This is a genomic window from Vibrio sp. 2-1-2a (assembly GCF_032648565.1).
In the GTDB taxonomy this organism is placed as follows: domain Bacteria; phylum Pseudomonadota; class Gammaproteobacteria; order Enterobacterales; family Vibrionaceae; genus Vibrio; species Vibrio diabolicus.
In genome coordinates this window covers 1-102,414 of sequence record NZ_WBOH01000011.1, presented here as the reverse complement: position 1 = coordinate 102,414, position 102,414 = coordinate 1, and the positions used below count along the sequence as shown (strand labels likewise).

Genomic DNA, 102,414 nt, shown 5'->3' with positions numbered 1-102,414 from the left:
TGAACTTCACGGTAGCGCCTGTGGCGGACATCGTGGCAGATAAAGCGACGGTTGTGGAAGACACGCCAACCATCATCAAGGTTTTAGGTAACGACACGTTCGAAGGCGACGATAAAGTGGTGTCGCTAGATACCAACAATGGTCCAGCTAACGGCACGGTCTCGGTCAACTCGGATGGCAGCGTAACCTACACGCCAAACGACAACTACCACGGTACAGACAGTTTCACCTACATCGTTACCTCCGGGGGCGTCAGTGAATCCACCACGGTGAACGTCGATGTGACGCCAGTCAACGATGCGCCAGTGGCAAAAGATGATACCGCTGTTACTGACGAAGACACGCCAGTGACAATTGATGTCCTGCCAAACGACACCGATGTGGACGGTGATACACTGTCTATCCAATCAGCGTCCGTACCTGAAGCGCAAGGTAAGGTTGTGATTGTTGATGGCAAACTGGTGTTCACACCGGCCGATAACTTCCATGGTGACGCTGAAATCACTTACACCGTCACCGATGGTTCGCTGACTGACCAAGCGAAGGTGACCGTTACAGTAAATGCGGTGAACGACACGCCTGTGGTTGAGAGTAGCATTGCAGACCAAACCTTGGCGGAAGATTTCACTCCATACACGATCGATCTGAATACGGCCTTCAGCGATGTGGATAACGTTGATGGCGAGCTGAGCTTCAGCGTTTCTGGCAACAGCAACATTCAAGTGGCGATCGTCAATGGCATTGCTACGTTCACTCCAACCGCGGACTGGAACGGCTCAGAAACCCTAACGTTTACTGCCACTGATCCAAGCGGTGAAAGCGTTAGCCAAACGGTGAACTTCACGGTTGCGCCTGTGGCGGACATCGTGGCAGACAGTGCGGATGTAGTCGAAGACACACCAACCATCATTAACGTCTTAGGTAACGACACGTTCGAAGGCGACGATAAAGTGGTGTCGCTAGATACCAATAACGGCCCAGCCAACGGCACGGTCTCGGTCAATCCGGATGGCAGCGTGACTTACACGCCAAACGACAACTACCACGGGGCAGACAGTTTCACCTACATTGTTACGTCTGGTGGGGTATCGGAGTCAACCACGGTGAACGTCGATGTCACGCCAGTGAATGACGCGCCAGTGGCGACCAATGACACGGCGATTACTGACGAAGACACACCAGTGACAATTGATGTCCTGCCAAACGACACCGATATTGATGGCGATACGCTGTCGATTGAATCGGCGTCCGTACCTGAAACACAAGGTAAGGTTGAAATTGTTGACGGCAAACTGGTGTTCACTCCGGCAGAAAACTTCAATGGTGATGCTGAGATCACTTACACCATCACCGACGGTGTGCTGACTGACCAAGCGAAGGTGACCGTTACCGTTAACCCAGTAAACGATGCACCAACCATCAAGGTTGATGCCGTGGAAGGCATCACTGAAGACGCAGTGAGCACTGATACGGTAGTGGCAACCTTAACGGTTCGCGATACTGACACGCCGGAAGATGAGCTTACGGTGTTGCTAGAAAACAACTCAAACGGTTACTTCGTGTTGGTTGGCAATGAAGTCAAGCTAACTCAAGAGGGTGTTGACGCGGTTAACAACGATGAACTCGACCTTAGAGACCTGACTATCAGCGCGTCAGTGTCGGATGGTGTTAATCCAACGGCTAGCGACAGTGATAGCTTGGTTGTGAATCGTGTTAACGATGCGCCAACAGTTGATAATGCCATTACAGATCAAGTGTTATCGGAAGATTTCGATGCATACACGATCGACTTGAATGAAGTATTCAAAGATTCCGATTCCTCGCTAGAATTCTCAGTCTCTGGCAATAACAACATCCAAATTTCTATTGTGAATGGTGTTGCTACCATCACTCCGACTGCGGATTGGAATGGCAAAGAGACAATTACGTTCACAGCTAAAGACCCAAGCGGTGAAAGCGTAAGTCAAACGGTGAACTTTACGGTAGCACCAGTAGCTGACATTGAGGCTGATAGTGCGGATGTAGTCGAAGACACACCAACCATCATTAACGTCTTAGGTAACGACACGTTCGAAGGCACTGATAAAGTGGTGTCTTTGGACGCCGATAATGGTCCTAAAAATGGCACCGTCATTGTGAATAACAACGGCACGGTGACCTACACACCAGATGACAACTACGTCGGCAAAGATACGTTCACTTATGTCGTGACATCAGGCGGTGTATCCGAATTCACTACCGTTGAAGTCAATGTGACGCCGGTCAACGACGCGCCAGTGGCGAAAGATGACATCGCTACGACACAAGAAGACACCGCAGTTACTATTGATGTTCTGCCAAACGACACTGATGTGGATGACGATAAGCTGAGTATTGAATCAGCCTCTGTACCTAAAGAGCAGGGTACGGTTGAAGTGGTGGATGGAAAACTCGTTTTCACTCCTGCAGAAAACTTCAATGGCGACGCTGAAATTACCTACATCGTAACGGATGGTCAATTGACCGACGAAGCGAAAGTGGTAGTTACCGTTAACCCAGTAAACGATGCGCCAACTATCAAAGTTGATGCCGTGGAAAGCATCACTGAAGATGCAGTGAGCACTGATACGGTAGTCGCAACCTTAACGGTTCGTGATACTGATACGCCAGAAGACCAATTAACCATTTCTCTAGAAAACAACTCAAACGGCTACTTCGTGTTGGTTGGCAATGAAGTCAAGCTAACTCAAGCGGGTGTTGACGCGGTTAACAACGATGAACTCAACCTTAAAGACCTTACTATCAGCGCGTCAGTGTCGGATGGTGTTAATCCAACGGCTAGCGACAGTGATAGCTTGGTTGTGAATCGTGTTAACGATGCGCCAACAGTTGATAATGCCATTACAGATCAAGTGTTATCGGAAGATTTCGATGCATACACGATCGACTTGAATGAAGTATTCAAAGATTCCGATTCCTCGCTAGAATTCTCAGTCTCTGGCAATAACAACATCCAAATTTCTATTGTGAATGGCGTTGCCACCATCACTCCGACTGCGGATTGGAATGGCAAAGAGACAATTACGTTCACAGCTAAAGACCCAAGTGGTGAAAGCATCAGCCAAACGGTGAACTTCACGGTAGCGCCTGTGGCGGACATCGTGGCAGATAAAGCGACGGTTGTGGAAGACACGCCGACCATCGTCAAGGTCTTAGGTAACGACACGTTCGAAGGCGACGATAAAGTGGTGTCGCTCGATACCAATAACGGACCAGCCAACGGCACGGTCGCGGTCAACCCTGACGGCAGCGTAACTTACACGCCAAACGATAACTATCACGGGGCAGACAGCTTCACCTACATCGTTACGTCTGGGGGCGTCAGTGAATCCACCATTGTTAAAGTTGATGTCACGCCAGTAAACGACAAACCTGACAGTGAAGACTTTACGCATGTGGCCGATGATCAGCTTACGCACGTTGTGTTTGATACCGATACGAAACCTTTAGGTGATGGCGACTCTCAGGATCATATAGCGGATATTGAAGATGACTTAAATAGCAACGATCTACATGTTCGGATTACTGAACTGCCAACATCAGGTACGTTGTTCTTTAAAGATAGTGACGGTGAGTTGCACGAAATTAAAGAAGTAAGCGATACGCTGTATGACAAAGACAGTCTTTACTATGAAGCTGATAATGTTGGTTTCTTATTAGGTATCAAAGATCGTCCAAATACGCCTAATGGCTCGGAATCTACAACAGATTTCAATAACTGGGGATTAAGTGAAGATGGTGGTCCATCACATTCCCGTACTGAGCATTTAGCAAATGGAGCCTCTATCACCATTTCTTCTGATAGCGGTGAGCTTGCGCAGTACAACCGCCAGGTGTCACACATCGGCAATGGTATCGCTGACAATGATGGGCAGGGTATTGAGAAAGGTGAAACGATTACGATCGATTTGTCTAATAACCCTGTGGGCAGCGTAAACCTTGGACTAGATGGACTAGGTGGATTGTTTGATTACGGTGATGACAACGCAGCGCTTATTACGGTTACATACTTAGATTCAAATAATGTCCAACAGACTCAAACGTTCGAGTTTTTGAAGCCTGAAGGCAACTTCATGCTATTCCAAGAAACAAGCGTTGGTTATGGGAAAGATCTAGCTCTTCCTGAAGGTTCGGTCATTACTCAGTTAGATTTTTCTACGAAAAATGAAGGTAACTGGGAGTTACGTTATGTAGAAGGTGTTCCTGCCGAAGACAGCTTTGGATATGTAGCCGTCGACTCTGAAAGTGGCGTTAGCGATCCATCTACAGTCAATATCGTTAATGAAATGCTAGATGGTAATGTTGCTGAAAATGGGCCAAGTCTGTCTGTGGTCGGTGATAGCGTGACTGAGGGTGACAATGTCACGTTTTCGGTTGTTCTAGATGAAGTCACCAGTACTGCTGTTAAGTACCAAGTTGATATGCTTGCTCAAGGTTCTTCAGTTGATAAGAATGACGTAAATCTATCGAATGCAACCTACACAAATGGTGTTGTTTTCTTAGGTGGTTACTTGATTGTTCCTGCAGGTATAAGTAGCTTCGAAATATCGATTCCGACTATTGATGATTTGGTTGTGGAAAGCAGCGAAACGATCGTTCTTGAGCTCGGCGGTGAAACGGGGACGGCAACAGTTCTTGATAATGATAGTTCAGAGCTTAGCGTAGTAGATGCCGGCGATGTCATTGAAGGAACTGACGCAATATTTACCGTTTTACTCTCTAACCCTGTTCAAGAGGCCGTTGTCGTCAATCTGAAGTCAACAACAAATGATAGCTATACTGCGGAAGACGTTGATCTAGGCACTATGGTAGTGACCTATGTGGATACTCATGGTCAAACTCAAACATTAGATATAGCGCCTAATGGAGACGTTACTATACCTCCAGGTGTCGCTGAAATTAAAGTCGCAGTTCCGACCAAACTAGATAATGTCCATGAAGGTGATGAGAGCTTTGGTCTGACGGTTACGGAAATCGGTAGTGTCACCAGTAATGGTATTGCAACTGGTAACGCAAATATTGTGGATTCTGATCCTGCACCTTTAGTTAGTATTAGTGCCGATCAAAACAGCGTAAATGAAGGTGAAACGGCAGGCTTTACGCTGACACTTGATAAAGTTGCAGATGAGAGCGTTACGGTTCATGTCGAATATAGTGGCGTGGCCCAAGATGGAAAAGATTTTGTTGGCGTTCTTAGTGTTGAAGTTCCTGCGGGTCAATCTTCAGCGGCTCTTGACTTACTGACGCTCACCGATGGTATTTATGAGGGCGCAGAATCTTTCACAGTAACCATTAAAGAGGTGGATGGCGCTGATGCGAGCATTGCTTCAAATAACAGCGCAAGTGTTGTGATCGTTGATGCCCAAAGTGCACCGAAAGTGACTATTAGCTCAGATCAATCCTCAGTTGATGAAGGTAGTGATGCAAAATTTATCGTCAACATTGACCAAAAAGCAGATGAAGATGTACTGGTAACATTCACAATCGGCGGAAATGTTGATGACAAAGATTATATTGCTCCAAGTACTTACACAGTCACGATTCCAGCGGGTAAAACGTCGGCGCCGATTGATATAAAAACTCTCGATGATGGTATTTACGAAGATCTTGAAAACCTAACTGTGACTCTAATTGATACGGTTGGTGCAGATTCGACGCTTGCAAGTGACTCGAATGAAGCAACAGTCTCTATTATAGATGCTCAGCACGCTCCAGAGTTTATTTCTGGCGGCGATAGTGCTGGTGACAAACCAAATGATGATGTTTACGACTTCGGGTCAGTTAACGAAAACACGGTGAGTGGGTCCATTATTGGTACGGTCGTTGCTGAAGATCACGATAATGACGTGCTTGTATACCGCTTTGCAGATGGCTCGACCACTAATGGTATTTTTGATATCGACCCGACAAGCGGAGAGATTTCATTGAACAAGACAATCGATGATGTTGACTTGGGCGATTATACGCTTCAGGTTGAGGTTATCGATGGAACTGGCGGGATTGATACTGCTGAGGTCAATGTTTCTCTGGTAAATGTGAATGATGCACCTGAATCTTCGCCTTCCGCGGTTGAGATGAGTGAAGATACCCAAGTGATGCTTGATTGGTCATCATTCGGTATTAGCGATGTGGACTCTAACGTATCAGAGCTCTCCGTCCAAATCACAACGCTTCCTAGCGATGGGTCATTAGAGTATAAAGATTCGCAAGGTGATTGGCAGTCTGTCCAAATCGATCAAGTGCTTGATAAATCGCTCTTTGATGAAAACAGTGTTCGCTTTGTACCTGAATTAAATGAGTCTGGCAGTGACAGTTTCGGCGGAAATCAAGTCGGAGACCAGGAGTCTAGTTACGCTCAAATTGGCTTTAAACCAACAGATGGACAGAGTACCGGTCAAGAGTCAACACTGACAATAGACGTAAATCCTATCGCTGATAAACCGAACTTAATCGCAGTGACGCACGAGAACTCATTACCCCAACAAGAGTTTAACGTTACAACATGGAGCAATGTTCAAGTTGGTTCTAGTAATGGCATGGGGGTCAACGGCGAGACTCTAATTGCAGCGATCAACGCTCTTGATGCAGCAGATGGAACTCAATTGAGTTGGTCAAATGTGGAAGATTTAGGGACTCATGCAACCTTAGCAAATGAGGCCGTTCTCGTTACATCTCTTGTTTATCTGGAAGCTGGTTCGAGTTACGACTTTGTCGGTCAAGCCGATGATAGCCTTGCAATCAAGTTGGGTGGTACGTTACTTGATCAAGCTCGTTGGGGTAGCGACAGTGGTGATATTAAGGGTGCTAGCTTTACCCCTTCGGTATCTGGCTTTTATCCAATTGAAATTTATCACCATAACCAAAGTGGTCCGGGTAACTTTAATGTGGATGTATCCATTAATGGACAAGCACCTGTCAATCTGAGCAACAGCAGTCTTTACGTAGTTAGTGATGAAAGTGCACTAGAAGCAACTGATATCAGAACGTCTGAACTACAAGAAGTTAATGGTGTTGCGTTTTACGAAACATATCAGCTGAACGAAGGGTTACAAGATACAGCGATACCGCTCTCTGAAATTAAAGCAAGCTTAAATGATACAGATGGCTCTGAATCACTTAAAGTCACGCTAACTGGCTTACCTGTAGGTGCGATCCTTTCAGATGGAAACAGTTCTATTACTGTAGCAACCATTGATGAAGAACTGGACGTGACAAGTTGGGCATTAGATACACTTACTGTGACTCCACCAGCTGGCTCCCATGATGACTTCACAATCAATTTGACGGCAACGAGTACAGAACACGCGAATGGTGATTCAGCAGAGTCTAACTTAGCGATCAATGTTGTAGTACATGAGAACTTACCGACGGAAACGGAAAGTGATATTGGGAAGACCAACGAAGATAGTTCGCTACAGGGTAACGTATTGCGTAATGACTTTGATGACGACAACACCCTGATGGTTGATCACATTACTATTAATGGCACTGACTATGCGGTAGGTGAAAACGTATCTTTGACCAGTGGCACTTTATTAGTAAACCAAGATGGTAGTTACGTATTTGAACCTACCGAGCACTGGTCAGGTGATGTTCCATTAATTAATTACACCACAAATACTGGCGCAACAAATACGCTTGATATCAACGTTGTCGCAGTTGCAGATGCCCCTGCGATCACGATTAATGTTGGAGAGTTAGTAAAAAGAGATGCTGTTGATCCTAATCACAACTTAGCTACTTCTGCGATAGATAAAACGCCTACAGAGAATGAACTCGTCGCTGCTGATCTTGGTTTGGATGATGTCGAGCAAAAAAATCACTCATACGCCGGAGTGATGCTAGGAGACAACAACGACAGAAGTGATACCGATAGTTTATTCGTTGGGACTGATTACAATGACACCTTCTATGGTGGCGGCGGTGATGACGTATTTATTGGCGGTGGTAATAACGACTCTTTCTATGGTGATGATGCGTCCACTATTACAGATTATGATGGCCAAGATACGGTTTACTTAACTGGAAACTTCAGTGACTACAAAATGACCTTCAAAGACGATCATGGAGGTCAAGTCCCATATTGGATTTTGCTAGATAATCGTTCTATCGATTCGGTAAACGACCACACAGGTAGTGATGATCGTGGTGATCACTTATATGAAATTGAACGAATTGTTTTTGCAGACAAAGTCGTTGAATTGAAGCCCGACGGCACCTATGAAGTGCTTCAAGAGCGTTGGATTCCCGTTGATATTAACGTTGATTTGGTTGATGTCGATGGAAGTGAAAGCTTGGCGCAAACTGTTTTTGTGGAAGGTTTGCCGGATGGTGTAGAGCTGTATATCGATGGACATGCCGTTAATCAGGACGCAAACGGTAATTACCTTGTCACTCTGGATGCTAACGGTAAGGTCTCTTTAGATATCAGAGTGCCGTTTGATTATGAAGGTAGTCTAGAGTTCCCACTAAGCGTTACCGCGACGTCGGTTGAAGAAGCAAATAATGATGCTGCTTCAACAACAGAGTCTGTTGAGCTTACAGCTCGTGACTATGTTCTAGAGTCGGGTTCACATGGGAACGATCAGATAACGGGCAGTGACGATCACGATATTATTGTTGGCGATGTCCAAGGATTGGAGATTATTGCGGGTCAGGACTACAACATCGCCTTTGTTTTGGATACTTCAGGGAGCATGGGTAACTGGGTAGGAACTGCGAAGCAAGAAGTGCTAGATGTGTTTGATGAACTGTTAAGCGCTGCAAATCAGGGTGAGAAGCCTGGAACAGTGAATATTCACCTCAGTGAGTTTGCTTCAAGTGCGTCAGCAGTTATTTCCGTTGACTTGAGTTCTCCAACAGCAAGAGATGAGTTTGTAAAAGAACTGAATAGTGCTATAGGTGATGAGGGTGACGGCGGCACAAACTATGAGGCGGGTTTACAGTCAGCTGTTGAATGGTTTAGCAGTCAACCTAACCCTAATGGCCAAAATATCACGTACTTTGTTACTGATGGTCAACCAAATAGAGCAACGCATCTCTATCATTTAGCGCCGAATGAATTCTCGAAAGTGATTTTGGATGTCGATGATTCTGGCAAGCTTGTTACCCTGCAAGATATAGTTAGTAACAGTAGTTATTCATACGGACAGACGGTTACCTACAAAGGTGACGTCGTTATAGATAGTTACGGTCAGGTATATTCACCGCTAACAGGCAGAACCCTTGGTGATATCGACAGATATAATGGTTCTATCCGTTACTACGATGAAGGTGGTAGCTCAACACAAGCTCAACATATGTATCAAGTGTTAGCAGCATTGTCTTCAGTAGAGTCGATAGGTCTTGGTAGTGGTGTTGATGAACAAACACTTAAGCAGTATGACACTGATGGTGTGGTAGAGTCAGATATCGATGTTACTAAACTTGCTGAAACGATATTGGGTCAAGATGTGCCCCTAAAACAAGGCTCAGACACTATTCAGGGTGGAGAAGGTGACGATATCTTGCTGGGTGATTTAATTGAATTTGGCGGTAATGAGCAAGGTTTGAGTGCGATTCAATCACATGTGGCACAGCAAACGGGTCAAGATGTTTCTACCATTGATGGTGAAGACATCCATGAATACGTTAAAAATAACCTAGAAGAATTCAACCAATCTCACCAAGGTGATAAGTCGGATAACTTATCTGGTGGTGCTGGCAACGATTTACTGTTTGGTCAGGGTGGTAACGACATACTCGTTGGTGGTGAAGGTGATGATATTCTGATTGGTGGTTTAGGTAATGATATCTTAACGGGAGATGAGGGCTCTGACATCTTTAAGTGGAGTGAAGTGACCAACGAGGTTGATACCGTTACTGATTTCAATAAAGATGAAGACACTCTAGACTTCTCTGATCTCTTTGATGACTTATCTAAAGATGAAATTGGTGAGCTTCTTAATGATCTTCAGTCCGGTGATCATACTGGTGATGTCGGAGAGTATCACGTAGAAGTGGCACCAGATTGCGGCTCGGAAGCGAACTTGAGTATTACGAAAGGTGGCTCGACATTGGACATCCATTTTGATGGTGCAAGTGTCGATGATGTGACTCAAAGTCTGATTGCAAGTTTAGAAGCGCAATACAAAGACATGTAGCATGTCTAGCCACAGGTGAAATTGAAAATCAAAAAAGGTCTAGCATTTTGCTAGACCTTTTACTTTTAAACTCCGTTCATTGCGATGTTAGCTCTTAGGAAGTGTCGTGAAAACGGTCCACTCTTTCTTCACTTCACCTTTGTGGCCAATCACCGTTGCGGTGACTCGACGGTTCAACGCATGACTCACTTGGTCGGTGCCTTGTGTTGCAAGTACCGTGTCTCCATAGCCGACAATGGTGACTCTATCTCCACTAATACCATTCATCATGAGTTCTTTTCTAACGTTCTCAGCGCGGCGTTTAGATAAGTCAAGATTGTGTTCTGCAGTACCAGTACGACTGGCATAGCCCTGAATCTCTATCGATGTATTTGGATACTCCTTCAAGAAGTCGGATAGTTCTCGAATTTGCTCCGTAAAGATAGGATTGATCACATCGGAATCATTCGCGAACAGAACTCGAATTTGCATTTCTTGCGAGGAGTCGACATACGAACCGCAGCCATCGTTATCAATCTCGGCACCTAAAGGAGTACCCGGACATAAATCGCGCTCATTAATGACTCCATCAGAATCATCATCAAGATGATCTGCCCACTGATCGGCAATTGGCGTATCAATATAATCATATTCATCGCCTTTATCGGATGAACTGCATGCCGAAATCATCAATGAGAGTGCAATAAGAGTTATGTATTTCATAATTAATACTCCACTTCTTCTAGCCATTCTTTAGGCATTTCAACCCTTAATGCACTCAACAGTTGACCTGTTGCGTTCATCACTCGATATTTGGCGTACTGCTCTGCGTATTTAGAATCTAAGTAGTCTTTACGTGCCTCAAAGAGTTCGTTTTCAGTATTCAATAGATCAAGCAGCGTTCGCTTACCAATGCGATATTGTTTTTCGTACGCAATAACGGTTTCAGATGCCGAGTCTACATGATCTGACAGGAACTCTTTTTGCTGTAGGGTCAAATCCAGTGCGCTCCATGAAAGCCTTAACCCTTCTTCAACATTGCGATAAGCACCTTCACGTAAGTCTTTCGCTTTATTTAACTGATAGGCGAAGTTTTCTGAGTTTGCAGCGTCACTGCCGCCATTAAATAGGTTGTAGCGTAGACGTAGCATGGCAAGTGTCTCATCACTGCGGCCTTTTAAGCCATCAGCGTCATCACGCCATGTTTGTGAAGCTTCAATGGAAATGGTTGGGTAATTAACACCTTTAGATTGTTTGTATTGAAACTTAGCAGAGTCCACGTCTGCGAGCGCGACTTGAATGACAGGGTGCAGCTCAAATGCCAAACCTACCGCTTCATCAATGGTGTATGGAATGAAATTCTGATCCGCTCTTGGAAAGATCAACCCTTGCGGGGTTTGACCCACTAAACGAGTGAACATAGTGTGAGAGTCGTACAAATTATTTTGAGCAGCTGCCAAATTACCGTGTGCTTTTGCCAAACGTGCTTCTACCTGTGTTAAGTCAGCGGTAGAGCCGATACCTGAGTTGACTCGTTTTTTAATGTCTTCGTAAATATCTTTGTGAACCGCCAAGTTATTTTCAGAAAGCTTGAGTATTTCGTAAGCTTTTACTGCGTCTAAATACACTTTGGTGACTTCAAGCGCTTTATCTGATGCATCGGCCAAAAGTTGAAATCTAACTGACTCTGCATCGGCTGCGGTACGATCGATATCATTTAAGGTTGCACTGCCATCCCATATGAGCTGAGTTAGTGTTACCGAAGCTTCCTTTCGAGTGTAATCTGTATCCCCACGTCCCACCTCGTCAGAAGGGTCTAATCCCTCGTAACCAATGCCCGCATCTAAATCAATAGAAGGTAAGTAGGCGCCCGAAGAGGCTTCATTTACGTATTTTCGACTGGTGAACTCGTTAAATGCGCTCTTAATGTCAGGATTGTTTTTTAACGTCAATGCCACGGCTTGCTCTAAAGTTTGACCGAAAACGGGTAAAGACACTATTAAACTACAGCAGCAAGCAATATTTAGTCGGTTCCATTTCACGGTATTTCTCCTAAAAATTCGTGTTGCTTTTTGCTATTTCATCTCATAACTGAGACGAAACATCATAAATAACAGTGCTTGAGTAAGGGATTTATCAACCTACTGTTAAAACTAGGCTTTTGTTTAAAAATTCCAGAATCTCGCCTTTTTAAACCTTAGCACATATGGCAAATGTTGCTCAGAAACACAGCATGTTTAGGCCAGAGAAAAGCTTGAATTCTTAATATCATAGCGTTTCGCAGCTAGCGTAACTCTATACTTTTTGAATAACTCCGCCCCTTGAGTTACCAAGCATCCCACGAGCTGCGCATACAACGAAAAAATGATGATTTTGACTAAACTATAGACGTAAATGTAGGGGTGACAAACTTTTGACTTGGTTTGAAGTGGGGCGAGGTAGATATGGATCGAGTAACTTTGAGCTCATTGATGGGCAACATCGTGGTTATCGGGCTGGATGGGGAAATTAGGACCCTAGAAGAGGGACAACTACCTCAACCAGGAGAGTTAATAATTGATGAGGTATCAGATACTTCTGAGCTTGTGATCGAGCAGGTGACACCACAAGGAAGTTCGATAAACGTAACTGATGATATCACAGCGTTAATTGAAGCAATTGCTAGTGGGGAAGACCCGACTGAGCTGGGTGAAGAGTTTGATCCTGCTGCAGGTGAAGGAAACGGGTCTAGCCCACAAAATACGGGGGCTATAGATCGCACAGGTGCTGAATTACTCGCCAGTACCAATTTTGAGACAGTGGGAACTGACGGAACAGGATTTTCAAGTACTCAGGTAGAGACGCTACTCGATATTTTCCAAATACAACCACCAGAACCAACAGCAATATCAGTTCCTGCAACAGTAATTGTTCAAGAGATTTCTAGCCCAACTGTCAATGAGGGCGATCTGGTTTCCTTCGACGTCACACTTAACCAACCAACAGAAGACAATATCAATATCACTTTTTCTCTGTTCGATCAGACTGCGACTGGTGGATCTACTGACGAGAGCGGAAGTGACTACGTCAACGAGAGTGTTCTCATAACATTTTCCGATGGCACAACAGAAGAAATCTCAGTCGATGACAACGGTATTTTTACTGTGTCGGTCCCGTTAGGTGAAAATGGTTTTACGGTTTCTCTCGATTCTATAAATGACTCTATATTCGAAGGTCCAGAAACATTTACGCTTTCTGGCAACACAGAAGAACAAAGTACACCTGCAACTGGGATTGCAACCATTGTTGATGATGGTAGTGGGCCTGGTTTAAGTCCTGATGATGATCGTCCAACGGTAACGATGAGCGATGTAGGGACGATTAATGAAGGTGAGTTAGCCAGCTTTAAAGTGTCTTTATCTAATCCATCAGCTACAGATGTTGAGGTCGAACTAAGTCTCAACCTCGGTGATACCGAAGCCGGCGACTTAGGCACCTTGGAATACAACACCGGAAGCGGTTGGGTTGCAGTGCCAAACGATGGCGTGGTAACGGTGCCAGCCGGGCAAACTGAGTTTGATGTGCGCATTGCTTCCATTGATGACGCCGTTTACGAAGGCCCTGAAGATTTCAGTGTTACGGTAACGGGCATTGGGGCGGTGCAAGGCAGCGATACAGGTACGGCAACGATAGTGGACGACGGCAGTGGTCCGGGCCCCGATCCGGACGATGATCGCCCAAGTGTGAATATTACGGATGCTGGCACCATTAATGAGGGTGAGACAGCGAACTTCAAAGTCACTTTATCGAACGCGTCTGAAGCGGAAACGCAAGTAGAGTTGGGTCTTAATCTTGGCGATACCGTGGTTGGAGACTTGGGCTCCCTAGAATACAACACGGGAAGTGGTTGGGTTGCAGTGCCAAATGATGGTGCGGTGACCGTGCCAGCAGGGCAAACCGAGTTTGATGTGCGCATTGCTTCCATTGATGACGCCGTTTATGAAGGTCCTGAAGATTTCAGCGTGACGGTAACTGGCATCGGGGCGGTGCAAGGCAGCGATACGGGCACGGCGACGATTGTGGATGACGGCAGTGGCCCGGGCCCCGATCCAGACGATGACCGCCCGAGTGTGACTATTACCGACGCTGGCACCATTAATGAAGGTGATACGGCGAACTTCAAAGTGACGCTGTCGAATGCCTCCGAGTCCACTGTTCAAGTCGAGCTAGGCCTCAACTTGAGTGATACCGAAGTCGGTGACTTGGGCACCTTAGAATACAACACGGGAAGTGGTTGGGTTGCAGTGCCAAATAATGGCGTGGTGACCGTGCCAGCCGGGCAGACTGAGTTTGATGTGCGTATCGCTTCCATTGATGACGCCGTTTATGAAGGCCCAGAGGATTTCAGCGTTACGGTGACGGGCATTGGGGCGGTGCAAGGCAGCGATACGGGCACGGCGACGATTGTGGATGACAGCAGTGGCCCGGGCCCCGATCCAGACGATGACCGTCCGAGTGTGGCTATTACCGACGCAGGCACCATTAATGAGGGTGAGACTGCGAACTTCAAAGTGACTCTGTCGAATGCCTCAGAGTCTACTGTTCAAGTTGAACTTGGCCTCAACTTAGGCGATACCGAAGCCGGAGACTTAGGTACCTTAGAATACAACACGGGCTCTGGTTGGGTTGCGGTGCCAAACGACGGTGTGGTGACGGTGCCAGCCGGGCAGGCTCAGTTTGATGTGCGTATCGCTTCCATTGATGACGCGGTGTACGAAGGTCCAGAAGATTTCAGTGTTACGGTGACGGGCATTGGGGCGGTGCAAGGCAGCGATACGGGTACGGCGACGATAGTGGATGACGGCCGTGGCCCTGGACCTGATCCCGATGATGACCGCCCAAGTGTGACTATTACGGATGCTGGCACCATTAATGAAGGTGAAACAGCTAACTTCAAAGTGACGCTGTCGAATGCCTCCGAGTCCACTGTTCAAGTTGAACTCGGCCTCAACTTAGGCGATACCGAAGCCGGAGACTTAGGTACCTTAGAATACAACACGGGCTCCGGTTGGGTTGCGGTGCCAAACGATGGCGTGGTGACGGTGCCTGCCGTGCAGACTGAGTTTGATGTGCGTATCGCTTCCATTGATGATGCGGTGTACGAAGGTCCGGAAGATTTCAGTGTTACGGTAACGGGCATTGGCGCAGTACAAGGCAGTGATACGGGCACGGCGACGATTGTGGATGACGGCAGTGGTCCAGGTCCCGATCCAGATGATGACCGTCCGAATGTCTACATCGTTGAAGATAGCGTGGGTGTTAACGAAGGTACCGATGCTGTGTATACCGTTAGATTGTCGGCGGCGGCCGATATCGATGTGACCGTCAGTTTGAACACCTCAACCGACGGCAGCAACACAGCGGAAGCGGACGATATAGGTAGCTTTGTGGTGACCCTTGCTGATGGTGTGACTGTGGTGAATGCCAACAGTGACGGTACGTATACCATTCCCGCCGGTGAGAACGAGCTGAAAGTCACTGTGCCAACCACAGATGATGGCGTCTACGAAGGGGATGAAACCTTCACTGTGGCGGTACAAGGTGACACGGGCGTCCTAGGCAGTGACAGTGCGCTGGGCATTATTTACGACGGTGGTAACGGCCCTAGTCCCGATCCAGACGATGACCGTCCAAGTGTCTATATTGTCGAAGATAGCGTGGGCGTGAATGAAGGTACTGAGGCTGTGTATACCGTCCGGTTGTCGGAGGCTGCCGATATTAACGTGACGGTAAGGTTGAGCACATCAACAGGAGGAACTAATACGGCAGAGCCTGGCGACATTGGTGCTATTAAGCTGACATTATCTGATGGAGTAACTGTGGTGACCGCCAACAGTGATGGCACGTATACTATCCCAGCAGGTGAAACCGATCTCAAACTGTTTGTCCCAACCACGGACGACGATGTGTATGAAGGAGATGAAACCTTCACGGTTGCAGTGCAAGGTGCAACTGGAGTACTTGGTACTGACACTGCGTTGGGCATTATTTACGACGGCGGTAACGGCCCTGGTCCCGATCCAGACGATGACCGTCCAAGTGTCTATATTGTCGAAGATAGCGTGGGCGTGAATGAAGGTACTGAGGCTGTGTATACCGTCCGGTTGTCGGAGGCTGCCGATATTGACGTGACGGTAAGGTTGAGCACATCAACAGGAGGAACTAATACGGCAGAGCCTGGCGACATTGGTGCTATTAAGCTGACATTATCTGATGGAGTAACTGTGGTGACCGCCAACAGTGATGGCACGTATACTATCCCAGCAGGTGAAACCGATCTCAAACTGTTTGTCCCAACCACGGACGACGATGTGTATGAAGGAGATGAAACCTTCACGGTTGCAGTGCAAGGTGCAACTGGAGTACTTGGTACTGACACTGCGTTGGGCATTATTTACGACGGCGGTAACGGCCCTGGTCCTGACCCGGATGATGATCGCCCGACTGTATCTATCTCAGATGCAGGTATCGTAGATGAGGGTGATATCGCGACGTTTACCGTGTCATTGAGTAATGCTTCGGAAGGTACAGTCCAGGTGCAGTTGACCTTAAACCCGGACGAAACAGAAGTGGATGATCTTGGCTCGCTAGAATATAACACCGGAGCAGGTTGGGTTGCTGTGCCTGTCGATGGCATCGTAACAGTGCCAACAATGCTTACCGAATTTGATGTGCGCATTGCGACCATTGATGATGAAGTTTATGAAGGTCTGGAAGACTTCAGCGTGACCGTGACGGGTTTGGGCGCAGTTCAGGGCACCGATACTGGTTTGGCGACCATTGTGGATGATGGCACTAAAACGGACGACGATCGACCAACTGTGTCTATCTCGGACGCGGGTACCATTGATGAAGGTAGTTTCGCTACATTTACCGTGTCATTGAGTAATGCCTCAGAGGCAGCGCTCCAGGTTCAGTTAACGCTGAATCTGGATGAAACAGAAGTCGGTGACCTTGGCACTCTAGAGTACAACACCGGTTCAGGTTGGGTAAGTGTACCTGTAAGCGGCATTGTGACGGTGCCGGCAGGTATGACGGAATTTGATCTACGCATCGAATCAATTGATGACGGTGTGTACGAAGGCCCTGAAGATTTCAGCGTTACAGTAACTGGCTTGGGAGCAGTGCAAGGCAGCGATACTGGTCTGGCGACCATCGTGGATAACTCACCACCTACAGCCCGTGATTTCATCATTTCGCTCGATGTTCAAAATGGTATTTTCCCGGTTCAGGATGTTGAATTTGATGGAATAACGACGTCTGGGGAACAGCGTGTTGAAGATCTCGAAGATGACGCAGTTACTGCAAATGATGATGATATTTTAATTCAGGTCGTTAGCCTTCCTGAACACGGTGAACTGTATTATGTGGATGGAAATGGACAGGAAGTCATTATAGACGAAACCACACAGTTCCCTGAAAACACAGAGGTTAAGTATCGTCTGACTGAAGATTTCTTTGAGGAGCAGAGCTTTGACTCAGCCGACCTTCTTGAAGAACAAGGGAAAGATATCTTGGTGGGATCCTACACTCCTCCTAACTCGAACTTAACGTTCACTGGAGGCCAGATCATCACCATTGGCAACAGCATCATCTTTGATTCCGACGCTCAGATTTCAGTCGATTTTGCGAATCAACAAGTCGGGTTGGTTGTCGTTTCGCCAAATGAAACGGGTCAGGGTGATGAAATCAGTACTGGTGAATATATTACGTTAGAACTGGATGAGGATTTATCAGCTAACGAAGCGAAACTGAACTTAGCCAGTCTGAATGACCGCTTCAACAGTGGTGGTGCATGGTTAACGGCATACATCTTCCTAAATGGTGCACTTGTTGATGTTCAGCAGTTTTACTCAACGGATATTACTTATACCAGCAACCACGAAGGTTCTATTACCGTTGCGTTAGCAAATGGCAGCTTTGATGAAATTCGACTTACTCCAGAAACCGATAGCGCGAGTGATAAAGCGGGCTTTACCTTGGTGGGAACTGAAATCACCAGTTTTACTGACGTGAACGATGACTTTACCTACCAAGCTATTGACACTGATGGTGCGGTAAGTAACGAAGCTACGGTAGCGGTTGATTTCGAGAACGTCACGGTAGACGCTGTCACGGCGCTTGGTTATCAAACCATGGCCTTAAATTCGGATCTGAATCTGGTTATGGGGACAGATGGCGATGATATTCTGGTTGGTACTGAAGGCAATGACCTGATCATCGGTGGTTTAGGTAATGATATCTTGACTGGCGGTGAAGGTGATGACGTATTCAAATGGACAGAAATGCAATCCGCAACTGATACCGTGACAGATTTCAGTGACGGGGATCAGCTTGATTTTACCGATGTATTTGACGATATGAGTGGTACGGATATCTCCGCCTTGCTTGATGATCTTGGTTCGGGTGACTATCGCGGCAGTGTGGATGACATTTCCGTTGAAGTGACTGAAAGTGGAGGTAACTCGACGTTGACCATCAACAAAGATGGACAACAGCTAGAGGTTAACTTTGATGGTGCCTCTGCAGCCGATATTGCCAATAGTCTGATTTCTAATCTCGATCAATTACGAGAATAGATGGCCAAAGATAAAAAACGGAGCGTTTTTTCGCTCCGTTTTTTTATTTAATAATACGGTAAACTAACACTGTGATTACAGAACTTTACATGCAAAACCTTTCAGGTAGAAACCTTCCGGGTATGCTGTATCGGTTGGGTGGTCAGCAGCTTGTTCAAAGCGCTCCACAAACTTTACTTGGCGGTTAGCATCTAAGGCTGCGTCAGCAATGATTTTCTGGAACAAAACTTGATCCATTAAGCCAGAGCACGAATAGGTCAGTAGCGTACCGCCAGGTTTTAGGATTTGCATTGCTAGCATGTTGATGTCTTTGTAACCACGACATGCGCCGTTTAGTTGGGCTTTACTGTCTGCAAACTTAGGTGGATCCATGATAACCACATCGAACTGAGTTCCTTGGTCACGATACTCACGAAGTAGTTTAAACACGTCTGCGTTTAGGAACACGGCACGCTTCTTCGAGATATCAAATTCATTCAGTTCTGCGTTGAACTTCGCAGTGTCTAGAGCAGGTTGTGATACGTCAGCGTTTATCACACGCTTTGCATCACCTTTCAGAGCGTAAAGTCCGAAGCCACCTGTGTAAGAGAAGCAGTTAAGAACTTCTTTGCCTTTCACATATTTCATCGCTTGCTGGCGACTATCACGTTGATCCAGGTAGAAACCTGTTTTATGACCGCCAACGATATCTACACTAATCTTTACGCCATTTTCTTCGATGACGACCGATTTAGGTGGCTCTTCGCCGTGCAAGACGCCCGTGGTTTCTTTCAAACCCTCTTTCTTACGTACCGCGACGTCAGAACGCTCGTACACATTACAATCAGGGAAGCACTCAACTAGAGCATCAACAATGGCCTGTTTATTGTGTTCTGCGCCAGCACTGAGAAGTTGACACACAAAAAAGTTTTGGTAACGGTCAATCGTAACGCCTGGCATACCATCAGACTCTGCCGCGATAAGGCGGTAACCCGTAAGGCCATCACGTTCGATAATGTCTTCACGAAGAAGTTGTGCGTCTTTTAATCGTTTTACGAAAAATGCGGTGTCGATCTCTTCTTTATCAAAACTCCAAATACGAGCACGAATTTGTGAAGCTGGCGAATATGCCGCTTTAGCTAGCCATTTACCGTCGTGAGTGAATACATCAACCGTTTCGCCAAGAGCGGGTTCGCCCTCAACTTTGTTGATGCCTCGAGAGAAGATCCAAGGGTGCTTGCGCTTGACCGATTTCTCACGACCTTTTACCAAATAGATAGCAGCTGTCATTTCTTTAGCTCTTGTTGAATTTTGAAAGGGGCGTATTGTCCGGGATGTGAATGGTAAAAGCAATATCCCTCGGCAATCCAGTACATTGTAGTGGCTTTTAAATACAAAAAAGGGTCACTAAAGTAACCCTTTTATTTGAACTGGTCGTAACAGATTACGTTGCTACGCTTTAAGTCCAGTAAGGAGCGACTCCATGGTGTCGCTTTGCTTACGCAGTTGATCCACGTTTTGTGAAGTCGTGCTGATCATATTGCACACGTTATCTGCTTGAACTCGAATCTCTTCAACGCTTGAGGCGATATTGTCCGCGACTACACCTTGTTCTTCAGCCGCTGTTGCAATTTGAATGCTACTGTCGGAGATAGTTTGATTTTTATCTGCCAAAGAGCCGATTTCGTGATTCACTTCCGTCATGAGGTTTTGTCCCTCATTTGCATTGTTGACAGTCACTTCCATCAGTTTAGTAAGTGATTGACTGTTACGCTGTAATGATTCGATCATCGTTTGGATTTCAACCGTCGCTTGCTGAGTGCGTCCCGCAAGAGCGCGAACCTCATCCGCAACGACCGCAAATCCACGACCTTGCTCACCAGCACGTGCTGCTTCAATGGCTGCGTTCAATGCAAGTAGGTTAGTTTGCTCGGAAATCCCATTAATGGTTGTCACGACTTCATCAATTTGTGCGGCATTGGCATCTAACTCCGCTACTGCTTGAGACGCAGATTGAATCTCATTAGAGAGGTTCGAAATCGAGTGAAGCGTATTCTCTACTTTTACTTGTCCAGACTGAGCCACGCTGCGCGCATCATCGGTTTGCGCGCTTGAATCGTGAGCTAATGTCGCGACTTCTCGAATCGTTGATGCCATCTGTTCCGTTGCACTCGCAAGAGAGTTGAGGTGCTCTTGTTGCGTCGCAGAAATATCTGAACTGTGATGAATTGATTGATTCAGGTCTGAGCTAATTTGTTGCATTAACGCCACAGACTCTTGAATCGACAGCACCATTTGTTGCTCTCGTTCTGCAACTTTGTCTATCGTAATAGCAATTTCACTAAACTCGTCGCGAACTGGGAAGAAGTTCATTCTCGCGGTTAGGTCACCATCCGCTAGGGTGTTTAATGCTTTATTCATCGTGAACATTGCGCCGCCGATAAACGTCATGATGTAGTAAACGCCAAGCGCGAGAATAAACAAGCTCACACAGATGATGCTCACTTGAGTCGTTGATAGGGCAGTCCATAGAGAAAGTTCATGGTTTGCAACCAAGCTGTACGCACCATTTAGAACAGACACGGATTGCGGACCAGAGCCAAGAGAAACGGTTTCTGAACCAGCTATGAGGTTTGCTACTTGCGATTGAGAAAGGTTGCCTGCCTCTATCAGACCTTTCATAAGCATGAGCTCTTCTTGGTACATACTTGAGATCAACGTATTAGCCGCGCTATTAAGGACGAGAGTGAGAATGACTAAAGCAAGAAGAGGGAGAACGAAGAGCAAATAGAACTTTTCTTGAATCTTTAAGTGAATGAGATACTTATCAATCCAGCGGAATGGAATTTCTTTCATAATTATAATAACCGTGCAAAAACCCACTATCCTTAGTGGGGTGAATAGACGAAAAGAATATATCACTCAGTAAAAAGAAGCGGTACAAAGATGAACGTAAAGTGTGAGAGATTTATAGTAAAAGGTCACGTTCAAGGCGTCGGCTTTCGTTACCATACTTCCCATCAAGGATTGAAACTGAGTTTGACGGGTTACGCGAAGAACCTAAACGATGGTGATGTTGAAGTGATGGCGTGTGGAACAGACGCACAAATAGCTGCGTTTTCCGAGTGGTTGAAAGAAGGCCCGCGAACGGCAACAGTAGAGAGTGTGATACAGGAGTCTGCGTCATATAAGCCGTTGCGCGGTTTTAAGATTTTGTAAATTCTACAAGCATTTAGCTGGCTTTGGTAGGCCGGCTAATTTAGTCGCTTGTTTGGCTGGCCCCTTTTTAAACAGCTTGAATAGATACTTACTGTTACCTTTTTCTGGGCCGTGCGCTTTTTCCATTGCTTTGACAAGCATACGCACAGCAGGGGAAGTATTAAACTCTTCATAAAAATCTCGCACAAAGTGCACAACTTCCAAATGAGCATCCGTAAGCTCGATGTCTTCTTCTTTTGCTAAAAGCTCAATCATACCTTCTTCCCATTGAGTATGATCCAGTAAGTAGCCTTGAGCATCAGTTTCAATTTCTTTGCCGTTGTAAACGAACATAACGTTTTATCCGTTAAGTGAACATGGATGTTTATAGATTAGCGACAGGTGAGGATGTTCTCAACAAAAGAATCTCGAAGTAGTGCCGAGCGAAGCAAAAGCGTACAAAATGGTGAGTGCTTTTTGACTGAGCCAGGTGCTTTGATATAAATGCTCTTTTATTCAAATAAATAGGAAACTATTCAGTTTGTTAGAAATTTTTCGGGGTGAGTACTCGGGAGTTTGCATAGATATACACAAACGTCTCAATTTATGATTGGTTTGTCAGTTAAATTGGCCGTTTTAGATAGGTCAATCACAACGAGCGTAAACAAGGTTAAAATCAAGAGAATAAATTTTAAAGAATCGTTATGTTTTTGAGGGTTTAATAATGACTGGGAGCTATTAAACTGGATATGGAATGGTCGGATCTTTTAGTTTCAATTGGATGGGCGTTGTTGCAAGCCAGCTTTACGATATTCTCTTTTCTCTGTTTGATGGGAGCTGTACAACATAAACCTTTAAAAAAGAAATATGCTTGGCTGCGTTACTTTTACGGACCACTCCTTTTTGTGAGTTGGGGAGCCATGCTACTGACGCCAGCAATATCAGCATATAGGCTATTTAGTGTCGCTGAGGAATCACTCGTCTGGTTACCTGCGCTCAAGATGTTCAGTTACTGGTGGGTTGCGTTTGGAGTATTTTGCATTTTGTTATTAGTTGATGAGCGACTACGAGCTTAAGATCAGTATTCCTTAAATAAAACACCTAAATACAAAATTGCCAGTTGGGCTTACTAACTGGATATAAATGGCAGAGCAGTACGGTTTTATCGAAGAACTTGTTTGAATTAGATGTCTAATAAGTGCAATTTTATATGCGAGTGAATAGCTTACGACGTTGTGTTTGTTCTTATAGACCGATATTCTCTTGGTTGATAAGCAACCTACATTCTGGTTGTAAACAATAACGATGACAAGGAGTTAGTCATGTCGAAACAACGTTACATTGAAATAAATGACAACGTCAAATCCATTTGGTCTATTGAGCGTATTTGGGAGCTCGCGGAGTCCCTACCTGTAGAGGAAATTGCTATTGATGATATCAAAGGCCCTAATGAAGTGACCTGGTTTAGTGATGATGGACCACAGCCAACCTGTCGTGAGATCGCGAAGCATTGCCAACGCATCAACAATGCCGATTTGTCGTATCCCGTAATTTTAACCAATGATTACCGTGTTTTTGATGGTATGCACCGAATTGCTAAGCAAATCATGTTGGGTGAAGATACGATTAAAGTGAGACGTTTTAGAGAAAATCCTGAGGCTGATGAAGTTATCGAGTTAGCAGTCGAACAGGCGTAATGCACTTAACCACTAGCAAAGAAAAAGCCCGAAGGAATTACCTTCGGGCTTCTAGTATTCACCTTAGAGCGAACGATTAATCGTCGTTCATAATACCTAGAATGCTTAGTAGGCTAGTGAACAAGTTAAGGATGTTTAGGTACATCGAAATTGTCGCACTAATGTAGTTAGTTTCTTCGCCGCGAACGATACGGCTTGTATCAAACAAGATGAAACCAGAGAACACTAGTGCAGAGACGCTGCTTATTACTAGTTGGGCCATTGTTGAACCAACGAAAATGTTAATCAGCATCGCCACGATAACAATGATCAAACCTGCCATCAGGAAGTTACGTATGAAAGAGAAATCTTTCTTGCTCGAAATGGTGTAAGCCGATAGGCCTAGAAACACCATGCCAGTCAACCCTAGAGCTTGAGCAATGATCGTTGGACCGTTTGGAATCGATGCGTAGTAGTTAAGCATTGGACCTAAAGCACCACCCATTAGAGTTGTGAAAACAAATGTCCAAACGATACCAGATGATGAGTTGATTGCTTTTGGCATGACAAAGAACAAAATACCAATCGCTGCAATTTGCATCACGATCGCCATGATTGGTGAAATTTGCATTGCCATTGTTGCCACTGCTGCGATCGCACTGGTCATCAGTGTCATCGACAGTAGGAAGTAAGTGTTTTTCAGTACTTTGTTAGTTTCAAGTGTGTTGGGAACACTTGTTGAACGAGTAAACATTGGACTGTTCATAATTATCCTCAGTAAGGGAGTTTACTATTGGTACATTTATGGGGCTGAAAGTTCAAAAAATCAAGCCCTAACCATGCGTAACTTAGATAAAATAATAATAGAAATAAGATGTTATGTATTTGGCAACTTGTAACACAATATTACTGCAGAGCAAAGTCATAGTGATTGTCACACAGAACTTTGAATTCAGTAACAAAAAGCACCGACTTCATTGAAATCAGTGCTTTTATTATGCCAGTTGGAAAAGATCTTAGTGATGTAAGATTTGCGCTAGGAAATTTTGAGTTCGATCTGATTGAGGGTTTTCAAAGAAATCAACAGGGTTGTTCTCTTCGATGATCTCTCCTGCGTCCATAAATATCACGCGATCGGCAACCTCTTTCGCAAACCCCATTTCATGTGTCACACAGAGCATGGTCATGCCTTCCTCGGCGAGCTCGACCATTACATCCAACACTTCGCGAACCATCTCCGGATCAAGCGCTGATGTTGGTTCATCAAAAAGCATAACTTTAGGGTTCATACACAATGAACGGGCAATCGCCACGCGTTGTTGCTGACCACCAGACAACTGGCCAGGATATTTCTCTGCTTGGTCCGGAATTTTAACGCGTTCCAGATATTTCATCGCGACCGCTTCTGCCTCATCTTTAGGCATCTTCTTCACCCAAATAGGCGCGAGCGTACAGTTTTCCAGTACGGTTAAATGAGGGAAGAGATTAAAGTGCTGAAAGCACATGCCCACTTCACGGCGCACAGCTTCAATATTTTTTAAATCTTCAGTTAACTCCGTACCGGAAACATAGATGCTACCAGCTTGGTGCTCTTCGAGGCGGTTAATACAGCGAATCATCGTTGATTTTCCTGACCCTGATGGGCCACAGATTACGATCTTTTCCCCGCGCTTAACATCGAGGTTAATATTCTTTAGTACGTGAAACTCACCATACCATTTATTCATGTCCTTCAATTGGATCATATAGTCTTGTTGTTGCGTCATAATACGTCCTTGAGCTTGATGAGTTATCGTTTGTGACCGGTATGAAGTTTGTTTTCAAGCCATATCGAATAACGCGACATGCCAAAACAAAATACCCAAAACACTAACGCGACAAATACATAACTTTCAGTAGCAAAGCCTAGCCAGTCAGGGTCGGTGTTTGCTGCTTGTCCTATACCTAGTACGTCAAACATACCAATGATAAGAACCAAACTGGTGTCTTTAAACAATCCGATAAACGTGTTCACGATAGAAGGGATCGTAATCTTCAGCGCTTGCGGCAAGATAATAAGCCCTGTTTTTTTCCAATAACTTAACCCAAGTGCGTCGGCAGCCTCATATTGGCCTTTTGGAATCGCTTGTAAGCCACCCCGTACCACTTCTGCCATATAAGCCGAGGCAAACATCACTACACCAATAAGAGCGCGAATAAGTTTGTCTGTCTCGGACCCTTCGGACATAAACAAAGGCAGCATAACGGAAGCCATGAACAGAACGGTAATCAGTGGCACACCACGCCAAACTTCAATATAGACGGTACAAATACTGCGAATGATTGGCATCTCTGAACGTCTACCGAGCGCGAGTACCACACCAATAGGTAATGAAACGACAATACCGACTAGCGCAATAATGAGCGTAACGAGTAATCCACCCCATTTGTGTGTATCGACCACTTCTAGCCCAAATATCCCACCGTATAACAGCCCAGCGATAATGAATGGGTAGATGTTTACGAAGAAAAGCCAAATCCAAATCCGTTTCGGTGTCTTTTCATACGCTAGCAACACAGTAAATATAGCCAATGTGATGTAGAAAAGGCGAGGGCGCCACAGTTCAGACTCAGGATAGAAACCGTACATGAACTGCTCCCAGCGCACGCTGATAAATACCCAGCAAGCACCTTCTCGGCTGCAATCGTCACGCGTCGAACCAATCCAGTCCGCGTTGATAAACGCCCAATCAACGATATGCCAAATTGCACTAAAGACAAGATAAGCAAGAATTACGGTAACAATGGAATTGACAGGTCCATTAAATAGGTTTTTCCGCATCCAACCAACAAAGCCGACGGTATTGGCTGGTGGCGGGAGATCCGGTTGAAATTGATGAGTACTCATATTATCTCTCCACCAGCGCGACTTTACGGTTATACAAGTTCATTAATGCAGACGTAATCAGACTTAAGGTTAAGTACACGCCCATCGTCATCGCAATGATCTCAATCGCTTGCCCAGTTTGGTTCAGGGTAGTACCAGCAAAGACAGAGACAAGATCTGGGTAACCAATCGCCATCGCTAACGATGAGTTTTTGGTGAGGTTGAGATATTGACTGGTTAAAGGTGGAATAATAATTCGTAACGCTTGCGGAATGACAACAAGCTTTAAAGTTTTCGCGCGTGGTAAGCCCAGCGACATCGCCGCTTCCGTTTGACCATGGCTAACCGCATTAATACCAGAACGTACAATTTCGGCAATGAAGGAGGCGGTATAAACGCTCAATGCCAAAAGTAGTGCGGCAAGTTCAGGAATAATGCTAATACCACCTTGGAAGTTAAACCCTTTCAGTTCAGGATAATTTAGTGAAATTGGCATACCAGCAAGGAAGTAGACAATCAGCGGAAGGCCAACGACTAAGCCTAAAGCTATTCTGCCCATTGGCGTTTGTTGCCCAGTTAGGCGTTGCTTGTTATTCGCCCATACATTAATTAACAAGCTGGCGATCACCCCGAAGATTAATGCAGCAATAACAAAGCCACTGCCTGGCTCCATTTCTGGTGCTGGAAAATATAAACCACGAACATTCAAGAAGATGGCTTCGCCGAGGCTCAAACTTTGACGAGGTGAGGGTAATGCTTGAAGAACAGCGAAATACCAGAAAAATATTTGTAGAAGAAGTGGGATATTTCGGAACGTTTCGATATAAACAGCAGCCAAGCGACTCACTAACCAGTTAGAAGAAAGGCGAGCGACCCCCATGGTAAAACCAATCACGGTAGCCAGAATAATACCTAATACGGAGACCAGCGCTGTATTAAGAAGGCCAATAATAAACGTTCTGCCGTAAGAATACGTTTCATCGTATTCAATTAGCGTCAGCCCGATACCAAACCCGGCTTCTTGATTTAAAAAACCGAAACCCGTAGCGATCCCACGAGCATCTAAGTTGTTCAGTGCGTTATTTATAATCGTGTAAAAGAAAAATACCAGTGCAGCTATGGCAATGATCTGGAAAATAGCAGAACGAAAGGCGGGATTATAAATCAAGCTCTTGCTTCCGCTCGGTTTGGACATCGTACTTGGCGATGCATCTTTTGTCGGTTTCATACAGCGATAACCTCAAACCTTAGTTATAGATATCTCCCTGTATAAATAGTCACGTCCTTGCTGGTCGAAGCATGTTTTCACCAGAGCTAAACGGCGATATTCGAGTTGAAATAGCCTATCTAAGCGAATACTTCTTGCCATTCAATGAGCGGTCCTTACTCATACAGATGGATAAAATCAAGAAAAAGGGCGGCATGAACCGCCCTGATTAACTCGTTCTATCGGATTGGTGGCGCGTACATAAAGCCGCCTGCATTCCATAGCGCATTAACGCCACGAGAAATTTCTAACGGCGAACCAGTACCGACTGTGCGTTCGAAGCTTTCACCATAGTTACCGACTTGCTTGATAACTTGGTAGCCCCAATCATCACGAATACCCAAACCTTTGCCTTTCGGACCGTCAACACCAAGAATACGTTTGATGTTTGGATCTTTCGATTTCAGCATTTCATCCGCATTTTTCGAACTAATACCATACTCTTCGGCGTTAATCATTGCTGATAATGTCCACTTCGCAATGTTGAACCATTGGTCATCACCTTGACGAACGACGGGACCTAGTGGTTCTTTGGAAATGATTTCCGGAAGAACGGCTGCAGAAGAGGGATCTTTCAGGTTCAGACGCAATGCATAAAGACCAGATTGGTCAGTCGTTAACACATCACAACGTCCTGCATCGAAACCTTTTGACGTTTGGGCTGCCGTATCGAATACGACCGGCTTGTATGACATACCGCTGTTACGGAAGTAGTCAGCAAGGTTCAGCTCAGTTGTTGTACCGGACTGTACGCAAACTGATGCACCATCAAGCTGTTTTGCGCTTGAGATGCCAAGATCTTTCTTCACCATGAAGCCCTGGCCATCGTAGTAGTTTACCCCTACGAAATTGAGGCCAAGTGCAGTATCACGATGCAGTGTCCAGGTGGTGTTACGAGAAAGCACATCAATCTCACCTGATTGAAGCGCAGTGAAACGTTCTTTCGCGGTTAGGGGTACATATTTAACTTTCGTTTTATCCCCAAGAACGGCTGCAGCCAGTGCTTGGCAATATTCTACGTCGATACCTTCCCATTCACCTTTTGAGTTAGGGTTAGAGAAACCAGGTAGACCGGTACTTACGCCACAAGTAAGAAAACCTTGTTTTGTGACTTTGTCCAGAGTAGTGTCTGCTGCTTGAGCTGATGTTGCCATCATCGCAGTAGAAGCCGCTACGACGGAAGCAAGAACTGTGAGTTTATTTGCCATTTGTATCCTTCCTGTATGATCCATGTTTAATCAGGAGTGACCTGAAATAACGTGTCCAATTCGTTAGAGTTATCGTCCTACGTGATTGATTTTCGAAGAAACGGTATTCGATAGATCAACCAGTTATAAGCGTAGGAAAGGATCTGTTAATTCTCAAATATATAATTTAAATGAAGTTTTGAGAGAACTTACAAAGCGCCTTGAGATTTAGAATGACGAAATGTTAATTGTTTGTAAATAGTGCAAATCATGGACAATTTGGTGCATCAGAACAATCAATAGAAGAGTGAACAATACAAGAGAATAAAAATTTGTTATTAAAACTGTCATTAGCTGAGCTTGGTGAAGTTCAGTAAAAATTCGAACAAAAATTATTTGTGATACCGAAACAGGGTGATGAGCTTGCCCCATTTTTGGTAGCATGGTCTGCAACAGCTAATTAGAGTAATCATGGATTGAAATGCGATATTTTCCTCTGTTCTTAGATTTAATCAATAAACCCGTTCTTGTCGTGGGCGGCGGTGAAGTGGCAAGCAGAAAGGTGGAAGCTTTGCTAAAAGCAGGGGCGGATGTCACTATCGTTTCTCCAACGTTGGTCGATTTTCTGTCTAAGCTTGCTGCAGAGCATCAAGTGCGCTGGGTGCAACGTTTCTATTCAAGTGACATTGTCACTAAAAGCTTTGTTCAAGTGTGGGCCACGACAGATAATCCTGAGCTAAATCACCAAGTGTATAAAGATGCGAAAGAATTAGGCATCCTAGTGAACGTTGTGGATGATAAGCCTTATTGTGACTTCATTACGCCCTCTATGATCAATCGTGGCCGCATACAAATTGCTATTTCTAGTGGCGGCGCCTCACCAGTTTTAATTCGAAACATCCGTGAAAAGCTTGAATCGATACTGCCACAAAACATGGGGTTGATGGCGGACTTTGCTAACTCAAAGCGTAATTCGATTAAAGAAGCACTACCTAGCGTCGATTTACGTCGTAAGTTTTGGGAGCAATTCTTCTCGAATCCTGAGGTTGAAAACGCGCGAGATAATAGAGAGTTAGAAACGATTTACCAAGCGACCATTACAACACCTTTGGATGAAAAGGGAAGTTGTACTTGGATACAGGTAGGGAAAGACGTTGAGATGTTGCCAATTAAGGCCGTGCGCTACATGCAACAAGCCGAGCTAGCACTTTACTCAACTCGATGCGAAGCGAACGTGTTAGAGCTAATACGAAGAGATGCAGAGCGAGAAGCTTTCTCGAGCGCAGCTGAACTCTCTGATATGTTGACCAAGGCTAAATCTGAAAAGCTTCGAGTTTGCGTGTTTATCCCTAAAGGGACGAGCGAGTTCTTATTGCTGCAAGGGCAGGACTTGGTGATATAACCGCGTTAAAAAGTGGGCACTTGGCTTGCTCGATTAAAAGGCCAACAAAAACGCCAGCGAACTATGCGCTGGCGTTTTTTAAACTAAGTTACTTCTCAGACTGATTAATCGCGGAAGTTGTTAAACTGGAATGGTATGCCCATCTCTGCTTCACGAATCGCTGCCATTGTCGCTTGCAGGTCATCACGTTTCTTACCAGTAACACGTACCTTGTCGCCTTGAATAGAGGCTTGTACTTTTAACTTTGCGTCTTTGATAAGTTTCACTACTTTTTTGGCTGTTGGTGTATCGATACCTTGGCGGAAAAGCAGAGTTTGGTGCCAGTTCTTACCAGTTACATCTGGGTCCTGTGCATCCATTGCGTTTGCATCAATATTACGCTTTGCCAAGTGGCCACGTAAAATATCGCGCATTTGCTTAAGTTGGAAGTCACCTTCCGCAGACATTTTTACGTTTTCTTCTACTAGCTCAAAGCTCGCATTAACGTTGCGGAAATCGAAACGAGTAGACAATTCACGGTTAGCATTATCAACGGCGTTACGTAGTTCAACCGTATCGATTTCAGAAACAATATCAAACGATGGCATGAAGATTCCTTGATTATTTTGTTATAGGGACTTTCGGGATTTAACGGCGTTTGCCAGCATATCTAGCATTGTAGCAGTATCTTCCCAGCCTAGGCATGGGTCTGTAATAGATTGACCATACGTTAGGTTGTTGATGTCAGTCATTGGCTGATTGCCTTCAAGAATAAAGCTTTCAGCCATGATACCCGCAATACGAGTACTGCCTGACTTAATTTGGTTACAAATGTTTTGAGCAACGTCGATTTGTTTTCTGTGCTGCTTCTGACAGTTTGCGTGGCTGAAATCCACAACCAAACGTTGTGGCAAGCCAAACTCGGCTAGAGCATCACACGCTTGTTTTACTGACGCTTCATCAAAGTTAGGGCCTTTCTCTCCGCCGCGTAAAATAATATGACCATATGGGTTACCACTTGTACGATAAACCGTCATGCGGCCATTCTTATCTGGAGAGTAGAAGTAATGCGAGGCTTTCGATGCGCGAATTGCATCAATTGCAATTTTTACGTTGCCATTTGTGCCATTTTTGAAACCAACTGGGCAAGACAGCGCCGATGCCATTTCACGGTGAATTTGCGATTCTGTTGTACGAGCACCGATCGCGCCCCACGTGATCAAATCCGCTATGTATTGACCAGTAATCATATCAAGAAACTCAGTAGCAGTCGCAAGACCAAGCTTGTTGATATCCAGTAGTAGTTTACGTGCTTTATGGAGACCAGCTTCAAGCGCGTAAGAGCCATCTAGGTTAGGGTCGGTAATTAAACCTTTCCAACCAACTACTGTACGAGGCTTTTCAAAGTAAGTACGCATCACGATAAACAGTTCGTCTTTGTACTTGTCTTGGATTTCACTCAGGCGAGTGGCGTAATCAATGGCAGCTTCAGTGTCGTGAACAGAACACGGACCTACAATCGCAAGAAGGCGATCGTCTTCACCCGATAAAATGTTTTCAATCTGACGACGAGATTGAGCGATACGGTCTGCAACGTCATCCGTAATAGGATGTACACTACCTAGCTCGGCTGGGGTAGGCATTGGACCCAAAGGTTGGGTTCTCAATTCATCTGTTTTTATAGGCATGTTATAGCTTTATTCTCTATTGCGAAGGGGTAAAGATAACGGAATTACAGGCAGGAATAAACCGTTTCACGGGAATCTTCGCCAGGAAATACCGAATTGTATACAAAGGTGTAGGTATTCATTTAAATGACTTATGTATAAATGACAAAACTTGATCATTAAATCAATATATATACATTTGAATTTATAACCATTTCATCTATCTCACCGTTAGGTAATCAAGATAACTGCGGCAAACCTCATGTTTATCTGTGTGACAATGTCACTAAATTGGTGGCTAAATAACTCGTGAGATCGAGCTTTTGTTAACATTTCTTTGACATCTATTTCTTTCGTTGATTAACTGGTCTGACTAGATTGGTAAGGAGACCAAAATGTTATCAGCTGTACGTCGTGCAAATTTGTATCTAAATCTATTCGGCTTTTCTAAAGTGCCTCTGATTTGGCTTTGTCATCCTAAGATCATTGCGATAGATAGCGAGCACGTTGAGGTTCGAATCCCTTTGCGAAGAAGAACAAAGAACCATTTGAATAGCATGTATTTCGGCGCTTTAGCTGTTGGGGCGGATGTAGCTGGTGGTTTTCTTGCTATGAGCAAGGCGCAAGAAAAAGGAGAAGCGATCTCTTTAGCATTTAAAGGCGTCAAAGCCGAGTTTTTAAAACGTCCGGAAGCGGATGTACACTTTGTGTGTAACGATGGTCATGTCATTGATGAGATGCTCGATCATACGTTGGCAACGGGTGAACGAGTGAATCGCGATGTAAAAATCGTCGCGTTGTGCCCTAGCTTACATGGTGACGAACCTATGGCTGAATTCTCGTTGACTCTTTCGATAAAAAAAGCAGCCCAACAAAGAAAAGAGGCTGCTTAGTGGTTTGCTGTTTTTAAAGAATATCGCTTTAATTGAGTTCAATCTGCTCAATCGAGACGATTTTGGAGCGGTTTAAGACCACTTTCCAACGATAATAAACAGGCTCATCGGTGTGGTTGTCCTCTTTGACAATCACATTGAGCAAATGACGTTTCTCTACCGACTCTTTGGTCACTTGCCCTTCATTTAAACGGTAAACTCGGTTTGAGCTTTTATCCATCAAGCGGATGATAGGGCGCAAACTGATGTTCAGTGTTTCTCTTGTTTGCTCATAACCACTCAAGAATAGAGAGGTCGCCATTTCGGTTTTCTCGTGATAATGAAGTATCTGCTCTTCGCGCTGCACGACGCGCTTCTTACGTATTCTTTGAATCTTATCTGGCAAGCTACTTAACGTACGATAATCGAGCCACTCTAATTTTCTGCCGACCACTTTTTTCGTTGTTGGATCAACATACTTCTTACGCCACTTTGGCTTGCCTTTACGGATCCATCGCCACATCGCATCGCGCAAATCATCTTTAAAGATTTCTCGTAGAGCATAAATAAATGACATCGCGATAATGAAGGACGCGGAAATTTCCCCAAGGTAATCGCGAGCGAGAATCACGGTTGAGGTCACGACAACCATCACCAAGCCAGTAGCAATACCTTTGATAGCACGCTTGATGTTGTTACCCATTGATATGGTTTCTTCACGAAGCACGATAGGGTGTTCAATCAAGCGTCTTAGCAAGCGCATTTTGTTAGATAGGCGAGTAACGTCTTCAACGACTCTTGGAGAGTTGTACTTGTTGAGTTTTCGATGGGCTTGCTCTTTTTCACAGAGCGTGATCAAGCGTTTCTTAATCGTGCCATAATCGCCTTCACGCGGGAGATGAGCCACTAGAGATAAAAACTTCTGCTCGGTATACCAAGACAGGTAGTTATCGATGTTAACGTAGTACCGTTTTAAGTTCTCTTCATAAGGAATAGAACGTCGCAAGCGCTTTAAGATCTCAAGCGTGAGCTCGATAACTTCGTCAACTTCATCTTCCGTTACGGAGTTGTTCTGATGCTTGTTTAAACTTGCCACCGCTTTGTCTAGCGCGATAACGTATTGGTAAGCGAACAAGCTCAAACTTACTCTGTATTGCTGATTCGACAGGCGTCCACGCTTGGCAAGTCGACTGTGTACTAGCGGTAGAAGGATTTCAGTACTGTAATAAGAGCGTTGCTGTGTGATTGAAGTGTAATAAAATTCGGATTCACTGATGATATCGGCGTTTAAACCAAGCTCACCAGGTATAAAAAAGTAAATATCTAGGTCGACACTTTTGCTCTTTGCGAGTGCATGACTGATTTTTAATGTTATTGAGTCTTGTTTATCGACGGTGACCAAAGAAAGCTCCTGACTTTGTTAAAGCATTCTTAACTTATGCGTACTGTTGAGCAGGTAAGCATAAAAGTGCTAAAAGAGTGACTGGGGCATATAGCTGAACGACAACAGCATAACAGAGCACTATGCTTTTCTCTCTGATTTTCTTGTTAGTTTAGGTATAATTCCACGTAAATTTAAAAAGAGACAAAATCAATGATTAAAATTGGTCAAATTAACAGCTTAGAAGTCATTAAAAAGGCTGATTTTGGCGTATTTCTGGATGGTGATGATTACGGTTCTGTTCTACTGCCTAATAAGTATGTACCAGAGGGTACTGAAATTGGTGATCATGTAGACGTATTTTTGTACTTCGATTCAGAAAGCCAGCTTGCTGCGACCATTGAAAGACCTATTGCCCAAGTGGGTGAATGGGGCTTAATGAAGATTGAGGGCGTCAACGCGACAGGTGCTTTTGCAAATTGGGGCATCAAAGAGAAGGATTTGCTTATTCCTTTTAGTGAGCAACGCACTCGCTTCTCTGCGGGACAAACTATTCTTGTCTATGTTTACACTGACAAAGCGTCAGGCCGCATTGTTGGTACGACTAAGTTCAACAAATGGTTAGACAAAACTCCGGCGAATTATGAAGTTAACGAACAAGTTGATTTGATCATCGCAGAGCGTAGTCAACTTGGTTATAAAGCTATCGTTAACGGTAAGCATTGGGGCATGATTTTCCCATCAGATGTGTTTGGTAAGCTTTACATCGGTAAGAAACTGAAAGGCTTTATTAAGCAAATTCGTGAAGATGGCAAAATCGATCTCGCGCTACAAAAAGTCGGCGTGGCAAAAATGGACGATCTTTCTAGCAAGATTCTTGATCTGTTAGAGAAGAAAGGCGGCTTTTTACCTTTGAACGATAAGTCTTCTCCTGAAGCGATTTTTGATGCTTTCCGTACAAGTAAAGGTACTTACAAAAAGACCATTGGTGGATTGTACAAGCAGGGCAAGATTGTTATCGAGAAAGACGGTATTCGTCTGGCGTAGCCCAAACTCACGTATAGCGGATCTGCAGCCAAAAAAACGGCCCAAACTTTTCCTTTTTTTGGGCCTAGGGGAAACGGCTCCGCAGAGCCTGCGCTAAACTTTTTCCAACAATAATTTTGTTGGTGAACATAGAGAGAAATGCCATATCAAAGCATTACTTTGATACAACTAGTTTAGTACAGCGTATCCGGATCGCTAGCGAGCCCAGTTGCTTTCATACTTACGAATTAAAAAGCCATCGCAAATACGATGGCTTTTCATTTATTTATGATTCGTTACTTCTTTAAAATAAGTTCTTATCTCGTACTAATTCGCGAGGAAGACCATTCTTTATTCTGTTGCTTACCCACTTTCCAAGGCCAATGACTGCGCCTTGATAGGTGACAAGCACTTCGCCTTTACCTGTTTTCATATCCTCAGGAATGATTTGAGGGCGAACATCGCGTCCCATGTACCATTCGCGCGCTTCTTCAATGGTTAGCTCGATGGCGTTTGCCTCAGAGCCCGTCGCTAATGCCGTTGCCACCTGATGCTGCCAACGGTAGCCATTTTTATGGGCTTCCGCGATCTTTATACCCATCCGGGAGAAGCGTAATTCGCCGATCATTGGCTCTAAAGCATTAGGGAACAACCAGACATCTTTATCGCGAAGCCATACAGAACTGTCATTCGGAAGTTCAATACCTAACGCACTTTGCAGCTGTTGGGCAATTTCAACCGATTCTTTTTTCGATGCTTTGGTAAACGGGAACTTGCCCATGCGCTTTTTGACCTTTGGTGGTTCAACAGCTGCCAGTTTACGAATTCTTGCGACAAAGAATCCTTCGCAGTCGTAGACCTGTGGAAATATATGCAAAAAACCTTCTTCAGTTAGAGCAACATTTGCGTTTTCAAACAAGGTCTCAAGGCTTTCAAACTCAACGGCATCACCAAAGGTTTCTTTCAAGTGATGACAAACTTGTTGGTTTTCTTCGGTACTGAGTGTGCACGTTGAGTAAACTATCACACCACCGGGCTTTAGTGCATGGAAGGCGCTTTCAATAAGATCTTTCTGTGTGTCAGCTATGTCGAGCACGGAAGCTTGCGTCCAGTTTTTCATTGCATCTTCGTCTTTGCGAACGGTGCCTTCGCCGGAGCAGGGCGCGTCGAGCAGAACCGCATCAAATTGTTCTGGTAGCCAACCGCCAAAAACGCGCCCATCGAAGTTACTTAGTGCGGCGTTACGTACACCACAACGTTCCACGTTGGCATGCAGCACTTTTACACGACTTGCGGCGTATTCATTGGCCACGAGAACGCCTTCATTGTTCATTAAAGCCGCGATTTGAGTGGTCTTTGATCCTGGTGCAGCTGCTGTATCTAACACGGCATCGTACGATTCGTCATTCATAAACAGCGCAGATACTGGCATCATTGAACTGGCTTCTTGAATGTAGAATAAGCCTGACATGTGCTCTGCGGTGTTGCCTAATGGTACAACTGACTCGTCCGCTTCAATCCAAAACCCTGTGTCACACCAAGGCACAGGGGAAAGCTTCCAGCCTTTTGCGTCTGCACGTTCTAGAAACGCTTCAACACTGATCTTCAACGTATTAACACGAATACTTTTGCGCAGTGGCTTTTGGCACGATGCGATAAAGTCTTCCATGTTGAGGTGAGCAGGAAGGATAGTTTGGATTTTTTCCAGAAACGCGTCTGGGATGTAAACATTAGGATGCAATGTGGGATCTCGTTTGCAGAATTTGTGGCAAATAATATACGAAAGCGAAGCAGAAACGAATAGTGACAAGGGCCGAGCAATAAAAAAGAGCAGCGATTGCTGCTCTTTTAAGGTACTCAAACTTCAATTGTATGTGAATTGAGCTTTATTCTACGGCTTAGGAATCGCAGTACGCCATTGAGTCCAACCTTCTTCAGCTTGTGGATACAAAAAGAAAGATTGCCCACTTTTTGCCGCTGGTGGAATAGTCGATTGCTCTGGCGTTGAAAACGCAATTCCTCCGCGAACTAAACTATCAAATGTGCCCGCTTTGATGTTCGCACCAGTAATTCCGATGGAGACATCTACTCCTGAAACATTCCAAAACACACTGTTTTGACGAACGAGGTAAGCATATTCAGGCTGTATCTTGATGGTCGTGACGACGCGATCGGCAAATTCTCCTAGGCTCACGTCGGTTACTTGGCCGACTTCCATCTCGCGGTAAAGAATAGGCGTTCCGACTTGTACTGAGCCTCGTTGTTCACTTTGTAAAGTAAACATCATGCCCTGAACACGTTCTGAACCGTTTTCCAACTGAAAATCAAATTTAGCTTTACCTTTACCTGGCTCAACACTGATGGATTTCGACACCAATGCGCCAAGGTTTTTCACGCCCCCTAAGCCAATCTCTGGCTCAGTTAGCCAAAAATGTGAGCCTTCAACCGCAATGTTTTCTACGTATTCAGGTAGAATTCTTGCGGTAATTTCAACCATATTGCGACGAAAATTCGGTACAACCAGTGTGACTTCACCAACTTTGACGCCTTGATACTCAATCGGCATTCCTTTAGCAATCTCTTGCGAGCCGTCGGTTTCTAACGCAATAACGCGTCCAAACTTGCGAGCGGTTTTTTGATCTGTATATAACTTCCAGTTGTCTCCAATTTTGTTTTCAACGCCAGGAACAGAGTCAAAAGCGATGCCACCTTCGATTAACGATTTTAAAGGGTGAGCTTTTACACTCACACCGGCTAGCGATGCATCTATCTCTATCCCTGAACGGTTCCAAAAGACGGTTTGCGGTGTTACGAGGTAAGCAAAGCGGTTTTCGATGGTTGCTTTAATTAACACACCGCCATCAACCAATTGGAAATCGGAGACGTTACCAACAGGAAGATTACGATAGAGCAGAGGGCTGCCTTTGGAAATCGGCGGCAATTCAGAAGCAAACAGTGTGAGTGCTCTAGAGCCACTTTGGTTGTACTGTGCTAGTTCTGCCAATGATTCGTTTTGGAACAGTTGATACTCTTTTTGAATATCTTGCTTGCCTTCGCTTACAAAGCTAATGGACCCAGTTAACAACTGTTTTGCCGGAGGAACGGTAACGCTGAGGCCCGATTCCGTTAACTCTGCAGAGGCACTTCCGGTTACATAAAAACGGTTGTTTGATTTGATCAGGTGTTTGTATTCATGATCAATCAATACGTCCATAAATACTTCATGTTGCGATTTTTTACCTTCTTCAACTAAGCCTACGTTGATAATTGAACCGACCACGATGCCTTTGTAAAGCACGTTGGCACCGCTATCTAGGCCAAACGAGTTGTCAGACACTAAACGAATAGCGATGGACTTTTCTTGCTGTTGGTTAAAAACGTTTTTACGAATGGCAGTAAAGCGGCGAGAGCGATCACCGGCACCTGGCACAATGGTTAAGAAGTTTCCTCTCACGAGATTGGCAATGTTTTCAACACCAGAGAGAGACACTTTTGCTTCTTCTAAGACGAATCGGGTACCTGTCGTCAGCATGTCACTGAAAGCTGGTTGAATTGCCGCTGACGCTAATATCACTTCTCGCCCTTCGGATAGGTTTAAGTCTGTAACTTGGCCAATTTCGATTCCGCGATACATAATGGGTGCGCCTTCGCCACTGATTTTACTGTCATCAGGGAGGACGATTTTAACAGCGATACCTCGACCTGCGGTTTTCAAATCTTTATACAGACGGAATTCAGTATTCTCTTCTACAGGCTCACCGTCATCCGGAGAATCGACGGCGATCGCGCCTCCGAGTAGAGCACTCATGCTTTCTAGCCTTACATCGACGCCTTCAAAACCGATGCTGGCACCGATTCCACTTACGTTCCAGAACCGACTGCGGTTGTTAATGATATGTCGGTATTGATCCTGAATGTTGGCTTGAATCGTGATAGATTTTGCGTCTTCATCCAGCTGGTAGCTGTAGACTTCACCGATTGGAATTTTCTTATAAACAATTTGAGATCCAATCGACACACCACCTAAATCGCGGCTTTTGAGTTTAATGTTCAAACCTTGTGAAACGCGCAAATCTGTTGGTGCAGAGTCTAACGCATGGAACGTTGTTTCAAACTCTTGACCATCTCCAGGTTGAATCGATATGTAATTACCCGACACGAGCGCATCGAGTCCAGAAACTCCCGTTAGGCTTGCTGTTGGTTTTACCAGCCAAAAGCGAGTTTTATCGTTCAGCAATTTTGCCGCTTCAGGGTAGATATCGGCATCAACATAAATACTGCCGAGATCTTCAGTGAGGTTAATGTCTCTCACCATACCGACTTCTAGCCCTTGGTAACGGATAGTGGTTCGCCCGGCGACCAAGCCAGCAGCGTCAGAAAAATAGATTTGCACCCGTTGTCCGGCATCGTGTATCGACTTCACCACAAGCCAGCCAGCTAAGACCATAGTCAAAATTGGCAAAAGCCAAAGAGGAGATATGCCTTTGCTCCGCTTTACATCTGGTACGTATGACGTTTGAGAACTGTTCTGATCACTCATTCATTGACTCTTTTTCTGATTGTGTTGGGCCTGTTTGGTCCCAGATTAGCCTTGGATCAATACTTTCCGCTGCAAGCATGGTCAATACCACGACAACACCAAAGGCCACGGCGCCATATCCTGGTGTGAAATCAAGTATCTGACCACGATCGACTAAGGTCATCATGATAGAAATAACAAACAAGTCCATCACAGACCATTTACCGATCCATTTAACAACAAAGTAAACCATCATTCGTTGTCTCTTAAACACCGAACGTTTGAATTGAATGCAAAGCATGATGTAGGCAAGGCCAAGTATTTTTACAACTGGCACAACAATACTGGCCACAAAAATGATCACGGCGATGCCATACATACCGCTCTTTACCAACCCAGCTACGCCTGAGAAAATAGTATCTTCCAAACGTTTGCCATTGGTCAGCAAGATAGAAATAGGAATCAAGTTGGCTGGGAAAATCGCTATCGTTGCCGCAATGAGGTAAGCCCACGTCTTCTGAATGGAGTTGGGCTTGCGATGATATAACTCGTGGTGACAACGCCGACAATGATCGCCTTCAGGTTGAGACAAGTGGCACTCATGGCAATGCACGTCTTTGTGTTCAAAGGAATAAAGGCTTTCTGGTTTCCAGGCTTCCCAGTAACGACGCACACTGATTCGAGAAACTAATAAAACGGTAAATATCTGCAAAAGAACCAGACCAATTAACCCTGGGCCTACAAAAATGTCGGAATAATCTTGGAGTTTGAAGCAGGAAATGGCGATGCTAACTAAGAACACATCCAGCATTACCCAATGTTTCAAATGTTGAATTAGCCACAGTGAAACACGAAGCCCTCGAAACCATCGTTGATGCAGCGAGATATGTGCCGTAACCACTGAAACACAAACCGTCAGAGGCGCTAGAGAGCTACAAAATAGAATAAGCAGTGAAAGAAGAACAAAGCCTTCTTCCATCAATGTGATCATCCCTGAAGGTAGGGTTGCCGGAATCATCACACCAAAGAGTCGGATACTAATAAAGTTAAAAAAGTGTGATGGAATAAATAGCAGGATACAGGTTATCGCGACGGCTAAATTACCTGAGAGGCTAGGGCTACCGCCTCGATACAACTGTGTGCCACAACGAGGACAGTGTGCATTTCTTCCATTGGGTAAGTCGACGATATCGACAGGCAATTCGCAACCTTGGCACAAGCGCACATTATTTGGCTGCATGGCGTGCTTAGACAGAGAGGTCATAACGACCTCTCTAACTTGAACGATTTAAGCGTGGGACTGTATGCCCCCATATAAGGTTTGATATAAGCCTTCTTGCTCAACTAACTCACCATGAGTACCTGTTTGCGTTACTTTTCCATCTTCAAGCACGTAGATCAAATCGGCTTGTTTTACGGCTGATAGACGGTGCGCAACGATTAATGTTGTTCTACCACGTAAGAATTCAGTCAATGCTTTGTGCAATGCCGCTTCAGTAGCGGTATCAAGCGCAGACGTGGCTTCGTCTAAAATAACAAATTGAGGATTACTCAGCACCATTCTTGCGATGGCAAGGCGTTGTCGTTGACCACCTGACAAACGAATGCCGTTACGGCCAACTTGAGTATCCAAACCGTGGTTCAGTTGAGAAATAACATCTTGCAGCTGAGCAACTTCGAGTGCTCGCCAAAGTGACATTTCGTCAAAATTCCCACCGAGCGTTAGATTATGCCTCAAGGTGTCGTTAAATAGTATAGGTTGCTGTAATACCACGGCAATTTTGTCGCGAATTACTTCAAAACCAATATCTTCTGTTAATTCATCATTAAAGCGAATGCTACCGGAGTTTTGACGATAAACCCCAATAAGTAGTTGTATTAAGGTCGACTTACCGCCTCCGCTCGCACCAACTAACGCCACTTTCTTTCCTGCCGGTATATGTAAAGAAAGGTTATCTAGGACTTTGTTTTCATTATTATAAGAGAAGTCTACGTTTTCTACTTTAACATCGACTTCTCTGTCTTCTTTGAAAGGATTTACCTTAGGTACCGGTCTTTGTTCTTCTTCTAATACTAATAAGTCGTTGATGCGTTTTAACGCAGCTTTCGCGCTATACCAAGAAAACTGAATGCCGAGCAGCTCTTGAACAGGAGACAACATAAACCATAGGTAACCAAAAACAGCAAAGATTTGACCAATAGTGAGGTCACTAAACATAACCATCAGCATGGCGACGGCTCTGAATAACTCAAAACCGATTAAGAAGAGTAGGAAAGAGACGCGACCTGCCGCCTCTGATTGCCACGCATACTTGTCTGCATCCACGCGAACTTGGTTCGCACTGTCTTTGAGTTGCTGGAGAAATTCTCGCTCTTTATTGGCTGCGCGCAGCTGGTAAATGCCATCTAATGTTTCAACTAAACGGTTTTGGAAAATTTCAAAAGAATGATTTTCCTTCCGTTTCAGATGCTTAACCATGCTTCCTAGTTTACGTGAGAAGTAAATGACAATAGGGTTAACTAGCAGAATAAATAGACCAAGTCGCCAGTCGAGCCAAAGCAGAACGATGGCAGTACCAATGACCGTTAAAAAACTGATAACGAATTTTGCTAACGTAGAACCAATAAATTTATCGATGGTTTCAATGTCAGTGATAAGGTGGGCGTTGATGCCTCCGCTGCCTTTGGTTTCGTATTGGCGGATGCTGATACGACCAAGTTTGTCGATCATTTTACTGCGCATCTCAAACGTGATCGTTTTAGAAACAAGTGTAAATTGTCGGCTTTGAAGGATATTTAACCCCTGACTTGCAGCTCGCATCAGGACGACCAAGAAAAGGGTGAAAAATATATAACCCGTCGGAGTGTGCCACGCTTCAGGGAGAATGGCATTCATAGCAGCTAAGCCTTTTGCTGGTTGGTCCAATAAAACCTCATCAACCATCAACGGCATGAGAAGGGGGATTGGAACACTAATCAAGGTTGCAAGCACCGCTATCAAGTTCGCTATGATCAGCTTGGACTTGTGCTTTTTTACTTGTGTTATCAACCAAGAACGGCTAATAGTGTCATTTTTCAGAAGCATTGTAATTGAGAATAAGTCCTATTATAAAGTAGGGCTGCATTTTAGCGCCATACAGTGAGAATGGAAGCTTTTATAGTAAGTAGGAAGTTAATATGAACATAGAACAATACCATAGACTAACCAAACAAGCCGTTGCTCTAATTGAGTCTGAGCCAGACTTTATTGCTAACCTAGCAAACTTGAGCTCACTGCTTTTCATGGAATTGGACGATCTTAACTGGGCTGGCTTTTACCTAGCAAAAGGTGAAGAGCTCGTTCTTGGTCCGTTCCAAGGAAAACCAGCTTGTGTCCGCATTCCTATGGGTCGCGGTGTCTGTGGTACTGCTGCAAAAACTAACACCATACAAAGAGTATACGACGTTCATGAATTTGAGGGACATATAGCGTGCGATGCAGCGAGCAATTCAGAAATTGTGATTCCATTTTCTATTAATGGAAAGGTGGTTGGTGTCCTTGATATTGACAGCCCAAGTATTGGTCGATTCAATGAAACAGACGAAGAAGGTCTCACTCATTTCATGGCTGAAGTAGAAAAGCTGCTTAATTCACACGCGAACGACGCATAAATTAGCCTTCGAGTGTGGTTTTTCCTTGGCATGTCACTATAATACGAGAATATTTTTTCTTAATGCTCGCGGAAATCCGCTCAAATCAGGACCCCTCATGACTGAAAAGTTAAAAAACAGCAAAGAAGTTATTGCATATATTGCTGAATGTTTCCCTAAGTGCTTTACTTTAGAAGGTGAAGCAAAACCTCTGAAAATTGGTATTTTTCAAGATCTTGCGGAACGTCTAAGTGAAGACGAAAAAGTAAGCAAAACACAGCTTCGTGCAGCGTTAAGACAGTACACTTCATCATGGCGTTACCTACATGGTGTAAAACCAGGTGCAGTACGCGTAGACCTAGACGGCAACCCTTGTGGTGAGCTAGAAGAAGAGCACGTTGAACACGCGAAAGCGACACTTGCAGAAAGCAAGGCAAAAGTTCAAGCTCGTCGTAAAGAACAAGCACAAAAAGCTCGTGAAGAGGGTAAGGCGAAAGCGAAACCAGCGGCTAAAAAGCCTCAACAGCCTCGTCGTACTAACAAACCAAAAGTACAAAAACCAACTAAGCCTGTAGAAACGCGCGCTCTAAATGCTGATGAAATCACAGTAGGTAACGCAGTTAACGTGAACATGGGCAAAGGAAACATGGCAGCGACCATTGTTGAAATCAATAAGGATGATGTACGTGTTCAACTTGCTAACGGCCTACAAATGGTTGTGAAAGCGGAGCACTTGCGCGCATAAAGGAGATACTCCTACGCATGAATTGCCGTTCAAAAGTGACACTGATTGCTGCTAGCTTATGGCTAGCAGCATCAGCTCAGGCTCTCGAAGCCAAACTACATAAAGATGACTTGCCGGTTCTCGCTCCTGAAGTTCAGCACGAAACAGCTAGCAAACGAGTCACCTCTCGATTTACCCGCTCTCATTATAAGCATTTCAGCCTCAATGATGATTTCTCCAAAGCGATCTTTGAACGCTATGTAGAATTGCTTGATTATAATAGAAATATTTTTACTCAAGCGGACATCGACTCTTTTAAAGACTGGTCAATTGAGCTTGATGATCAGCTAAAAGCTGGTAACAACCAAATTGCTTTTGATGTTTATAACCTCTCAATGCAAAAGCGTTTTGAGCGCTTTGCTTATGCGTTAACGCTACTCGACGGAGAGATCAAGTTTGATACTGACGACGAGATAGAGTTAGACCGTTCTGAAGCTGCATGGCCAAAAGACGAAGAGGAGCTCAACGAGTTATGGCGTAAGCGCGTGAAATATGACGCGTTAAATCTGAAACTGACTGGCAAAGAATGGCCAGAGATTAAAGAGGTTTTAGAGAAGCGTTATAACAACGCGATGAAGCGGATCACACAGACTAATAACGAAGATGCATTCCAGTTATATATGAATGCCTTCGCCCGACAAGTCGACCCTCATACTAGCTACCTTTCCCCACGTAATGCTGAGCAATTCCAATCGGAAATGAACCTTTCTCTGGAAGGCATTGGTGCCGTTCTGCAAATGACTGACGATTACACAGTAATTCGTTCACTTGTTGTTGGTGGCCCAGCGTCGAAGAGCAAGCAACTTGGCGAAGGGGATCGAATCATCGGTGTTGGACAAGACGGTGAAGAGATTGTCGACGTGATCGGTTGGCGTCTGGATGATGTAGTTCAATTAATCAAAGGCCCAAAAGGCACAAAGGTTAATCTACAGATTTTGCCAGAAGGTAACGATGCGAAGAGTTACATTGTCACAATTGTTCGTGACAAAGTTCGTCTAGAAGATCGCGCAGTGAAGTCGGAGATCATCGAAAAAGATGGTAAGAAGATTGGTATTTTAGAAGTGCCAAGTTTCTACGTCGGTTTGTCGAAAGATACCGATAAACTGCTTGCTGAGTTAAAAACCAAAAACGTTGACGGCGTAATCGTTGATCTACGTAACAACGGTGGTGGTGCATTAACGGAAGCGACAGCATTAACAGGGTTATTCATTAAAGAAGGTCCTGTTGTTCAAGTTCGTGACAGCTATGGTCGTATTAAGGTGAACGCCGATACTGACGGAAAAGTGAGCTACGATGGTCCGCTGACAGTGTTGATTAACCGCTACAGTGCTTCAGCGTCTGAAATTTTTGCAGCAGCAATGCAAGATTATAATCGTGCAATTATTTTAGGTGAAAATTCTTTCGGTAAAGGTACGGTTCAACAGCATCGTTCACTGAATCATATCTACGATCTTTTCGATAAAGAGCTAGGCTACGTTCAGTACACGATTCAGAAGTTCTACCGTATTGACGGTGGAAGTACGCAAAATCGTGGTGTTGCTCCCGATATTTCGTACCCAACACCAATTGAAGCTTCTGAAACGGGTGAAAGTGTAGAAGACAATGCACTACCTTGGGATCAGATTGATAAAGCAAAATATCAAACCTTCCCAAGCAACGAAGCATTAGTTGAAAAACTCACCGCTCTTCATAACAAGCGTATTTCTGATGAGATGGAATTCCGTTTCATCAATGAAGACATAGAGAAGTATCGTAAAGAAAAAGACGATAATATGTTGTCTTTGAACGAGAAAGTTCGTAAGGCTGAATCGGATAAAGCGGAAGCACTTCGTTTGCAACGCATCAATGAGCGTCAAGCTGCTTTAGGTAAGGAAGCATTCAAAACATTGGATGATATACCTAAAGATTATGAAGCGCCTGATGTTTATTTAGATGAGTCTGTCGCGATTATGGTTGATCTACTCAAGCAGAAAAATCAGTCATAATAACTGGCAATTCAAAGTAAAAAGAGTGAGTCTTTCAGGCTCACTCTTTTTTTATGTCTTTTCATCTTTGTTTGTATTGAGTATCAAGTAAGATATTCGCTTATTTTTTCCCAATAATTTACGTGATCTACATCTAAAATTTCGCGAAAGTGAGGACTACTGCCTAAGCTAAAAGAAAACGATAAGGATGCCGATATGAAATGGTTCTTTATTTTACTTAGCTTTTGCTGCTTTAGTGTGTTTAGCGGAGAAAACACCAGAGAAGATGAATTAAGTCACTTTGACACGCCGTTTCTCATCGGAGACTGGTATTTAATGAACCCAAACCCCGAAGAGTCGGCTGAAAATTTTCGTGCGATAAAACTGTCACTGGGTTCCGACTACAGCTTTTCTATTGATATTCAAAAGAAAGATTATTCTGTCGATCATTGGGAAGGATTGTATAACGCCAATGAAGACACCATCGTTCTTGGCTTAAACACAGATGAGCCTCAAATTTATGCCTATCGCAATAATCACAATACGCTTGATCTTAATGGTGTGACTTTTACTAAAGGGTTGTCTAACTCGCTAGCGGGCATATGGTCTAGCTCTTATGTATCCGGAGATGGCCTTGTGGCAAACAACATCAACCATATGGATCTGATACTTCAACCTGACTTCGTGTTTATGTTTCGGGTATCCAACGAAGAAGGGGATGAGTCAATCAAGCAAGGTGTTTTCTACACAGAAGATGAATATTTAGTCTTGCTCTATGAAAATGGCGAGCACGGGACCACCTATAAGCTCAACAAAAATGAATTAACGATTGAAGATTCAAATGGCGATATGTACGCGGTACTTAATCGGGTAACGCCTTGATAGCTTATCTTGCTACGACAAATTACGCGAGCATACGGTAAATTGTCAATGTTGTTTAAATGTTAATCAAAAAACGGAGCTAGAGCACTAAAAGCTCCGTTTTTTGATGGAAAGACTTGTATTCTGATACCACAACCCCTACAAATAGCTTATATAGTGATACCAGAACTGCATTTTTGATCATGCAGTCTGGTATTTTTGTTGTTCGACATACAAGGATTTATGCTCATGTCCCAAGCTCCCCAGGCCAAATATCGTAAAGATTATCAAGAGCCATCTCACGCGATTACCGATATCGATCTTACGTTTGATCTTTATGACAATGACACCATCGTTACGGCGATATCAAAGGTTGCTCAAAAAGGCGATACAACAATGCTAGAACTCGATGGCGAGGGACTTGAGCTGCGCGCTGTAAAAGTAAACGGTGAGGATTGGGCTCATCACGAAGTGAAAGAATCATCGCTTGTACTGACCGATCTTCCATCCGAGTTTGAACTTGAAATCGTCACCAAAATTGATCCTGAAGCGAATACAGCACTCGAAGGTTTGTACAAATCAGGCGGCGCATTTTGTACTCAGTGTGAGGCCGAGGGCTTCCGTCGTATTACTTATTACTTAGATCGTCCTGATGTTCTGGCAAAATACACGACAAAAGTGATCGCAGATAAATCCGCTTATCCATATTTGCTGAGTAATGGTAACCGAATTGCAGAAGGCGATGCAGAGAACGGTCGTCATTGGGTTCAATGGCAGGACCCGCATCCAAAGCCAGCTTACTTGTTTGCTCTTGTCGCAGGGGACTTTGACGTACTGCGTGACAAATACACAACGATGTCAGGTCGCAGTGTTGATTTAGAAATCTTTGTTGATAAAGGTAACTTAGATCGTGCAGGCCATGCGATGACATCGCTGATCAACTCGATGAAGTGGGATGAAGAACGCTTTGGCCTTGAATACGATCTGGATATTTACATGATCGTTGCCGTTGATTTCTTCAATATGGGCGCAATGGAAAACAAAGGCCTAAACATCTTTAACTCAAAGTATGTTCTGGCGAATAACCAAACGGCGACCGATCGTGACTACTTAGGTATCGAAGCTGTAATCGGTCATGAGTACTTCCACAACTGGACTGGCAACCGTGTCACTTGTCGTGACTGGTTCCAATTAAGTCTAAAAGAAGGCTTAACCGTGTTCCGTGACCAAGAATTCTCTTCTGACTTAGGCTCTCGCGCAGATAACCGTATCGATAACGTACGTATCATCCGTGGACCTCAGTTTGCAGAAGATGCAAGTCCAATGTCACATCCAATTCGTCCTGACAAAGTCATTGAGATGAACAACTTCTACACGCTAACAGTGTATGAAAAGGGCAGCGAAGTTATTCGCATGTACCATACACTCCTTGGCGAAGAGGGCTTCCAAAAAGGGATGAAACTTTACTTTGAACGTCACGATGGTACTGCTGCGACATGCGAAGACTTTGTTTCTGCAATGGAAGATGCCACCGGTGTCGATTTAAAACAATTCCGTCTATGGTACAGCCAATCTGGTACACCGACGCTGCGCGTAAATAGCGAATACAATGCCAATGCAAAAACTTACGCGCTAACGGTAGAGCAATTTACGGAGCCAACGCAAGACCAGGCTGAAAAGCAAGCGTTGCACATTCCGTTTGATATCGAGCTGTACGATTCGAAAGGTCAAGTTATCCCATTGCTGATTAACGGTGAATCTGTTCATAACGTATTAGATATTAAACAAGATAAGCAAACGTTCGTATTCGAAAATGTCGAAGAACAACCAGTGCCATCTTTGTTGCGTGAATTTTCGGCACCAGTAAAACTAGAATACGACTACAGTGATGATGAATTAGTCTTCTTGATGAAACACGCGACGAATGACTTTGCTCGTTGGGATGCAAGCCAAATGCTATTGGCTAAGTACATTCGTCAGAACGTGAAAAACGTTCAAGCCGGACAAGAAGTATCGCTTTCTGAAGGCGTGATAGATGCGTTCCGTGGTGTGCTATTGGATGAGACGCTTGAGCCAGCTTTCATTGCTCAAGTTTTCTCTTTGCCTTCAATTAATGAGATTACTGGCTGGTACCAGCAAATTGACATCGATGCCGTAGACAAAGTGCTAAACAGCATTACAGTGTCACTTTCTCAAGAGTTAGAAGATGAGCTAAGTGCAACTTATCATACACTGAAGCAAACAGAGTACACGATCGATCATGCTGCGATTGGCAAGCGTGCATTACGTAACCGTTGTCTGCAATACCTAGCACATACGGAAAAAGGTAATGATTTAGTGAAAGCACAATACGCATCTGCAAATAACATGACAGATACGATTGCAGCGATGAGTGCGGCAAATAGTGCACAGCTTGAGTGTCGTGAAGTTCTAATGGCAGATTATAGCGATAAATGGAAGCACGATGGTTTGGTTATGGACAAGTGGTTTGCACTTCAAGGTAGCAATCCTGCAGAGGATGCACTTGAAAAAGTGAAAGCTACCATGAACCACGAAGCATTTAGTTTGAAGAACCCGAACCGTACGCGCAGTTTGATTGGTTCGTTCTTAAGTGCCAACCCTGTGCGTTTTCATGATAAATCCGGTGCAGGTTACCAATTTGCAGGAGAAATCCTTCGCCAACTTAATGATTCGAACCCACAAGTTGCATCTAGAATGATTGATCCTTTGCTTAAGTTCCGTAAATACGATGAAGGTCGCCAAGCTTTGATCAAAGCAGAACTTGAAAAGCTCAAAGCAATGGATAATCTTGCTAAAGATTTATTCGAAAAAGTTACTAAAGCACTAGACGAATAGTAAACAACACAATAGGGTGGTCATTAAGGCCACCTTATTGTTTATGTCACTTAGTTTTTACTTCATGAACTATTACTACTTCAACCTCAACATTTCATATCAAACGTTTTTATCCCATTATTCTGGCGCGGCAAGTGTTGTTCAAGTCGTCACACATAACGGTTTACGTTTGCAGTTACCCGCCGCACGATTCAGACCATTTCTTAGTCAATTAGGCATTAAAGGCCAGTTTAGACTAACAACTGACCAAAATAATAAGTTTCTTAAGTTAGAAACTCTGTGATGTATTGTATTTGCAGAGAGTTAAATAGGAATCTTAGTCACAGAATCGGACATTTCACCTCTTACCACCACGATTAGTTGTTAAACATTTGTAATTATGCTTTTACAATGGGCACATGCATTACCTATGCTTAGTTTCTAAGGTAACAACCTAGCTACTAAGTCCCCCTACAAAACAACAATTCTAATGTGGAGTGTGAATATGACCGCGCGTGAAAATGTAGTGCCGGTTCTGCTTGAAAAAGTTTACCAACTGATTCAAGACAAACTCGAGCTTTCTCACCAAACGCTTGTAACTAAACTTGCTCAACACTTATTCAGTAACATTGCTGATGATGACCTGATTCAGCGAAACGAATCCGATCTTTATGGTGCTGTCGTCAGCCTTTGGCACCATATCAATGAAAAAAAACCAGAAGAGATTTCGGTACGAGTATTTAACCCGACCGTAAGTCGTCAAGGCTGGCAATCCACACACACAATCGTAGAAATTGTTGTTCCAGATAGTCCATTCTTAGTGGACTCAGTCAAAATGGCTTTAGCGCGTTTGGACCTTGTTTGCCACCTAATGTTAAACAACCCAACACAGATACAGCGTGATAAAAAAGGCCAAGTTACCGACGTAAACGGTGAGGGTGGTGTTCTTCAATCACTGTTCCATATCGAGGTAGACCGCCTTACTAGTAAAGAAGAGATGCAAGCGCTTAAAGAAGAGCTGTTAAAAATTCTATCTGACACTCGTTTAGTCGTTGATGACTGGAAGCAAATGGTTGATAAGCTTAAGCTTGTGACTGATGAACTTGAGAAAAATAAAGATCGTGTTTCTATCCAAACGGATCGTATGGACGAAACGATCGCATTTCTTCGTTGGCTAGAAGATCATAATTTTACCTTTATGGGTTACAAAGATTATGACTTAGAAGAAGTCAATGGTGATACCGAGCTTGTTCCTGCTAAAGAAAAAGGACTTGGTCTATTTGCTGATGACAAGCGTGTGCGTAGCGTCAAGCTATCTGAGCTTTCAGATTCAGCGCGGTTAGAAGCGAAAAAGCCATACGCTCTGATCATCACAAAAGGTAACAAAGCATCTCGTATTCACCGTCCAGCTTATACTGATTACATCGGTATTAAGAAGTTTGATGAAAACGGTAAAGTAATAGGTGAGCATCGCTTTACTGGTTTATATACCTCTGCCGTGTATAACCAAGCGGTACAAAGCATCCCTCTGATCCGTGAAAAAGTGGACCGTATCCTTGAAGCGAGCGGATACCGTCACGGATCGTATTCATACAAAGCATTGCACAATATCTTAGAAAACTACCCACGCGATGAACTACTCCAAGCAAATGAAGAAGAGTTGCTTGAGGTGGGTATGGGTGTTGTACAAATGCAAGATCGTGACCTACTGCGTTTATTTGTTCGTAAGGACCCATTTGGTCGTTTCTTTAGCTGCATGGTTTATGTCACTAAAGATCGTTACAACACAGAGTTACGTCGTCAAACTCAACGCATTCTTAAGCAGTACTTTGGTTGCGAGCAAGAGGTTGAATTTACAACGTTCTTCTCAGAAAGCCCACTAGCGAGAACACATTACATTGTTCGTGTAGACAATAACAACATTGACGTAGACGTGAAAAAGATCGAGCAAAACCTAATGGAAGTTTCTACCTCTTGGGATGACAGACTAAAAGAATCCATCATTGCTAACTTTGGTGAAAGCAAAGGCCTTCCTCTTTCAAAAGAATACATGAGTGCGTTCCCTCGCTCATATAAAGAGGACATGATGCCAGGTTCTGCGGTTGCAGATATTGAACGCTTAGAAGCGTTAAGTGATGATAATAAACTTGGCATGTTGTTCTACCGACCTCAAGAAGAGGGGGCGGATTCAAAAGCTGTTCGCTTGAAGTTATACCATCGTGATGAGCCAATCCATCTTTCTGACGTAATGCCAATGCTTGAAAACCTTGGCTTACGAGTGATCGGTGAATCACCGTATGAGATCGAGAAAAATAACGGACAGACATTCTGGATCCTTGATTTCTCTATGCTGCACAAGAGCGAGAAAACGGTTGATCTTCGTGAGGCTCGTGACCGTTTCCAACAAGCATTTGCCGCAATTTGGGCGGGCAACCTTGAAAGTGATGGTTTTAACCGATTGGTACTAGGTGCGTCGCTATCTGGGCGTGAGATTTCCATTCTTCGTGCTTATGCTCGATACATGCGCCAAGTCGGTTTCCCATTCAGTCAACAATACATCGAAGACACGCTAAGCCACTACCCAGACTTAGCAACAGGTCTAGTCAAGCTGTTCACCAAGCGATTCGATCCGAAACACAAAGGCAGTGAAAAAGGCCAAAACGATCTGATTAAAAAGCTAACAGAGCAGTTGGATCGTGTAGAGAGCTTGGATGATGATCGTATTATTCGTCGTTACATCGACATGATCATGGCGACACTTCGTACTAACTACTATCAATTAGACGAAAGCAAGCAACCTAAGCCTTGGTTATCTTTGAAAATGAAACCGAGCGATATTCCAGAGATTCCGCAGCCTGTACCCGCGTTCGAGATCTTTGTGTACGCACCAGATATTGAGGGTGTTCACCTTCGTGGCGGAAAAGTGGCTCGTGGTGGTTTACGTTGGTCAGACCGTCAAGAAGATTTCCGTACAGAGATTCTTGGTCTCGTAAAAGCTCAGCAAGTTAAGAACACCGTTATCGTACCTGTGGGTGCAAAAGGCGGCTTTGTTTGTAAACGCCAGCCATCTCTCACAACCCGTGATGAGATCTTTGCTGAAGGCCAACGTTGTTACAAACGATTTATTCGTGCGCTACTTGATGTATCGGATAACATCATTGAAGGTGAAGTTGTGCCACCACAGAACGTTGTGCGCCATGACGAAGATGACCCGTACCTAGTAGTGGCGGCAGATAAAGGCACAGCAACATTCTCAGACCTAGCGAACTCTGTTTCTGCAGAGTACAACTTCTGGTTAGGTGACGCATTCGCTTCAGGTGGTTCTAATGGTTACGACCACAAAGCGATGGGTATCACTGCAAAAGGTGGTTGGGAATCTGTTAAGCGTCACTTCCGTGAAATGGGCATCAACTGCCAGACTACTGATTTTACCGCAATCGGCGTAGGTGATATGGCAGGTGACGTGTTCGGTAACGGTATGCTGTTATCGAAGCATATTCGATTGCAAGCTGCCTTTAACCACATGCACATCTTTATTGACCCAAATCCAGATTCAGCCACCAGCTGGGAAGAGCGTAACCGCTTGTTTAATCTGCCAAGATCAAGCTGGGAAGATTACAATAAAGATTTGATCTCTCAAGGTGGTGGTATCTTCTCTCGTCGATCAAAATCGATCCAGTTGACACCAGAAATTCAGAAAATGTTAGGTACTAAGAAAGCATCTTTAGCGCCTAATGATCTGATTAAGATGATCTTGAAAATGAAAGTCGATCTGCTTTGGAATGGTGGTATCGGCACTTACGTTAAAGCCTCGACAGAAACTCATACGGATGTTGGTGACCGCGCTAACGACATGCTGCGCATTGACGGCCGTGACTTAAGAGCAAAAGTAGTTGGCGAAGGCGGTAACTTGGGTATGACTCAGCTTGGTCGTATTGAATACGCACTGACTGGCGGCCGAGTGAACACAGACTTCGTTGATAACGTGGGTGGCGTTGACTGTTCGGATAATGAAGTCAACATCAAGATCTTCCTTAATGGACTGGTTTCAAATGGCGATCTTACGGTTAAGCAACGTAACCAAATTCTAGAGTCTATGGAAGACGAAGTGGGTGAAATTGTATTAGATGATGCTTACCGTCAGTCGGAGTCGATCTCCGTGACTGAACAGCAAGGTGTTGGCATTGTTAAGGAACAAATTCGATTCATCCATACCATGGAAAAAGCAGGGTACTTGGATCGTGCTCTCGAATACATCCCTGATGATGAAACGCTAATCGAGCGTGAAAAACAGGGACTAGGTCTGACTCGCCCTGAGCTATCAGTGTTAGTTGCCTACGGTAAAATGGTACTTAAGCAGCAACTTGTTACGGATGAAATCGCGAATGATGAATTCCATGCGAAACAGCTTGTTGAATATTTCCCAAGTGCGTTACGACGTAACTATAAAGATCAAATGGTTAATCACCCACTGCGAGCTGAAATTATCGCTACAGCATTGGCTAACCAGATGGTTAATGAAATGGGCTGTAATTTCGTCACTCGTTTGCAAGAAGAAACCGGTGCAAGTGTTGTCGATGTTGCTAACGCATACAGTGCGGCTCGTGAAATTTTCGATCTAGAAGCAATTCTTAAGCAGACTCGTGAACTCGATAATATCGCCACAGCTCAAGCTCAGTACGAAATCATGTTTTATGTTCGTCGAGCACTACGTCGAATTGCACGTTGGTTGCTTCGCAACCGCAGTGGTAAATGCACAGTTGGTGAGCTGATTGCTATCTACAAGCAAGATGTCAATGTTATCACTGAAACCTTAGACACTATGCTGGTTGAGTCTGAAGTAGAAGAACACAATGAACTTGCTCAAGGGTGGATTGAGAAAGGGGTAGAAGAGAAACTTGCACATCAAGTCGCTCGTTTATCCAGCTTACAATCTGCACTGGATATCTCATCAGTGGCGAGTGAAACAGGTAAAACGGTTGAGCAAGCATCGAAGCTCTACTTTAACTTAGGTGACCGTTTGTCGTTACACTGGTTCTTGAAGCAAATTAACAGCCAAGCCGTTGATAATAACTGGCAGGCACTGGCAAGAGCTGCATTCCGAGAAGATCTGGACTGGCAACAACGTCAACTTACGGCTCAGGTATTAAATTGCGGCTGTGCAACGGAAGAGCTAGACGTGATGAAAGCGTTAGAAGATTGGATGGAAACTAACGAGCAATCACTGCACCGTTGGGAAAGCATCTTGAATGAGTTCAAAGTTGGCTCTGTCCACGAATTTGCTAAGTTTTCTGTAGCACTTCGAGAATTAGTACTCTTGAATCTCAACTGTTCGTCGAAAGAGTAGATGAGTTAGTCAAATTGTAAGTAAAAGCCTCGTTATTTAGCGAGGCTTTTTTGTTGCTCATCTTTTCTATTATAGCGCCGAGTGAGTTACAGCGTAACGGCGCGGGGAGGTTAAAATAGGCTGAAATCGATTGCTTTAGGGTGGTTAGTTATAAATTTTATTGTTGAAATCTTACTCTAATTGTTTGTTTTATATTTGAAAATATTAGAAAGATATAGGTTTTTACTTAATACATTCATTTTCATTGAATTACGATGAAAAACAGTAAATAATATTGTCCCGTTTATACGGGGCTTTTTTCTTTCGGAGGCACAATGCTTTACCGTCTAGCCAGAACTGGCTTTTTCCAACTCGATGCCGAGAAGGCACACGATCTTGCAATCAAGAACTTCCAACGCTTTAACGGCACACCACTTGATCTCTTCTACCGCCAACAATTACCAACTCGTCCAGTTGAGTGTATGGGACTAACATTCCGTAACCCAGTAGGTCTTGCGGCTGGCTTAGATAAAAACGGTGAATGCATTGAAGCATTTGATGCCATGGGCTTTGGCTTTGTCGAAGTTGGCACAGTAACACCTCGTCCGCAACCAGGGAATGATAAACCACGCTTATTTCGCTTAGTCGAAGCTGAAGGTATCATCAATCGCATGGGCTTTAACAACCTAGGCGTTGATAATTTGGTCGAGAATGTAAAGCAAGCAAAGTTCAACTGTGTTCTCGGAATTAATATTGGTAAAAACAAAGACACACCAATTGAGAAAGGGGCAGAGGACTACCTGATTTGTATGGAGAAAGTGTATGAGTACGCAGGCTACATTGCGGTTAATATCTCATCACCAAACACTCCGGGTCTTCGTTCACTTCAATATGGTGAAGCGCTTGATGAACTACTTTCTGAATTAAAAGCGAAACAAGCGGAACTTTCAGAGAAATACAACAAATACGTCCCGCTAGCATTAAAAATTGCGCCTGATTTGAGTGACGAAGAAATCTGCCAAATCTGCGATTCTTTATTGAAAAACAATATAGATGGTGTGATCGCGACTAACACAACTCTGGATCGCACGATCGTAGAAGGAATGAAACACGCCAATGAGGCAGGTGGTTTAAGTGGTCGCCCTGTGCAATCACGCTCTACGGAAGTCGTACGTAAGCTTCATGAAGAGCTAGGAGACAAACTTCCAATTATCGGTGTTGGTGGTGTGGATTCCTATGTTGCAGCCAAAGAAAAGCTGATGGCAGGCGCTAAACTTGTTCAAGTCTACACCGGCTTTATTTACCACGGCCCAGGCCTAGTACGTGATATTGTTAAGAATCTTTAACATACACATCAAAAACCACTGAAAAATCAGTAGCTATTACATAAAAAAGAGGACTTTGTTTCCTCTTTTTTTTTATCCGTTCGTTTGTAAAATTTAAAAATCACGAGTAGGTAATTAAGCGTCTTACCTCTTTACCACTGATTTAACTAGTCAAGAGAGAACGGAATAATGCTTAAACCCAGCGACAAATGGAATTGGTATTTTGACGAGCAAAAAGCTTGCTTAATGCTGGATCTGGGGGAGGAAATGATTTTCCAAACCAATTTATCCCGAAAATTGTTGGTTAACTGTGCCTTCTCAAACAATGAATTTACCGTTGATGACGCCAGTGCATTCCAAACGTTTAATGAACGTATTCGATGCCTCGACATCAGTGAATACCGCCAAGCTGAGTTAACACTGTATTGTGTTGCGGCAAAGCGCTTTCATAAACCTGTACAGCCTAAAAGCTGGTTCTTTGACGCACAGTCCTCAGGTTACGAGCCTGAAGAAGGGGACATGGTCTTTCTAACAAACCAATATTCTGATGGCATGTTCATCGTGTTAGAACCAGGCGAGACGTCGAGCTTATGTGCTTATGTTAACCAAGAAGCGTTTGTGCTTGATGGCAATAAGGCGCTTCAGTTTGGGCAGCCGATTAAAGTAATGCATGACCGCATGGCTTGTGCAAATCACCTCTTTGCAATAACCCCTATGGCAATGGTGGGGTAAACCTGTTTAATTTTTTCTTTATTTCGTTCCTTTGTTTGCATTAGTCGACCTCGTTAGGTCGATTTTTTTTGTCCTTTCCTTTGATACTAGATCCCCATCAGCCATGAAACTGTATGTTTTCTATGCATGCAAACATGAAGCTGGTCACTTTTATTTTACTTATTTCAATCTGATGACTCCCTTAACTAGGCAACCTAGCGCTTAAAATGACCCCATTTATTCCCCTATAAGGCAAAAATGTAAGTAACTTACATCAATAATCATTGCCTGGTATATACCAAAATTTATGTAAATAAGTATTCACTTCTTTCCAAGGGAACAAAATTTCGTTCGTGAATGAAAAATACTCAAATTGAAGATGTTGAAAGTTTCAGATCATTTTGTTGGTGATGATTTGAACTAACAGGTGGGGAAATTCCTTTAAAAACGAGGCATTGATCGTAAAGTCAGGTATAATTGAAGCCATTTTTTATCAGCGAAAGAACACTATGAATCAATATCTCGCGGTAACTTCAAATGGCATGGAAAATTTGCTTGTTGAAGAACTGACTAAACTAGGCATTGAAAATGCGAAACCAGTACAGGCAGGCGTAAAATTTAAAGCGACAAACGAACAGGTTTATCGCTGTTGTTTGTGGAGCCGTTTAGCGTCTCGATTTGTACGTGTTTTATCTGAGTTCACGTGTAACAACGACATGGACTTGTATTTATCTACATCTGCTATTAACTGGGTTAACCAATTTCATAGCTCTAAACGTTTTGTTGTGGACTTTAACGGCACAAACCGTGAGATCAGAAATAGCCAATACGGTGCGATGAAAGTCAAAGATGGCATCGTAGATTGCTTTGAAAATAAAGGTTTGCCGCGTCCCAACATCAGTAAAGAACGCCCAGATGTTCGTATTCACGTTCGTTTGCATAAAGATAAAGCGTTGCTTGGGATCGATATGGTAGGCAGTGGTTTGCATCAGCGTGGCTACCGACCAGAATCGGGTCGTGCCCCGTTACGTGAAACGCTTGCTTCTGCGATTATCATGCGTTGTGGCTGGGATGGGCATCAACCATTACTCGATCCAATGTGCGGTTCTGGTACTTTGCTTATTGAAGCTGCGATGATGGCTGCCAACATGGCTCCTGGCGTTAAGCGAAAGCAATGGGGTTTCGAAGTGTTGGAAGACTTTGAACCAGAGACTTGGGCAGAGATTAAATCAGAGGCTAATGTTCAAGCTAGACGGGGTGTCAAGAAAGTTGACGCTAAGTTTTTTGGCTTCGATAACGACCCTAAAGTATTAAAAGTTGCTCAAGAAAACGCGCGCAGAGCAGGCGTTGAAGAATTGATTGAGTTCGCACAAGGTGATGCTGCAACCATTACTCGCCCAGCAGGATTCGAACACGGTGTTATCGTTTCAAACCCACCTTACGGTGAACGTCTAGGAACTGAGCCGGGGCTAATTGCGCTCTACACCGCATTTGGTGGACAGCTAAAATCTGAGTTTGGTGGATGTAAAGCCTCTATCTTCTCGAGTTCAGACGAGCTGCTGAGCTGTCTTCGTATGCGTGCTGATAAACAATTTAAATTGAATAATGGTGCGTTACCTTGTCACCAAAAGAACTACAGCATTGCAGAGCGCAGTGCTGATGAGGTGAAGGGTGCTGATACTAATGTTCAAATCGCACCAGACTTTTCAAATCGTTTAAAGAAAAACATTGGCAAGATTGGCAAGTGGGCTCGTAAAGAGAAGCTTGATTGCTACCGAATCTATGACGCTGATCTTCCTGAATACAATGTGGCGATAGACGTATACGGCGATCAAATCGTAATTCAAGAGTATGCTGCGCCAAAAAACATTCCAGAAGAAAAAGCAAAACGTCGCCTAACGGATATCATTCGTGCAACGATTCAGGTGACAGGTGTAGAGGCGAACAAAGTAGTACTTAAAGTTCGTGAAAAGCAGAAGGGTCGCAGCCAATACCAAAAATTAGGTCAGGTATCAGAGACGCTTGAAGTAAACGAGTACGGTGTGAAGCTGATCGTAAACCTTCATGACTATCTAGATACTGGCTTGTTCTTGGATCATAAGATCACTCGTCGTCGCTTAGGTGAAATGGCGCAAGGTAAAGATTTCTTAAACTTGTTTGCATATACTGGGAGTGCGACGGTTCACGCAGCGGTTGGTGGCGCTCGTTCCACAACGACTATTGATATGTCAAATACCTACTTGAACTGGGCGAAAGACAATATGCAGCTTAACGGCTGTGTAGGACGTCAGCATCGCTATGAACAAGCAGACTGTTTGCAATGGCTAGAAAACGCGAAAGGTGAGTACGACTTGATCTTTATTGATCCACCTACGTTCTCTAACTCTAAGCGTATGGAAACATCATTCGACGTACAACGTGACCACATTAAACTGATGAAGAATCTTAAACGTTTACTAAGAAGTGGAGGCACTATCGTATTCTCTAATAACAAGCGCCACTTCAAGATGGATGAAGAGTCGCTGGCCGAACTTGGTTTGAAGGCTCAGAATATTTCTTCTCAAACGTTACCATTAGATTTTGCGCGTAATAAACAGATTCATAACTGTTGGCTAGTCACGCACGCGTAGTGTAAACAAAAGGATTAATACGTGCTGATATTGTATAGCACGGAGGGATGCCATCTTTGTGAGATGGCATTTGCTCTAGTAGACCAAATTGGTTTGGCCGAGCAAACAGATATCATTGATATTGCGTTCGATGATGCACTGTTTTCTCGTTACGGCGTCACAATACCCGTATTAAAGTATCAAGATTCTGAGTTGAACTGGCCGTTTGACTTAGAACAACTCACACATTGGTTGGATAATAATGGCATTACTTACCATTCATAACGCACAACTTGCATTTGGTGACCACCCATTGCTGGACAAAGCGGAGTTCGCTCTTCAAGAAAACGAACGCGTTTGTTTAGTGGGTCGCAACGGAGCAGGTAAGTCCACGTTAATGAAAGTGCTTGCCGGCGACATTTTGTTGGACGACGGCAAGATTCAAATCACTCAAGACGTCGTTGTTTCTCGACTTGAACAAGATCCACCGCGTAATCAAGAGGGTACGGTTTACGAATACGTATCTGGCGGTTTGGCTGAAATCGGCGAACAACTGAAGATCTATCACGATCTTCTCGATCTTGTTGCTCAAGATCCGAGTGAGAAAAACATCAACCGTTTAGCCAAGGTTCAAGAGCAGCTTGACCATTCTAATGCTTGGCGTTTTGATGACCGTGTTAAGAACGTACTTGGTGCTTTAAAACTAAGTCCAGAAACTAAACTGACCGATTTATCCGGTGGTTGGCAACGTAAAGCCGCTTTAGCTCGCGCGCTGGTTTGTGACCCTGATGTATTACTTCTTGATGAGCCAACAAACCATCTTGATGTAACAACTATCGAATGGTTAGAGAACTTCTTAAAAGACTTCAAAGGCTCGATCATCTTTATTTCTCACGACCGTGCGTTCATCAAATCAATGGCAACACGCATTGTTGATTTAGATCGCGGGCAATTAGCTTCTTTCCCTGGTGATTACGACAACTACCTAGAAGAAAAAGAAGAGATGCTCCGCGTTGAAGAAATGCAGAATGCTGAATTCGACAAAAAGCTTGCTCAAGAGGAAGTTTGGATTCGGCAGGGCATTAAAGCACGCCGAACTCGAAATGAAGGTCGTGTACGCGCATTGAAGAAACTTCGTGAAGAGCGTCGCGATCGCCGGGATGTCCAAGGCAAAGTTAACCTTAATATCGATGATGCTTCACGTTCAGGGAAAATTGTATTTGAAGCAGAAAACATATCTTTTGCTTACGAAGGCAAGACAATCGTCGACAACTTTAGCTTTAACATTATGCGCGGTGACCGTATTGCACTTATCGGACCAAATGGCTGCGGTAAGAGTACGGTACTTAAATTGCTATTAGGGCAATTGGAAGCGCAGTCTGGTCGTTTACACTGCGGAACAAAATTAGAAGTCGCGTACTTTGATCAGTACCGAGAGATTTTGGATCCAGAAAAGACAGTGATCGATAACTTAGCGGATGGGAAACAAGAAGTAATGGTTGGGGGACGTCAGCGTCATGCGCTGAGTTATCTTCAAGACTTCTTATTTGCACCTAAGCGCGCAAGAACCCCGGTTAAGGCGCTCTCTGGTGGTGAGAAAAACCGATTACTGCTAGCTCGTATCTTGTTGAAACCAAACAACTTACTTATTCTTGATGAACCAACCAACGATTTGGATATCGAAACGTTGGAACTTTTAGAAGAAATGCTTGCCAACTATCAGGGCACGTTGCTTTTAGTTAGCCACGACCGAGAATTTGTTGATAATACTGTTACCACAAGCTGGATCTTCGAAGGAAACGGAGTGATTGAAGAGTTTGTTGGTGGTTATCACGATGCAAGACAGCAGCGTGAACAGGTATTGGCGGTTCGTCAAGCGGTTGAAAAGCCAGCGAAAAAAGAAAAAGTGGTTGAGGAAACTCCCAAAACAACCCAACCTAAGAACAACTCGAAGAAGTTATCGTATAAGCTGCAAAGAGAATTAGAAGCTCTACCAGCTAAACTAGAACAATTAGAGTCGGATATCGAGGGCCTTCAGGAGCAAGTGAACGATCCAGAGTTCTTTGCTAAACCTGTAGAGCAAACTCAGCCGGTATTGGAACAGCTTGCTGCACTAGAGCAGGAGTTGGAAATCGCATTCGAGAGATGGGAAGAACTCGAAGCAATGCAACAGGATAGTTAAGAATTCAATGAATTGTAGTAATAAATTCAAATTGACCGCCATTGCGATGATGGTTGGTACCACAATGAACGCACAGGCGGCATTGTATCAAGTAGTTGAGGTTTCACCTCAGGATCATGGTTCAAACGGTGACTACCAAACGGCTTACGGTGTTGCAATTCAGCAAGGTGATGCGGGTACAGATCCTTCAACAGGTTCCCCTTTCGCTTTGGGCTGTTTTGATGCAGCAGCAAACTGTACACCAGACCAATTTAAGCTTGCGATGGAAACTCGCACAACACCGATTTCAGCGACACAAGCCGTGGATGGGAACAGCTATCGTGAGGAAATTCCATTTGGATTGGACGCGGGCTTTTATTACATCCAAGAACTCAAAGATTTTGAACGTTACTGTTATAACCAGCTTCGCTATTCTACTTGTGACTCTTGGGCTTCTGTAAACTGGACCCCATGGAACAAAGAGCGTAGTAAAGACTTTACTTCTAATGCGTTAGCATTTGTAGAAGGCGATTCTGATGCTTATAAAAATGAATATAACAATGTTATCAATCAGCTTACCGAAGATGGTGCAGCTGTCGGTAATCAAAGTAAAGTCAGCAGTGAAAACCAGTCGACACTGGAAACAAGAAATACAGTCGTAGCACCTATTGAACCAAATTTTGTTACAGGTGATAACGACGCAAGCGTTGTGCAAAGCCACGCTTGGAAAACCGATGGCACTTTTACCGTTGGTAGTGTATCTCGAACGGCAAGCAATACCAATGGCGCTCACCACACATCGAAAGCAGCTATTTGGGATCAAAGTGGAACCGTCAGTGAGTTGGCTTGGCCAAGTGGCACATCTAAAGATGGAGAAAGACTAGCTCAAGGAAGCATGCGTGACCTTGTCACAGATGGAACAACGGTTTACGGCGTGGGTTACAACACATACAGTGATGATAACTATCTGAATGCTACTGTTTTTGTCGGAACTCTAGAGGCAGAAGGTAGCGTTGAAAACGCAACTTGGAAAAACAAAGTTGTTGTAGGAGCGAGACAGCGTGAGGGCGATGATACGGTTCATACAAACTCACGATTAACCGATGTTAACTCAAATTTTGTTGCTATTGGTGAAGCAAAACGTTCAGGCGGATACTTAATGCCAACGGGCTCTGCTCCAAATCGTCTTTTTATCGTAAATGATGTTCGTAAGGATTCTATTAACGCTTTTTACCCAACTACAGGTATTTTCTTTAGCGGTGCAGGCGGTAAGATGGGCGGTATCAACTCTTACAATGAAATCGTTGGGCAACTTGATGCGGAAACGACGCGTGAAGACGATGGCAAGCCACGTCGTAAGCGCGGTTTTATCTACCCATACAGTGTAGGTGGTGAGACTAGTGAACGTGCTTCAACACTATTTAATGGAAAAGCTTGGTTCCTAGATAGTTTGACTAATGGCGGTGACTACTCTGAACAAAATAACCAGTTCCGTATTCTTGACGCAACCGATATCAACGATGCAGGTGTGATTTCTGGTACCGCGATGAAATGTGCTGGCGGTTACAGTACAACAGCAAACAATGCGACATGTAGTTCTGATGAGCAAATCGTAGCCGTAAAATTGGTGCCTATTGCAGGTGCGACTGAGAAGGACATTGTGTCTCGAAGCGTTGACTCAACGACAACAGAGCGTCAAGGTGCAGGCCTTGGTTGGTTAGCTTTGACCATGCTTGGATTGTTTGGGTTCCGTAGAAAATAGTCAAAAGTCGTCAGTAATTTTTAAATCAAGCAGAGGCTCACACATTTGAGCCTCTGCTTTTTTTATGCCTTGAGAAATCACTCAACTTGATCGATTCTTATAAGTGGAGTCATAAAAACTCCATCAAAGTTTCACAATAACAGCTGTACGTTAGTAAATGGACCTGTATGAGGAATTAACTATGAAGAGACAAAAGCGTGATCGCCTAGAACGAGCTCAATCTCAAGGCTATAAAGCTGGGTTGAATGGAAGGTCTCAAGAGGCTTGCCCATATCAACAAGTTGATGCTCGGTCGTATTGGTTAGGTGGTTGGCGTGATGCCAGAGATGAAAGACAATCTGGTCTCTACAAATAAACTCTCCACATACAAAAAGAAGGATTCGAAAGGGCTCTACGGAGCCTTTTCTACATTTATAGACTAGGCAAACAAAAAGGCCCCTAAATAGGAGCCTTTATAAATCGATTAAAGTCGTGATTAGAAGTTTGAAGTGTCTTGGAACAAACCAACTTTCAAATCTTTCGCAACGTAGATTTCTTTGCCATCTACGCATACACGACCGTCAGCCAAACCCATTACTAGTTTACGATTTACGACGCGTTTCATATGGATTTCGTAGGTTACTTTTTTCGCCGTCGGTAGGATTTGGCCTGTAAACTTCACTTCACCAACACCTAGAGCGCGACCTTTACCTTTACCGCCAACCCAGCCAAGGAAGAAGCCAACAAGTTGCCACATCGCGTCAAGGCCAAGGCAGCCAGGCATTACTGGATCACCAGGGAAGTGGCAATCAAAGAACCACAAATCTGGAGTAATATCCAATTCCGCCAAGATCAAACCTTTACCAAAATCGCCCTCTGTCTCAGACATTTTAGTAATACGATCCATCATTAGCATGTTTGGCGCAGGAAGTTGAGGGTAACCAGGCCCAAACAGTTCCCCTTGGCTAGAAGCAAGTAGATCGTCACGGTTATAAGAATCACGTTTGTTTTGCATTATCAATTACTCCAATTTTTGATAGCTGCATCTTAGTGAACACGTGTACGCTAAACAACTCCGATCAGTACTAGACAAACCAGTTTTTGATGCGCTGCACAATTCCTTCTGGATGCTCATGTCTTTCAAAGTTTTCAATACGTTCCGCTATTTTGCCAATAATGCTCTCGTCTTCGCCTCTAAAAGGTTTATTCATAACAATCGGAATAGCTTCATCTACCGTAGAGACGGACCAAATATGGAACTCACCATTTTTAATGCTTTCTATTACATCTTTATGTAATGCAAGGTGTTTAAGGTTTGATTTCGGCATGACAACGCCTTGATTTCCCGTAAAACCCTGATGTTTACAAACCTGATAAAAACCTTCAATTTTCTCGTTCAAGCCACCGACTGCTTGCACTCGACCAAACTGATCGACGGCTCCTGTAACCGCAACTTGTTGATTAATTGGAGATTCAGATAACGCACTCACCAAGCAACAAAGTTCTGCGAGAGATGCGCTGTCACCGTCAACTTCACTATAAGACTGTTCAAATACAATCGAGGCGGAGTAAGGCAGTGGTTCATCCAGTTTTAGAGCAGAGCTTAAGAAAGCTTGCATAATCATCATGCCTTTCGCATGTAGATTGCCTCCAAGCTCAGCTTTGCGCTCAACATCGGAAACATCGCCATCACCAAAGTGAATTACACACGATATTCTGGCAGGCTCACCATAGCTGACAGGGTGTCCAGCCATATCGATGACGGTTAGGCCATTGATTTGACCAACTTGTTCCCCAGTTGTCTCAATAATGACTTGTCCATCTAAAATATCGTACACGGCACGCTGAGGAAGATAGGATTCGCGATAATACTTGTCGTCAATCGCTTTATCTAATGACTCGTAATCTAATGTTTGGCAATCACTGAACTGGCTGGCAAGTGTTAGAAGTTGAGAATGCCACATTACACCTAACGGCAAATAATGTTGATCTTCAGTAAATCTCATACCAGCTAGCAACAGTCTTCTAAAGCCACATTCCGTTAAGTGAGGCAGCTGATATTGAGAACATATCCAGTTCACCAAACCAAAGTAATCTGTCAAATTCTGCTCTGACAAATGAATATCTTCTTCAACTTCGGTATACATGGCAAAGCCTGAACAAAAGTCCTCGTCGATATATTCTAGCTCTGCTAACTGACTTCTTTCCCCAGTTACAATCAGTTTTACATCATAAGCTTTAGATGGCGGTACTGAAGTAGGTAAGCGAGTAGGGCTTAGGTTCAGTGGCTCGATAAGGTTTTGTTGAATTGCAGACTTTATATTCGGCCAAAGTCCCGGGTTAGCCAGAATGAGATTAGCAGGTACAATCAAATAACCGTCGTCAGCTTGTGAAATCAAGCCAGGTTGGAAGGCAATATCACCACTTACATCAACACTGTAACGGTCAAATAAACGTTTGGCATCAAGTGATTCCGACAAAACAATCGCAGCGTTAGAATGACTCTGAAGAGCTTTACTGATGAACTCTCTATAGACAGAATTATCGACGCAGTTAATGAGTAGCACGCGTGTCAATCCCGACATTTTGGAAAAGCGAGATATCGTTGCCGACATCCTCGGTTGAAGATCAGTAAAAGACTTCTTTGGTAACGAAGGTGCAGACTTTAAAAGTGCTTCGTACTGCTCAAGTGAAGGTGTTACGTCTTGCCAATTAAGTTGGTTCATTAAAATTCATCGTAATTCAATCTTGCCGACATTATAACGAAATGGACTATAACACCCTAGCACCAATTTGGCTCGCTCACGGCATTCAACACTCAATGAACAATACTTAGACAAATGAGTGATCAACATCGATACTTCTAAGAGTTTTATTTGCCCAAGTAAATTATCTGGGTTACGCTGTCACTAGGTTATGTTTATGGGTCGGAATAAATGAAATATCAGCAGCTTGAGAATCTAGAGTGTGGGTGGAAATGGAAGTATCTCATCAAGAAATGGAAAGATGGTGAAGCGATTACCCGACATATTGATACAAGTGAAGCAGATGCCGCGGTTGCAGAGCTAAAACGCCTTGAACACGAACCTACGCTTGTATTAGCTTGGATAGAAAACCACATGTCAGAAGAGTTGGACAACAAACTCAAGCAGGCTATCCGAGCGAAAAGGAAGCGTCATTTCAATGCAGAGCAAGTCCATACAAAGAAAAAGTCCATTGACTTAGATTATCGAGTTTGGGAAAAGCTTTCTAGCAGAGCAACCGAGCTCGGTTGTACATTATCTGACGCAATTGAATATCTACTTTCTGAAGCATCGAGAAGTGAAAAAGCGAGTCAAAAAGTTACCTCGATCAAAGAGGATTTGAGTAAATTGCTATCTAGCTAGGATAGGGAGTGCCAAATGTTATATGTAATCTTAATTGCTGCCATCGTAATCTTTTGGTTGATCGCAGTTGATAGACCAGTGCTAAAAGTAAAGTTTGATAACGGCCATATCAGTAACGTAAAAGGGCATCTACCACCTTCTTTCAAACATAACTTACAAGATATTAGTGAACATAATCCGTTTAGTGGTGAAATGAAGGTATATAGCCAACGAACTGGCATGCGTTTGAGCTTTTCCAAGGACGTTCCCAAAAAAATCCAACAGCGGATTCGCAACGTTTTTCCGCATCAAGGTTTCAAAGCGAGCAAAGGCAAGAAGCGAGCTTAATTACATATCAGTTACTTAATCGTGTTAAATGGGACGCAATATAGCGTCCCATTTTCGTATCTATAGAAAAAATATTTATCATTGATTAATCAATAAGATAAACGGACTTAAACTATGCGATACGTTGTAACTTTAATGGTCTTTCTCTTTGTAAGTGCTTCAGCTTTGTCTGACGACTCGGAAACGAATCCATTGGCTAAAAAGATTAAAACTAAGATTCAAAGGAAAGCAGACAATAAATTTGATGACTACCAAGGTTATTGTGATGTCATGATAGAGATGGAACACAAAGGTAAAAAAGCAGTAATAAAAAGAGTAACCAGTAGTGGTGACAAAAAAGTTTGTCGGTATGTGAAATCCAACTTGAGGAAAGGAAAACGCTATCGTTATAAATATCCAGAAAAGTATATTCGGCTTCATATAGCCACAGGTTCGTGATTGCAATGTTGATTAGAAGCATCGGGCAGCAAGAGCGCAAAGCTTTCAGACCCGATGAACTAAATGAAAATGAAGTGGCTCTCGTGTAATTGGTTGGGAATGCAGGCTAGGTGAGATAAACCAATCAACTCGAAATGATAATCTGCAGATAAAAGCAGTATGGGAAGGAATTGCAAAAAAGTATAACGGACTTGGATTATCAAGCATTTCAATGGTTTGTGCCGGATTGGCTTTAGTGATTGCAAGTCCACAGGAACCACTATTGCAGTGCGCATTATATGTGTTATGTTAAATTGAATGTGCTCGTACGCCAAATGTTGCCAATGAGCACTCCTATTCCCCTGTCGATTTGAAATTTAAGGTCTCTATCATAACCATTAAACATAATGGCTATTTACCATAAAATACTTAATATAGATCTTAATAATCTATCGATTGTTAAGATCTATATTAATGCTTTTTCTACTTACAGAAATGGCTGTATAGCTTCAAAGATATCTTGTCTTCGAACTGGTTTGGAAATGAATCCATCCATACCTGCGTCAAGGCATTTATCTCTATCACTTTCTAGCGCATGAGCGGTTAATGCGATGATTGGAGTCTTGAAGCCTTTATCTCGGAGAAGCCTTGTTGCGGTAATCCCATCCATCACTGGCATCGAGACATCCATAAGAATCAGGTCGATTAAATCCTCATTTTCCTCTAAGAACGTTAATGCTTCTGCTCCATGACTTGCGATATGAACATTATGACCAAGCTTATTTAAAATAAGCTTTATTACAAACTGATTCGACTCGGTATCTTCGACTACGAGAAGATCCATCGCTTTTATTGGTTGGTTGTTTTCTATTTTAACTGGACGATTTTGATTGCACCGAGTTAAAACGGGAATCTTAATAGTAAATGTTGAGCCGACATGCTCGTCACTTTTAACGATAATCTTGCCGCGCATCATTTCAACTAAATGCTTGGTTATTGCAAGCCCTAGTCCTGTGCCACCAAAACGTCTCGTGATGGAACGGTCACCTTGATGAAATGCCGTAAATAGATGTTCTTGCTTGGCTTTAGATATACCAATTCCGGTGTCTGATATTGAAATTACAAACTCGGTGTCTTGCTCAGATACTGAAACTTTTACTTCTCCTTCGTCTGTAAACTTTATTGCATTCCCTATTAGATTAAACAGGATTTGAGATAACCGCGTGGAGTCAATCCAAAATTGTTTGTCATTAGTGACAGTACAGTTGAGTTTAAATTGAAGGCTCTTCTTCTTAGCTATTTGTTTTTGTTGAGAAATGACAAAAGTGACAGTGTCTCTTAAATTAACCCACTGCTCATTGAGTTGAAAGCGACCTGATTCAATTTTTGAGAGGTCAAGGATGTCGCTGATAATCGCGAGAAGTAACTCCGCTGAGCATTCCATTTGGCTCAGGGCATCGATTTGCTCTTCTGATAAGGTGGATTGTTTCAGAATATCGAGCATTCCAAGGACGGAATTTAGAGGGGTTCTAATTTCATGACTCATCATCGCTAAGAATTCTGACTTTGAGCGATTTGCAAGCTCTGCTTCTTCTCTTGCTTTAGCAAGCTGAGTTGTCCGCACCTCAACAATACGTTGTAACTTCTCTTTGGTCTCAATATCGATGACAGCCCTCTCAATTAAAGGCCGAAAGCGTCTTAAGGTTTCCTTATTTTCTATGCTAAAGTGCCCTTTCTTAGCACCAATGAGTAAGATGACCGTTTGTGTTACTTCTGAACGTATGCCCGTTAGGACGACCGAGTTTACATGGCTTTTTATAAAGCTGTTTAGGTTAATAAATTCAGCAAGCCTATCTGGTTCGAACAGCAGAATACATTCGCCATTCAGCGCCCTCTCAGATGCGTTACCGTGTAACCAAGATATGTTATCAAATACACTATTTGTCGATATCAACGTTTTGAAGGGGTACCTCTCATCATCACGAGTTAGAACGATAAAATCATCAAAGTTGATGTACTTCTTAAGGACATTATTTAATCCCGTAAATATCTCGTGCCGGTTTTTTGCTTCACTCATCGCGGATATCGCTGAAAGAATAGCTTTATTCTCATCGGCGAGCAGTCGTTCTCTTTGCCTAGCCTGTTTTAGTTCGACTAACGCTTCTTGCAGCGCTTCCTGTTGGTATATGTCTAAGTATTTATCTTTCATAAGGTTTATGGAATATCGCTGATGAAATCATCAGGTTTCCATGTCCATTCTCACCACCAATAAATCTACCTTGCTCACCAAAAGTAAAAGGGCAAATAAAAGGTAACTGTTCTAGTTCTTGGTTAATTTGTTCACAAACGCTATTCATGTCTTGCATTAAGTGCAACATAGGACCTGCGCAAAAGATGTTTATCACCCCAATTTTTCGAGATTCTTCTAATTTTTGATTAAAGGCTGCATTTACAACTTTAGCGGCGCGTGCAACGAGGTGTTCTCTGCTTCCTTTCATTAAAGTGAGTTCATCACCCTCTTCTATTCGTGTAAATAGCTCAATTCCTCCATCTCGCGTCTCACGAATTGGATGGGACAATTTGTAATATGGACGCTCATAGAGGTGGCCAGCGACACGCCCTAGTGGATAAGCGCTCGAGTTTGTAAATAGCAGGTTGTTTTTGCCTACTTGGTTATCTTGATGGTTTGTCCACTTTCTATAAACATTGAGGGCTGGTTCGTCATCAATTTCTAGTAAGCACCTATCGTTAGTTTTGGTTGCAACCCCTTTAATATTGGTTGGAGTGTGCCCAGCACTAAAAGCAATATCTACAGGTTGTGAGGAGTAAAACAATGTCAGACTTAAACCTGCAGTTTGAGATCCTTGGGCGGTAATAACAGACCATTTTCCCGCGATATGATTATCAGCGGCTGAACCACCAATAATTGGGATCAGCGTACCAAACCTTTCATCTATAGATGCAATGATTGATTCCTCTTGCCCTGGAGTTGCATGAAGCAGTATTAAGTTTGGCACTTCTCCTACACGGTTAGCGTTCTCAAGAGCCATATCTAAGGCTCTAGTTACACTGTCACCTGAGTCATAGTTAGAAATACCAGTTCCATAAGCATGAGGGCCTGAATCATAAATTGCGAGCGCCGCAATCACTGGGCCCGTATGAAACCCCCGGTCTGTCATTACTGCTTGGCATGAACTAGCTCCATGAAAAGGCACTCCAGGAAAATGTTCAAGAAAAGCTTCTCGAATTAACTCGAAGTCGTACTCTTCCGTGTAGTAGCACATCACGTAAGACAAGTTCTGTTGTGTCAGCTCGGACCTAAGCGTTTCTATCGCTGAGTCTTCATCTTTAATATGAGTAAAAACTGATTGGCAATGCATACGATTTTATAATTGGGTATCACTCTGCTGTTATACCATTCCAACCAATTTTCTCTAGGTAAGAAGGTGAAAATTTCATTAAGAAGTTGCGATTATCTCGTGACAGATCGTATTTATAATTGAACTACAACAATGTTTTCGCCTTTTTTAAAGGTGATTTTTTTTGATTCAGGTATTGTGTCCCATTCTATTTTCTTATGTTCCCGATCGAGATTGATAAATTCGCCAGATTGATTTAGATCAATTTTTAGAGTGCTACTTTTCATCGTTTCGAGCGAAATTCCCGCCAAGTCACGATTAATTGTGATTATTTCACCTTCAATTGTTACATCACATCGTTCTTTTTGTGAACAGTCAATGCTAGTAACGCTCTCGTGTGTAAAGGTACGCCAGAAAAATGCGCCTATTAACACACTGAGCATGATTAAGATTTGTGCAAGTCGCGCCTTTGTTAACTTTTGTGCAGGCATAATTACTAATATCCTTGTTACAAACTTCAAACTTTTTAAATAAAAAATGATTTCCAGGGGGCCAGTAAGGTTACTACCCTGTCATTGAATTGTTAATTCAAGTATAGTGTCACGCTGAAAATGCCACTTTTTATTAAAGTCAGCAATGGAAATAAGGTGATGATAACACTTGAATTCTAGAGTTTACTTGGGTGGTGTTACGACGCAAGTCGTGTTGGAAGTAAAAGTGTAGTTAATTAGAAATTGGAAGCATGCAAATGAGCCAAGTAAAGCAGCTTGAACAAAACTACAACTATACAGTCGTTCGCCAATTTACCCTTGTGACCATTTTATGGGGCATAGTTGGTATGGCTGTTGGTGTTTTGATTGCCGCTCAATTAGTTTGGCCACAGCTAAACTTTGATACGCCGTGGTTGACGTACAGTCGCTTACGTCCACTGCATACTAATGCGGTAATTTTTGCGTTTGGTACAAGTGCTCTGTTCGCAACGTCTTATTATGTTGTACAGCGTACATGTCAAACACGTCTTTTTGGTGGCCCACTCGTTGCCTTCACCTTTTGGGGTTGGCAAGCAATCATCCTGGCAGCAGCCATTACTTTGCCTCTCGGTTTAACATCGGGTAAAGAGTATGCTGAGCTAGAATGGCCTATTGATATCGCAATTGCGCTAGTATGGGTATCATATGCGGTGGTGTTCTTCGGCACACTGGTGAAGCGAAACACGTCACATATTTATGTGGCAAACTGGTTCTTCGGTGCCTTTATTATCACAGTAGCAGTACTTCACATCGTGAACAGCATGGCTATTCCTGTGTCACTTGGTAAATCTTACTCGATTTACTCAGGCGCAGTGGATGCGATGGTTCAGTGGTGGTATGGACACAATGCGGTAGGTTTCCTACTCACCGCTGGTTTCCTAGGCATGATGTACTACTTCGTTCCTAAACAAGCTGAACGTCCTGTTTATTCTTACCGTCTATCTATCGTTCACTTCTGGGCGCTTATTTCTCTATATATTTGGGCAGGCCCTCACCACCTTCACTATACAGCGCTACCGGACTGGACTCAGTCTCTAGGTATGGTGATGTCGCTGGTTCTATTTGCTCCTTCTTGGGGTGGTATGATCAACGGTATTATGACGTTATCTGGTGCATGGCATAAGCTTCGTTATGACCCTATCCTACGTTTCCTAATCGTTTCTTTGTCATTCTACGGTATGTCTACCTTTGAAGGTCCAATGATGTCGATTAAGACAGTTAACGCACTTTCTCACTACACAGACTGGACCATTGGTCACGTTCACTCTGGTGCGTTAGGTTGGGTTGCGATGGTTTCTATCGGCTCTGTATATCACTTAGTACCTCGCCTATTTGGCCAAGAGCGTATGTACTCTGTTGGTCTCGTGAATGTGCATTTCTGGCTAGCAACAATCGGTACCGTTCTTTACATCGTTGCGATGTGGATCTCTGGTGTAATGCAAGGTCTGATGTGGCGCGCGGTTAACTCTGACGGTACGCTAACTTACAGCTTTGTTGAGTCTGTAGAAGCGTCTTATCCGTTCTACTTTGTACGTTTCTTAGGTGGATTTATCTTCCTATCTGGTATGTTCCTAATGGCATACAACACGTACAAAACGGTAAGTGCACCAAAAGAAAGCCTAAAAGCTATCCCACATCCGGCATAAGGAGATTTAAGAATGAGTAATAATTCTAATAATCGCCACGAAATCTTAGAACGTAATGTCGGTTTGTTGGCTATTTTTATCGTGTTTGCTATCAGCTGGGGTGCTCTTGTAGAGATCACTCCTCTGATTTTCCAAAAGCAAACGACTGAACCTGTAGAGAATCTACGTGCTTACACTCCCCTGGAGATGGAAGGTCGTGACATCTACATCCGTGAAGGTTGTAACGTTTGTCACAGCCAGATGGTTCGTCCTTTCCGCTCGGAGACTGAACGTTACGGTCACTACTCTGTCGCTGGTGAGAGTGTTTGGGAACACCCATTCCTTTGGGGCTCTAAGCGTACAGGTCCGGATTTAGCTCGTGTTGGTGGTCGTTATTCTGATGAATGGCACCGCGTTCACCTACTAGATCCTCGTGAGCTTGTGCCTGAGTCAAACATGCCAGGTTTCCCGTGGTTAGCTGAAAACGTTTTAGACGGTAAGCTAACTCAGAAGAAACTTGAGCTATTTCGTGATCAGTTCGGTGTTCCATACACTGATGAAGAGATCGCGAATTCGGCTAAAGAAGTAGAAGGTAAAACAGAGATGGATGCAATCATCGCTTACCTTCAGTCTCTTGGTCATGCAATGAAGTAAGGGGATCATATGGATTTCGGTACAATTCATAGTATTTATACCGTTGTACTCTTCGCTAGTTTTATCGGCATCGTATGGTGGGCATTTAGTAAAAAGCGTAAAGCACGCTTTGAAGAAGATGCCAACTTGGTGTTTGCTGACGAAGAACAAACGACCCCAAATAACCAAGGAGTGAAGAAGTAATGACTACATTCTGGAGTCTCTGGATTATCGTGATTACTGTCGGTACGCTGGTAGGCTGTGCGATTCTCCTAACTTGGTGCGCTAAAGATAAAATGGGCGTCGAGGAAGGGGAAGACATGGGCCACGAGTACGATGGTATTCGCGAGCTAAACAACCCTCTACCAAAGTGGTGGACTTATCTGTTTGTAAGTACATTTGTGTTTGCAGCAGTTTATCTAGCCCTATTTCCAGGTCTAGGTAGCTTCAAGGGCTTTTTAAATTGGCAGAGTTCTGCTCAAACAGTGCGTTCACTGGAAGAGTCAAAAGAAGCCATCGCTAAAGCACAAGAGAACAAGCAACTAAACCAATACGCAAAAGAACTGGATGACGCAGATGCATATTTCGGCGAAGCATTCCGTAAACTTGCGCACAATGATAGTGGTTTGCGCCCAATACCTGAAATTGCGCAAGATCCTGAAGCATTGAAAGTTGGCCAACGTTTGTTTTTGCAAAACTGTTCTCAATGTCACGGCTCTGATGCTCGTGGTCAGAAAGGTTTTCCTAACCTAACTGATGATGCATGGCTATACGGCGGTGAACCAGCTGCAATCGTAACAACCATCATGCATGGCCGTATTGGTCAAATGCCAGCATGGAAAGATGCGCTTGGTGAGCAAGGTGTGCAAGAAGTTGTAAGCTACACACTTAGCCTATCTGGTCGTAAAGTGAATGCTCGTGAAGCAGCGGCAGGTAAAGCACGTTTCGTCGTATGTGCAGCTTGTCACGGTACTGATGGTAAGGGTAACCCTGCAGTCGGTGCACCTGATCTTACAGACCAAGATTGGCTATTTGGCGACTCTCGTGCAGCTGTAACCGAAACCGTAATGAACGGCCGCTCAGGTGTAATGCCCGCGTGGAAAGACATTTTGGGTGAAGATAAAGTTCAGCTCGTTGCCTCTTATGTCTGGAGCTTAAGTAACTCAGAGAGTAAGTAACTGAGATATTAAGTAACATAGCAATAACAGCCCCTTTCATAGGGGCTGTCTTTCCTTTAAATTTAACGCCTTACATTTTTTCATTTAGCTGTTGAGAACTTTTTTATGGTAAAGCCTTGGTATAAACAATTTTGGCCGTGGTTCCTAATCATCCTTCCTCTTACTGTCGTAGTTTGGACTGTGATTACTGTGGTCGTTTTCTCGAACAACTCTGTTTCTTTAGTCGCCGAGGATTACTATAAAAAAGGCAAAGGCATTAACATAGACATTAGTAAAATGAATGTCGCTCGTGACCTAGGTCTTAACGCTGAGATTTCCTCTAAAAATAACAATGTTGTGATTGTTTTCGCTAAAGGGAAGCTATCTCATTACCCTGCTCTAACGGCCACTTTCACTCATCGTACTCTTCCTGATCGTGACTTTACAAAGCTCGTTACGGCGGATGCATCTGGTAATTACCGCCTAACGGCAGAAGAATCTATTCAAGGCCCTTGGTTTGTCGAACTACAACCACATGACCAACAATGGATGATCCAAGGTAAAGTTGAATTTCCAGCCTCGTCAACACCGTTAATGAAGTAAGCATATGTGTGAATCCTGTTATCACTGTGGTGAAGATGTACCAGCCAACACGGATTTTAAAGTTGATATACTCGGTGAATCCCGCAAGATGTGTTGTCCTGGCTGCGAGACGGTTGCTCAAACCATCGTAGACAGCGGCTTAGTATCCTACTATCAATATAGAACTGCGCCTGCGGAAAAAGCAGATTTAGTACCAGAGCAACTCCAAGCTTTAATTCATTATGATAATGAAGATGTACAATCAGAATTTGTGCGAAATCGTGAAAATGTCTCTGAAGTAACTCTTTCTTTAGAAGGCGTGTCATGTGCAGCTTGTGCGTGGTTAATCGAAAAGCAAGTCTCTAATACGGCTGGGTTAGTGTCTATCCGCGTGAATACAACCACTAACCGCGCGTTACTGGCCTGGGATAAAACTCAGGTGCGATTAAGTGAACTCCTATCTGTCATTCATAAACTGGGTTATAAAGCCGCACCATTTGAAGCTGATAAGCAAGAGGCCTCTTATCATCGAATGATGAAGCAATACTTATACAGATTAGGTATTGCTGGTTTAGCTACCATGCAAGTTATGATGCTAGCCGTCGCATTGTATCTAGAAGTTTTTGGTGACCTAGAGCCGGAGTTTAAAAATTACTTTCGTTGGGTAAGTTTGATCTTTGCTACGCCAGTCCTACTCTACTCTGCTCTTCCGTTTTACTTAAATGCGTGGCGAAGCATCAAAGGCCGAACCCTCGGTATGGATGTGCCTGTCTCGATTGCACTTATTTTTGCCTATGTGGCCAGCTTAATAGCAACCGTTACAGAACAGGGCGAAGTCTTCTTCGAATCGATTTCAATGTTCACTTTCTTCCTATTGGTTGGACGATTTTTAGAGATGCGAGCACGTCGCAAAGCTGCTGCGGCGAGTGGTAACCTATTAAAGTTAATCCCAGCGATCGCCACAACGTTGGATGGCGAGCAAATACCAGTGAAAACTCTTAAAGTTGGAGATCGTATTCGCGTCCTTCCTGGCGAACATATCCCAGCTGACGGCAAAGTTATTTCGGGTCGTATTCATATTGATGAATCCATGCTAACGGGTGAATCCGTCCACGTGGTGAAACGAGAAGGCGATGCGGTTTATGCAGGAACATTAAACGGTGATGAGTCATTTGAGCTAGAGGTCATGAGTTCTAAAGCTGACTCAATGATTTCCAATATCGTGCGTTTACAAGATGAAGCTCAACACTCCAAACCTAAAATCGCAGAAATTGCAGACGTTGTTGCTCGTTACTTTGTTGGAGCGATTCTTATTATCTCTGCTGGTACTTGGTTTTACTGGCATCAAACAAAACCAGATGATGCGTTTTGGATCATGCTATCCGTATTGGTAGCCACCTGTCCATGTGCCCTATCTCTTGCTACTCCAACTGCTCTAACTTGTGCTACCTCTCGTATGGGAAACTTTGGCATTTTGCTTCGTAAAGGTCATGTGTTCGAGACCCTATGTAAGATCAACCACTTAGTTGTAGATAAAACAGGTACTCTGACGAAAGGCGATATTGAGATCTGTGATACAAAAGTGTTGAGTGATCTTCCAAAAGAAGATTGTCTCTCTCTAGCCGCAGCATTAGAAGCTCATGCAAACCATCCTATCGCTAGCTCTTTTGCAAGTTACGCCAATGATGACTTTGTTGTGTATGAAGTGCAAAACGTGATTGGTTCAGGGATTGAGGGGATCTGGAATGGCAAAGTCGTTAAGATAGGCAGTGCGGCTTTTGTTCAAGGCAAGGAAAACGAAGAAAGCCACGCGGTCTATCTTTCAGTTGATGGCGAGCATATCGCTAGCTTTTACTACCGCGACCCTATCCGAAAAGAAAGCAAAGCCTTTATTCAACGTTTTGCTGACGCAGGAATTAAGACAACGCTGCTAACAGGTGACTCTCTCTCAAACGCTCTACCTGTAGCGAATGAAATTGGTATCGATCACGTCGTTGCGTCAGCAAAACCAGAAGACAAACTCGCGTATCTTAAGAGTCTTGATGAAGACAGTATCACTATGATGGTTGGCGATGGCATCAATGACGCACCTACTCTCGCCGGAGCTCATCTTTCAGTTGCAATGGGCGGTGGTACGGATGTCGCTAAAGCATCTGCAGATATGACGTTACTTGGGGATAATCTCGAAAAGCTACTAGAGGCACGCTTGCTTGCACTGCGTACAAGAAAGATTATTCGAGAAAACTTGGCTTGGTCTTTGGGTTACAACCTGTTAATTTTGCCTTTAGCTGTCGCTGGTTTAGTGGCTCCCTACATTGCAGTAGTTGGCATGTCTGCAAGCTCAATTATCGTTGTATCTAACTCTTTGCGCCTGCTCAAAGAGAAATAAGTAGAGAAAGCAAACATGGAAAGTCTTTATATATTGATTCCCATCGCTATCGTTCTCGTTTGTGTTGCTGTTGCCATTTTTCTTTGGGCAGTAAGAAGTGATCAGTTTGAAGATCTAGAACGACAAGGACATAACATTCTTCTTGATGAAGAAGACAAATCTAATAGTGATAAAAAATAGCAACCTTTATGACTCCTGACTTTATTGGTGCTTTGATGATCGGCCTCGTTGGGGCTGGTCATTGCATGGGAATGTGTGGTGGTATCGCGTCTCTGCTTACCATGGGCTCTTCTACAAGTAAAAGCTCACCCCTTATTCCACTCTTCTACAACCTAGGGCGACTGAGCAGCTATGCCGTAATCGGTGCATTAGTAGGCGGAGCAATATCAGGTTTATCTGAGCTAAGTGGATTAACGCATTCTCTTGCTTGGTTAAGGCTGATTGCCGCACTGTTCATGATTCTGGTTGCGCTTTATATTGCTAGATGGTGGCAAGGTTTACTGTTAATAGAAAAGTTAGGACAGCACATTTGGCGCTTTATCTCACCTGCTGGTAAGCGTTTGTTGCCATTAAAGCATCCTCTTCATGCTTTACCATTTGGCTTCATTTGGGGCTGGTTACCATGCGGCTTGGTTTATTCTGCGCTAACTTGGTCGGCGGTTTCAGGCAGCGCAATAAACGGTGGTCTTATTATGCTCGCGTTTGGCCTCGGAACACTTCCGGCAATGCTTATTATTGGATATGGTGCCAACCATTTTCAGAAATTACAAAAATCGTTAATATTTAGAAATATTTCAGCATTAATCCTTATTGGGTATGGTTCGTACACTGCTGTAGGAGCCATAGAGTTACTCGGTTTCATATAACGTTAAACTCTATTGAGGTGACATTTTTGCTACCCTTTAGGATTAAGCGATGCTAAAATATTGATGTATATCAAATAGTGAAAGGTTGTTATGATTTCTGAAAAACCTGCAACAAAGCGTATCCAATCAGGCGGTTGCGCCATTCATTGCCAAGATTGTAGCATTAGTCAGCTGTGTATCCCGTTCACTCTGAATGAGGCAGAACTTGATCAGCTTGACCAAATCATCGAACGTAAGAAGCCTATCCAAAAAGGACAAGAGCTTTTTAAGGCTGGTGACGAGCTAAAATCTCTGTACGCTATCCGCTCTGGTACCATCAAGAGCTATACGATCACAGAGCAAGGTGATGAGCAAATCACAGCGTTTCACTTGGCCGGAGACCTAGTTGGTTTCGATGCCATTACAGGTGACTCCCACCCTAGCTTTGCTCAAGCGCTTGAAACGTCGATGGTATGTGAAATCCCATACGAAATTTTAGACGACCTATCAGGTAAAATGCCTAAGCTTCGCCAGCAAATTATGCGTTTGATGAGTAACGAAATTAAAGGTGATCAGGAAATGATTTTGCTTCTTTCTAAAAAGAATGCAGAAGAACGTCTAGCGGCTTTCCTATACAACCTATCAACTCGTTTTTCTCAACGTGGCTTCAGCCCTAGAGAGTTTCGTTTAACGATGACTCGTGGTGATATTGGTAACTATCTTGGTCTTACAGTGGAAACAATCAGTCGCTTGTTGGGTCGTTTCCAGAAATCCGAGATCCTAAGTGTAAAAGGTAAATATATCACTATCTTAGACCACGATGCATTGATGGAACTTGCTGGTGTAACTAAAGAATAATACACCCCAATTATTGATGTAGCTCGAAAATGAGCTACATCATGTTTCTCATAAATTCCTTTCGAAAGTCCTCAAAAAGTTACCCAAACTAAGCTACAGTAAAAATGTACGGTGAGTACTCCAAAATACTGATTTAATTTATATTCAGTATCTGGTTTTGCAATAGAAGTGGGCTTAGTTATGAGTATATACAGTAAGATCCTTGTTGTAGCTGACATCAATAATGATGAGCAGCCCGCACTTGCAAGAGCTGTTCAATTAGCTCAAAAAAGTGTATCTAGAAGCCGAATCACTTTCTTTTTATCCATTTACGATTTCTCTTATGACATGACGTCAATGCTATCAGTGGATGAAAGAGATGCTATGCGTCGAGGTGTTATCCATCAACGTGAGCAGTGGATGCGTAAAATTGCTCAACCTTATCTAAACGATGGCTTCGACTTTGATGTATGTGTCGTCTGGCACAACCGTCCTTACGAAGCAATTATCGCTGAGGTCTATGCAGGCAGCCATGACCTAGTCATTAAAGGCACACGTAAGCACGACGTGTTAGAATCTGTGATTTTCACTCCGACCGATTGGCACTTGTTACGTAAATGCCCTATCCCAGTACTTCTGATTAAAAATGCAGATTGGCCAGAACAAGCAAGCATTCTTGCCTCGGTGCACGTAGGCTCTGAAAATCCAACTCATATTGATCTCAACGATGCCATGGTCGAGCGACTAAAAGAAGTCACCACCCGACTGGATGCCAAACCATACCTTGTTAATGCGTATCCCGTTACACCGGCGAACATTACCATTGAACTTCCTGAGTTTGATCCAACGACTTATACCGATGCCGTTCGAGGTCATCACTTAACTGCGATGAAAGCATTACGCCAAAAACACGGCCTTGATGAAGAGCAAACGATTGTTGAGCAAGGCTTACCTGAAGATGTCATTCCAGCAGCAGCAGAGCGCTTGAATACTGCAATGGTTATTTTAGGCACCACAGGGCGAACCGGGCTTTCTGCTGTCTTTATTGGTAATACAGCTGAGCACGTGATCGATAAAATAAATTGCGATGTATTGGCTCTAAAACCAAAAGGCTACATTAGCCCTCTCGATCCAAATACAGCAACCTAATCTCTCTTTAGCATTGCTATATTGAGCGCTTTCAAACAGACGCTAATAAATCCCCCAATAAAAGGGGGATTTTTGTTTGGGGACAGTTAAAGCGTTGAATACAAAAAAGGAGGTCTAGTTGACCTCCTTTTTTACGAGTTAGATGTTCGTAACATCGATGAACATTGATTCATCAATATTCGTCGAAGAAACGACAGCCTCATTAAATTCATATTCTTCGCGGTTACCTTCACGATCTAGCGGTAAGTTAACAAAGTCGAACAATTCGCGGTCTGCTAGTTGGCTTGGGCTTACGTTTTGAATTGATTTAAAAATCGCTTCCACACGCCCTGGCGTCTTCTTATCCCATTCAATCAACATTGCTTTTATAGATTGACGCTGAAGGTTCTCTTGAGAGCCACAAAGGTTACACGGAATAATTGGGAAATCCTTGTGCTCAGCGTATTTGATCAGATCTTTTTCACGACAGTAAGTTAATGGACGAATGACCACGTTACGACCATCATCAGAGCGTAGTTTTGGTGGCATCGCTTTAAGGCGAGAGCCGTGGAACATATTCAAGAACATTGTTTCGACGATGTCATCCATGTGATGACCTAGCGCAAGCTTAGTTGCACCAATCTTCTCTGCAAATGAATACAGCGTACCACGTCGCAGGCGCGAACACAGACCACAAGTGGTTTTGCCTTCTGGCACTTTCTCTTTTACGACTGAATACGTGTCCTTATCTACGATGTAGTAAGGGATATTCAGTGTTTCGAAATACTCAGGCAGAATATGCTCAGGGAAGCCCGGTTGTTTTTGGTCTAGGTTTACCGCAACCACTTCAAATTTGATTGGCGCAGCTTTTTGAAGATTCAACAGGATATCAAGCATCGCGAATGAATCTTTACCACCGCTAATACATGCCATCACAACATCGCCTTCTTCGATCATGTTGTAATCAGTAATGGCATTTCCAACATGTCTTCTCAGGCGTTTCTGAAGCTTGTTGAATTCTAGGGTTTCTTTTCTTGTATCTATTTGGTTCATTGCGGGCTCTCACATCGCCGATAAATCGACTAGGACTTCCTAACATGGGTTTCTTTGGGGCGTGGATTATACGAGCTTTTTACGCAGGATTAAATGCTTGTCTTATTGAGACATTAAGAAAAGGACACGAAAGGTAGCTTAGTTACCGTCACAAATAAAAAAAGAGCCGCAATTGCAGCCCTTTCTAAACTCTCAGTGTTCACTTCTTTGCGTTAGGCAGATAAGGTAGCACTCGCATAGTAGGCTCTGGGAGTGTCATTGTGCCACCTTGTCCTATTTCGCTTAGCGCGACCTGTATCTTGCCATTGACAATTGGCTTTTCGGTTCCGTTTGAGAAAATCACTTTATCATTCAGTTGATTTGCAAACTCCATCGTCACACCTTGAACTTCAGGTGTAAACCAACCCGCAAACATACCGCCTAAATCTTCCAGCATCGTCTGCATTTGAGGTAGAAGAGGCTTAAGTTGCTCGTAAGAAACGTTACCCTGTAATGCTTCTTTGGTCATCACGACAAGTGAGTAATCGCAGCGAGTATCTTTTGGAGTATCGACAAAAACCAACGGATTCGCTGACTTTAAGTTTTTATCGACTGGCAGAGGCAACTCTTGTGAAGCAGGGATAACAAACTCTTCATAGTGCTCTTCTTTTTCCATCCAAGCTTTTTCTATTGTACAAATTTGCTTAGTTTTTGCGTCCACAAAGAAGACGCCAACTTTCACGTTGTCATGCCCTTCTTTATTGTTGTTTTTGAGTTGGGTGTATAACTTTGAGTACGTGAACATGTACTCTTGAGCTTGGGTTATTGGCGATACAAGAATTAGCGCCGCACTTCCCAATAGACTTAGGCTTAACTTTTTCATTTTATCCGTTATTTTATTGTGTCCAGTAGGCGTTATTATGACGAATCATAGCGCGAAGATCGTGTACATAAGCAATGCCACGTTCAGAATATGCTAGCAATCCATGAGTTAACTCTGACGCCGTTGCGACCGATAACAGGTCTTTGTTCTTTTCGGCTAGAGAAGCTCTGATTTCACGCAGTTCAGCATACGCTGGGTTTCGATTAACATTCATAAAGTAGCCATGAACCGACTGCTGTACAGAATCGAATTTTTCAACTTCATGAGCTTTGCCTGCGCCACGTTGCGCAGGAACAATTCCACAACCCTTTTTATAACACCATTGGCCGAACAAGTTGTTCGCTTGAGTGGCAAAACGAGAAGTGCCCCACGCAGATTCATTTGCTGCTTGAGTTAGAACCAGCGCTTCTGGTAAGACATTCACTCGCACAAGCATTTCTCCCAACCACGCGTGATCGACTTTGTTGTCGCTCAAAGGCCAAGAATACAGAGCTGCTAGTCGCTGAGCGTACTCTTCTTGCTCTTGAGTGATTTGTCCTACCTTTAAAGAAGTAAGAAACGCTCGTTCATGGCGAATTCGTTGATTCTCAAGTGCTATTTTAGGCCTTAAGAAATCAAAAAACGCCGCTTTTTTCTCTTTGGTGTCTTTTATTGCGTTGAAGTCAGGGATATCACCAATGTGTGGCAAATGAGACAAATCGACATGCTTAATTGTCCCGGACAGCACATCAGGATTCTCAACATATTTAAACTGTTGCTCGTAGTGTAAATACGGTCCAATGGAAATGAAAGTGGCGGCTATACAGGTAGCCGCCACTCGTAAACTTATTGATTTTAAAGAATTAGGCATCAAACACCTGTGAGTTACCATCGTGATCATTGTCGTTTTTCTGTGTTGCAACGATCTTGAGCTTAATTCCAAACATTTCGCGGTAGAGTATGCCTTTCAAATGGAAGAAGAATGGCAACACAAAAATCAAGCCAATACCGTAGAACATCGCTGCGACAATAAACATCAACATCACGCCTAAGTAAAGCCCTGCGACGACAAAAATCTTCTTGTTAATAGCGCGAAGTGATAACAATAGCGCCTGCATTGGTGGCACTCTTTTTTCACAAATCAACAAGATAGAGTGACTAAACGCTAAAGAAAGATACAGGGACAGTAGAGGGAAGATCATACCAACTACGCCTTGCAGCATTAGGCTCATCAGCGTTGCTAGGATCACGGGAATAGTAAACTGCAGCCCTTTACCTACATGGCGCAATTTAGTCTTTAAGCCCGCGATATGGCTCATGGCCATCAAGCTGATCCCTGCATAAATTGGGGCGCTGATCACCTCATAACTAAAGTTCGCGACATAAATAGAAGACACAATATCGTTAGTGAATGATTCTGGATTCTCAAATGCATCAAGAATAACGGTCAGATCACCCAACTGCAGTTGTAATGCGATATAGAAAATACCTAACTGGACAAAAAGCAATACAATAATAGCAGGAGAAAAGGATAAAAAGTGCTGGATGGTTGCTCGCCAAGCTTCATTGAAAACAGCCCCAGCTTTAAGCTCGTAGTTGCCAGACAAAGCTCGCTCTACACTCCCCCCAAGATTGAAATCTTTCTCAAAATCGTCGTTCATAGTTTATCCAAGATTAACTTGTAAAATTTTCACTGGAATTCCAGTCAATTAATGTGGCCGTTATTATAAAGAAATCTTTCCACATCTAACATCACAACTCACGTACTATCCTTGCAATCTCAACTGTATGGTTGATAATTAACCACTCACAAGGTTATGAAATTGAAAACAATTATTGTACAGAGCTTAGTGCTATCAAACTGTGTTTAAATGCCAATTAATCTTATAAAAACAGTATGGTAAGGAATGATGACTTTTGCCTGCAAAATTTTTTCTGTTTCAAGATAAGAAAATGCTTTAATTTCACAATTTTGGTGATTATGATGCGCGCCTCAAAAGTGAATGGCTAGTGTCACATCAGCTGGGATTATCCCAGCTTGAACGTGGGGGAAATACAGACGTTGAACGCAAAACCGCAAGCAGGAAAGCCAGTTATTCGTTTATCTGGTATTAGTAAAAGTTTCGATGGTAAGGAAATCATCGGTAATTTAAATCTGGATGTTAATCATGGTGAGTTTCTGACGATTCTTGGGCCTTCTGGTTGTGGTAAAACGACAGTTTTACGAATGATCGCTGGTTTTGAAGCGGCGGATAACGGTCAAATCATTTTGGATGACCAAGATGTAACACAGGTTCCTGCTGAGCAGAGACACGTCAACACGGTATTTCAAAGTTACGCACTGTTTCCACACATGACCGTATATGAGAATGTCGCTTTTGGTCTTCGTATGCAAAAAACGCCTGCAGCAGAGATTGAACCAAGAGTAATGGAAGCATTACGTATGGTTCGTCTAGAAAAAATGGCACAGCGTAAACCGCACCAACTTTCTGGTGGCCAGCAACAGCGTATCGCAATTGCTCGTGCAGTTGTTAATAAACCAAAAGTACTTCTGCTCGATGAGTCGCTATCGGCGCTGGACTACAAGTTGCGTAAACAAATGCAGATCGAGTTGAAGCAGCTTCAGCGTCAACTTGGTATTACCTTTATCTTTGTAACACACGACCAGGAAGAAGCCCTATCGATGTCAGACCGCATTATCGTGATGCGTGATGGCGTTATCGAACAAGATGGCTCTCCGCGTGAGATTTACGAAGAGCCTAAGAACCTGTTTGTTGCTCGCTTTATTGGTGAGATCAACGTATTCAATGCAACCATGCTAGAGCGCATCGATGACAAACGCATCCGCGCAGAAATTGAAGGTGTTGAATCCGTCGTTTACTACGATAAGGAAGCACAGAAAGGCGACAAACTACAAGTACTACTTCGCCCTGAAGACTTACGTATCGAAGAAATCAAAGAGTCTGAAGAAAAAGGCATTGTTGGTCACGTAACTGAGCGTACTTATAAAGGTATGACGTTAGATTCTGTTATCCAATTGGATTCAGGTATGCGTGTAATGGTAAGCGAATTCTTTAACGAAGATGATCCTGATGTGGACCACTCACTTGGCCAGAAAGTCGCTATCACTTGGGTTGAGAGCTGGGAGGTAGTACTCAATGATAAGCAAGAAGATTAATCTTCAGAACGCGATCATTGCCTTAATCGTAGGCTGGCTAACACTGTTTGTGTTGGTACCAAACGTGATGATTATTGGTACCAGTTTCTTAACGCGTGATGAAGCAAACTTAATCGAAATGACATTCACTTTCGACAACTACTTGCGTCTGCTGGACCCACTGTATGCGAAAGTGCTGATGCACTCGTTCTACATGGCAATTGTGGCAACGTTGTTGTGTTTAGTCATTGGATACCCGTTTGCTTATATCGTAGCGAAAATGCCTGAAAAATGGCGTCCGTTTATGCTGTTTTTGGTGATCGTACCATTTTGGACGAACTCTTTGATTCGAACTTACGGACTGAAGATTGTTCTCGGTACACAGGGCATTTTGAACAAGTCGCTGATGGCAATGGAAATCATCGACAAGCCGTTGCGTATTATGTATACCGAAACGGCTGTAATGATTGGTCTTGTATACATCCTACTTCCTTTCATGATTCTGCCGCTTTACTCGGCAATCGAGAAGTTGGACAACACTTACATCGAGGCAGCAAAAGACCTCGGTGCGAACAAGCTCCAAACCATTACTAAAGTGATTCTACCTCTGACAATGCCTGGCATTATCGGTGGCTGTTTGTTGGTTCTACTGCCTGCGCTGGGTATGTTCTACATCTCAGATCTTCTAGGCGGTGCGAAGAACCTACTGATTGGTAACGTAATTAAGAGCCAAGTATTGAACGCTCGTGATTGGCCATTTGGTGCTGCGACCAGTATCGCCCTCACCTTCGCAATGGCTGTCATGCTTTACGCTTACTACCGAGCAGGCAAATTATTGAATAAGAAAGTGGAGCTAGACTAATGGGACGCACAGTTAGATTTAGCTTTATGGCGTTGGTTTATGCATTTTTGTATCTGCCAATCGTTGTACTAATCGTAAACTCATTTAACGCCAATAAATTTGGTATGAAATGGGGTGGTTTCACCACGAAATGGTATGAAACCCTAGTCAACAACGACAGCCTAATGCAGGCTGCATGGCACTCATTGAACGTGGCGGTATTTTCTGCAACAGCGGCTACTATTATTGGTAGCTTAACTGCTGTTGCCCTGTTCCGTTACTCGTTCAAAGGCAAAGGTGCTGTAAACGGCATGCTGTTTGTCGTAATGATGTCTCCAGATATTGTCATGGCGATTTCATTACTTGCTCTGTTCCTAGTATTAGGCGCACAGCTGGGCTTCTTTACTCTATTGATTGCCCACATCACCTTCTGTTTGCCATTTGTGGTGGTAACCGTATACAGCCGCTTAAATGGCTTCGATGTGAAGATGTTGGAAGCAGCAAAAGATCTTGGCGCAAGTGAATGGGTTATCTTAAAGCAGATCATCCTTCCTCTTGCAAAACCAGCAGTTGCGGCAGGCTGGCTGCTTAGCTTTACCCTGTCTCTGGACGACGTAATTATCAGTTCGTTCGTAACAGGTCCAACGTATGAAATCCTACCATTGAAAATTTACTCGATGGTTAAGGTGGGTATTTCACCGGAAGTGAATGCTCTTGCAACGGTCATGTTGGTGGTTTCTTTAATTCTTGTCGTAATTTCTCAGTTGCTCGCAAGAGAAAAAGTAAAGTAAAATCCACATCCGTTAACATCACGAAACAGAATGGTTACATGCCATTCTGTTTTTCTATCTACCGTCCAAAATGATTTGGACAACGTTTGGTTTGGAGCTAACGTCAATGAAAAAATGGGCTACTCTATTAGCTGGTAGTGCATGTGCGCTTTCTCTGTTCTCAGGTTCAGCGGCAGCGGACGATAAAGAATTGGTATTTATGAACTGGGGGCCTTACATCAATAGTAATATCCTAGAGCAATTTACCAAAGAAACTGGTATCAAAGTGATCTACTCGACTTACGAGTCGAATGAAACTTTGTACGCAAAGCTAAAAACTCATAACCAAGGTTATGACCTAGTGGTACCTTCAACGTACTTCGTAGCAAAAATGCGCGATGAAGGTATGCTACAAAAGATCGATAAGACTAAGCTTAAAAACTTCGGCAACCTAGATAAGAACTATCTAGACAAGCCTTACGATCCAAATAACGACTACTCTATTCCACACGTTGTTGCGATTACAGGTCTAGCGGTTAACGCAGATATGTACGATCCAAACGACTTCCAAAGCTGGGCAGATCTATGGAAGCCTGAGCTTGAAGGTCAAGTAATGCTGATGGACGACACTCGTGAAGTCTTCCATATCGCTCTGCGTAAACTTGGCTATTCAGGCAACTCAAAAGACCCTAAACAAATAGATGAAGCGTACGCTGAGCTACAAAAGTTGATGCCAAACGTTCTAGTTTTCAACTCTGACAACCCAGGCGCACCTTACATGTCTGGTGAAGTGGGCGTTGGTATGCTTTGGAATGGCAGCGCTGCAGCTGCTCAAAATGAAGGCCTAAACCTTAAACTCGTATTTCCTAAAGAAGGCGGTATCGGTTGGGTTGACAACTTCGCTATCTCTTCCGGTGCGAAGAACGTAGAAGCAGCTCACAAGATGATCGACTTCCTACTACGTCCAGAAATCGCAGAGCAAATCTCTCGTGATACTGGTTACTTAACAGCGGTAGAGGAATCGAACGCTAAGTTTAAAGATGTTGCACCGCTATTTCCTTCTCAAGAAGATCTTGATCGAGTGGAATGGCAAGATGCGGTTGGTGATCTAACCGTTAAGTACGAAGATTACTTCCTAAAGCTGAAAGCGGGACAGTAATCGAGCTTGTGTAACAAGTCATCGACTAAAAGAAAATAGGCAGCAATACGCTGCCTATTTTTGTAATTGACTGATATAATTATGCGTTGCTAGGTTTATCTGGCTCGATGTCTAGTTTTATCTTCTCACAAAGCGGAGATACAGCCCTCGAGCTAAATAAACAGATTTGTGCTTACTGCGATTTGGATCAACTTGATAACTCCAGCTAGTATTGACTTGTCCAATCGCGAAACAAAACGGAAAACAAATGAAAAGTAAATTCTACGCAAGCGCTCTATGTGCAGCGACGCTCATCGCTACCCCTGCAATGGCTGCTGATCAAGAACTGTATTTCTACAACTGGTCGGAATACATTCCAAACGAAGTTCTTGAAGACTTTACAAAAGAAACTGGAATCAAAGTTATTTACTCTACATATGAATCTAACGAGAGTATGTACGCAAAACTTAAAACCCAAGGTTCTGGTTACGACTTGGTAGTACCGTCTACCTATTTCGTCTCTAAAATGCGTAAAGAAAGCATGCTGCAACAGATCGACAAAGAGAAATTGTCTCATTTTGCCGATCTTGATACTAACTTCCTTAACAAACCGTTCGATCCGAACAACAACTACTCTATCCCTTACATTTGGGGTGCGACAGGTATTGGTATCAATGCTGACATGCTAGACAAATCGTCTGTTACTAAGTGGGATGATTTTTGGGATAGCAAGTGGGAAGGTCAACTAATGCTAATGGATGATTCTCGCGAAGTATTCCACATTGCATTGACTAAGCTTGGTTACTCACCAAACACGACTAACCCAGAAGAAATCAAAGCCGCTTACGAAGAACTGAAAAAGCTAATGCCAAACGTATTAGTATTTAACTCAGACTTTCCTGCAAACCCTTACCTAGCGGGTGAAGTTTCACTTGGTATGCTTTGGAATGGTTCTGCTTACATGGCTCGTCAAGAAGGCGCGAACATCGACATCATCTGGCCAGAAAAAGGAACGATCTTCTGGATGGACAGCCTGGCAATTCCAGCTGGCGCGAAGAACGTTGATGCGGCTCATAAGATGATTGACTTCTTACTGCGCCCAGAAAACGCAGCTAAGATCGCACTAGAGATTGGTTACCCTACTCCAGTGAAAACGGCACACGAACTGCTACCGAAAGAATTTGCTAACGATCCAAGCATCTTCCCACCACAAGAAGTGATGGACAGCGGTACTTGGCAAGATGAAGTTGGCGAAGCGAGCGTAATGTACGATGAGTACTTCCAAAAACTAAAAGTGAACAACTAATTCGCTAGTTTTAAAGATATGAAAAAGCGGCTCATGAGCCGCTTTTTTTGTTCTTAATGACAAGACAAAAGCTCTCCTCTGTGAGAATTATTACGCTCTTTCTTTTCCTTCTAGAGCCAGTATCTCGTCAACTAATTTTGGAACCTCGACGCTTGCTTTTCCATAGCGTTTTTCTTCAAATTCACTTTCTACCGCACTAGGCTCTAGGTTAATTTCAATGGTATGTGCGCCATGCATTTTTGCATCATGAACAAAACCCGCTGCGGGATATACGACGCCAGAAGTTCCGATAGAAATAAATAAATCTGCCTCTTCTAAAGCCGCGTAGATATCCCCCATTCGCAGTGGCATTTCACCAAACCAAACAATATGTGGTCGCATTTGTGAAGGGATCTGACAGCAGTGACAAAGCTCACCAGTCTTAATGTCCTCACTATGTTCTATAACTTGGTTTGATTCACTGCATCTCGCTTTTAAAAGCTCACCGTGCATATGAATGACGTTATGGCTGCCGCCTCTTTCGTGAAGGTTGTCTATATTTTGAGTGATGACCGTCACTTTACCTTCTAACTCAGCCTCTAGACGACCCAATGCTTCATGCGCTGCATTAGGCTGTATAGCATTGTCTTGAAGTTTCTTGCGGCGTTGGTTGTAAAAATCTTGAACAAGGTCCGGATCGCGAGCAAACCCTTCAGGTGTTGCTACATCTTCAATACGGTGATTCTCCCAAAGGCCATCTTGCGCACGAAATGTTTGAATACCAGATTCGGCCGAGATACCTGCACCAGTAAGTACTACAATATTTCTATAAGGGAAATTCATAACTCATCCTTGCTGTTTTTTCATTAGCTTAACACTGAAAGAATAGCAACAGTAGTAATATGGATTAGACCATGGTCGTAATGGTCACTATTAGAATTACAATTTAAGAGGAACAGCAATGAGACAAGTATCTCTAGCGCTTATATTACTTACGACTTTAGCAGGTTGCCAATTAACCAATGTTGAAGGTGAAGTGGACGACGTAAAAGTAAGAGTCAGCACCAATGACGATAACCATCGTGGTAATGGAGATTTCTGTCCCCCTGGCCAAGCAAAAAAAGGCAATTGCTAAAAGAGCGGCTTTACGCCGCTCCCACATTGGCCTCAATCCTCGTTGGTAGAAGATATTTTATGAATGGCTAGGTCAGCGCCATTGAATTCGTCTTCTTCCGAAAGCCTTAGTCCCATACTGGCATTGATCGCGCCGTAGACTGCAAGCGCCCCAATCACTGCGATAGAAATGCCCAAAAGCGTTCCTAGAAGCTGAACAATAATGCTCACGCCACCTAGCCCACCCAACGCGCTTTGACCAAAGATCCCCGCAGCAATACCGCCCCAAGCGCCACATACACCGTGTAAAGGCCAGACACCCAACACATCATCAATCTTGGTTTTGTTTTGTAGGTAGGTAAAAAGATAAACAAATAGCACCCCAGCAATCGCACCTGTCACTAAAGCACCGATAGGATGCATTAAGTCTGAACCCGCACATACAGCAACCAAGCCAGCCAGTGGGCCATTATGAATAAAGCCGGGGTCATTCTTACCAGCCAACAATGACGCGACAATGCCTCCGACCATTGCCATCAATGAGTTCATAGCCACCAAGCCACTTATGCCTGACACGGTTTGAGCTGACATGACGTTGAAGCCAAACCACCCCACACATAAGATCCAAGCTCCCAAAGCCAAAAAAGGAATATTCGAAGGTGCAAAGTTGGTATGTTTTCCTGCTCGAACTCTGCCTTTTCTCATGCCCAAAAACACAACGGCAACCAACGCTATCCAGCCGCCAACACCATGTACAACGACTGAACCTGCAAAGTCGTGAAAGCCATAACCAAAGGTATTTTCAAACCAAGCTTGAACACCAAAGTTTCCGTTCCAGATCATTCCCTCAAATAACGGGTATACGATGCCGACAGTGAAAAATGTTGCGATTAGAATCGGATAAAAACGAGCTCGCTCTGCGATACCACCAGAAACAATAGCAGGAATCGCTGCAGCGAAGGTCAGCAAGAAAAAGAACTTCACCAACTCGTAACCGTTGCCTTGAGATAACGTCTCTGCATCAGCAAAGAAGGTGCCGCCATAAGCGACCCAGTATCCAATGAAAAAATACGCAATGGCGGAAATACCGAAATCGGCCAAGATTTTAACTAAAGCATTAACTTGGTTCTTTTGGCGCACGGTTCCTACTTCAAGAAAAGCAAAACCAGCATGCATCAAAAAAACCATGATTGCGCCAAGTAGTAAGAAAAGTGTGTCGGAACTTTGCGTGAGAGTTTGTACAGCGCCGTGTACCTGATTGGCAGTTACACTCATTATGATTGTCTCCGTTGATCTGTAGCGCACTTATCCTGTGCATCAAAGTTAGGCTCATCACCAATTTGGTGAACTTAATTTATAGAGCGTCTAACAGAGCAATTCTCATTCCATAATTTACATTTCTAACACTTACGCTTTAATTTATTGTTTTGTATGAACTTTAATAAAATTATGCATTCTTGAAATGGTGCTTAACACGCTAATAAATGCACCAATATGGTTGTAGTGCACCAACATAATGCGCACCATATAGCTCAACAAAACGTAAAAGCCACCTCATGAGAGGTGGCTTATATACTGAATTGCTAACTAAAGGAGTTTATCGAGTGATCTTCCCTGCTTTTACATCTTCTAACCAACGCCCTTCAACAAGATAGGGTGGAAGCCAACCGGTTTCAACAGATAGACGGTTGCCTTTGTCGTACCATATTAACTTCTACTAAGCGTGCCTATTGTGCTCTTTAATCATTTCTGCGATTTCCTTGCGTCCCCACTCATAAGTAAACGCTATAGCGTCCATGTCTTTCATAGAGTTACCAGTATATTTAACCTTTGTATCTATACCAGCTTTTAGTAATAGCTCCACAATATTTTTATGACCTGCATGGATCGCAGCAAACAATGGGTTGCGGTCTGGTTCAGATATATCCATCACTGCATTTCTTTCTAGAAAATAGGTAAGTAAGTCTAAATGACCTTCATATGCAGCTGTATTTAAAGGAGTTACACCTGAAGGCCCCCCCTTAACATTTACATCAATACCTAGATTCACCAGAAGCTCTACAATTTTATCTTGCCCTTGCTCCGTTGCGATATGCAACCAAGAACCCAGAGGCGTAATTAGATGAAGTAATTTGTCATCTCCTGAGAGAACTTTTTCAACCTCACTCACGTCACCGGATCTAATCGCGGCCATTACATCTTTTGCGCTGTATTCACCGGCCATCTTTATCTCCTCTCAGCTGCGGTTTTAACCAGTAATTTTAAAGCATTAACTATATCACCGCGTTTACCCAACATTTATCTGTCACTTTAAGAGTATCAACAACCTGCCGCAACGCATAAATATCATACTGACCTTCAATCCGATTTGGAGCCCACACTAAGTTATCGTGGTCAAATATTGGATAAGTTCCATACTGTCTCAAAAGAATTTAACCTTCAACAACGAGAGCTGTTGCTCTGAACCTAGCCCCTTTTTGAAGAGTATATGATGAGCATGTGGATCAGGCATATCTGTAGGAGGTGGACCAGCAACAGATTTTAAATATGCGCCAAAATCAAAGGCATCATCTGAGTTCTTGGTCTCGAATAACAAGCCTTGTAAAATTCGCAAACTGTCACTTTGCTCCAAAGATGTTTTCGTCCTTGATTTTCTGCGATAGCGTGTGCGTTAACAAAACCCTCTATCTTGAAGACATAATGGACTTAGGCCTACTATCATCTGAACAATTGATATGACGATAAAAAGTAATTTTGTTCTTCTCGCAATCAATATGGTTTAAATCGTGCTCATATCGAATATGATTTTTAACTTTGGGTTTTCGGATAATGCCACCAATGATGGGTCGTTCAACAAACAACAAGCTCCCCACCCTAAACGTAAAAGCCACCTCAAGATAGAGATGGCTTATATGCTGAATTGCTAACTAAAGGAGTTTATCGAGAGATCTTCCCTGCTTTTACTTCTTCTAACCAACGCCCCTCGACGAGATAAGGAGGAAGCCAACCGGTTTCAATAGATAAACGGTTGCCTTTGTCGTACCACATACAAGCCATGCCAAGCAGAGGGAAGTTAATAAAAGTTCGGATGCCTATCCTATCTGGTCCTAATTCTCTAAGATGATATTTCTCTTGAAACTGTAGGTTTTTAACGAGCACTTCCTCAAAATCATAACCAATATTAGTAGTGAGCGCTGCGAAGGTTTCTAGGATCCCCATCGCAATTTCCAACGCCCAGTTATCCCCTTGAGCTACCGCTGCGTCCATTGCTGCAACCAGCTTATCAGGATAGTCCGATGTGCGGTTGTGGAACGACTGAATGACGTCTACTAGCATATAAGACAGTTCACCCGCTTTGGTAGAGCTCTGTCTCATCAAAGAAATCGAAAAGTTCGCTAACACATCCATGCTAGCTTTGTCACGAACGATGACAGAGGTAAAATACGCATCTAGCCACATTGAGGGGCAAATGAAGCCTGTTTTTAAAATACCTTCGCCTTTCCATGTCACTTCTGGATAATCAGGTAATTTAATGCTTTGAGGCTCGCTTGATTTGATGGCAAGTTGATGGTAAAAAGCACGCATCAATGATGATTCATATAGACATAGTGTGCCGATTCTCTCATCATCATCTAATGGAGGTAACCATGTATACAGACGGAGCTGATAAGAAATACCATCGCTCAAGTAAACCAAGTTTTCTCTTTTTATAGATATGCGCCTTTTCCTTTTGTCTAAACTCTCTTTTATTTCTTCTCGATAAGCTTCTCTTTCAAAATCACTTAGTTCAACATGAGCTACTCGTTCAACCTTTTTTACCTCTGAGTTATCAACCACTTCTGAACTCTCCTATATCTATATCAAACTCTTTTGCTTTGAACTTGGAAACCTTACCGCTAGAATGTATTTTTGCTTGTGTATGTAATTTCAGCTGGTGCCTCGTAAACCATATCAAAGTCGCCTGGCTTCGAAATTGAGGCTCTTTGTAACAACAGTTCAAAGGCTGAGCATATATTCCAAAAATGCCTCAAATGTTGTCCATGATTGGGCTTCTTTACCAAACAATTCATCTATGAAAAGGGCTACTTGCCCCGCTCTTTCTGATTCATTTGAAAATAAAAAGTAGTAGCCACCTCCGGCATAGCGCTCTAATACGCAACCGCTTTGTGGTATTTTCTCAAAATCACTCGGTATCTCATCCTCGCGAAGTTCAAGAGTGCGCTCAACTGCAAGATAGTCCTCATCTTCAGAGTATCCATAAATCGTATGACCAAACCACTCAACGTAACCATATTTTCTTAGAAAAACTTTATATGGCTCCGGAAAGGATAATCCTAGCTGATTTTCCATTTCATGAATTGATACGTCATTCAACTCTCCAAAGCACTCAAACCCTTCTTTTTCGGTGAATTGATCGAGCATTACGTCTAAGTTTCTCATATTTAAAACTCTATTTTTGATATATGTTTTTGCCTTCATCGTACCAGTGCAATCGCTTATTGTACTTCTGATGAGGCTTGGAATTCATTACCCTGAAGTTATTGAACGAGTTATCCCCTCTCCGAAATAAAAGAGGTCTTATGGTGAATGATTAAATCCGTCGAGAAGTCTTCCTGATTTAATCATTTTGAACAATTGCTTTGAAGTAAAACGCTTCGCTGCCCCTTTTGTAATCGCGTAACAACGAACCCCTCACCATAAACTTATAAGCCACCTCGTAAGAGATGGCTAAAAAACACCCAAGGAGCTCTAAAAAGGACGCCATTCACTTTCTGACTTAAATACCACTCCTGAAAAATCTTTGTTCTCGATTAATTCAGCCAGTTTTTCATCGACACATAATAACCACTCGATAGCATCCAGTTGAAATATAGTTTTCTGCATTTCAATATCTTTCTTAAGGACAACTCGATCAATTGAATCAACCTCTCCATCAAACTCACTAAATATTGAATGATTTCTATCCAGTAAATCGCAAATCGCAAGAACATTTAAAAAATAGTATTCACCAAAACTTTTACCTTGGTAATTAACCTCAATCGGTAGGAATTCAACTTCACTCGTTTGTGTGTGCTTAGAAATTAAATCAGATAACCGTCGACTCACGATTAATAAAGGACCACTAAGAAAACTATCCGCAGGCTTGTCATCTGATATGACATCAATAGTAACTTTTGGCCATTTGTCTCCTAGGACAACGCCTCCCGTCAGATTCAATCCTATTAATACACTAGACTGCGTTACTTTGCCTTGAGTAAGATCGGAATCTCTATCTACCTTGTTGGTCCAAATTTTAAGTGTCATTACTACTTCCTACTTTTCCATTGCGGATCATCCAATTGCGATCGAGCTTCATTCTTTTCCAGAGCATTCCTAATGTTACTTTCTGTTTTTCCAATTTCATCTACAAAAATCATATCATCGATCAAACCACGACCATACTTAGTTTACAACGCTCTCATTTCTCGTCGAACTAAAGCATCTGAGAACCTTGGTGCCTTGCACTTAGATGTCTACCCACGTGTAAGGGAAGGCCTATTTCGACAGATGTTTTAATATTAGTTGGAAGTGCAATCCCATTTGCACCTCTGTTAATGTTGTAATCAAGTTCGGTAGCTCTATGCATGACCGGATATTCCTGAGCAATATTGATACTAATTTGGTGATTTCCAGCATGGTTTTCAGGTAACCCGCCAACTATTTCGTTATTTAACTTGAGCCCATAACCTCTGCTTAAAGAACCGCCATAATAATTCGCAACACTCCCCCCTTTGAGTTTTATTTAAGGGGATGATTTGGACAATTTCCTCTATACCTACAACATATTGAACTTTGCGTTTACTACCATCTGAATGATTGATATAACGATGAAAGGTAACTTCGTTCTTCTCGCAATCAATATGGTCTAAATCGTATTCATATCGAATATAATTTTTAACTTTGGGTTTTCTGATAATGCCACGAATGATGGCTCGTTCAGCAAACAACAAACTCCCCACCATAAACATAAAGCCATCTCAAGAGAAAGATGGCTTATAGACTGAATTGCTAACTAAAGGGTGTTATCGAGTGATCTTCCCTGCTTTTACATCTTCTAACCAATGTCCTTCGACGAGATAAGGAGGAAGCCAACTGGTTTCAATAGATAGACGGTTGCCTTTGTCATACCACATACATGCTATACCAAGCAGAGGGAAAGATATGAAGGTTTCTATAGAAATTAAGCCCTCTGGCTTATCGAGCCTCATTTGGTATTGCTCTTGGAACTGTAGGTTCTTAATGAGTACTTCTTCAAAGTCATAACCGATGTTAGTTGTCAGGGCCGCAAAAGTTTCCAAAATACCCATGGCGATTTCTAATGCCCAATCATCACCCTGAGAAACTGCCGCGTCCATCGCGGCCACCAGTTTATCAGGGTAGTCCGACGTGCGGTTATGGAACGACTGAATGACATCTACTAGCATATAAGACAGCTCACCCGCTTTGGTAGAGCTCTGTCTCATCAAAGAAATCGGAAAGTTCGCCAATACATCCATGCTAGGTTTATCACGCACAATCACCGAAGTAAAATAAGCATCAAGCCACATTGAAGGACAAATAAAGCCTGTTTTAAAAATACCTTCACCATCCCATGTCACTTCTGGATAGCCGAGTATCTGGATACTTAATTCTTCATTGGGATTCATAGCAAGTTGATGATAACAGGCTCCCATTAAAGAAGTTTCGTAAAGACGTAATGTACAAATTTGTTCGTCTTCATGCGTAGTTTGAAACCAGGTATACCAGCGAACCTGGTCAATGGCAAAATCACCAAGACTAACCAAGTTTTCTCGCCTGACCTTAAGACCTTCTTTTCTGTTATCTAAAACCCGGTTTATAAAATTTTTTTTACTCACAATGGCTTGTGTGTCAAGTTCAGGATTTGCTTTGCGCTCTACAATCTTGATCGATTCTTTACTTTGCATTTTGACTTAATCCTTTTGAATCAATTTTAAACTCTACTACTTCTACTACTACTACGTCTGAGGGCTTCAAGCTATTCGAGTAAAAGGGCTTAGGTATCTTTAAAAAGGACACATAATGCCAAGTGTAACGCAACAAAACGTCAGAAATGATGACCTAGCTCCCTTTGAATCTTAGCGAATTATATTTCCGGCTTTTACATCCTCTAACCAACACCCTTCGACGAGATAGGGAGGAAGCCAACCAGTTTCGACAGATAAACGGTTGCTTTTGTCGTACCACATACTAGCCATGCCAAGCAGAGGGAAATTAATGAACGTGCGGATGCCTATCCTATCTGGTCCTAATTCTCTAAGATGATATTTCTCTTGAAACTGTAGATTTTTAACGAGCACTTCCTCAAAATCATAACCAATGTCAGTAGTGAGCGCTGCGAAGGTTTCTAGGATCCCCATCGCAATTTCCAACGCCCAGTTATCCCCTTGAGCTACCGCTGCGTCCATTGCTGCAACCAGCTTGTCAGGATAATCCGGTGTGCGGTTGTGGAACGACTGAATGACGTCTACTAGCATATAAGACAGCTCACCCGCTTTAGTAGAGCTCTGTCTCATCAAAGAAATCGGAAAGTTCGCCAATACATCCATGCTAGGTTTATCACGCACAATCACCGAAGTAAAATACGCATCTAGCCACATTGAAGGACAAATGAAGCCTGTTTTTAAAATACCTTCACCATCCCATGTTACTTCTGGATAGTCGAGGATCTTTATGGTTAATTTATCATTGGGATGTATTGCAAGGCTATGATAACAAGCACTCATCAACGAAGTTTCATAAAGGCGTAATGTACAAATTTTTTCGTCTTCACATGAAGCTTGATACCACGTAAACCAGCGCACTTGCTCGAATGCATAATCTCCAAAGCTAATCAAGTTCTCTCGCCTAATTTTGAGCCCTTCTTTTCTTTTATCTAAGATTCGATTGATATAATCTTTCTCAGAAGCAATGCTATTATCATCTAACCTGGGCCTTGCTGTACGCTCTATAATTTTGGCTGGCTTTTTACCTTGCATTGTTGAACTAACCCTTCTTAATCAATTTTAAACTCAGCTATTCCTACTTTTATATCTGATGCATCTCTGATTTTTTTCGCAGCTATTTTTTCTGTCGTTTCATCTTCGTTTCAGACATTAGCTTAGTGATTTCTTCAGCATATTTGCTAGACCCTTGCTGATACGCTTCGTTTCCAATCTTACGGCTGCCCATCGGACAGCTACCCCCCTTTGGCCTCAACAATTATAATTTCACCTGGTGGCGGCTCTTCCACCTCGTAAACCATATCAAAATCGCCCGGCTTCGAAATTGAGGTTCCAATATCTTTGGGATGAAGCAGCTCAGCATTAGGACGTTTACTCCGAACAAAGTCATCCGCGGCTAACTCACAAATTTTTGCAGATTGCTGATTAATCTTGGCGATTTGAACGTTATTATACTGAATTGCTAACTAAAGGGTTTTATCGTGTGATCTTCCCTGCTTTTACTTCTTCTAACCAACGTCCTTCGACGAGATAGGGAGGAAGCCAACCAGTTTCAATAGATAAACGGTTGCCTTTGTCGTACCACATACAAACCATGCCAAGCAGAGGGAAAGAGATGAAGGTTTCTATAGAAATTAAGTCCTCTGGCTTATCGAGCCTCATTTGGTATTGCTCTTGGAACTGTAGGTTTTTAACTACTACTTCTTCAAAGTCATAACCGATGTCAGTTGTCAGGGCAGCAAAAGTTTCCAAAATACCCATGGCGATTTCTAACGCCCAGTCATTACCCTGAGCAACTGCCGCGTCCATCGCGGCCACCAGTTTATAAGGGTAGTCCGATGTGCGGTTATGGAACGACTGAATGACATCTACTAACATATAAGACAGCTCACCCACTTTGGTAGAGCTCTGTCTCATCAGAGAAATCGGAAAGTTAGCCAATACGTCCATACTTGGCCTGTCACGCACAATTGCCGATATAAAATAAGTATCCAGCCACATTGAAGGACAAATGAAGCCCATTTCTAAGATACCTTCACCATCCCATGTTACTTCTGGATAACCGAGTATCTGAACAGTTAATGGATCATTAGGAAACATAGCCAGCCGATGATAACAAGCCCCCATTAATGAAGTTTCATAAAGACGTAATGTACAAATTTGTTCGTCTTCATGTGAGGTTTGAAACCATGTATACCAGCGAACCTGGTCAATGGCAAAATCACCAAAACTAACCAAGTTTTCTCGCCTGATTTTAAGACCTTCTTTTCGCTGTTCTAATATCTTATTGATGAATTCTTTCTCAGAATAAACTCCACTTTCACTCAGCTCAGGATCTGCTTTGCGTTCTACAATTTTGATTGTTCCTTTACTTTGCATTTTAACGTAGTCCTTTGGAATCAATTTTAAACTCTGCTACTTCTACTCTTAAGTCTGAGGGCTTCAAGCTATTCGAGTAAAAGGGCTTAGGTATCTTTAAAAAGGACACATAATGCCAAGTGTAACGCAACAAAACGTCAGAAATGATGACCTAGTTCCCTTTGAAGCTTAGCGAATTATATTTCCGGCTTTTACATCCTCTAACCAACACCCTTCGACGAGATAGGGAGGAAGCCAACCAGTTTCGACAGATAAACGGTTGCCTTTGTCGTACCACATACAAGCCATGCCAAGCAGAGGGAAGTTAATAAAAGTGCGGATGCCTATCCTATCTGGTCCTAATTCTCGAAGATGATATTTTTCTTGGAATTGTAGGTTTTTGACTAGCACTTCCTCAAAGTCATAACCAATGTTAGTAGTGAGCGCTGCGAAGGTTTCTAGGATCCCCATCGCAATTTCCGACGCCCAGTTATCCCCTTGAGTTACCGCTGCGTCCATTGCTGCAACCAGCTTATCAGGATAACCCGATGTGCGATTGTGGAACGACTGAATGACGTCTACTAGCATATAAGACAGCTCACCCGCTTTGGTAGAGCTCTGTCTCATCAAAGAAATCGGAAAGTTCGCCAATACGTCCAAGCTAGGTTTATCACGAACGATGACAGAGGTAAAATACGCATCTAGCCACATTGAAGGACAAATGAAACCTGTTTTTAAAATACCTTCGCCTTTCCAAGTTATTTCAGGATGATCAGGTACCTTAACCGTCAAAGGGCTTTCAGGTTTTTGAGCTAGTCGATGATAGCTAGCTTGCATTATCGAGGCTTCAAATAGACGCAGCGTTCCTATTCGGTCATTTAGTTCAGACACTGGAAACAAAGTATATAACCTAACTTGCTCCCAAACCCCGTCTGTTAGATATATCAAGTTTTCGCGCTTTATTGTGATACGATGTTTTCTTTTCTCTAAGTTTTTTTCTATTTGTTTTGTATAGTAATTAAGTTCCTCAGCATTCAACTCGTAGGCTGCTTTTCTATTTATCTTTTTCATACTAACTTTACTTCCCTTAGCCTAATTCTTCGAGGCTAATATCAAACTCTTTTGCATTCACTTTAGATACGCCATCTGAAGCATCAATTTCTGCTAGGGTATGTAAACACCTGTCTAGAATATCATCTTGCACTGCTGATGTAATTTCGTCTGCAGCAGCTCTTTCTGTTGTACCAGCTTTTTGTTCAGACATTAATTTAACGATTTCCGCCGCATATTTGCTTGTCCCTTGCTGATATGCTTCATTGCCAATTTTACGACTGCCGAGCGGCCTGCTGCCACCCTTAGCCTCGACGATGATGATTTCTTCAGTATCATCTGAGAGGTACACCATATTGAAATCACCTGGTTTCGATCCCTAAGTTGCAAGGTCTTTGGGATGGCTCAACTTAGCATTAGGGCGTATATTCCGAATAAAGTCATCCGCGACCAACTCACCAATTTTTGCAGACTGCTGGTTAATATTACCAATTTGAGCGTGATACCCCTCTTCGCCAGCTCGAACGTCCATTGCCTCTTGACGCTCTTTCAAGCATTCATCAATTTTTGCTTTGTTTCTTTCTGTTAGCTCATCATCACTCGTCTTGAGTTCAGACTTTTTTATACTATGCCAGCATTGGCTACCCCAAACCTGTTGGGTGTGGACTACATATTGGTAATGCCACCAATGATGGAGCGTTCAACAAACAACAAGCTCCCTACCTCAAACATAAAAGCCACCCCATAAGAGATGGCTTATATATTGATTTGCTAAAGGAGTTTATCGAGTGTTCTTCCCTGCTTTTACATCTTCTAGCCAACGCCCCTCGACGAGATAAGGAGGAAGC

The 102,414-nt window shown here is 43.4% G+C and carries 80 protein-coding genes and 3 pseudogenes; 44 read left to right on the top strand and 39 right to left on the bottom strand.

The window, feature by feature from the left end; all coding sequences use genetic code 11:
- Both F7Y48_RS23660 and F7Y48_RS23655 read left to right on the top strand, forming a co-directional pair.
- Nucleotides 1–4,685: pseudogene (locus tag F7Y48_RS23660) on the top strand (tandem-95 repeat protein); the annotation flags it as partial.
- A 159-nt stretch (nucleotides 4,686–4,844) separates the two neighbouring features.
- Nucleotides 4,845–10,181 (top strand): Calx-beta domain-containing protein, encoded by a 5,337-nt coding sequence (locus tag F7Y48_RS23655; protein WP_410483280.1) that lies wholly within the window; start codon nucleotides 4,845–4,847, stop codon nucleotides 10,179–10,181.
- An 87-nt stretch (nucleotides 10,182–10,268) separates the two neighbouring features.
- On the opposite strand, the gene F7Y48_RS20890 is transcribed toward F7Y48_RS23655, so the two are convergent.
- Both F7Y48_RS20890 and F7Y48_RS20885 read right to left on the bottom strand, forming a co-directional pair.
- On the bottom strand, nucleotides 10,269–10,883 hold the full coding sequence (locus F7Y48_RS20890; RefSeq protein WP_006741557.1) for an OmpA family protein: 615 nt from the start codon (nucleotides 10,881–10,883) through the stop codon (nucleotides 10,269–10,271).
- Between the two features lie 2 nt (nucleotides 10,884–10,885).
- On the bottom strand, nucleotides 10,886–12,202 hold the full coding sequence (locus tag F7Y48_RS20885) for a TolC family outer membrane protein (protein WP_048626423.1): 1,317 nt from the start codon (nucleotides 12,200–12,202) through the stop codon (nucleotides 10,886–10,888).
- A 402-nt stretch (nucleotides 12,203–12,604) separates the two neighbouring features.
- On the opposite strand from F7Y48_RS20885, the gene F7Y48_RS20880 reads away from it, so the two are divergent.
- Nucleotides 12,605–18,778 carry a Calx-beta domain-containing protein gene (locus F7Y48_RS20880; protein ID WP_316685345.1) on the top strand — a complete coding sequence of 2,058 codons (6,174 nt, stop codon included), beginning with the start codon at nucleotides 12,605–12,607 and terminating at the stop codon, nucleotides 18,776–18,778.
- A 75-nt stretch (nucleotides 18,779–18,853) separates the two neighbouring features.
- Here F7Y48_RS20880 and F7Y48_RS20875 read toward each other — a convergent pair whose 3' ends face one another.
- Together F7Y48_RS20875 and F7Y48_RS20870 are read right to left on the bottom strand one after the other, a co-directional pair.
- Nucleotides 18,854–20,047, bottom strand: coding sequence for a class I SAM-dependent methyltransferase (locus F7Y48_RS20875; protein ID WP_046876203.1), 1,194 nt, complete (start codon nucleotides 20,045–20,047; stop codon nucleotides 18,854–18,856).
- A gap of 162 nt (nucleotides 20,048–20,209) precedes the next feature.
- Nucleotides 20,210–21,613, bottom strand: a complete 1,404-nt coding sequence (locus F7Y48_RS20870) for a methyl-accepting chemotaxis protein (protein WP_046876204.1) — start codon at nucleotides 21,611–21,613, stop codon at nucleotides 20,210–20,212.
- A 90-nt stretch (nucleotides 21,614–21,703) separates the two neighbouring features.
- Between F7Y48_RS20870 and yccX the strand changes: the two genes are divergently transcribed.
- A complete protein-coding gene (yccX, locus tag F7Y48_RS20865; RefSeq protein ID WP_316685344.1) occupies nucleotides 21,704–21,976 on the top strand; it encodes an acylphosphatase in 273 nt (90 codons plus the stop codon).
- Nucleotides 21,977–21,979: 3 nt separating this feature from the next.
- Here the strand turns inward: yccX and F7Y48_RS20860 are convergent, their stop codons facing one another.
- On the bottom strand, nucleotides 21,980–22,309 hold the full coding sequence (locus tag F7Y48_RS20860) for a TusE/DsrC/DsvC family sulfur relay protein (protein WP_005377396.1): 330 nt from the start codon (nucleotides 22,307–22,309) through the stop codon (nucleotides 21,980–21,982).
- A 395-nt stretch (nucleotides 22,310–22,704) separates the two neighbouring features.
- Between F7Y48_RS20860 and F7Y48_RS20855 the strand changes: the two genes are divergently transcribed.
- Nucleotides 22,705–23,031, top strand: a complete 327-nt coding sequence (locus tag F7Y48_RS20855) for a hypothetical protein (protein ID WP_124008892.1) — start codon at nucleotides 22,705–22,707, stop codon at nucleotides 23,029–23,031.
- Between the two features lie 246 nt (nucleotides 23,032–23,277).
- Nucleotides 23,278–23,652: a hypothetical protein gene (locus tag F7Y48_RS20850; protein ID WP_005396572.1), complete on the top strand. Its 375-nt coding sequence runs from the start codon at nucleotides 23,278–23,280 to the stop codon at nucleotides 23,650–23,652.
- Between the two features lie 76 nt (nucleotides 23,653–23,728).
- Here the strand turns inward: F7Y48_RS20850 and F7Y48_RS20845 are convergent, their stop codons facing one another.
- The 4 genes from F7Y48_RS20845 to F7Y48_RS20830 all read right to left on the bottom strand — a co-directional run bounded on the left by F7Y48_RS20845 (nucleotide 23,729) and on the right by F7Y48_RS20830 (nucleotide 27,725).
- A complete protein-coding gene (locus F7Y48_RS20845; protein WP_316685343.1) occupies nucleotides 23,729–24,397 on the bottom strand; it encodes a Bax inhibitor-1/YccA family protein in 669 nt (222 codons plus the stop codon).
- A 250-nt stretch (nucleotides 24,398–24,647) separates the two neighbouring features.
- Nucleotides 24,648–25,397, bottom strand: a complete 750-nt coding sequence (locus F7Y48_RS20840) for an amino acid ABC transporter ATP-binding protein (protein WP_005377400.1) — start codon at nucleotides 25,395–25,397, stop codon at nucleotides 24,648–24,650.
- A gap of 23 nt (nucleotides 25,398–25,420) precedes the next feature.
- Nucleotides 25,421–26,518, bottom strand: a complete 1,098-nt coding sequence (locus F7Y48_RS20835) for an amino acid ABC transporter permease (protein ID WP_012841798.1) — start codon at nucleotides 26,516–26,518, stop codon at nucleotides 25,421–25,423.
- A 1-nt stretch (nucleotide 26,519) separates the two neighbouring features.
- A complete protein-coding gene (locus tag F7Y48_RS20830) occupies nucleotides 26,520–27,725 on the bottom strand; it encodes an amino acid ABC transporter permease (RefSeq protein WP_006743259.1) in 1,206 nt (401 codons plus the stop codon).
- A gap of 71 nt (nucleotides 27,726–27,796) precedes the next feature.
- Here F7Y48_RS20830 and F7Y48_RS20825 point away from each other — a divergent pair, with 71 nt between their 5' ends.
- On the top strand, nucleotides 27,797–27,937 hold the full coding sequence (locus tag F7Y48_RS20825) for a hypothetical protein (RefSeq protein ID WP_005396568.1): 141 nt from the start codon (nucleotides 27,797–27,799) through the stop codon (nucleotides 27,935–27,937).
- 6 nt (nucleotides 27,938–27,943) lie between these two features.
- On the opposite strand, the gene F7Y48_RS20820 is transcribed toward F7Y48_RS20825, so the two are convergent.
- Nucleotides 27,944–28,972, bottom strand: a complete 1,029-nt coding sequence (locus F7Y48_RS20820; protein WP_316685341.1) for an amino acid ABC transporter substrate-binding protein — start codon at nucleotides 28,970–28,972, stop codon at nucleotides 27,944–27,946.
- A gap of 460 nt (nucleotides 28,973–29,432) precedes the next feature.
- Here F7Y48_RS20820 and F7Y48_RS20815 point away from each other — a divergent pair, with 460 nt between their 5' ends.
- Complete coding sequence (locus F7Y48_RS20815; protein ID WP_258431561.1) at nucleotides 29,433–30,353, top strand: bifunctional precorrin-2 dehydrogenase/sirohydrochlorin ferrochelatase; 921 nt, start codon at nucleotides 29,433–29,435, stop codon at nucleotides 30,351–30,353.
- A gap of 104 nt (nucleotides 30,354–30,457) precedes the next feature.
- Here F7Y48_RS20815 and F7Y48_RS20810 read toward each other — a convergent pair whose 3' ends face one another.
- Together F7Y48_RS20810 and F7Y48_RS20805 are read right to left on the bottom strand one after the other, a co-directional pair.
- Nucleotides 30,458–30,940, bottom strand: coding sequence for a YajQ family cyclic di-GMP-binding protein (locus tag F7Y48_RS20810; RefSeq protein WP_005377415.1), 483 nt, complete (start codon nucleotides 30,938–30,940; stop codon nucleotides 30,458–30,460).
- A 21-nt stretch (nucleotides 30,941–30,961) separates the two neighbouring features.
- Nucleotides 30,962–32,020, bottom strand: a complete 1,059-nt coding sequence (locus tag F7Y48_RS20805) for a 3-deoxy-7-phosphoheptulonate synthase (protein WP_074190109.1) — start codon at nucleotides 32,018–32,020, stop codon at nucleotides 30,962–30,964.
- Nucleotides 32,021–32,394: 374 nt separating this feature from the next.
- Between F7Y48_RS20805 and F7Y48_RS20800 the strand changes: the two genes are divergently transcribed.
- Nucleotides 32,395–32,892 (top strand): DUF4442 domain-containing protein, encoded by a 498-nt coding sequence (locus F7Y48_RS20800; RefSeq protein WP_005396564.1) that lies wholly within the window; start codon nucleotides 32,395–32,397, stop codon nucleotides 32,890–32,892.
- A 28-nt stretch (nucleotides 32,893–32,920) separates the two neighbouring features.
- Here the strand turns inward: F7Y48_RS20800 and F7Y48_RS20795 are convergent, their stop codons facing one another.
- Nucleotides 32,921–34,273 (bottom strand): hypothetical protein, encoded by a 1,353-nt coding sequence (locus F7Y48_RS20795; RefSeq protein WP_006743263.1) that lies wholly within the window; start codon nucleotides 34,271–34,273, stop codon nucleotides 32,921–32,923.
- 192 nt (nucleotides 34,274–34,465) lie between these two features.
- Between F7Y48_RS20795 and F7Y48_RS20790 the strand changes: the two genes are divergently transcribed.
- A complete protein-coding gene (locus tag F7Y48_RS20790) occupies nucleotides 34,466–35,299 on the top strand; it encodes a S1 RNA-binding domain-containing protein (protein ID WP_203343707.1) in 834 nt (277 codons plus the stop codon).
- Nucleotides 35,300–35,582: 283 nt separating this feature from the next.
- Here F7Y48_RS20790 and rsmF read toward each other — a convergent pair whose 3' ends face one another.
- From rsmF to F7Y48_RS20770, 4 genes are all read right to left on the bottom strand, one after another.
- Nucleotides 35,583–37,019: a 16S rRNA (cytosine(1407)-C(5))-methyltransferase RsmF gene (gene rsmF, locus F7Y48_RS20785; RefSeq protein WP_316685340.1), complete on the bottom strand. Its 1,437-nt coding sequence runs from the start codon at nucleotides 37,017–37,019 to the stop codon at nucleotides 35,583–35,585.
- 150 nt (nucleotides 37,020–37,169) lie between these two features.
- The gene (locus F7Y48_RS20780; RefSeq protein WP_145473990.1) at nucleotides 37,170–39,818 is read right to left on the bottom strand and encodes a PqiB family protein; all 2,649 of its coding nucleotides are present in this window, start codon (nucleotides 39,816–39,818) and stop codon (nucleotides 37,170–37,172) included.
- A complete protein-coding gene (locus tag F7Y48_RS20775) occupies nucleotides 39,811–41,061 on the bottom strand; it encodes a paraquat-inducible protein A (RefSeq protein ID WP_046876213.1) in 1,251 nt (416 codons plus the stop codon). Before F7Y48_RS20775 ends, F7Y48_RS20780 begins: the two co-directional genes overlap by 8 nt.
- A 24-nt stretch (nucleotides 41,062–41,085) precedes the next feature.
- Nucleotides 41,086–42,882 (bottom strand): ABC transporter ATP-binding protein, encoded by a 1,797-nt coding sequence (locus F7Y48_RS20770; protein WP_006743267.1) that lies wholly within the window; start codon nucleotides 42,880–42,882, stop codon nucleotides 41,086–41,088.
- Nucleotides 42,883–42,974: 92 nt separating this feature from the next.
- Here F7Y48_RS20770 and F7Y48_RS20765 point away from each other — a divergent pair, with 92 nt between their 5' ends.
- The 14 genes from F7Y48_RS20765 (at nucleotide 42,975) to rmf (ending at nucleotide 64,120) form a co-directional block, all read left to right on the top strand.
- The gene (locus F7Y48_RS20765) at nucleotides 42,975–43,448 is read left to right on the top strand and encodes a GAF domain-containing protein (protein ID WP_046876215.1); all 474 of its coding nucleotides are present in this window, start codon (nucleotides 42,975–42,977) and stop codon (nucleotides 43,446–43,448) included.
- A 97-nt stretch (nucleotides 43,449–43,545) separates the two neighbouring features.
- Nucleotides 43,546–44,172 (top strand): RNA chaperone ProQ, encoded by a 627-nt coding sequence (gene proQ / locus F7Y48_RS20760; RefSeq protein WP_005396555.1) that lies wholly within the window; start codon nucleotides 43,546–43,548, stop codon nucleotides 44,170–44,172.
- Between the two features lie 17 nt (nucleotides 44,173–44,189).
- On the top strand, nucleotides 44,190–46,196 hold the full coding sequence (prc, locus tag F7Y48_RS20755; protein ID WP_258507829.1) for a carboxy terminal-processing peptidase: 2,007 nt from the start codon (nucleotides 44,190–44,192) through the stop codon (nucleotides 46,194–46,196).
- Nucleotides 46,197–46,391: 195 nt separating this feature from the next.
- Nucleotides 46,392–47,057, top strand: a complete 666-nt coding sequence (locus tag F7Y48_RS20750; RefSeq protein WP_005396553.1) for a hypothetical protein — start codon at nucleotides 46,392–46,394, stop codon at nucleotides 47,055–47,057.
- A gap of 228 nt (nucleotides 47,058–47,285) precedes the next feature.
- Nucleotides 47,286–49,892 carry an aminopeptidase N gene (pepN, locus tag F7Y48_RS20745; RefSeq protein WP_258507827.1) on the top strand — a complete coding sequence of 869 codons (2,607 nt, stop codon included), beginning with the start codon at nucleotides 47,286–47,288 and terminating at the stop codon, nucleotides 49,890–49,892.
- A gap of 64 nt (nucleotides 49,893–49,956) precedes the next feature.
- Entirely contained in the window at nucleotides 49,957–50,175 is a 219-nt protein-coding gene (locus F7Y48_RS20740; RefSeq protein ID WP_046876238.1) for a DUF2835 domain-containing protein, read from the top strand.
- Between the two features lie 201 nt (nucleotides 50,176–50,376).
- Nucleotides 50,377–55,218 (top strand): NAD-glutamate dehydrogenase, encoded by a 4,842-nt coding sequence (locus tag F7Y48_RS20735; protein ID WP_104974092.1) that lies wholly within the window; start codon nucleotides 50,377–50,379, stop codon nucleotides 55,216–55,218.
- A 314-nt stretch (nucleotides 55,219–55,532) separates the two neighbouring features.
- Complete coding sequence (gene pyrD / locus F7Y48_RS20730; RefSeq protein ID WP_006743218.1) at nucleotides 55,533–56,543, top strand: quinone-dependent dihydroorotate dehydrogenase; 1,011 nt, start codon at nucleotides 55,533–55,535, stop codon at nucleotides 56,541–56,543.
- Nucleotides 56,544–56,711: 168 nt separating this feature from the next.
- Complete coding sequence (locus F7Y48_RS20725) at nucleotides 56,712–57,254, top strand: cell division protein ZapC (protein ID WP_005396505.1); 543 nt, start codon at nucleotides 56,712–56,714, stop codon at nucleotides 57,252–57,254.
- A gap of 488 nt (nucleotides 57,255–57,742) precedes the next feature.
- Nucleotides 57,743–59,863 carry a bifunctional 23S rRNA (guanine(2069)-N(7))-methyltransferase RlmK/23S rRNA (guanine(2445)-N(2))-methyltransferase RlmL gene (gene rlmKL / locus F7Y48_RS20720; RefSeq protein ID WP_193447073.1) on the top strand — a complete coding sequence of 707 codons (2,121 nt, stop codon included), beginning with the start codon at nucleotides 57,743–57,745 and terminating at the stop codon, nucleotides 59,861–59,863.
- 21 nt (nucleotides 59,864–59,884) lie between these two features.
- Complete coding sequence (locus F7Y48_RS20715) at nucleotides 59,885–60,127, top strand: glutaredoxin family protein (RefSeq protein WP_074190119.1); 243 nt, start codon at nucleotides 59,885–59,887, stop codon at nucleotides 60,125–60,127.
- Entirely contained in the window at nucleotides 60,105–62,024 is a 1,920-nt protein-coding gene (locus F7Y48_RS20710) for an ABC transporter ATP-binding protein (RefSeq protein ID WP_006743219.1), read from the top strand. The genes F7Y48_RS20715 and F7Y48_RS20710 overlap by 23 nt, the downstream gene beginning before the upstream one ends.
- Before the next feature lie 7 nt (nucleotides 62,025–62,031).
- Nucleotides 62,032–63,765, top strand: a complete 1,734-nt coding sequence (locus tag F7Y48_RS20705; RefSeq protein WP_258507822.1) for a DUF3466 family protein — start codon at nucleotides 62,032–62,034, stop codon at nucleotides 63,763–63,765.
- 181 nt (nucleotides 63,766–63,946) lie between these two features.
- The gene (gene rmf, locus F7Y48_RS20700) at nucleotides 63,947–64,120 is read left to right on the top strand and encodes a ribosome modulation factor (RefSeq protein WP_005377453.1); all 174 of its coding nucleotides are present in this window, start codon (nucleotides 63,947–63,949) and stop codon (nucleotides 64,118–64,120) included.
- 120 nt (nucleotides 64,121–64,240) lie between these two features.
- On the opposite strand, the gene fabA is transcribed toward rmf, so the two are convergent.
- Both fabA and F7Y48_RS20690 read right to left on the bottom strand, forming a co-directional pair.
- Nucleotides 64,241–64,759 (bottom strand): bifunctional 3-hydroxydecanoyl-ACP dehydratase/trans-2-decenoyl-ACP isomerase, encoded by a 519-nt coding sequence (gene fabA, locus F7Y48_RS20695; RefSeq protein ID WP_005396499.1) that lies wholly within the window; start codon nucleotides 64,757–64,759, stop codon nucleotides 64,241–64,243.
- 70 nt (nucleotides 64,760–64,829) lie between these two features.
- Nucleotides 64,830–66,470: a Lon protease family protein gene (locus tag F7Y48_RS20690; protein ID WP_046876222.1), complete on the bottom strand. Its 1,641-nt coding sequence runs from the start codon at nucleotides 66,468–66,470 to the stop codon at nucleotides 64,830–64,832.
- Between the two features lie 210 nt (nucleotides 66,471–66,680).
- Between F7Y48_RS20690 and matP the strand changes: the two genes are divergently transcribed.
- The 4 genes and pseudogenes from matP to F7Y48_RS20670 all read left to right on the top strand — a co-directional run.
- The gene (gene matP, locus F7Y48_RS20685) at nucleotides 66,681–67,130 is read left to right on the top strand and encodes a macrodomain Ter protein MatP (RefSeq protein ID WP_053807434.1); all 450 of its coding nucleotides are present in this window, start codon (nucleotides 66,681–66,683) and stop codon (nucleotides 67,128–67,130) included.
- A gap of 15 nt (nucleotides 67,131–67,145) precedes the next feature.
- Nucleotides 67,146–67,457, top strand: a complete 312-nt coding sequence (locus F7Y48_RS20680; protein ID WP_005396496.1) for a DUF3634 family protein — start codon at nucleotides 67,146–67,148, stop codon at nucleotides 67,455–67,457.
- 114 nt (nucleotides 67,458–67,571) lie between these two features.
- Nucleotides 67,572–67,895, top strand: a complete 324-nt coding sequence (locus tag F7Y48_RS20675) for a hypothetical protein (RefSeq protein WP_046876223.1) — start codon at nucleotides 67,572–67,574, stop codon at nucleotides 67,893–67,895.
- A gap of 130 nt (nucleotides 67,896–68,025) precedes the next feature.
- Nucleotides 68,026–68,187, top strand: a pseudogene (locus F7Y48_RS20670) (DUF3693 domain-containing protein); the annotation flags it as partial.
- Between the two features lie 174 nt (nucleotides 68,188–68,361).
- Here the strand turns inward: F7Y48_RS20670 and F7Y48_RS20665 are convergent.
- The 3 genes from F7Y48_RS20665 to F7Y48_RS20655 all read right to left on the bottom strand — a co-directional run bounded on the left by F7Y48_RS20665 (nucleotide 68,362) and on the right by F7Y48_RS20655 (nucleotide 71,724).
- Nucleotides 68,362–70,083: an ATP-binding protein gene (locus F7Y48_RS20665; RefSeq protein ID WP_316685339.1), complete on the bottom strand. Its 1,722-nt coding sequence runs from the start codon at nucleotides 70,081–70,083 to the stop codon at nucleotides 68,362–68,364.
- Nucleotides 70,073–71,254, bottom strand: coding sequence for an FIST signal transduction protein (locus F7Y48_RS20660; protein ID WP_048626396.1), 1,182 nt, complete (start codon nucleotides 71,252–71,254; stop codon nucleotides 70,073–70,075). The genes F7Y48_RS20665 and F7Y48_RS20660 overlap by 11 nt, the downstream gene beginning before the upstream one ends.
- Before the next feature lie 113 nt (nucleotides 71,255–71,367).
- Nucleotides 71,368–71,724, bottom strand: coding sequence for a hypothetical protein (locus F7Y48_RS20655; RefSeq protein ID WP_316685338.1), 357 nt, complete (start codon nucleotides 71,722–71,724; stop codon nucleotides 71,368–71,370).
- Nucleotides 71,725–71,981: 257 nt separating this feature from the next.
- Between F7Y48_RS20655 and ccoN the strand changes: the two genes are divergently transcribed.
- The 10 genes from ccoN to uspE all read left to right on the top strand — a co-directional run bounded on the left by ccoN (nucleotide 71,982) and on the right by uspE (nucleotide 80,980).
- Nucleotides 71,982–73,409, top strand: a complete 1,428-nt coding sequence (gene ccoN / locus F7Y48_RS20650) for a cytochrome-c oxidase, cbb3-type subunit I (protein ID WP_005396488.1) — start codon at nucleotides 71,982–71,984, stop codon at nucleotides 73,407–73,409.
- A gap of 12 nt (nucleotides 73,410–73,421) precedes the next feature.
- Nucleotides 73,422–74,042 carry a cytochrome-c oxidase, cbb3-type subunit II gene (gene ccoO, locus F7Y48_RS20645; RefSeq protein ID WP_005377475.1) on the top strand — a complete coding sequence of 207 codons (621 nt, stop codon included), beginning with the start codon at nucleotides 73,422–73,424 and terminating at the stop codon, nucleotides 74,040–74,042.
- Between the two features lie 9 nt (nucleotides 74,043–74,051).
- Nucleotides 74,052–74,225, top strand: coding sequence for a cbb3-type cytochrome oxidase subunit 3 (locus F7Y48_RS20640; RefSeq protein ID WP_005396487.1), 174 nt, complete (start codon nucleotides 74,052–74,054; stop codon nucleotides 74,223–74,225).
- Nucleotides 74,225–75,199, top strand: a complete 975-nt coding sequence (ccoP, locus tag F7Y48_RS20635) for a cytochrome-c oxidase, cbb3-type subunit III (protein ID WP_005396485.1) — start codon at nucleotides 74,225–74,227, stop codon at nucleotides 75,197–75,199. Before F7Y48_RS20640 ends, ccoP begins: the two co-directional genes overlap by 1 nt.
- A 105-nt stretch (nucleotides 75,200–75,304) precedes the next feature.
- A complete protein-coding gene (locus F7Y48_RS20630) occupies nucleotides 75,305–75,781 on the top strand; it encodes a FixH family protein (protein ID WP_048626394.1) in 477 nt (158 codons plus the stop codon).
- Nucleotides 75,782–75,785: 4 nt separating this feature from the next.
- Nucleotides 75,786–78,149, top strand: a complete 2,364-nt coding sequence (locus F7Y48_RS20625) for a heavy metal translocating P-type ATPase (protein ID WP_316685336.1) — start codon at nucleotides 75,786–75,788, stop codon at nucleotides 78,147–78,149.
- Nucleotides 78,150–78,164: 15 nt separating this feature from the next.
- Complete coding sequence (ccoS, locus tag F7Y48_RS20620) at nucleotides 78,165–78,329, top strand: cbb3-type cytochrome oxidase assembly protein CcoS (RefSeq protein WP_031780555.1); 165 nt, start codon at nucleotides 78,165–78,167, stop codon at nucleotides 78,327–78,329.
- Nucleotides 78,330–78,337: 8 nt separating this feature from the next.
- Nucleotides 78,338–79,015, top strand: coding sequence for a sulfite exporter TauE/SafE family protein (locus F7Y48_RS20615; RefSeq protein ID WP_005396481.1), 678 nt, complete (start codon nucleotides 78,338–78,340; stop codon nucleotides 79,013–79,015).
- 90 nt (nucleotides 79,016–79,105) lie between these two features.
- The gene (locus F7Y48_RS20610; protein WP_005377497.1) at nucleotides 79,106–79,852 is read left to right on the top strand and encodes an FNR family transcription factor; all 747 of its coding nucleotides are present in this window, start codon (nucleotides 79,106–79,108) and stop codon (nucleotides 79,850–79,852) included.
- Nucleotides 79,853–80,032: 180 nt separating this feature from the next.
- Nucleotides 80,033–80,980: a universal stress protein UspE gene (gene uspE, locus F7Y48_RS20605; RefSeq protein ID WP_006742588.1), complete on the top strand. Its 948-nt coding sequence runs from the start codon at nucleotides 80,033–80,035 to the stop codon at nucleotides 80,978–80,980.
- 138 nt (nucleotides 80,981–81,118) lie between these two features.
- Here uspE and ttcA read toward each other — a convergent pair whose 3' ends face one another.
- The 4 genes from ttcA to F7Y48_RS20585 all read right to left on the bottom strand — a co-directional run bounded on the left by ttcA (nucleotide 81,119) and on the right by F7Y48_RS20585 (nucleotide 84,514).
- On the bottom strand, nucleotides 81,119–82,012 hold the full coding sequence (gene ttcA / locus F7Y48_RS20600; RefSeq protein WP_005377502.1) for a tRNA 2-thiocytidine(32) synthetase TtcA: 894 nt from the start codon (nucleotides 82,010–82,012) through the stop codon (nucleotides 81,119–81,121).
- Between the two features lie 199 nt (nucleotides 82,013–82,211).
- Complete coding sequence (locus F7Y48_RS20595) at nucleotides 82,212–82,874, bottom strand: DUF2987 domain-containing protein (RefSeq protein WP_256949702.1); 663 nt, start codon at nucleotides 82,872–82,874, stop codon at nucleotides 82,212–82,214.
- A gap of 13 nt (nucleotides 82,875–82,887) precedes the next feature.
- Nucleotides 82,888–83,724, bottom strand: coding sequence for a glucosaminidase domain-containing protein (locus F7Y48_RS20590; RefSeq protein ID WP_316685335.1), 837 nt, complete (start codon nucleotides 83,722–83,724; stop codon nucleotides 82,888–82,890).
- Nucleotides 83,717–84,514, bottom strand: coding sequence for a hypothetical protein (locus tag F7Y48_RS20585; protein ID WP_012841829.1), 798 nt, complete (start codon nucleotides 84,512–84,514; stop codon nucleotides 83,717–83,719). Before F7Y48_RS20585 ends, F7Y48_RS20590 begins: the two co-directional genes overlap by 8 nt.
- 401 nt (nucleotides 84,515–84,915) lie before the next feature.
- On the opposite strand from F7Y48_RS20585, the gene potA reads away from it, so the two are divergent.
- The 5 genes from potA (at nucleotide 84,916) to F7Y48_RS20560 (ending at nucleotide 90,065) form a co-directional block, all read left to right on the top strand.
- Complete coding sequence (gene potA, locus F7Y48_RS20580; protein WP_012841830.1) at nucleotides 84,916–86,031, top strand: spermidine/putrescine ABC transporter ATP-binding protein PotA; 1,116 nt, start codon at nucleotides 84,916–84,918, stop codon at nucleotides 86,029–86,031.
- Nucleotides 86,012–86,872: a spermidine/putrescine ABC transporter permease PotB gene (potB, locus tag F7Y48_RS20575; protein ID WP_012841831.1), complete on the top strand. Its 861-nt coding sequence runs from the start codon at nucleotides 86,012–86,014 to the stop codon at nucleotides 86,870–86,872. Before potA ends, potB begins: the two co-directional genes overlap by 20 nt.
- A complete protein-coding gene (gene potC, locus F7Y48_RS20570; protein WP_005396472.1) occupies nucleotides 86,872–87,642 on the top strand; it encodes a spermidine/putrescine ABC transporter permease PotC in 771 nt (256 codons plus the stop codon). The genes potB and potC overlap by 1 nt, the downstream gene beginning before the upstream one ends.
- 106 nt (nucleotides 87,643–87,748) lie before the next feature.
- A complete protein-coding gene (locus F7Y48_RS20565; RefSeq protein ID WP_012841832.1) occupies nucleotides 87,749–88,780 on the top strand; it encodes an extracellular solute-binding protein in 1,032 nt (343 codons plus the stop codon).
- A gap of 247 nt (nucleotides 88,781–89,027) precedes the next feature.
- Nucleotides 89,028–90,065 (top strand): extracellular solute-binding protein, encoded by a 1,038-nt coding sequence (locus F7Y48_RS20560; protein WP_005396470.1) that lies wholly within the window; start codon nucleotides 89,028–89,030, stop codon nucleotides 90,063–90,065.
- Between the two features lie 90 nt (nucleotides 90,066–90,155).
- Here F7Y48_RS20560 and cobB read toward each other — a convergent pair whose 3' ends face one another.
- Complete coding sequence (cobB, locus tag F7Y48_RS20555) at nucleotides 90,156–90,887, bottom strand: Sir2 family NAD+-dependent deacetylase (protein ID WP_053807417.1); 732 nt, start codon at nucleotides 90,885–90,887, stop codon at nucleotides 90,156–90,158.
- Between the two features lie 118 nt (nucleotides 90,888–91,005).
- Here cobB and F7Y48_RS20550 point away from each other — a divergent pair, with 118 nt between their 5' ends.
- The gene (locus F7Y48_RS20550; protein ID WP_012841833.1) at nucleotides 91,006–91,179 is read left to right on the top strand and encodes a hypothetical protein; all 174 of its coding nucleotides are present in this window, start codon (nucleotides 91,006–91,008) and stop codon (nucleotides 91,177–91,179) included.
- A gap of 32 nt (nucleotides 91,180–91,211) precedes the next feature.
- On the opposite strand, the gene F7Y48_RS20545 is transcribed toward F7Y48_RS20550, so the two are convergent.
- The 12 genes and pseudogenes from F7Y48_RS20545 to F7Y48_RS23645 form a co-directional block, all read right to left on the bottom strand.
- A complete protein-coding gene (locus F7Y48_RS20545) occupies nucleotides 91,212–92,432 on the bottom strand; it encodes an ammonium transporter (RefSeq protein WP_316685333.1) in 1,221 nt (406 codons plus the stop codon).
- A gap of 442 nt (nucleotides 92,433–92,874) precedes the next feature.
- Nucleotides 92,875–93,381 (bottom strand): ankyrin repeat domain-containing protein, encoded by a 507-nt coding sequence (locus tag F7Y48_RS20540; protein WP_258507368.1) that lies wholly within the window; start codon nucleotides 93,379–93,381, stop codon nucleotides 92,875–92,877.
- 713 nt (nucleotides 93,382–94,094) lie between these two features.
- Nucleotides 94,095–94,994, bottom strand: coding sequence for an immunity 49 family protein (locus F7Y48_RS20535; protein ID WP_258507367.1), 900 nt, complete (start codon nucleotides 94,992–94,994; stop codon nucleotides 94,095–94,097).
- Nucleotides 94,995–95,153: 159 nt separating this feature from the next.
- Complete coding sequence (locus F7Y48_RS20530; protein ID WP_258507365.1) at nucleotides 95,154–95,597, bottom strand: SMI1/KNR4 family protein; 444 nt, start codon at nucleotides 95,595–95,597, stop codon at nucleotides 95,154–95,156.
- A 309-nt stretch (nucleotides 95,598–95,906) separates the two neighbouring features.
- A complete protein-coding gene (locus tag F7Y48_RS20525) occupies nucleotides 95,907–96,461 on the bottom strand; it encodes an imm11 family protein (RefSeq protein ID WP_258507363.1) in 555 nt (184 codons plus the stop codon).
- A 758-nt stretch (nucleotides 96,462–97,219) separates the two neighbouring features.
- On the bottom strand, nucleotides 97,220–98,122 hold the full coding sequence (locus F7Y48_RS20515; protein WP_258507361.1) for an immunity 49 family protein: 903 nt from the start codon (nucleotides 98,120–98,122) through the stop codon (nucleotides 97,220–97,222).
- Nucleotides 98,123–98,293: 171 nt separating this feature from the next.
- Nucleotides 98,294–99,193, bottom strand: a complete 900-nt coding sequence (locus F7Y48_RS20510) for an immunity 49 family protein (RefSeq protein ID WP_316685332.1) — start codon at nucleotides 99,191–99,193, stop codon at nucleotides 98,294–98,296.
- Nucleotides 99,194–99,210: 17 nt separating this feature from the next.
- Nucleotides 99,211–99,606: pseudogene (locus F7Y48_RS20505) on the bottom strand (hypothetical protein); the annotation flags it as partial.
- Between the two features lie 28 nt (nucleotides 99,607–99,634).
- Nucleotides 99,635–100,537: an immunity 49 family protein gene (locus F7Y48_RS20500; protein ID WP_258507357.1), complete on the bottom strand. Its 903-nt coding sequence runs from the start codon at nucleotides 100,535–100,537 to the stop codon at nucleotides 99,635–99,637.
- Nucleotides 100,538–100,705: 168 nt separating this feature from the next.
- Nucleotides 100,706–101,587: an immunity 49 family protein gene (locus F7Y48_RS20495; RefSeq protein ID WP_258507355.1), complete on the bottom strand. Its 882-nt coding sequence runs from the start codon at nucleotides 101,585–101,587 to the stop codon at nucleotides 100,706–100,708.
- Nucleotides 101,588–101,603: 16 nt separating this feature from the next.
- Nucleotides 101,604–101,921: a hypothetical protein gene (locus F7Y48_RS23650; protein WP_373925394.1), complete on the bottom strand. Its 318-nt coding sequence runs from the start codon at nucleotides 101,919–101,921 to the stop codon at nucleotides 101,604–101,606.
- A 24-nt stretch (nucleotides 101,922–101,945) separates the two neighbouring features.
- Entirely contained in the window at nucleotides 101,946–102,119 is a 174-nt protein-coding gene (locus F7Y48_RS23645; protein ID WP_373273922.1) for a hypothetical protein, read from the bottom strand.
- Nucleotides 102,120–102,414: the final 295 nt, after the last annotated feature.

Excerpts from the sequence above, each read along its gene's own strand:
- F7Y48_RS20530 (WP_258507365.1), bottom strand. The coding sequence starts at position 95,597 with ATGAGAAACTTAGACGTAATGCTCGATCAATTCACCGAAAAAGAAGGG.
- F7Y48_RS20740 (WP_046876238.1), top strand. The coding sequence starts at position 49,957 with ATGAACTATTACTACTTCAACCTCAACATTTCATATCAAACGTTTTTA.
- F7Y48_RS20860 (WP_005377396.1), bottom strand. The coding sequence starts at position 22,309 with ATGTTCGTTTACAACGGCAAAGAAATTGAAACTGATGCTCAAGGCTAC.
- F7Y48_RS23655 (WP_410483280.1), top strand. The coding sequence starts at position 4,845 with ATGGTAGTGACCTATGTGGATACTCATGGTCAAACTCAAACATTAGAT.
- F7Y48_RS20840 (WP_005377400.1), bottom strand. The coding sequence starts at position 25,397 with ATGACGCAACAACAAGACTATATGATCCAATTGAAGGACATGAATAAA.
- cobB (WP_053807417.1), bottom strand. The coding sequence starts at position 90,887 with ATGAATTTCCCTTATAGAAATATTGTAGTACTTACTGGTGCAGGTATC.
- F7Y48_RS20710 (WP_006743219.1), top strand. The coding sequence starts at position 60,105 with ATGGCATTACTTACCATTCATAACGCACAACTTGCATTTGGTGACCAC.
- F7Y48_RS20615 (WP_005396481.1), top strand. The coding sequence starts at position 78,338 with ATGACTCCTGACTTTATTGGTGCTTTGATGATCGGCCTCGTTGGGGCT.
- F7Y48_RS20870 (WP_046876204.1), bottom strand. The coding sequence starts at position 21,613 with ATGAAAGAAATTCCATTCCGCTGGATTGATAAGTATCTCATTCACTTA.
- F7Y48_RS20770 (WP_006743267.1), bottom strand. The coding sequence starts at position 42,882 with ATGCTTCTGAAAAATGACACTATTAGCCGTTCTTGGTTGATAACACAA.
- ttcA (WP_005377502.1), bottom strand. The coding sequence starts at position 82,012 with ATGAACCAAATAGATACAAGAAAAGAAACCCTAGAATTCAACAAGCTT.
- ccoS (WP_031780555.1), top strand. The coding sequence starts at position 78,165 with ATGGAAAGTCTTTATATATTGATTCCCATCGCTATCGTTCTCGTTTGT.
- F7Y48_RS20680 (WP_005396496.1), top strand. The coding sequence starts at position 67,146 with ATGTTATATGTAATCTTAATTGCTGCCATCGTAATCTTTTGGTTGATC.
- F7Y48_RS20845 (WP_316685343.1), bottom strand. The coding sequence starts at position 24,397 with ATGAACAGTCCAATGTTTACTCGTTCAACAAGTGTTCCCAACACACTT.
- F7Y48_RS20890 (WP_006741557.1), bottom strand. The coding sequence starts at position 10,883 with ATGAAATACATAACTCTTATTGCACTCTCATTGATGATTTCGGCATGC.
- F7Y48_RS20690 (WP_046876222.1), bottom strand. The coding sequence starts at position 66,470 with ATGAACCAACTTAATTGGCAAGACGTAACACCTTCACTTGAGCAGTAC.
- F7Y48_RS20630 (WP_048626394.1), top strand. The coding sequence starts at position 75,305 with ATGGTAAAGCCTTGGTATAAACAATTTTGGCCGTGGTTCCTAATCATC.
- F7Y48_RS20625 (WP_316685336.1), top strand. The coding sequence starts at position 75,786 with ATGTGTGAATCCTGTTATCACTGTGGTGAAGATGTACCAGCCAACACG.
- pepN (WP_258507827.1), top strand. The coding sequence starts at position 47,286 with ATGTCCCAAGCTCCCCAGGCCAAATATCGTAAAGATTATCAAGAGCCA.
- F7Y48_RS20655 (WP_316685338.1), bottom strand. The coding sequence starts at position 71,724 with ATGCCTGCACAAAAGTTAACAAAGGCGCGACTTGCACAAATCTTAATC.
- fabA (WP_005396499.1), bottom strand. The coding sequence starts at position 64,759 with ATGCAAAACAAACGTGATTCTTATAACCGTGACGATCTACTTGCTTCT.
- F7Y48_RS20675 (WP_046876223.1), top strand. The coding sequence starts at position 67,572 with ATGCGATACGTTGTAACTTTAATGGTCTTTCTCTTTGTAAGTGCTTCA.
- F7Y48_RS20640 (WP_005396487.1), top strand. The coding sequence starts at position 74,052 with ATGGATTTCGGTACAATTCATAGTATTTATACCGTTGTACTCTTCGCT.
- F7Y48_RS23650 (WP_373925394.1), bottom strand. The coding sequence starts at position 101,921 with ATGGTGTACCTCTCAGATGATACTGAAGAAATCATCATCGTCGAGGCT.
- F7Y48_RS20810 (WP_005377415.1), bottom strand. The coding sequence starts at position 30,940 with ATGCCATCGTTTGATATTGTTTCTGAAATCGATACGGTTGAACTACGT.
- F7Y48_RS20525 (WP_258507363.1), bottom strand. The coding sequence starts at position 96,461 with ATGACACTTAAAATTTGGACCAACAAGGTAGATAGAGATTCCGATCTT.
- F7Y48_RS20780 (WP_145473990.1), bottom strand. The coding sequence starts at position 39,818 with ATGAGTGATCAGAACAGTTCTCAAACGTCATACGTACCAGATGTAAAG.
- F7Y48_RS20590 (WP_316685335.1), bottom strand. The coding sequence starts at position 83,724 with ATGCCTAATTCTTTAAAATCAATAAGTTTACGAGTGGCGGCTACCTGT.
- proQ (WP_005396555.1), top strand. The coding sequence starts at position 43,546 with ATGACTGAAAAGTTAAAAAACAGCAAAGAAGTTATTGCATATATTGCT.
- F7Y48_RS20820 (WP_316685341.1), bottom strand. The coding sequence starts at position 28,972 with ATGGCAAATAAACTCACAGTTCTTGCTTCCGTCGTAGCGGCTTCTACT.
- matP (WP_053807434.1), top strand. The coding sequence starts at position 66,681 with ATGAAATATCAGCAGCTTGAGAATCTAGAGTGTGGGTGGAAATGGAAG.
- yccX (WP_316685344.1), top strand. The coding sequence starts at position 21,704 with ATGAACGTAAAGTGTGAGAGATTTATAGTAAAAGGTCACGTTCAAGGC.
- F7Y48_RS20825 (WP_005396568.1), top strand. The coding sequence starts at position 27,797 with ATGTTTTCACCAGAGCTAAACGGCGATATTCGAGTTGAAATAGCCTAT.
- ccoP (WP_005396485.1), top strand. The coding sequence starts at position 74,225 with ATGACTACATTCTGGAGTCTCTGGATTATCGTGATTACTGTCGGTACG.
- F7Y48_RS20705 (WP_258507822.1), top strand. The coding sequence starts at position 62,032 with ATGAATTGTAGTAATAAATTCAAATTGACCGCCATTGCGATGATGGTT.
- F7Y48_RS20550 (WP_012841833.1), top strand. The coding sequence starts at position 91,006 with ATGAGACAAGTATCTCTAGCGCTTATATTACTTACGACTTTAGCAGGT.
- F7Y48_RS20880 (WP_316685345.1), top strand. The coding sequence starts at position 12,605 with ATGGATCGAGTAACTTTGAGCTCATTGATGGGCAACATCGTGGTTATC.
- prc (WP_258507829.1), top strand. The coding sequence starts at position 44,190 with ATGAATTGCCGTTCAAAAGTGACACTGATTGCTGCTAGCTTATGGCTA.
- potB (WP_012841831.1), top strand. The coding sequence starts at position 86,012 with ATGATAAGCAAGAAGATTAATCTTCAGAACGCGATCATTGCCTTAATC.
- F7Y48_RS20540 (WP_258507368.1), bottom strand. The coding sequence starts at position 93,381 with ATGGCCGGTGAATACAGCGCAAAAGATGTAATGGCCGCGATTAGATCC.
- F7Y48_RS20510 (WP_316685332.1), bottom strand. The coding sequence starts at position 99,193 with ATGCAAGGTAAAAAGCCAGCCAAAATTATAGAGCGTACAGCAAGGCCC.
- F7Y48_RS20835 (WP_012841798.1), bottom strand. The coding sequence starts at position 26,518 with ATGAGTACTCATCAATTTCAACCGGATCTCCCGCCACCAGCCAATACC.
- F7Y48_RS20660 (WP_048626396.1), bottom strand. The coding sequence starts at position 71,254 with ATGCATTGCCAATCAGTTTTTACTCATATTAAAGATGAAGACTCAGCG.
- F7Y48_RS20850 (WP_005396572.1), top strand. The coding sequence starts at position 23,278 with ATGTCGAAACAACGTTACATTGAAATAAATGACAACGTCAAATCCATT.
- F7Y48_RS20595 (WP_256949702.1), bottom strand. The coding sequence starts at position 82,874 with ATGAAAAAGTTAAGCCTAAGTCTATTGGGAAGTGCGGCGCTAATTCTT.
- ccoO (WP_005377475.1), top strand. The coding sequence starts at position 73,422 with ATGAGTAATAATTCTAATAATCGCCACGAAATCTTAGAACGTAATGTC.
- F7Y48_RS20495 (WP_258507355.1), bottom strand. The coding sequence starts at position 101,587 with ATGAAAAAGATAAATAGAAAAGCAGCCTACGAGTTGAATGCTGAGGAA.
- F7Y48_RS20665 (WP_316685339.1), bottom strand. The coding sequence starts at position 70,083 with ATGAAAGATAAATACTTAGACATATACCAACAGGAAGCGCTGCAAGAA.
- F7Y48_RS20610 (WP_005377497.1), top strand. The coding sequence starts at position 79,106 with ATGATTTCTGAAAAACCTGCAACAAAGCGTATCCAATCAGGCGGTTGC.
- F7Y48_RS20735 (WP_104974092.1), top strand. The coding sequence starts at position 50,377 with ATGACCGCGCGTGAAAATGTAGTGCCGGTTCTGCTTGAAAAAGTTTAC.
- F7Y48_RS20515 (WP_258507361.1), bottom strand. The coding sequence starts at position 98,122 with ATGCAAAGTAAAGAATCGATCAAGATTGTAGAGCGCAAAGCAAATCCT.
- F7Y48_RS20750 (WP_005396553.1), top strand. The coding sequence starts at position 46,392 with ATGAAATGGTTCTTTATTTTACTTAGCTTTTGCTGCTTTAGTGTGTTT.
- F7Y48_RS20805 (WP_074190109.1), bottom strand. The coding sequence starts at position 32,020 with ATGCCTATAAAAACAGATGAATTGAGAACCCAACCTTTGGGTCCAATG.
- F7Y48_RS20725 (WP_005396505.1), top strand. The coding sequence starts at position 56,712 with ATGCTTAAACCCAGCGACAAATGGAATTGGTATTTTGACGAGCAAAAA.
- pyrD (WP_006743218.1), top strand. The coding sequence starts at position 55,533 with ATGCTTTACCGTCTAGCCAGAACTGGCTTTTTCCAACTCGATGCCGAG.
- F7Y48_RS20775 (WP_046876213.1), bottom strand. The coding sequence starts at position 41,061 with ATGACCTCTCTGTCTAAGCACGCCATGCAGCCAAATAATGTGCGCTTG.
- rmf (WP_005377453.1), top strand. The coding sequence starts at position 63,947 with ATGAAGAGACAAAAGCGTGATCGCCTAGAACGAGCTCAATCTCAAGGC.
- F7Y48_RS20800 (WP_005396564.1), top strand. The coding sequence starts at position 32,395 with ATGTTATCAGCTGTACGTCGTGCAAATTTGTATCTAAATCTATTCGGC.
- F7Y48_RS20855 (WP_124008892.1), top strand. The coding sequence starts at position 22,705 with ATGGAATGGTCGGATCTTTTAGTTTCAATTGGATGGGCGTTGTTGCAA.
- F7Y48_RS20875 (WP_046876203.1), bottom strand. The coding sequence starts at position 20,047 with ATGACAGCTGCTATCTATTTGGTAAAAGGTCGTGAGAAATCGGTCAAG.
- F7Y48_RS20500 (WP_258507357.1), bottom strand. The coding sequence starts at position 100,537 with ATGCAAAGTAAAGGAACAATCAAAATTGTAGAACGCAAAGCAGATCCT.
- F7Y48_RS20560 (WP_005396470.1), top strand. The coding sequence starts at position 89,028 with ATGAAAAGTAAATTCTACGCAAGCGCTCTATGTGCAGCGACGCTCATC.
- F7Y48_RS20790 (WP_203343707.1), top strand. The coding sequence starts at position 34,466 with ATGATTAAAATTGGTCAAATTAACAGCTTAGAAGTCATTAAAAAGGCT.
- potC (WP_005396472.1), top strand. The coding sequence starts at position 86,872 with ATGGGACGCACAGTTAGATTTAGCTTTATGGCGTTGGTTTATGCATTT.
- F7Y48_RS20815 (WP_258431561.1), top strand. The coding sequence starts at position 29,433 with ATGCGATATTTTCCTCTGTTCTTAGATTTAATCAATAAACCCGTTCTT.
- F7Y48_RS20765 (WP_046876215.1), top strand. The coding sequence starts at position 42,975 with ATGAACATAGAACAATACCATAGACTAACCAAACAAGCCGTTGCTCTA.
- F7Y48_RS20565 (WP_012841832.1), top strand. The coding sequence starts at position 87,749 with ATGAAAAAATGGGCTACTCTATTAGCTGGTAGTGCATGTGCGCTTTCT.
- ccoN (WP_005396488.1), top strand. The coding sequence starts at position 71,982 with ATGAGCCAAGTAAAGCAGCTTGAACAAAACTACAACTATACAGTCGTT.
- F7Y48_RS20585 (WP_012841829.1), bottom strand. The coding sequence starts at position 84,514 with ATGAACGACGATTTTGAGAAAGATTTCAATCTTGGGGGGAGTGTAGAG.
- F7Y48_RS20545 (WP_316685333.1), bottom strand. The coding sequence starts at position 92,432 with ATGAGTGTAACTGCCAATCAGGTACACGGCGCTGTACAAACTCTCACG.
- F7Y48_RS20830 (WP_006743259.1), bottom strand. The coding sequence starts at position 27,725 with ATGAAACCGACAAAAGATGCATCGCCAAGTACGATGTCCAAACCGAGC.
- uspE (WP_006742588.1), top strand. The coding sequence starts at position 80,033 with ATGAGTATATACAGTAAGATCCTTGTTGTAGCTGACATCAATAATGAT.
- rlmKL (WP_193447073.1), top strand. The coding sequence starts at position 57,743 with ATGAATCAATATCTCGCGGTAACTTCAAATGGCATGGAAAATTTGCTT.